At 59.6% G+C, this 112,938-nt stretch carries 109 protein-coding genes, 1 tRNA gene, 1 other RNA gene and 1 pseudogene (1 of these 112 only partly in view); 78 read left to right on the plus strand and 34 right to left on the minus strand.

Annotated elements, in window-relative coordinates:
* The 7 genes and pseudogenes from AAFM15_RS03295 to AAFM15_RS03325 all read left to right on the plus strand — a co-directional run.
* Positions 1–2,855: pseudogene (locus AAFM15_RS03295) on the plus strand (DNA-directed RNA polymerase subunit beta'); the annotation flags it as partial.
* 101 nt (positions 2,856–2,956) lie between these two features.
* Positions 2,957–3,508 (plus strand): hypothetical protein, encoded by a 552-nt coding sequence (locus AAFM15_RS03300; protein WP_341685275.1) that lies wholly within the window; start codon positions 2,957–2,959, stop codon positions 3,506–3,508.
* Positions 3,505–4,845 (plus strand): 16S rRNA (cytosine(967)-C(5))-methyltransferase RsmB, encoded by a 1,341-nt coding sequence (gene rsmB / locus AAFM15_RS03305; protein ID WP_341685276.1) that lies wholly within the window; start codon positions 3,505–3,507, stop codon positions 4,843–4,845. Before AAFM15_RS03300 ends, rsmB begins: the two co-directional genes overlap by 4 nt.
* Positions 4,802–5,449 (plus strand): DUF4390 domain-containing protein, encoded by a 648-nt coding sequence (locus AAFM15_RS03310; RefSeq protein ID WP_341685277.1) that lies wholly within the window; start codon positions 4,802–4,804, stop codon positions 5,447–5,449. Before rsmB ends, AAFM15_RS03310 begins: the two co-directional genes overlap by 44 nt.
* A 24-nt stretch (positions 5,450–5,473) precedes the next feature.
* Positions 5,474–7,720, plus strand: a complete 2,247-nt coding sequence (locus AAFM15_RS03315; RefSeq protein ID WP_341685392.1) for an ATP-binding protein — start codon at positions 5,474–5,476, stop codon at positions 7,718–7,720.
* Positions 7,721–7,724: 4 nt separating this feature from the next.
* Positions 7,725–8,408: a response regulator gene (locus AAFM15_RS03320; RefSeq protein WP_341685278.1), complete on the plus strand. Its 684-nt coding sequence runs from the start codon at positions 7,725–7,727 to the stop codon at positions 8,406–8,408.
* Positions 8,409–8,445: 37 nt separating this feature from the next.
* A tRNA-Phe gene (locus tag AAFM15_RS03325) sits at positions 8,446–8,521 on the plus strand.
* A gap of 376 nt (positions 8,522–8,897) precedes the next feature.
* On the opposite strand, the gene AAFM15_RS03330 is transcribed toward AAFM15_RS03325, so the two are convergent.
* The 3 genes from AAFM15_RS03330 to AAFM15_RS03340 form a co-directional block, all read right to left on the minus strand.
* Complete coding sequence (locus AAFM15_RS03330) at positions 8,898–9,443, minus strand: ImmA/IrrE family metallo-endopeptidase (RefSeq protein ID WP_341685279.1); 546 nt, start codon at positions 9,441–9,443, stop codon at positions 8,898–8,900.
* Positions 9,444–9,448: 5 nt separating this feature from the next.
* Positions 9,449–9,928, minus strand: coding sequence for a helix-turn-helix transcriptional regulator (locus AAFM15_RS03335; protein ID WP_341685280.1), 480 nt, complete (start codon positions 9,926–9,928; stop codon positions 9,449–9,451).
* Positions 9,929–10,013: 85 nt separating this feature from the next.
* Positions 10,014–10,301 (minus strand): helix-turn-helix transcriptional regulator, encoded by a 288-nt coding sequence (locus AAFM15_RS03340; RefSeq protein WP_341685281.1) that lies wholly within the window; start codon positions 10,299–10,301, stop codon positions 10,014–10,016.
* A 116-nt stretch (positions 10,302–10,417) separates the two neighbouring features.
* Between AAFM15_RS03340 and AAFM15_RS03345 the strand changes: the two genes are divergently transcribed.
* From AAFM15_RS03345 to AAFM15_RS03410, 14 genes are all read left to right on the plus strand, one after another.
* Positions 10,418–10,927 carry a hypothetical protein gene (locus tag AAFM15_RS03345; RefSeq protein WP_341685282.1) on the plus strand — a complete coding sequence of 170 codons (510 nt, stop codon included), beginning with the start codon at positions 10,418–10,420 and terminating at the stop codon, positions 10,925–10,927.
* A 68-nt stretch (positions 10,928–10,995) separates the two neighbouring features.
* Positions 10,996–11,475 carry a hypothetical protein gene (locus tag AAFM15_RS03350; protein WP_341685283.1) on the plus strand — a complete coding sequence of 160 codons (480 nt, stop codon included), beginning with the start codon at positions 10,996–10,998 and terminating at the stop codon, positions 11,473–11,475.
* Positions 11,459–11,647, plus strand: coding sequence for a hypothetical protein (locus tag AAFM15_RS03355; RefSeq protein ID WP_341685284.1), 189 nt, complete (start codon positions 11,459–11,461; stop codon positions 11,645–11,647). Before AAFM15_RS03350 ends, AAFM15_RS03355 begins: the two co-directional genes overlap by 17 nt.
* A gap of 48 nt (positions 11,648–11,695) precedes the next feature.
* On the plus strand, positions 11,696–12,196 hold the full coding sequence (locus tag AAFM15_RS03360) for a hypothetical protein (RefSeq protein ID WP_341685285.1): 501 nt from the start codon (positions 11,696–11,698) through the stop codon (positions 12,194–12,196).
* A 189-nt stretch (positions 12,197–12,385) separates the two neighbouring features.
* Positions 12,386–12,538: a hypothetical protein gene (locus AAFM15_RS03365; protein ID WP_341685286.1), complete on the plus strand. Its 153-nt coding sequence runs from the start codon at positions 12,386–12,388 to the stop codon at positions 12,536–12,538.
* Positions 12,539–12,774: 236 nt separating this feature from the next.
* Positions 12,775–13,188, plus strand: coding sequence for an antirestriction protein (locus AAFM15_RS03370; protein WP_341685287.1), 414 nt, complete (start codon positions 12,775–12,777; stop codon positions 13,186–13,188).
* Positions 13,189–13,690: 502 nt separating this feature from the next.
* Positions 13,691–16,495, plus strand: a complete 2,805-nt coding sequence (locus AAFM15_RS03375) for a phage/plasmid primase, P4 family (protein WP_341685288.1) — start codon at positions 13,691–13,693, stop codon at positions 16,493–16,495.
* A gap of 308 nt (positions 16,496–16,803) precedes the next feature.
* On the plus strand, positions 16,804–18,036 hold the full coding sequence (locus AAFM15_RS03380; protein WP_341685289.1) for a tyrosine-type recombinase/integrase: 1,233 nt from the start codon (positions 16,804–16,806) through the stop codon (positions 18,034–18,036).
* A gap of 142 nt (positions 18,037–18,178) precedes the next feature.
* Positions 18,179–18,526 carry a hypothetical protein gene (locus AAFM15_RS03385; RefSeq protein ID WP_341685290.1) on the plus strand — a complete coding sequence of 116 codons (348 nt, stop codon included), beginning with the start codon at positions 18,179–18,181 and terminating at the stop codon, positions 18,524–18,526.
* Positions 18,527–19,107: 581 nt separating this feature from the next.
* Positions 19,108–19,485 (plus strand): hypothetical protein, encoded by a 378-nt coding sequence (locus AAFM15_RS03390; protein WP_341685291.1) that lies wholly within the window; start codon positions 19,108–19,110, stop codon positions 19,483–19,485.
* Positions 19,486–19,756: 271 nt separating this feature from the next.
* Positions 19,757–20,872 carry an aromatic ring-hydroxylating dioxygenase subunit alpha gene (locus AAFM15_RS03395; protein WP_341685292.1) on the plus strand — a complete coding sequence of 372 codons (1,116 nt, stop codon included), beginning with the start codon at positions 19,757–19,759 and terminating at the stop codon, positions 20,870–20,872.
* Between the two features lie 44 nt (positions 20,873–20,916).
* Complete coding sequence (locus tag AAFM15_RS03400; RefSeq protein ID WP_341685293.1) at positions 20,917–21,264, plus strand: rhodanese-like domain-containing protein; 348 nt, start codon at positions 20,917–20,919, stop codon at positions 21,262–21,264.
* Between the two features lie 60 nt (positions 21,265–21,324).
* Positions 21,325–21,663 carry a YkgJ family cysteine cluster protein gene (locus tag AAFM15_RS03405; RefSeq protein WP_371833076.1) on the plus strand — a complete coding sequence of 113 codons (339 nt, stop codon included), beginning with the start codon at positions 21,325–21,327 and terminating at the stop codon, positions 21,661–21,663.
* Positions 21,664–21,710: 47 nt separating this feature from the next.
* Entirely contained in the window at positions 21,711–23,063 is a 1,353-nt protein-coding gene (locus AAFM15_RS03410; RefSeq protein WP_341685295.1) for a chloride channel protein, read from the plus strand.
* Here the strand turns inward: AAFM15_RS03410 and AAFM15_RS03415 are convergent.
* The 3 genes from AAFM15_RS03415 to AAFM15_RS03425 are packed head-to-tail and all read right to left on the minus strand — an operon-like array spanning position 23,060 to position 25,249.
* Positions 23,060–24,169, minus strand: a complete 1,110-nt coding sequence (locus tag AAFM15_RS03415) for an SPOR domain-containing protein (RefSeq protein ID WP_341685296.1) — start codon at positions 24,167–24,169, stop codon at positions 23,060–23,062. The genes AAFM15_RS03410 and AAFM15_RS03415 overlap by 4 nt on opposite strands.
* A gap of 58 nt (positions 24,170–24,227) precedes the next feature.
* Entirely contained in the window at positions 24,228–24,677 is a 450-nt protein-coding gene (locus AAFM15_RS03420) for a MarR family transcriptional regulator (RefSeq protein ID WP_341685297.1), read from the minus strand.
* Positions 24,678–24,679: 2 nt separating this feature from the next.
* On the minus strand, positions 24,680–25,249 hold the full coding sequence (locus AAFM15_RS03425; protein WP_341685298.1) for a flavin reductase family protein: 570 nt from the start codon (positions 25,247–25,249) through the stop codon (positions 24,680–24,682).
* Positions 25,250–25,312: 63 nt separating this feature from the next.
* Here AAFM15_RS03425 and AAFM15_RS03430 point away from each other — a divergent pair, with 63 nt between their 5' ends.
* The 4 genes from AAFM15_RS03430 (at position 25,313) to AAFM15_RS03445 (ending at position 30,028) form a co-directional block, all read left to right on the plus strand.
* Positions 25,313–26,386, plus strand: a complete 1,074-nt coding sequence (locus AAFM15_RS03430) for a peptidase M29 (protein ID WP_341685299.1) — start codon at positions 25,313–25,315, stop codon at positions 26,384–26,386.
* A gap of 68 nt (positions 26,387–26,454) precedes the next feature.
* Positions 26,455–27,210, plus strand: a complete 756-nt coding sequence (locus tag AAFM15_RS03435; RefSeq protein WP_341685300.1) for an alpha/beta hydrolase — start codon at positions 26,455–26,457, stop codon at positions 27,208–27,210.
* Positions 27,207–28,463, plus strand: coding sequence for an acyl-CoA dehydrogenase family protein (locus tag AAFM15_RS03440; RefSeq protein ID WP_341685301.1), 1,257 nt, complete (start codon positions 27,207–27,209; stop codon positions 28,461–28,463). Before AAFM15_RS03435 ends, AAFM15_RS03440 begins: the two co-directional genes overlap by 4 nt.
* Positions 28,463–30,028 (plus strand): class I adenylate-forming enzyme family protein, encoded by a 1,566-nt coding sequence (locus AAFM15_RS03445; protein WP_371833078.1) that lies wholly within the window; start codon positions 28,463–28,465, stop codon positions 30,026–30,028. Before AAFM15_RS03440 ends, AAFM15_RS03445 begins: the two co-directional genes overlap by 1 nt.
* Before the next feature lie 53 nt (positions 30,029–30,081).
* Here AAFM15_RS03445 and AAFM15_RS03450 read toward each other — a convergent pair whose 3' ends face one another.
* From AAFM15_RS03450 to argS, 9 genes are all read right to left on the minus strand, one after another.
* Positions 30,082–30,837: a UPF0149 family protein gene (locus AAFM15_RS03450; protein ID WP_341685303.1), complete on the minus strand. Its 756-nt coding sequence runs from the start codon at positions 30,835–30,837 to the stop codon at positions 30,082–30,084.
* Positions 30,834–31,253: a putative toxin-antitoxin system toxin component, PIN family gene (locus AAFM15_RS03455; protein ID WP_341685304.1), complete on the minus strand. Its 420-nt coding sequence runs from the start codon at positions 31,251–31,253 to the stop codon at positions 30,834–30,836. The genes AAFM15_RS03450 and AAFM15_RS03455 overlap by 4 nt, the downstream gene beginning before the upstream one ends.
* A complete protein-coding gene (locus AAFM15_RS03460) occupies positions 31,250–32,503 on the minus strand; it encodes a THUMP domain-containing protein (protein ID WP_341685305.1) in 1,254 nt (417 codons plus the stop codon). Before AAFM15_RS03460 ends, AAFM15_RS03455 begins: the two co-directional genes overlap by 4 nt.
* A gap of 10 nt (positions 32,504–32,513) precedes the next feature.
* Entirely contained in the window at positions 32,514–34,037 is a 1,524-nt protein-coding gene (locus AAFM15_RS03465) for an RNA polymerase factor sigma-54 (protein WP_341685306.1), read from the minus strand.
* A 14-nt stretch (positions 34,038–34,051) separates the two neighbouring features.
* Positions 34,052–34,807, minus strand: a complete 756-nt coding sequence (gene lptB / locus AAFM15_RS03470) for an LPS export ABC transporter ATP-binding protein (RefSeq protein ID WP_341685307.1) — start codon at positions 34,805–34,807, stop codon at positions 34,052–34,054.
* Positions 34,804–35,412: a lipopolysaccharide transport periplasmic protein LptA gene (lptA, locus tag AAFM15_RS03475; RefSeq protein WP_341685308.1), complete on the minus strand. Its 609-nt coding sequence runs from the start codon at positions 35,410–35,412 to the stop codon at positions 34,804–34,806. Before lptA ends, lptB begins: the two co-directional genes overlap by 4 nt.
* An 83-nt stretch (positions 35,413–35,495) precedes the next feature.
* Entirely contained in the window at positions 35,496–36,137 is a 642-nt protein-coding gene (locus AAFM15_RS03480; RefSeq protein WP_341685309.1) for a thiol:disulfide interchange protein DsbA/DsbL, read from the minus strand.
* Between the two features lie 20 nt (positions 36,138–36,157).
* Positions 36,158–36,808, minus strand: a complete 651-nt coding sequence (locus AAFM15_RS03485) for an SPOR domain-containing protein (protein ID WP_341685310.1) — start codon at positions 36,806–36,808, stop codon at positions 36,158–36,160.
* Positions 36,809–36,813: 5 nt separating this feature from the next.
* The gene (gene argS, locus AAFM15_RS03490) at positions 36,814–38,487 is read right to left on the minus strand and encodes an arginine--tRNA ligase (RefSeq protein ID WP_341685311.1); all 1,674 of its coding nucleotides are present in this window, start codon (positions 38,485–38,487) and stop codon (positions 36,814–36,816) included.
* Between the two features lie 154 nt (positions 38,488–38,641).
* On the opposite strand from argS, the gene AAFM15_RS03495 reads away from it, so the two are divergent.
* The gene (locus tag AAFM15_RS03495; RefSeq protein WP_341685312.1) at positions 38,642–38,911 is read left to right on the plus strand and encodes a PsiF family protein; all 270 of its coding nucleotides are present in this window, start codon (positions 38,642–38,644) and stop codon (positions 38,909–38,911) included.
* 55 nt (positions 38,912–38,966) lie between these two features.
* Here AAFM15_RS03495 and AAFM15_RS03500 read toward each other — a convergent pair whose 3' ends face one another.
* Positions 38,967–39,896: a LysR family transcriptional regulator gene (locus AAFM15_RS03500; RefSeq protein WP_341685313.1), complete on the minus strand. Its 930-nt coding sequence runs from the start codon at positions 39,894–39,896 to the stop codon at positions 38,967–38,969.
* A 153-nt stretch (positions 39,897–40,049) separates the two neighbouring features.
* Between AAFM15_RS03500 and AAFM15_RS03505 the strand changes: the two genes are divergently transcribed.
* Positions 40,050–42,281, plus strand: coding sequence for a malate synthase G (locus AAFM15_RS03505; protein ID WP_341685314.1), 2,232 nt, complete (start codon positions 40,050–40,052; stop codon positions 42,279–42,281).
* Positions 42,282–42,349: 68 nt separating this feature from the next.
* On the plus strand, positions 42,350–43,111 hold the full coding sequence (locus AAFM15_RS03510) for a class II glutamine amidotransferase (protein ID WP_341685315.1): 762 nt from the start codon (positions 42,350–42,352) through the stop codon (positions 43,109–43,111).
* Positions 43,112–43,114: 3 nt separating this feature from the next.
* On the opposite strand, the gene gshB is transcribed toward AAFM15_RS03510, so the two are convergent.
* Genes gshB through icmF form a run of 3 tightly spaced genes read right to left on the minus strand, consistent with a single transcriptional unit; the run spans position 43,115 to position 48,890 of the window.
* Complete coding sequence (gshB, locus tag AAFM15_RS03515; protein ID WP_341685316.1) at positions 43,115–44,059, minus strand: glutathione synthase; 945 nt, start codon at positions 44,057–44,059, stop codon at positions 43,115–43,117.
* 9 nt (positions 44,060–44,068) lie between these two features.
* The gene (locus tag AAFM15_RS03520; RefSeq protein WP_341685317.1) at positions 44,069–45,562 is read right to left on the minus strand and encodes an AMP nucleosidase; all 1,494 of its coding nucleotides are present in this window, start codon (positions 45,560–45,562) and stop codon (positions 44,069–44,071) included.
* 37 nt (positions 45,563–45,599) lie between these two features.
* The gene (gene icmF, locus AAFM15_RS03525; RefSeq protein ID WP_341685318.1) at positions 45,600–48,890 is read right to left on the minus strand and encodes a fused isobutyryl-CoA mutase/GTPase IcmF; all 3,291 of its coding nucleotides are present in this window, start codon (positions 48,888–48,890) and stop codon (positions 45,600–45,602) included.
* 203 nt (positions 48,891–49,093) lie between these two features.
* Between icmF and AAFM15_RS03530 the strand changes: the two genes are divergently transcribed.
* The 3 genes from AAFM15_RS03530 to AAFM15_RS03545 are packed head-to-tail and all read left to right on the plus strand — an operon-like array spanning position 49,094 to position 51,268.
* Complete coding sequence (locus tag AAFM15_RS03530) at positions 49,094–49,339, plus strand: metal-sensing transcriptional repressor (RefSeq protein ID WP_341685319.1); 246 nt, start codon at positions 49,094–49,096, stop codon at positions 49,337–49,339.
* A 9-nt stretch (positions 49,340–49,348) separates the two neighbouring features.
* Positions 49,349–50,473 (plus strand): MBL fold metallo-hydrolase, encoded by a 1,125-nt coding sequence (locus AAFM15_RS11705; RefSeq protein WP_371833077.1) that lies wholly within the window; start codon positions 49,349–49,351, stop codon positions 50,471–50,473.
* 18 nt (positions 50,474–50,491) lie between these two features.
* Positions 50,492–51,268 (plus strand): type III pantothenate kinase, encoded by a 777-nt coding sequence (locus tag AAFM15_RS03545; RefSeq protein WP_341685320.1) that lies wholly within the window; start codon positions 50,492–50,494, stop codon positions 51,266–51,268.
* A 9-nt stretch (positions 51,269–51,277) separates the two neighbouring features.
* Here AAFM15_RS03545 and AAFM15_RS03550 read toward each other — a convergent pair whose 3' ends face one another.
* Together AAFM15_RS03550 and AAFM15_RS03555 are read right to left on the minus strand one after the other, a co-directional pair.
* Positions 51,278–51,940 (minus strand): TetR/AcrR family transcriptional regulator, encoded by a 663-nt coding sequence (locus AAFM15_RS03550; RefSeq protein ID WP_341685321.1) that lies wholly within the window; start codon positions 51,938–51,940, stop codon positions 51,278–51,280.
* A 12-nt stretch (positions 51,941–51,952) separates the two neighbouring features.
* Complete coding sequence (locus tag AAFM15_RS03555; protein ID WP_341685322.1) at positions 51,953–52,444, minus strand: phasin family protein; 492 nt, start codon at positions 52,442–52,444, stop codon at positions 51,953–51,955.
* A 102-nt stretch (positions 52,445–52,546) separates the two neighbouring features.
* Between AAFM15_RS03555 and rfbB the strand changes: the two genes are divergently transcribed.
* The 10 genes from rfbB (at position 52,547) to AAFM15_RS03605 (ending at position 61,321) form a co-directional block, all read left to right on the plus strand.
* Positions 52,547–53,617, plus strand: a complete 1,071-nt coding sequence (gene rfbB / locus AAFM15_RS03560) for a dTDP-glucose 4,6-dehydratase (RefSeq protein WP_341685323.1) — start codon at positions 52,547–52,549, stop codon at positions 53,615–53,617.
* Positions 53,614–54,501 carry a dTDP-4-dehydrorhamnose reductase gene (gene rfbD, locus AAFM15_RS03565; protein WP_341685324.1) on the plus strand — a complete coding sequence of 296 codons (888 nt, stop codon included), beginning with the start codon at positions 53,614–53,616 and terminating at the stop codon, positions 54,499–54,501. The genes rfbB and rfbD overlap by 4 nt, the downstream gene beginning before the upstream one ends.
* A gap of 55 nt (positions 54,502–54,556) precedes the next feature.
* On the plus strand, positions 54,557–55,453 hold the full coding sequence (gene argB, locus AAFM15_RS03570) for an acetylglutamate kinase (RefSeq protein WP_341685325.1): 897 nt from the start codon (positions 54,557–54,559) through the stop codon (positions 55,451–55,453).
* Between the two features lie 37 nt (positions 55,454–55,490).
* Positions 55,491–56,111, plus strand: a complete 621-nt coding sequence (gene slmA / locus AAFM15_RS03575; RefSeq protein WP_341685326.1) for a nucleoid occlusion factor SlmA — start codon at positions 55,491–55,493, stop codon at positions 56,109–56,111.
* Between the two features lie 30 nt (positions 56,112–56,141).
* Entirely contained in the window at positions 56,142–57,005 is an 864-nt protein-coding gene (locus tag AAFM15_RS03580) for a fumarylacetoacetate hydrolase family protein (protein WP_341685327.1), read from the plus strand.
* An 87-nt stretch (positions 57,006–57,092) separates the two neighbouring features.
* The gene (locus AAFM15_RS03585) at positions 57,093–57,743 is read left to right on the plus strand and encodes a TetR/AcrR family transcriptional regulator (protein ID WP_341685328.1); all 651 of its coding nucleotides are present in this window, start codon (positions 57,093–57,095) and stop codon (positions 57,741–57,743) included.
* Positions 57,744–57,775: 32 nt separating this feature from the next.
* Positions 57,776–59,587: an acyl-CoA dehydrogenase C-terminal domain-containing protein gene (locus AAFM15_RS03590; RefSeq protein WP_341685329.1), complete on the plus strand. Its 1,812-nt coding sequence runs from the start codon at positions 57,776–57,778 to the stop codon at positions 59,585–59,587.
* A 15-nt stretch (positions 59,588–59,602) separates the two neighbouring features.
* Positions 59,603–60,046 (plus strand): DUF2147 domain-containing protein, encoded by a 444-nt coding sequence (locus tag AAFM15_RS03595; protein WP_341685330.1) that lies wholly within the window; start codon positions 59,603–59,605, stop codon positions 60,044–60,046.
* A 20-nt stretch (positions 60,047–60,066) separates the two neighbouring features.
* The gene (locus AAFM15_RS03600) at positions 60,067–60,831 is read left to right on the plus strand and encodes an enoyl-CoA hydratase (protein ID WP_341685331.1); all 765 of its coding nucleotides are present in this window, start codon (positions 60,067–60,069) and stop codon (positions 60,829–60,831) included.
* 4 nt (positions 60,832–60,835) lie between these two features.
* A complete protein-coding gene (locus tag AAFM15_RS03605; RefSeq protein WP_341685332.1) occupies positions 60,836–61,321 on the plus strand; it encodes a thioesterase family protein in 486 nt (161 codons plus the stop codon).
* On the opposite strand, the gene AAFM15_RS03610 is transcribed toward AAFM15_RS03605, so the two are convergent.
* Positions 61,322–61,732 (minus strand): acyl-CoA thioesterase, encoded by a 411-nt coding sequence (locus tag AAFM15_RS03610; RefSeq protein ID WP_341685333.1) that lies wholly within the window; start codon positions 61,730–61,732, stop codon positions 61,322–61,324. It lies immediately after the preceding gene.
* Positions 61,733–61,771: 39 nt separating this feature from the next.
* On the opposite strand from AAFM15_RS03610, the gene AAFM15_RS03615 reads away from it, so the two are divergent.
* The 9 genes from AAFM15_RS03615 to htpX all read left to right on the plus strand — a co-directional run bounded on the left by AAFM15_RS03615 (position 61,772) and on the right by htpX (position 70,717).
* Positions 61,772–63,577, plus strand: a complete 1,806-nt coding sequence (locus tag AAFM15_RS03615; protein WP_341685334.1) for an ABC transporter ATP-binding protein/permease — start codon at positions 61,772–61,774, stop codon at positions 63,575–63,577.
* A gap of 7 nt (positions 63,578–63,584) precedes the next feature.
* Positions 63,585–64,526 (plus strand): LysR family transcriptional regulator, encoded by a 942-nt coding sequence (locus AAFM15_RS03620; protein ID WP_341685335.1) that lies wholly within the window; start codon positions 63,585–63,587, stop codon positions 64,524–64,526.
* A 182-nt stretch (positions 64,527–64,708) separates the two neighbouring features.
* Positions 64,709–65,599, plus strand: coding sequence for a transporter substrate-binding domain-containing protein (locus AAFM15_RS03625; RefSeq protein ID WP_341685336.1), 891 nt, complete (start codon positions 64,709–64,711; stop codon positions 65,597–65,599).
* A 109-nt stretch (positions 65,600–65,708) separates the two neighbouring features.
* A complete protein-coding gene (locus tag AAFM15_RS03630) occupies positions 65,709–66,428 on the plus strand; it encodes an amino acid ABC transporter permease (protein ID WP_341685337.1) in 720 nt (239 codons plus the stop codon).
* A 1-nt stretch (position 66,429) separates the two neighbouring features.
* Positions 66,430–67,098: an amino acid ABC transporter permease gene (locus tag AAFM15_RS03635; protein ID WP_341685338.1), complete on the plus strand. Its 669-nt coding sequence runs from the start codon at positions 66,430–66,432 to the stop codon at positions 67,096–67,098.
* Positions 67,099–67,110: 12 nt separating this feature from the next.
* On the plus strand, positions 67,111–67,848 hold the full coding sequence (locus AAFM15_RS03640) for an amino acid ABC transporter ATP-binding protein (protein ID WP_341685339.1): 738 nt from the start codon (positions 67,111–67,113) through the stop codon (positions 67,846–67,848).
* Between the two features lie 28 nt (positions 67,849–67,876).
* Complete coding sequence (gene pyrC, locus AAFM15_RS03645) at positions 67,877–68,914, plus strand: dihydroorotase (protein WP_341685340.1); 1,038 nt, start codon at positions 67,877–67,879, stop codon at positions 68,912–68,914.
* The gene (locus AAFM15_RS03650) at positions 68,911–69,732 is read left to right on the plus strand and encodes a DUF3025 domain-containing protein (RefSeq protein ID WP_341685341.1); all 822 of its coding nucleotides are present in this window, start codon (positions 68,911–68,913) and stop codon (positions 69,730–69,732) included. The genes pyrC and AAFM15_RS03650 overlap by 4 nt, the downstream gene beginning before the upstream one ends.
* Positions 69,733–69,847: 115 nt before the next feature.
* Positions 69,848–70,717 carry a protease HtpX gene (htpX, locus tag AAFM15_RS03655; RefSeq protein WP_341685342.1) on the plus strand — a complete coding sequence of 290 codons (870 nt, stop codon included), beginning with the start codon at positions 69,848–69,850 and terminating at the stop codon, positions 70,715–70,717.
* Positions 70,718–70,738: 21 nt separating this feature from the next.
* Here the strand turns inward: htpX and cysK are convergent, their stop codons facing one another.
* Positions 70,739–71,656, minus strand: a complete 918-nt coding sequence (cysK, locus tag AAFM15_RS03660) for a cysteine synthase A (protein WP_341685343.1) — start codon at positions 71,654–71,656, stop codon at positions 70,739–70,741.
* A gap of 98 nt (positions 71,657–71,754) precedes the next feature.
* On the opposite strand from cysK, the gene rnpB reads away from it, so the two are divergent.
* An RNA gene (gene rnpB / locus AAFM15_RS03665) (RNase P RNA component class A) lies at positions 71,755–72,088 on the plus strand.
* Positions 72,089–72,169: 81 nt separating this feature from the next.
* Here rnpB and AAFM15_RS03670 read toward each other — a convergent pair.
* The 3 genes from AAFM15_RS03670 to AAFM15_RS03680 form a co-directional block, all read right to left on the minus strand.
* Positions 72,170–72,700, minus strand: coding sequence for an Rrf2 family transcriptional regulator (locus AAFM15_RS03670; RefSeq protein ID WP_341685344.1), 531 nt, complete (start codon positions 72,698–72,700; stop codon positions 72,170–72,172).
* Positions 72,701–72,863: 163 nt separating this feature from the next.
* Positions 72,864–73,550, minus strand: coding sequence for a S4 domain-containing protein (locus AAFM15_RS03675; RefSeq protein WP_341685345.1), 687 nt, complete (start codon positions 73,548–73,550; stop codon positions 72,864–72,866).
* Positions 73,547–75,181 (minus strand): MBL fold metallo-hydrolase, encoded by a 1,635-nt coding sequence (locus AAFM15_RS03680; RefSeq protein ID WP_341685346.1) that lies wholly within the window; start codon positions 75,179–75,181, stop codon positions 73,547–73,549. Before AAFM15_RS03680 ends, AAFM15_RS03675 begins: the two co-directional genes overlap by 4 nt.
* Before the next feature lie 36 nt (positions 75,182–75,217).
* Between AAFM15_RS03680 and dapF the strand changes: the two genes are divergently transcribed.
* Genes dapF through AAFM15_RS03695 form a run of 3 tightly spaced genes read left to right on the plus strand, consistent with a single transcriptional unit; the run spans position 75,218 to position 77,779 of the window.
* Positions 75,218–76,084 carry a diaminopimelate epimerase gene (gene dapF / locus AAFM15_RS03685; protein ID WP_341685347.1) on the plus strand — a complete coding sequence of 289 codons (867 nt, stop codon included), beginning with the start codon at positions 75,218–75,220 and terminating at the stop codon, positions 76,082–76,084.
* 10 nt (positions 76,085–76,094) lie between these two features.
* On the plus strand, positions 76,095–76,775 hold the full coding sequence (locus AAFM15_RS03690; protein WP_341685348.1) for a DUF484 family protein: 681 nt from the start codon (positions 76,095–76,097) through the stop codon (positions 76,773–76,775).
* 2 nt (positions 76,776–76,777) lie between these two features.
* Entirely contained in the window at positions 76,778–77,779 is a 1,002-nt protein-coding gene (locus AAFM15_RS03695) for a tyrosine recombinase XerC (RefSeq protein WP_341685349.1), read from the plus strand.
* Between the two features lie 4 nt (positions 77,780–77,783).
* On the opposite strand, the gene AAFM15_RS03700 is transcribed toward AAFM15_RS03695, so the two are convergent.
* Positions 77,784–79,061 carry an FAD/NAD(P)-binding oxidoreductase gene (locus AAFM15_RS03700; RefSeq protein WP_341685350.1) on the minus strand — a complete coding sequence of 426 codons (1,278 nt, stop codon included), beginning with the start codon at positions 79,059–79,061 and terminating at the stop codon, positions 77,784–77,786.
* A 119-nt stretch (positions 79,062–79,180) separates the two neighbouring features.
* On the opposite strand from AAFM15_RS03700, the gene AAFM15_RS03705 reads away from it, so the two are divergent.
* Complete coding sequence (locus AAFM15_RS03705; protein ID WP_341685351.1) at positions 79,181–80,278, plus strand: GTP-binding protein; 1,098 nt, start codon at positions 79,181–79,183, stop codon at positions 80,276–80,278.
* Positions 80,279–80,352: 74 nt separating this feature from the next.
* Here AAFM15_RS03705 and AAFM15_RS03710 read toward each other — a convergent pair whose 3' ends face one another.
* Positions 80,353–80,820 carry a hypothetical protein gene (locus tag AAFM15_RS03710; RefSeq protein ID WP_341685352.1) on the minus strand — a complete coding sequence of 156 codons (468 nt, stop codon included), beginning with the start codon at positions 80,818–80,820 and terminating at the stop codon, positions 80,353–80,355.
* Between the two features lie 28 nt (positions 80,821–80,848).
* On the opposite strand from AAFM15_RS03710, the gene dksA reads away from it, so the two are divergent.
* The 17 genes from dksA to lpxC all read left to right on the plus strand — a co-directional run bounded on the left by dksA (position 80,849) and on the right by lpxC (position 100,281).
* Positions 80,849–81,532, plus strand: coding sequence for an RNA polymerase-binding protein DksA (dksA, locus tag AAFM15_RS03715; RefSeq protein ID WP_341685353.1), 684 nt, complete (start codon positions 80,849–80,851; stop codon positions 81,530–81,532).
* A gap of 320 nt (positions 81,533–81,852) precedes the next feature.
* Positions 81,853–82,281: a division/cell wall cluster transcriptional repressor MraZ gene (gene mraZ, locus AAFM15_RS03720; RefSeq protein WP_341685394.1), complete on the plus strand. Its 429-nt coding sequence runs from the start codon at positions 81,853–81,855 to the stop codon at positions 82,279–82,281.
* 5 nt (positions 82,282–82,286) lie between these two features.
* On the plus strand, positions 82,287–83,216 hold the full coding sequence (rsmH, locus tag AAFM15_RS03725) for a 16S rRNA (cytosine(1402)-N(4))-methyltransferase RsmH (protein ID WP_341685354.1): 930 nt from the start codon (positions 82,287–82,289) through the stop codon (positions 83,214–83,216).
* Positions 83,213–83,515, plus strand: coding sequence for a cell division protein FtsL (ftsL, locus tag AAFM15_RS03730; RefSeq protein WP_341685355.1), 303 nt, complete (start codon positions 83,213–83,215; stop codon positions 83,513–83,515). The genes rsmH and ftsL overlap by 4 nt, the downstream gene beginning before the upstream one ends.
* Positions 83,512–85,251 carry a penicillin-binding protein 2 gene (locus AAFM15_RS03735; RefSeq protein WP_341685356.1) on the plus strand — a complete coding sequence of 580 codons (1,740 nt, stop codon included), beginning with the start codon at positions 83,512–83,514 and terminating at the stop codon, positions 85,249–85,251. Before ftsL ends, AAFM15_RS03735 begins: the two co-directional genes overlap by 4 nt.
* Positions 85,251–86,738 carry a UDP-N-acetylmuramoyl-L-alanyl-D-glutamate--2,6-diaminopimelate ligase gene (locus AAFM15_RS03740; protein WP_341685357.1) on the plus strand — a complete coding sequence of 496 codons (1,488 nt, stop codon included), beginning with the start codon at positions 85,251–85,253 and terminating at the stop codon, positions 86,736–86,738. The genes AAFM15_RS03735 and AAFM15_RS03740 overlap by 1 nt, the downstream gene beginning before the upstream one ends.
* On the plus strand, positions 86,735–88,132 hold the full coding sequence (gene murF / locus AAFM15_RS03745; protein ID WP_341685358.1) for a UDP-N-acetylmuramoyl-tripeptide--D-alanyl-D-alanine ligase: 1,398 nt from the start codon (positions 86,735–86,737) through the stop codon (positions 88,130–88,132). Before AAFM15_RS03740 ends, murF begins: the two co-directional genes overlap by 4 nt.
* Positions 88,122–89,300: a phospho-N-acetylmuramoyl-pentapeptide-transferase gene (gene mraY, locus AAFM15_RS03750; RefSeq protein ID WP_341685359.1), complete on the plus strand. Its 1,179-nt coding sequence runs from the start codon at positions 88,122–88,124 to the stop codon at positions 89,298–89,300. Before murF ends, mraY begins: the two co-directional genes overlap by 11 nt.
* A 3-nt stretch (positions 89,301–89,303) precedes the next feature.
* Positions 89,304–91,052 carry a UDP-N-acetylmuramoyl-L-alanine--D-glutamate ligase gene (gene murD / locus AAFM15_RS03755; protein WP_341685360.1) on the plus strand — a complete coding sequence of 583 codons (1,749 nt, stop codon included), beginning with the start codon at positions 89,304–89,306 and terminating at the stop codon, positions 91,050–91,052.
* Between the two features lie 8 nt (positions 91,053–91,060).
* Positions 91,061–92,350: a putative lipid II flippase FtsW gene (ftsW, locus tag AAFM15_RS03760; RefSeq protein WP_341685395.1), complete on the plus strand. Its 1,290-nt coding sequence runs from the start codon at positions 91,061–91,063 to the stop codon at positions 92,348–92,350.
* A complete protein-coding gene (gene murG, locus AAFM15_RS03765; RefSeq protein ID WP_341685361.1) occupies positions 92,347–93,411 on the plus strand; it encodes an undecaprenyldiphospho-muramoylpentapeptide beta-N-acetylglucosaminyltransferase in 1,065 nt (354 codons plus the stop codon). The genes ftsW and murG overlap by 4 nt, the downstream gene beginning before the upstream one ends.
* Positions 93,408–94,817: a UDP-N-acetylmuramate--L-alanine ligase gene (murC, locus tag AAFM15_RS03770; RefSeq protein WP_341685362.1), complete on the plus strand. Its 1,410-nt coding sequence runs from the start codon at positions 93,408–93,410 to the stop codon at positions 94,815–94,817. Before murG ends, murC begins: the two co-directional genes overlap by 4 nt.
* Positions 94,814–95,776: a D-alanine--D-alanine ligase gene (locus tag AAFM15_RS03775; RefSeq protein ID WP_341685363.1), complete on the plus strand. Its 963-nt coding sequence runs from the start codon at positions 94,814–94,816 to the stop codon at positions 95,774–95,776. The genes murC and AAFM15_RS03775 overlap by 4 nt, the downstream gene beginning before the upstream one ends.
* Positions 95,773–96,570 carry a cell division protein FtsQ/DivIB gene (locus AAFM15_RS03780; protein ID WP_341685364.1) on the plus strand — a complete coding sequence of 266 codons (798 nt, stop codon included), beginning with the start codon at positions 95,773–95,775 and terminating at the stop codon, positions 96,568–96,570. Before AAFM15_RS03775 ends, AAFM15_RS03780 begins: the two co-directional genes overlap by 4 nt.
* A 48-nt stretch (positions 96,571–96,618) precedes the next feature.
* Entirely contained in the window at positions 96,619–97,848 is a 1,230-nt protein-coding gene (gene ftsA / locus AAFM15_RS03785) for a cell division protein FtsA (protein ID WP_341685365.1), read from the plus strand.
* 141 nt (positions 97,849–97,989) lie between these two features.
* Complete coding sequence (gene ftsZ / locus AAFM15_RS03790) at positions 97,990–99,198, plus strand: cell division protein FtsZ (protein WP_341685366.1); 1,209 nt, start codon at positions 97,990–97,992, stop codon at positions 99,196–99,198.
* Positions 99,199–99,357: 159 nt separating this feature from the next.
* On the plus strand, positions 99,358–100,281 hold the full coding sequence (lpxC, locus tag AAFM15_RS03795) for a UDP-3-O-acyl-N-acetylglucosamine deacetylase (protein ID WP_341685367.1): 924 nt from the start codon (positions 99,358–99,360) through the stop codon (positions 100,279–100,281).
* Positions 100,282–100,299: 18 nt separating this feature from the next.
* On the opposite strand, the gene ruvC is transcribed toward lpxC, so the two are convergent.
* The 5 genes from ruvC to AAFM15_RS03820 are packed head-to-tail and all read right to left on the minus strand — an operon-like array spanning position 100,300 to position 105,182.
* Complete coding sequence (gene ruvC / locus AAFM15_RS03800; RefSeq protein ID WP_341685396.1) at positions 100,300–100,848, minus strand: crossover junction endodeoxyribonuclease RuvC; 549 nt, start codon at positions 100,846–100,848, stop codon at positions 100,300–100,302.
* 17 nt (positions 100,849–100,865) lie between these two features.
* A complete protein-coding gene (gene mtgA, locus AAFM15_RS03805; protein ID WP_341685368.1) occupies positions 100,866–101,600 on the minus strand; it encodes a monofunctional biosynthetic peptidoglycan transglycosylase in 735 nt (244 codons plus the stop codon).
* A gap of 10 nt (positions 101,601–101,610) precedes the next feature.
* Positions 101,611–102,483 carry an energy transducer TonB gene (locus AAFM15_RS03810; RefSeq protein WP_341685369.1) on the minus strand — a complete coding sequence of 291 codons (873 nt, stop codon included), beginning with the start codon at positions 102,481–102,483 and terminating at the stop codon, positions 101,611–101,613.
* Positions 102,480–104,543, minus strand: coding sequence for an RNB domain-containing ribonuclease (locus tag AAFM15_RS03815; protein WP_341685370.1), 2,064 nt, complete (start codon positions 104,541–104,543; stop codon positions 102,480–102,482). Before AAFM15_RS03815 ends, AAFM15_RS03810 begins: the two co-directional genes overlap by 4 nt.
* A gap of 30 nt (positions 104,544–104,573) precedes the next feature.
* Positions 104,574–105,182, minus strand: coding sequence for a YqiA/YcfP family alpha/beta fold hydrolase (locus AAFM15_RS03820; protein ID WP_341685371.1), 609 nt, complete (start codon positions 105,180–105,182; stop codon positions 104,574–104,576).
* Positions 105,183–105,232: 50 nt separating this feature from the next.
* Here AAFM15_RS03820 and rodA point away from each other — a divergent pair, with 50 nt between their 5' ends.
* The 5 genes from rodA to AAFM15_RS03845 all read left to right on the plus strand — a co-directional run bounded on the left by rodA (position 105,233) and on the right by AAFM15_RS03845 (position 111,074).
* Entirely contained in the window at positions 105,233–106,387 is a 1,155-nt protein-coding gene (gene rodA, locus AAFM15_RS03825; RefSeq protein WP_341685372.1) for a rod shape-determining protein RodA, read from the plus strand.
* Positions 106,384–107,265, plus strand: a complete 882-nt coding sequence (locus AAFM15_RS03830) for an NAD(P)-dependent oxidoreductase (RefSeq protein WP_341685373.1) — start codon at positions 106,384–106,386, stop codon at positions 107,263–107,265. The genes rodA and AAFM15_RS03830 overlap by 4 nt, the downstream gene beginning before the upstream one ends.
* 52 nt (positions 107,266–107,317) lie before the next feature.
* Positions 107,318–108,778: a metalloprotease TldD gene (gene tldD, locus AAFM15_RS03835; protein WP_341685374.1), complete on the plus strand. Its 1,461-nt coding sequence runs from the start codon at positions 107,318–107,320 to the stop codon at positions 108,776–108,778.
* 203 nt (positions 108,779–108,981) lie between these two features.
* Positions 108,982–110,097, plus strand: coding sequence for a 3-deoxy-7-phosphoheptulonate synthase AroG (aroG, locus tag AAFM15_RS03840; RefSeq protein ID WP_341685375.1), 1,116 nt, complete (start codon positions 108,982–108,984; stop codon positions 110,095–110,097).
* The gene (locus AAFM15_RS03845; RefSeq protein WP_341685376.1) at positions 110,094–111,074 is read left to right on the plus strand and encodes a D-glycerate dehydrogenase; all 981 of its coding nucleotides are present in this window, start codon (positions 110,094–110,096) and stop codon (positions 111,072–111,074) included. The genes aroG and AAFM15_RS03845 overlap by 4 nt, the downstream gene beginning before the upstream one ends.
* Here the strand turns inward: AAFM15_RS03845 and mpl are convergent.
* Positions 111,064–112,437, minus strand: coding sequence for a UDP-N-acetylmuramate:L-alanyl-gamma-D-glutamyl-meso-diaminopimelate ligase (gene mpl / locus AAFM15_RS03850; RefSeq protein WP_341685377.1), 1,374 nt, complete (start codon positions 112,435–112,437; stop codon positions 111,064–111,066). The two genes, AAFM15_RS03845 and mpl, sit on opposite strands and share 11 nt — an antisense overlap.
* A 50-nt stretch (positions 112,438–112,487) precedes the next feature.
* On the opposite strand from mpl, the gene AAFM15_RS03855 reads away from it, so the two are divergent.
* A protein-coding gene (locus tag AAFM15_RS03855; RefSeq protein ID WP_341685378.1) for a hypothetical protein crosses the window boundary here: on the plus strand, positions 112,488–112,938 show its 5' portion. It continues 149 nt past the right edge of the window; only the first 451 of its 600 coding nucleotides appear in the window; the start codon lies at positions 112,488–112,490; the stop codon falls past the right edge of the window.

The raw sequence follows: 112,938 nt of genomic DNA on the forward strand, positions 1-112,938 counted from the left end.
CGGCGTTCAACGCCGACTTCGACGGTGACCAGATGGCCGTTCACGTGCCGCTGTCGGTGGAAGCCCAGATGGAAGCCCGCACCCTGATGCTGGCCTCCAACAACGTGCTGTTCCCCGCTTCGGGCGAACCCTCCATCGTGCCCTCGCAAGACGTGGTGCTGGGTCTGTACTACACGACCCGTGACCGCATCAATGGCAAGGGCGAGGGCTTGATGTTCGCCGACATCGGTGAAGTCCAGCGCGCACTGGATGCTGGCGTGGTCGAACTGACCGCCAAGATCAGCGTGCGCCTGACCGAATGGACCAAAGACAAAACCACCGGCGAATTCACGGCTTCCACCAAAATGGTGGACACCACCGTGGGCCGCGCCCTGCTGTCCGAGATCCTGCCCAAAGGTCTGCCTTTTGAGCTGCTCAACAAAGCACTCAAGAAGAAAGAAATCTCCAAGCTCATCAACGTCGCCTTCCGCAAGTGCGGCCTGAAAGAGACGGTGGTCTTTGCCGACAAGCTGCTGCAAAACGGTTTCCGTCTGGCCACGCGCGCTGGTATTTCCATCGCTATCGACGACATGCTGGTGCCGCCAGAAAAGCACGGCATCATCACCGAAGCCGAGAAGGAAGTGAAAGACATCGAGCAGCAATACGTCTCGGGTCTGGTCACCGCCGGCGAACGCTACAACAAGGTGGTGGACATCTGGGGCAAGGCCGGCGACGCCGTGTCCAAGGTGATGATGGATCAACTCCGCAAGGAAAAAACCATCGACCGCAACGGCAAGGAAGTCGAGCAGGAATCGTTCAACTCCATCTACATGATGGCCGACTCCGGTGCTCGCGGCTCTGCAGCCCAGATCCGTCAGCTCGCCGGCATGCGTGGCCTGATGGCCAAGCCTGACGGCTCCATCATCGAGACCCCCATCACGGCCAACTTCCGTGAAGGTCTGAACGTGTTGCAGTACTTCATCTCCACGCACGGTGCCCGTAAGGGTCTGGCCGACACGGCGTTGAAGACGGCCAACTCCGGTTACCTGACCCGTCGTCTGGTGGACGTGACGCAAGACCTGGTGGTGACCGAAGACGATTGCGGTACTTCCGAAGGTTCGCTGATGCGCGCCATCGTTGAAGGCGGTGAAGTGATCGAATCGCTGCGCGACCGAATCCTCGGCCGTACTGCTGCCGAAGACGTGCTGCACCCCGAAACCCGCGCCGTGTTGGCCACCGCTGGCACCATGCTGGAAGAAGACCTGATCGACGAACTCGAAGCCGCTGGCGTTGACGAAGTCAAGGTCCGCACTGCACTGACCTGTGCAACCCGCTTCGGTCTGTGCGCCAAGTGCTACGGCCGCGACCTGGGTCGTGGCGGCTTGGTCAACAACGGCGAGGCTGTCGGTGTGATCGCCGCCCAGTCGATTGGCGAGCCCGGCACACAGCTGACCATGCGTACCTTCCACATCGGTGGTGCCGCTTCGCGTGCGGCTGTGGCCTCCAGCGTGGAAGCCAAGTCCAACGGCATCATCGGCTTCAATGCCACGATGCGCTATGTGACCAACTCCAAAGGCGAGCTGGTGGTGATTGCCCGTTCCGGCGAAATCGTCATCCATGACGAACACGGCCGCGAGCGCGAGCGCCACAAGGTGCCTTACGGTGCGACCCTGACAGTCAAGGCTGACCAGACCATCAAGGCCGGTACCAATCTGGCCAACTGGGATCCGCTGACCCGACCCATCATCACCGAATTCGCCGGTCAGGTGAAATTCGAGAACGTGGAAGAAGGTCTGACGGTGGCCAAGCAGGTCGACGAAGTGACCGGTTTGTCCACACTGGTGGTGATCGATCCGAAACGCCGTGGCTCTGCCAAGGTGGTGCGTCCGCAGGTCAAGCTGATCGATGCCAACGGCAAGGAAGTCAAGATCCCCGGCACCGACCACTCGGTGACGATCGGCTTCCAGGTTGGCGCCCTGATCCAGGTGCGCGATGGCCAGGACGTGGGCCCCGGCGAAGTGCTGGCCCGTATCCCTGTTGAAGGTCAGAAGACCCGCGACATTACCGGCGGTCTGCCCCGTGTGGCCGAACTGTTCGAAGCCCGTTCGCCCAAAGACAAAGGCGTGCTGGCCGAGATCACCGGTACCGTGTCCTTCGGTAAAGAGACCAAAGGCAAGGTGCGTCTGCAGATCACCGATCCGGATGGCAAGGTCTGGGAAGAACTCGTGCCCAAGGAAAAGAACATCCTGGTGCACGAAGGCCAGGTGGTCAACAAGGGCGAAAGCATTGTGGACGGTCCGGCCGATCCGCAAGACATCTTGCGCCTGTTGGGCATCGAAGAGCTGGCCCGCTACATCGTGGACGAAGTGCAGGACGTCTACCGCCTGCAGGGTGTGAAGATCAACGACAAGCACATCGAGGTGATCGTTCGCCAGATGCTGCGCCGCGTGGTCATCGAGAACCCGGGCGAATCGACCTACATCGCCGGCGAGCAGGTCGAGCGCTCCGAGCTGCTCAACACCAACGAAGCGCTCCAGAAAGACGGCAAAGTGCCCGCGACCTACAGCAACGTGTTGTTGGGTATCACCTAGGCTTATCTGTCGTCCGACTCGTTCTTCTCCGGGGCTTCCTGCCAGGAAACCACCCGCGTGCTGACCGAAGCGGCCTTCATGGGCAAGCGCGACGAGCTGCGTGGCCTCAAGGAAAACGTCATCGTGGGTCGCCTGATCCCGGCGGGTTCCGGTCTGGCTTACCACCAGGCGCGCAAGGCCAAAGACGCCATGGACGACGCCGAGCGCCGCGCCATTGCCGACGCCGAAGCCGCCGAGTTGGCTGGCAATGCGGCTGACGCCGTGAGCGATAGCCAGGACGCCTGAGCGCCCAGCTAGCCTCTGATGCATCACGTCGTGATGCATCTTCCGCAGCCCCTGTTCACCCCGTGTGCAGGGGCTGTTTCATTTGGTGTTAAAAAGCATCCATGGACATGACTTGGCTGATTTTCTGTGCCGTGCTGGCGCTTGCAATGTTCTGGGCGGTGGGTGCGCACCACCGTCTGGTGCGCATGCGCGCCGAGATCCTGCGCCAATGGCACCTGGTCGACACGGTCTGGTTGCAAGTGCTGGTGCGTCTGGAGTCGGCGCTGGGGGCGCATGCCCTGCAGCAAACCCCGGAGGGTCAGGACACCGATTTGCAGCAGCGCTGCGACGAATTGCTCGGCGCCTTGTCACAAGCCCGGGTACAACCCATGAATGCCGACATCATGGCGACTGTCTCGCAAGCTCATGCGCAACTCATGCTGGCCCTCAGCCAGCAGATGAAGCAAGGCCAAGCCTCCGACTGGCACTCGCTGGCCGCTGTGTTGGTGCGCATGAAGCAAATGCTGCCTGCCACACTGGCGACCTACCACGTGGCTGTGCAAACCTATAACCAGGCCATCGAAGTTTGGCCTGTACGCCCCCTGGCGAGACAGCTGGGGTTTAGCCCCGCCATGCGTCTGGAACTCAAAGCCGGCCCGATGGAGTTGGCATGAATGTGCTTGTGAATGCGGGGCAGGCCCAGCCCATCCCGTTGTGGCGTCAGTTGCAGCAGGTGGCCCGAATGACCCATGCCGTCATGGGTGGGCAGTCGCTCACCGCTTTGCTCGAGACGGTGCCCGCCAACCTCCGCCCAGGCGTGCAGGCCCTGAGTTTTCATGCCTTGCGCCACTGGGGGGCAGCGCGTGCAGTGCGTGTGCTGCTGGCCGCCAAAGCCCCATCGGCTGCGGTCGATGCCTTGCTGTGCAGTGCGCTGTCCTTGCTGCTTGACACCGAGCGCCCGCTGTACCCGGAGCACACCGTTGTCAGCCAGACGGTCGAGGCAGCGCGTCGCGAACACAAGTGGCAACGTCAGGCCGGTTTCATCAATGCCTGTCTGCGCCGTTTTGTGCGCGAACGCGACGACCTGATGGCCGAAATCGCAGTGAACCCCGTGGCGAGCTGGAACCACCCACAGTGGTGGATCGATCAAATCCAGGCCGACCATCCCGAGCATATGGCCACTTTGCTGAACATGGCTCAGCACGCGCCACCCATGACCTTGCGCGTTAATCTGAACACAAGCGATGTGTCCACCACCCTTGCACGCTTGCAGGCACAGGGGCTGAACGGTAGAGCCGTAGGTGTCTGCGGCATCGAGCTTGATCGGCCCGTGCCGGTCAGCCAGCTTCCGGGCTTTGCCCAAGGCGAGGTGTCGGTGCAGGACGCCGCAGCACAAATAGCTGCCCCCTTGCTTTTAGGCGAGCGCACAAGTGAACCCCTGCGCGTACTGGACGCTTGTGCTGCCCCTGGCGGCAAGACAGGACACTTGCTGGAGTGGGCGCCACAGGCGCAGGTGCTGGCGCTGGATGTGGATGCACAACGTGCCCAAAAAATTGAGCAAAACCTGCAGCGCTTGAAAGTGCATGCGCAAGTGCGTGCTGCAGATGCCGCCGAGCCTGACAGCTGGTGGGATGGCCAGTTGTTCGATGCCATCATGCTCGACGCACCGTGCTCGGCCTCTGGCATCGTGCGCCGTCACCCGGACGTTCGCTGGCTGCGCCGCGCCTCCGATATTGCCAAACTGGCTGCCTTGCAAGCCAAATTGCTGGACGTCTTGTGGCCCCTGCTCAAACCTGGCGGGCGCATGGTGTATTGCACGTGTTCGGTGTTCAAGGCCGAAGGGCAGGACAACGTCCAGGCGTTTCTAAAGCGCAACACGCAAGCGGTTTTGTTGCCCTCTCCGGGGCATTTGATCCCCGGACAAGTGCCGCAAGGCTTGCCGGTCGGGGACAATCAGCTCGGTGAACATGATGGCTTTTACTACGCACTGTTGCAAAAGCCTGCGCCGTAGTCCCGGCGTGTGGCTGCTGGCCCTGCTCCTGTGGAGCTGGGCCTTGCTGTCGCATGCGCAAACACCTTCTTCGACCCCGTCATCAGTTGAGCTGACCGAGCTGCGCCTGGAGCGAGCAGACAAATCACTCGTGCTCAACAGCGCGTTGCGCCTGGAGCTGGGCAGTAGCCTGGAGGATGCCTTGCTCAAAGGCGTGGCCATTCACTTCGTGGTGCAGGCCGACGTGTACCGCGACCGCTGGTATTGGTCTGACCAGCAGGTCGCCAGCGCTGCGCGCTATTACCGCTTGCTTTACCAGCCCCTCACACGACGCTGGCGTTTGAGCCTGTCGCGCGAGCCGCTGTCTGCCAACGCCTTGGGCAACAGCCTATCGCAAAACTTTGACAGCCTGACCGAAGCGCTTGCCTTGGTGCGCCGTGTTTACGGCTGGCCCGTGGTGGATGTGGCAGACCTCTCGCGCTCGGCGCGCTATTACGTACGTTACCAATTCAGGCTGGACGTTAACCAGTTGCCACGGCCTTTCCAGATCTCTACGGGTGCTCAGTCCGACTGGAACCTTGGGGTGAGCCGCGAACTGGGTGTGGCCACAGACCTGCTGCAATAAGAGAAAGCCTTGAACACCAAGCCCATGCGTCGCAGCCTTTTAAGCAGCAAAACCAGTCGCTGGTTGTTGACGCTGGGCTCGGCCGCTCTCTTGCTGATTGGGGTGGGCCTGCTTGCCTTGCTCACCCGTGCCACCAGCAACCACACCAGTTACGAGCAGTATTACCAGCCTTTGCTCATCGTCAACGCCGTGGTGGCTTCGGGCTTGGGCATCACCATCTTGTGGGGCTTTGTGCGCCTGCTGGTGCGTCTGCGCAGGGGTGAATTTGGCGCGCGCCTGCTCCTGAAGCTGGCCGCCATTTTTGCGCTGGTGGGCGTGGTGCCGGGTGGGCTGATTTACGTGGTGTCCTATCAGTTCGTCTCGCGCTCGATCGAGTCCTGGTTTGACGTCAAGGTCGAAGGCGCACTCGCTGCGGGTTTGAACCTGGGCCGTGCCACCCTCGACACCCTGAGTGCAGACCTGACCAAACAAACCCGCATTGCGGCAACGCAGCTGGCCGAGGTGCCCGAGGAAAGCGCCATGCTCTCTCTGGAGCGCGTGCGAGAGCAACTGGGCGCCAGCGACGTGGTGCTGTGGGCCAACGGTGGCCGTGTGCTGGCCAGTGCCGGTCAGTCCCGCTACGAACTCAGGCCGCCCTTGCCTGCGGCCAGCCAGTTGCGCGATGCGCGAGCCAAAGGATCCGCTGTCGTGATCGAAGGGGTGGACGATGCAGCCCCTGGCGCCGACAAAGGACGCATTGTGGTGCTGGCGCAGCTGCCGCAAGTCAACTGGAACCTGGGCAACGACTACCGCATGTTGCAGGTCATTCAACCTTTGTCGCCCACCTTGGTGGCCAATGCGCTGGATGTGCAAAACGCCAACCGTGAATACCAGCAACGTGCCCTGGCGCGGGACGGCTTGCGCCGCATGTACATCGGCACCCTCACGCTGAGCCTGTTCATGGCTGTGCTGGGGGCCATTGTGCTGGCTGTGCTGCTGGGCAACCAGTTGGCGCGCCCCTTGCTGTTGCTGGCCCTGGGCATGCGTCAGGTGGCGCAGGGCGACCTCTCGCCCAAACACGCCTTGCCCGGCAAGGACGAGCTGGGCGATCTGACCCGCTCCTTTGCTGCCATGACGCAGCAGTTGGCTGACGCCCGCAAAGCGGTACACCAGAGTCTGGACCAGCTGGAGACCGCGCGCGCTCAGCTGCAGACCATTCTGGACAACCTGACTGCCGGCGTCTTGCTGATGGATGCGCAAGGCCACATTCAATCGGCCAACCCCGGTGCTACACGCATCCTGCGTGCCCCAGTGGCCGCACACGAGGGCAAGCCCCTGTCCAGCCTTCACGGCATGGAGGTGCTCGCTCAAGGTGTGGAAGAGCAATTCGCCCAGTTGCATGCCGACACCGATGTGCACGCGCTCGACCATTGGCAAAAATCTTTCGAAGTGCACGCCAGCGGCAACGGCATCCACGCCAGCGCTGTGACCTTGCTGGCGCGTGGCGCGTTCCTGCCCGACGGCATGCGCCTTTTGGTGTTTGACGATATTTCCGAAGTGGTGTCCGCGCAGCGTGCCCAGGCCTGGGGCGAAGTGGCGCGCCGGCTGGCGCACGAAATCAAGAACCCGCTCACCCCCATTCAACTTTCGGCAGAGCGCCTGCAGTTCAAGTTAGCCGACAAATTGCAAGAGGCCGATGCACGCTTGCTCGACAAGTCGGTCCAAACCATCGTGGACCAGGTCGATGCCATGAAGCGCCTGGTCAATGAGTTTCGCGACTATGCGCGCCTGCCTTCGGCCGAGCTCAAGCCTTTGGATCTGAACGCGTTGATCCAGGACGTCATGGGCCTGTACGCCCAGGACACCGCCGAGCGCAGCAAGATGCCCCTCATTGAACTACAGCTGGACCCGCAATGCCCGCTGATCCAGGGCGATGCCCAGCAGCTGCGCCAAGTGGTGCACAACCTGCTTCAAAACGCCCAGGACGCCTGTGAAGCCGCAGGGCACAGCGATGCCAAAGTCCTGGTGGTGACTCGCTACAACGCCGAGCGCGAGCGCGTACGATTGCAGGTGCGTGATGCGGGTAAAGGCTTTCCTGCAGCCATCCTGCAAAGGGCCTTCGAGCCTTATGTCACCACCAAAGCCAAGGGCACAGGATTGGGCTTGGCCGTGGTCAAGAAAATTGCCGACGAACACGGTGCCAAAATCGAACTGTCGAACCTGCAGGAGCAAGGCGAAACGATCGGGGCGCAGGTGTCGTTATCATTCAAGGTCAACAGAGACAACGCATAAGGCTATGGCAAACATTTTGGTGGTCGATGACGAGCTGGGTATTCGGGACCTGCTCTCGGAAATCCTCTTTGACGAGGGGCACCAGGTCGAACTGGCCGAAAACGCCGCCCAAGCCCGCGAGGCCCGTACACGCGCGCAGCCCGACCTGGTCTTGCTCGACATCTGGATGCCCGACACCGACGGCGTCAGTCTCCTCAAGGAATGGGCTTCCAGCGACTTGCTGAACATGCCCGTCATCATGATGAGTGGCCACGCCACCATTGACACCGCTGTTGACGCCGTGAAATTGGGTGCGCATTCGTTTCTGGAAAAACCCATCACCCTGCAAAAATTGCTCAAGGCGGTGGAACAAGGCCTGAGCAAAGAAGCGCGAGCGCCCGCACGTCAGGCCAGCGCCGCGCCCGCCATTGTCAGTGCCATGGCGCCCATGCCCCAGAGCTTTGCGGTGGACATGAACGAGCCCGAAGTTGAGGTGGCCGAGGTGGCGCAAGCCTTTGACCTGGATCGCCCGTTGCGCGAAGCGCGCGATGACTTCGAGCGTGCCTACTTCGAATTCCACCTGAACAAGGAGCGCGGCTCCATGACCCGCGTGGCCGAAAAAACCGGTCTGGAACGTACCCACCTGTACCGCAAGCTCAAACAACTGGGCGTGGACTTGGGCAAGGGCAAGAAAAACGGTCAGATCTGAAACGGGCCAAAAACGTCTGCTATAATTCCACCTCTCTGGCCCGGTAGCTCAGTTGGTAGAGCAGCGGATTGAAAATCCGCGTGTCGGTGGTTCGATTCCGCCCCAGGCCACCAAAATTGAAACCCCATTGGTTCACTCCAGTGGGGTTTTCTTCATAAGTGTTATGAAGCTAAACCCACCAAGGGGGTACCTTGGTGGGGCGGGTTAGTTAATCTTCCACCCAAAAGCGAAAGAATTGACCGCGTTTCGGGTAAATGATGCGTCCATTCTTGCGAATGTAGCGACAGAAGACCCAGCGACCCCCGGCAGTTTTTTCTGGAGCAGCCATTTGGCAACCCTCCTAAAAAAATGGTTGTAAGGGGTTACCTGTAAGCTACCTTTAATCAATCCGAGTAAACTCGAAAAGCTTTAACCAAGCTAGCTGGATGCTTCACCCGTATTCAGCACCCGGGCGGTTTAGGAGGTGAGATTCCTGACCGCCCTTTTTTTTTAGATCTCGCCGTCAGCCCTCAGCTTTCTGAGACGTACTTCGGCGGCTTGCAGCGATACCCCAAAATAACTGGCAATCTGTGTTGCAGTGCACAGAGATGTGCTTCTGATGCTGGTAAGCGGCATAGCAAATTCAGCGGCGAACGTGTTGGCTTGCCATTCTGAGTTTTCCCAAATTGCCATGGGCGACGACTCTTGGGCGCGATTGATAGTCCGCCGATGTGCAAGTAGGATGTGCCCCAGTTCATGCGCAATGGTGAATGTGGCTCTGGCACCGCCTCGTACCGCATCCGCATAAACGGCATCTTGAATGTAAAGAGTGTTGCTTTCTGGAATCCAGCATGCTTCGATGCCTTGTCCTACCGGGGCGCTCGAAGCCTCAAAGATGTCAACCACGATGCCGTAGGAGTGCAGCTTTTCTAAAAAGGCAGCCCAATTAACTCGACCTGCCGGAAGTCCCAATGCCGAGCGCGCATTAGCGGCAATTTGCCTGATGGCTTTTTTTGTTTGCGGCGCAACACGAAATCCGGTTTGCAGGTCGGTCATGGTGTTCAACCTTTCATAGCTTTTTTCAATAGTTGTTCAAAGTTCTTGAGTTGGTCGGCATCAAGGGTTGTGCGGGCAAAACCAGCAACCATCATCTGCTGTGCAGGTGAGAGTCCTTCAATCGACACCTGTCCGTTAGCCATGCTTGCCAGATCATCCAAATTTTCGGCTTGCACCCCTCGGGCTCTGAAAAATGCATCAATTTTGGGAACCCAACCGAGAGGTACTTTTTTTCTGCCTGTTTCAATGCCGCTCAGAAATGCGGCTGTAGTACCGATCTCATCAGCCATTTGCTGAAGTGTCGTTTCGGTGCGAACCCTTGCTGTTCGTACCGCCTTTCCGAATTCAGTAAGTGCCATCTCGATCTCCTGTTTGGTGAAAACGGCTTTTGCCGAGCCGATGGTCAATTTTATACCATATTGGTTGAATTGTGCAACCGCATTGGATGATTGGGGTGTTTGGCTTGAGACCAGCTCGGATTGCAAGGGGTCAATGCTCAGCGAGTAAAAATCTGAACACCTTTAAAACGTGCTCAGGTTTTCGCTGATGCTGCAGTGGGGTTGAGCGAACTCAAGCGTCCGTCAGTTGGGCAGTCATTGCCCCTATCGTCTGCTTTCGCGCCTTGCTCGGTATTTTGTGCAGAGCCAGCAATAGCTCGGCAATGTCCTGTTCCTCGCAATACATGTAGGGCGGCGGCACTTCCAGAACATTGGCCAGCAGCTTCACCGTGGCGAACGGTGGTTCGTGGACACCAAGTTCATACCGGCTGATCCGTGCCCTGGCGCTGGATTCGTCCAAGCCGATGGCCACCCCTACTTTTTCCTGAGCAAGACCCAATGCTTCACGGCGTTCGCGCATGCGGCGTCCGACGATGGAGGTGGGGGGGTTTTTTCATCTTGCACGTCACGAGTTTCGTGACAGTAGTCATAATTGTCGTCACGAAAGTCGTGACATTCTTTTTGAGGGGAAGTTAAATGAAAAAGATGGTGGTTCTAATTGCCGCATTAAACTGCAGTGCCGCACTGGCGTTCGATGGATACGAAGGAATTAAATTCTCTTACACCCAAAAGGATGTGGAGTCGCAGGGGTATGTATGCAAGCCGCCAACAAAGAGCACCGAAGAGTTCTTGGCAAAGTGTCGACACTTAAGTAAGCGCGGAGAGGTTTTTGGCTACCCTGCTGAAAACTTTGAAGTCACAGTTGGTAAAGAGGGGAGGGTCGAGTCAATAAGGATGGAGCTTGTTGGCAGATTCGATATCGGAGAATATCTAAAGTTAGGTCAAAAAATTGAATATATTTTCGAAAAGAAAAACGAGGCAGGGTCAGTAAGGTCAAGTGGAAACGTTCTCCGCGATGAATGGGTTGCGAGTAATGGGTCGAGGGCCGTGTTGATGCTTTTTTATGGTGTCCCTGGAGTCATGAAAACCACAACATCTATTTCATTTTGGAGCCCACGCGTAATCAATGGAAAACAGAAAAAATAAAAACAATTAAATGCCCGCCCTAGAGAAATCCTCGGCGGGTTTTTCTTTGTCCAAACGAAAGGAGTTCTATGCACGTACTGCGCCATCCCGGTGAGGTGTTGGCATTTGTTGAAACCTATCCAGACCCATGCATCACTGCCCTGATCCAGCATCGCATGGAAGAACTGATTGACGAAGACACCAGCATGGAGGAATTGGTGGTGTTCGTGATCCTTGAGGCCGGTGACGGTATCGAGCAACTGCAGGCCCAAATGGACGTGCGTGTCATGTCTGACCTGGGCAGTCCCTTGTGGGAAGTGATTGAGGAACACGCCACTTGTTATGAGCTGGTGTTTGTGTTGTCCTCATCGGGCTACGGTACCTTGATCTTTGCACCCAAGACCGAAGCCGCCCCGGATATCTTGGACTTGTGCCAGGAGCATGCCTACCGAAGTCCGCCTTACCCACCACCCGACGCAATCGACGCACCCGTCGCCACAGACACCGCCCACCGAGGCGGTTTTTTTACGCCTGTTCAACCCAAGGAGACCAATGAAACCAGTCGATGAACTTGTGGCCGCAATGGTGGCATGCCTGACGGATGACCTGTACGAACTGTTTCAGGAGCGTGCAGCCGTTCGCCAGTACGACGGTGGCCAGAGCCGTGAATTGGCAGAGGCCATGGCCGTTTTGGATGTCATTCATCTGCGCCCCAAGCAGGCCTGCAATTGCTGGCAATGAAAGGCACTGCGGGAAACGAGGCATCTTATTTGAAAGCAACCCCGCGTCATGTGCGCACAACCCATTGAAAGGAAATCCATGGAAATCGAAACTGAAGTCACTGAGGCAGAACTGTCTCCAATCCAAGCAATCCACACAGGTGAATGTCCTTCCCTGTCAGGTCAATCCACTTTGACCTACGCCATCGGTCGGCATCCCGATGACCAATCCCTGCATTTGCGGATCGTCGCCAACACTGGTGGTGGCATGTTCTCCGATGAATGGGCGAGTGGCGAAGCAATTGACGCCTTGGTGCAGTCCAGCACTGTTTTGATCTCCCGCTCGATGTGCGAATTGCATGCTGGGCGAAGCATCAACACGGGCGGATTTGTGTTGTCCGTGCTCAAGCATCTGGGCTTGGTGCGCGTCAATACAGAGAACAGCCGCCATCACGAACTGGTGCCCGGTACCACCTTCGAACAGGTGGCATTGGAGGCACTTGGGGCCATGGGGCAAGGAGTACCCGGTGGTAAGCGCAAGACCTTGAAGCTCAAGTCAGGGGAGGTCTGATCTGGCATCCATCACTGCCGCTTTGATCGCCGCTGCCTTGCTCGGCATGTGGTTCAGCGCAACACGTTGGATTGCCATTGCCGCAGCAGCTGCCTTGTGCCTTTTGTTCCCTTGGCTTGTGGTCGTCGTCATTGTTGGCGTGGCCTGGGCCTTCCACTTTTTCAAGATTCGTAACCAAAGGAGATAGACATGACATACCTTGACTGCATCAGTACCGCCGTCCAACGTGCCTTAGATTGGGACGACATCCCCGAAGACCTTTTGCCGCTGGTCATAGTGTCGGAGGCCTCTCACCTGAGCGCCACTGACGCGGACGCCATGGGGCGCACGACCTGGCACTGAGTAGGGCGGCCACAGCCTGCCCCCAACCGGCCCACATGCGGCCAACCTGCCCACCTCTCGGGCACCCCCCCGGCCCCCAGCGGCCATCGCCACCGGTAGCAACCGGCCTCGGCTTCACCCCCTTTCCCCAGTCCGACACCAGTAAGCACACAACGTAGCTGCGCAAGCAGAGGCATCCGTGCGTCTGGATGGATTGGGGGGAGGGGTCTTTCCATCCATTTTTTTCGGATCAATTTATGACCACACCAACCATCATCAACACCATCGTCCCTGAATCCGAGCGCATGAACATCGTGGACGGCCTCTTTGGCATGTCGTACATGCTCAAGCTGGAGCCAGTAGTGTTCAGCATTGCAGAGGCATTGGCTGAAAGCTACAAGGGGGCCTATTGGGAATTCCATGACCTGAGCAACGGAGGCTGGTATATGGCCCCACGACATGACACCGAGTTCACCGTGAGCTGCGAGAACGGATTTGACGGCAAGCTGTCACCGGATGCTTTCGGCATCACGGCTTGTTTGTACGCTTTCAGTGAGCTGTCCTTTGCGGGTGATCGCATGGCGCGAACCTGTGCAACGCAATACCACCTGTTGCGGGAATATGTTGCTGGACATCCAGAGGCCAGGTCAATCTATCGGGCTATCGACTGACGGACGACACTACCGAGTCGAGGGCTTGGTACTACACATCCATGTCCACCCGCCACCCCGAAATTTTCCGACTTTTCCGACCAATCTGTACCGAGTGGGGAAAGTGGATTTTCTTGGGGTGGCTGGGAGGTCCGGTGATGACTATGACGCAGCGAAGTGCAGAGTCGTGAATGTATCTTTGCAAGCTGCAATTTCATTGAGCTTGTGAAAGGCATTTAACTGCGTTGCATTTTTTCCAATGGAGTAATGCATCGTTGGATGGGAAATTGCTGCTCTGGGATGTCGATTTCTTGTTGGCAAAAAATTTTCCTGACTGATCACTTGAAACTCCATTAAGTGAATGCCATGATTGCGGCAGGCGCTAAGTTGTTTACGGCTACGGCAACCGATGTGACCTCAGTATCTACAGCTTTGACTTTTCTAGTTTCTAACCGCAAGTGCGGATAGTCCGGTGACGCAAGTCACGGGGCATCAGTAGCTCCCGCATTCAGGAAACTGGAACATGACAAGCAAGCAACAATTAGGGGCAGTGGATGCCGTCGCCCCAACACTCACGGCATCACCATCCGCAATCATCACTGTTGTCCGTGACCCGAGCAACTACCTCGGCAAACAGTTCAGCATCAACCCAGCTGGGACGATTGACAAGAAATCTTCCGTCAGTCTGTCCTTGGGCATCGCCATCCAACATCATGTGCCTACGCACGAAGATCTGGTAAACCTGCTGGATCAAGTGGGTGATGACCCACATGCAGCAATCATCAATGCGCGCTTCAAAGACATCGCTGTCGGCGAAGAATTCATCATCCTCTCCGGACGCGAAATCGAAGAGCGTTTGAGCATTCCATGTGCAGACCGTGAGCGTCAGAATGGTGTGCACCACCTCGAATATCGTGGCAATCCATACAAGGCAGTCGGACGCTTCAAAGAGAATGTTGAGCCATCGAACTGGCAATTGCTGGATCGTGACGTGGACAGCCACACGCCACAACAATTTTCTGATCTTTCGATCGAAGACTGGCTGGGAAAGTTGGCGACCATCATCCCAGGGGTTGACCAGGTCAACTATGTATTCGTCCCTTCCGCCTCATCTCGCGTAGCCCGTGGAGGGCAGACGGTTGGCGGTGGCAATGGCCACGTCTGGGTGTATGTCCAGAATCCGTCCGATATGGAACGTGTGCGCAGTGCAGTATTGCCTTTGGCGTGGCATCAGGACATGGCCTGGAACAAGCCACGTCACAGCAAGAAGGATGCAAGTGAAATCGTTGGGCAGGGGCAGGCAACACTGGTAGATCAAAGTGTATGGACGCCTGGACGTCTGGTGTTTGACGGCCAGCCCGTGGTCGGTGACGGTTTGTCAGTCGTTCAGCTTTCGGCACAGATCACACTCCGAGCCAATGTGGCCTTGGACACTTCGGCTGTAGTGCTGCTTGACCACAAAGAGTTGCTGTCCTCATCGCGTAAAGCAGGTGTTTCATTTGAGAGAAGGAGCGATGGGTCCATTCGCATCACTGCGAATGACCTGCAGCTGAGCACGGAAATTGAGACGCAGAGACAGGGATTGACGACGGTGCGCGAACTGCTTGTGGCAGGCATGGCAGACAAGTTGCGTTGCCAAGCTCCTTTTCGTGACTCGGAAAGCTGGGCCGCGTTCATTGGTGTCAACCAGGATGGCATTCCCTTTGTCTTTGATCACGGTACTGGCACGACCCACTGGTTAACTGAATTTGAGCAGGATGACGCCAAGTTGATCAAGGCTGGGGCAGTGATTGATGCCGCTCTTCCTGATGTCGTTGCTGACAGTGCCACCGTTTTAGACGACGGTGTGGTGTCGTCCTTGGCCTCCATCAAGCAAGTCAAACCTGCCGAATATCAGCGCAAGCGTGCTGCCCTAAAGCAGGCAAATCCGAGAGTGTCACTTGCAGCATTGGACAGCGCAGTGAAATCCTGGGAGTCAACGAAAGTCGAGGCACAGACACATCATGGTTACGCCAAAGCGCTTTTGTCGGAGTTGACAGAGGCGGCCTGGAAACCCGTGGGGTATCACGGTACTTTGTTCGTGCTTGATGCCGACACGCGCCTATGGACAAGTTTGCCGACTGACAAGTTGGTCAGGAACGTGGCTGAGATGCACGATGGGAAGGATCATTGCAGCCGTGGCTCCGATTACAAAGTAATTGCAGATCATGCTATTTCTTTGGCTACTGACGAAAAATATTTTAAGGATGCGCCAATCGGTGTCGCTTGTCCGGGCGGTTTTTATCAAATCGTTGACGGCAGTGTTTCACTGGTCCACCTGGTGCCTGAGCATCGCCAACGCGTCATGCTGTCCATTACGCCCGCGCAACAGGCAACGCCCATGTTTGATGCGTTCTTGCATGAAACCTTTGCCTCTGAGAATGTCGGTGAAGAGGCTCAGCAGATAGCGCTCGTGCAGCAGGTCGCTGGTGCCATCATGCTCGGACTGATGCCGCAATTCCAGAAGGCGGTGCTTTTTTACGAGCCGTTTGGTCGTGCTGGCAAGGGGACCTTGGAGCGTTTCCTGAGAAATTTGGTCCCCCCGGAATACGTAACGGCGATTTCTCCGTTCAAGTGGGCACAAGACTATCACGTGGCTACTTTGGCCGGGGCTCGTTTCAATGTGGTCGGAGAGCTGCCTGATGGCGAGGCTATCCCGGGGTCAAGTTTTAAGACGGTGATCGGCGGTGACCTAATCACTGGCCGTCATCCAACGCATCGCCCCATCACCTTCACGAATGAGGCGGCGCATCTGTTCATGTCGAACCATCTGATCACTACCAAGGACCAGGGCGAAGCCTTCTATTCGCGTTGGTTAATTGTGGGCTTCCCCAACAGTCGTTTGCGCTCAGGCTTGCCCCTGGACCCTGGTTTGGCAGATCGCATCATTGCCAACGAAATGCCCGGTATTGCCTACTGGGCGCTCGAAGGTGCTAGGCGTCTTCTTGCGGATGGTGCCTTTTCTAAATCTACGACGCATGACCGCCTCATGGCCCAGTGGCGTCGCAGCACCTCATCCTTGGATGAATTTATCTATGAACGTTGTGCGTTAGGTGCAGACCTCACCAGTCGCCGCTCGGATCTCTATGTCGCATACACCAAGTGGTGCAGTGAGTCAGGTCGTAAACCCTTTGCTAAAGGGCGCGTGAAAGACCTGCTGGAGCACAACGTTGGCATGGGGGTGCGTCTGGTTGAACTCAACGGTCACGAGACTTTCCGTGGCTTGAGTGTTAAGCCAGAGACCGAGTCCAAGAACGACAGATTGGACGAATTACTGAAGACCTTTTGAGTCGCTGACTTCGGGCGGAAAAAGTGGGTTTTGTAGGGTGGCCTACCCCCACCGTCGCCGTGGCATGGACCGTCCGAATTTCCCCCGGGTGGGGTGGCCTCCAGAAAATTTCCCGATTTCCCCACTCGAATACATGGTTATTTGTCATAACTAAATGGCGCTAAACGAATTTTTGAATCTATGTCCCATTTTTATTCCCGTGGCGCGAGCCACTTCACGACTGCATGGAAACGTGTGGCCATCCATCGCCAGCTACCACTTTTCTTGAGTGGTGGTCTTCATCACCCCTCTGTCCAAGGAGACGTATCTTGATAGTCAATTTCACACCGGCCTTCATGGCCACGGGTTTGATCGTCCCGCCCGGAAAGCAAAAGATCGAGTACAGCGTTTCAGATGAGCCTGGCCTCTTTGTAGAGTGCCGTGCCAGTGCCAAAGCCATCCCCACTTGGTACTTGCGCCTGAAGAATGCCAAGGGCACCAATGAGTATGTTCGTTTGGGCGCAGTGAAGGAGGTCAGTCTCACCCAAGCAAAGCGCCGTGCAAGGGAGTTAAAGGCCGAGCGTGCAAAGGTGCTGCAGTCGATGCCCAAGGGCCAACAGGTGTATGCCGAAATGACTTTGGAAACGTTCGTGCAGGAACACTACCTGCCTTACGCAAAGGTTCATAAGCGCAGTTGGAAGCGTGATGAGCAAGCCTACCGCATGCGTGTCCGTGAGCGTTTCGGCAATGTCCGTCTGTGTGACATCACGCGCTACCAAGTGCAAAGGTTTCAGACAGACTTGGCCGCTATGGAGATAGCGCCCGCGACACAGGACCATGACATTAAGCTGTTGCGTCGCGCCTTGAACCTTGCCGTCGAATGGGAGTTCTTGGAGCGCAATGTCCTTAATGGCGTCAAGCTCTTGAACGTGGACAACCAACTGCACGATGTCGCCGATCAGGAGCAGCTTGCCCGTTTGGTGGAGATACTGCGTACTGACTCGAACCGTCCTGTGTGCAACATCATCATGTTCTTGCTCAGTACTGGTGCTCGCAAGATGGAGGTGTTGACCGCGACATGGGATCAGCTCGATATGGATCGTGGTTTGTGGACAATCCCGGCAGCCACTGCAAAGTCGAAAAAGTCCAGGACGGTGCCGCTTAACGACAGTGCTTTGTGGGTGTTGGGGGAGGCAGCAAAATCAAAGTGCTCTGATGCGATTTTTGCCAATCCCGCTACTGGAAAGCCTTTCACTGAGATCACCCGTGTATGGTATCGCTTGCGCAAGGCAGCGGGTATCAAGCAGATGCGTCTTCACTCGATGCGCCACCAGTTTGCGGAGATGGTGGTGTCGTCTGGTCGCAGCTTGTATGACGTGCAAGTCTTGCTCGGACACAGTGACCCACGTGTTTCTCAGCGCTATGCAAAGTTAAGCATGTCCACACTCAGGGAGGCGGCAGGTACAGCGTCGTTGTTTGTCACTTCGGCAGACTCGACGCCATCGACGCCGGTTCCGTCAGGAGCGTCGGGTGTTGTGGTTCCGTTCCAGAGAGCGGCCTAAACCAACTGGGCCGGGTGGAGAAATCTGCCCGGTTCGGTTGATGGAGACAAGTACAGCCATCCCTGATGAGTAGTGTCCGCATTCTTTCTTTCAGCGGCTCCAAGTCTCTTGTATATTCTGGAACAGACTTTAATCAGATCTCATGACCCAAGCCTATCTTCGCATCGTATTGGCAGCATCTGCGGCGCTGCAGTTGTGGCATGTATTTGCAATGTCACAAGTATTGCGGTTGGTGCAGGAGGGTTATCTCAATGTCTACACTTTCGTGATTCCCCTTTTCGCACCGTCAATTCTTTTGGCTGCGGTCCTGTCGGCAAAGCGATATCCAAATACAGCACGGATCCTTTTTGTGTTGTCTGGTGGAATGGGTTTAGGTGCTGTCTCAATGCTTGTCGTTTTCTGGGAGCGATATGTTCCTATTCCAATACTCGCACTTGCAGGATTGGTGCTCACCGAAATGCATCACTTGCAAGCTCGTGACACTGAGTAGGCTTGGGGGAGCTTCCGTCGGACGGAACACCTCACTGATTCAGCACTTGGGTTCGGTCAAAAGTTCGGTGTCGGCATACGTAACCTATTGCCGCAGTTCGATAAATTTGGTGTGCCAGCCGCCATAGTTCGGCCCAGTTCGGCATGCAGTTCGGTGACTCGAAAAACAGGAGACCAGAAGCCAGAAACTTGTTTATTTTCTTTGACTTACCTAAAAAGTAAGCGGTCACTCGCTTGTCTTGAAAATCCGCGTGTCGATGGTTCGATTCCGTCCCAGGCCACCAATATGAAGGCCCAACTGTTCTCAGTTGGGCCTTTTCATTTGGGCTTCCCACAGTACACGTGGGGAACAGGCACCTACAGTACCCAGTTTGACCCTTTTCTACCCGCTGTTCTCTGGGAAAAAAACACCAACTCTTACGCCGTAGCACTCGCACATCGCCTTGGGTAACAAGGACTTATACCTGTGTCGATTTTTCGAGTTCGCCGCCCCACCTGGAGGAGCATTGCATAAGGTAGGCGTGCTGGGATATCAGTTGTGGAGTTGGCTTACATCGGGCAAATCGAGTGCAAAATGCCACTATGGCTAATAGTTACCAATGGACTCCGCTCATCATCGCTCACACTGTGACGGCGACTTCAGCCTTGCTCGTTGGTGCCGTTCTACTGTTTAGGCGCAAGGGGGATTTCAGCCATCGTTTGATGGGCTGGATCTGGGTTGGGTTGATGGTGCTGGTCGCACTGGCGTCCTTTGGAATTCAAAGAAATGGGTACAGCTGGATCCATGCGCTTTCCATTTTTGCCTTGGTGATGTTGGTTGTTGGGGTTCTGCTTGCAAGACGGCACAGTGTCTCTCACCATGGAAAAACCATGAAAGGCATTTACTTGGGTGCCTTAGTTGTCACGGGGCTTTTTACATTGTTGCCATCAAGGCTGATTGGCAGAGCAATTTTTGGGTGAGTTGACCGCGAAATCCGGCAGAGCTGGTTCGCTGACCGGGTTCAGGCTTGCGCCATGTGGGCCATCAGTGCGCCCACTTTTTGTTTGCGCATCTTGCTAGGGATTTTGTGCAGAGCCAGCAATAGCTCGGCAATGTCCTGTTCCTTGGAGTACATGTAGGGCGGCGGTTTTTCTTTGCATACTCAATCGGGCACGACACTGCGATAAGGTGAGCGCGCAGGGGATTAGGCCTGTCTAAAATGTCCCGACGATTTCCGAAGGATTGATTGCCATGGCCCGTCCCGCAGCTTCCGTCATGCTTGCCGCACAAAATGCATCGTCCAGGATGGCCGACAGGCACACCCCGTTTGTTTTCGATGACTGGTATGTGGCCGCGTTTGCCGATGAGCTTGGGCCGCAATTGCTGGCGAGGACTTTGCTCGGGCGTGGTGTTGTGATGTACCGGGACCCGGAGGGCCGTGTGGTGGCGATGGAGGACCGTTGTCCTCACCGTTCCATGCCTTTGTCAGCGGGTCAGCTGCAGGACGGACAGATCGTGTGCGCCTACCATGGCATGCGGTTCAATGCTGAGGGGGACTGTGTGCATGTGCCTTCGCAAGCCACTTGTCCCCGCTCGATGGGGGTGCGCACTTATGTCACGCTGGAGCGTGGCCCTGTGGTGTGGATCTGGATGGGCGAAAACGAAACCGCCGATCCGCAACGCCTGCCGGATCAGGATTGGTTGACCAGTGGCGACTGGGAAACCTCCAAGGGCTATCTGCCCCTCAAAGCCAGTTATGTGCGCCTGCAAGAAAACCTGCTCGATTTGACGCATCTGAGTTTTCTGCATGCCAGGAGTTTTGGCACGCCGGATTACGCCAGTGCAGCCTACGAAACAGACATTGGCGAGGGTCACTTTGTGGTCAGGCGCAATGTGGTGCCGACCACTTTGCCGCCTGTATGGGCCGAGCCCACGGGCATCAAGGGACAGGGGCAGGCGGCCCGCATCGTGCGTTCGGAGTTCCGTTCGCCCGGTATGCACGAGGTGTCCGTCTCTTTCCACGACTGCACCTTGCCCGAAACAGATCGACCTACGTTCCGGATTCGGACCGCACATTTACCCACCCCCGAAACGGCCACCAGCACCCATTACTTTGTGGTGCACGGACGCGATTTTGCGCAACACGACAAGGCCATGACCCGCTTCATGCACGAGCAGTTGTTTGTCGCATTCCAGGAGGATGTGGATGGACTGGCTTTGCAGGAAACAGTGCTGGCCCGGACGCCGCCGCAAGAGTTGTATGAGTTTTCGGTGGGCGCGGACGGCCCCTCGGTGGCGATGCGTCGCTACTTGCTGGCCCGCGCCAATGCTCAAGGCAGCACTGACGCCTCTCGGCGAGTGTTATAACTCGCCGTCATTGAAATTTGAGTGTTGAGTAAGAGGAGTTGGTCTTGGATGTACTGAAGGACTATGGCCCCCTGGCGTTGCTGCTGGCGTGGTTTGGCTACAAATGGTGGCGCTCGCAGCGTGTGGTGGGCATGATGCCTGCGCTCAGGCAGCAGGGTGCGGTGTTGATCGATGTGCGTTCGGCTGCCGAGTTTGCGCAGGCCAGCGCGCCTGGGACCATCAACATTCCATTGCAGGAGTTGGGTGGGCGCCTGGTCGAAGTGCCCAAGGGCGTGCCCGTGGTGGTGGGTTGCGCCAGCGGCACGCGCAGCGGCATGGCGGGTGTGATGTTGCGCAAGCAGGGCTATGCGCCGGTGTACAACATTGGCGGCTGGCGTAACTTTCTCAAATAAGGTGTTGCCGTGTTTGTGGATGTGGATCGGCTAGAGACTTGGAGCCGCTACAAAGCCGGCATGTGCGACAAGTGCCAGGCCCATTGCTGCACCATGCCTGTGGAGGTGCGTTTGCCCGATCTGGTTGGCCTGGGATGGGTGGATCCATTCGAGGCGGAGCACGAGAGTGCAAAGAATATTGCCAAGCGTCTGACCAAGGCGGGGCTGGTGGGGCATTTCAATTTCAAGAATGAGATCTTCACCCTGGCGCGGCGAGCCAATGGCGACTGTTGCAACCTGGACGCTCACACGCGCCGTTGCAAGGTGTACGAACTGCGACCATCCACCTGTCGGCTGCACCCGCAGGTGGGGCCCAAGCCGGGCTACTGTCCCTATGGTGTCCGGCAGGTACAGCGATGACATTTGCGCAAATATAGAATGAGGGCTCGTGCAGCAGGCGCCCTCCCATGCTCAAGAACCCGGAAATCATTGAATCCATCAAAGCCGAATTTGCCGATTGGCGGCTTTGGTCTGATCGTTTTGTGGTGCTGCTGTTTGCCGTACTTTCCGGTTTGACGGTGGTAGCCTTTACCTGGATGTCCGAGCATGCGCTGGAGACGTTCTTTCGTTACCAGAGCCAATATTTCTGGTTCCCTTTGATCTGGACCCCCTTGCTCACCGTGGCGGTTGTGTATGTCACTCGTCGCTTTTTCCCGGGTACGGCAGGCTCTGGCATTCCTCAGGTGATGGCGGCGCTTTCGCCGCAAACGCCCCGGGCGCACCGCAATTTGTTTGTGTCCCTGCGTTTGAGTGTGGCCAAAATGTTTTTGACCACGGCGGGGGTGTTTGCCGGTTTGTCTTTGGGGCGCGAGGGACCTTCGGTTCAGATTGCGGCGGGGGTCATGCACAACGCGCGCCGCTGGCTTTCCAAAGACTCTCAAATTCGTGACTCGGGCCTGATGCTGGCAGGGGGAGCTGCTGGCATTGCGGCGGCGTTCAACACGCCGTTGGGCGGGGTGATGTTTGCGATTGAAGAACTGTCACGCCATCCGGAAGACCGACGCAGTGGCTTGCTGCTGTCGGCCATTATTTTGTCGGGCTTGATGGCGGTGTCGGTTTACGGCAATGTCACTTACTTCGGACGCATCCAGGTGGACTTGATTGGCTGGCATCTGCTGTTGCCGGCTTTGCTGGTGGCGGTCTGCAGTGGTCTGCTGGGCGGGCTGTTCTCGCGCTTGCTGATTCACTCATTGCATGGCAAGTCCAGGTTTTGGTTGCATCGTTTTCGCCACGTGTCCCCACTGAAGTTTGCAGCTCTTTGTGGCTTGGCGGTTGCGGTCATTGGGGTGTTGACTCAAGGAGCCACTTTTGGTGGAGGGTATGCGCACACGCGAGCCATGCTCGACAACCAGAACGATGTGTCGCAGTTGTATGTGATCTGGAAAATGCTGGCGACCTGGCTGAGCACCTGGGCCGGTGTGCCTGCAGGCATCTTTGCGCCCTCGCTGGCCATTGGCGCAGCTTTGGGCAATGACTTGGCTGTTTTGTTGAACTACCCCAATGCGCCAACGCTGATTGCATTGGGCATGGCAGGTTTCTTGGCGGCTGTGACGCAAGCGCCGCTGACGGCTTTCATCATCGTGATGGAGATGGTCACGGGGCACCAGCTGGTGTTGAGCTTGATGGCCAGTGCGCTGATTGCCAGCGGGGTGTCGCGCTTGGTCAGTACCCCGCTGTATTCGGCCTTGACGCTGATGCAGCTGCAACGTCTTCCCGCCAGTGTCAGGCGGGATGAGCATGCCAGCCAGGCTGGAGCTTAGTTGTCCAGGGCGGCGCTCATGTCGTCAATCATTTGCTGACGGGACACCACCCGCGATGACTTTTTCCAGTCCAGTCGTGACACGAAACCTCTCGTTCGGTCTTCGCTGCGGAAGGGGCCGCTGATCAGGGCATAGCGCGTTTGACCGGATGCTTTGATGGGCACAATGCGTGCGGTTTTCAAAATGGCATGCTTGCCCCGGAAGGCTTGCGCGGCGCCTGCATCGGTAAAGCTGTCGTGCATCACCACAAAGCTGTTGACTGGCAATTTACGCAGCCACTGCATGTCGGCGGCGTATGGGCTTTGGGGGGTAGTTGCTGCGGCTGTTGCAGCGGCAGCGGCAGGTGCGCTGGCGCTGTTGCCTGTGCTCTGAATCACGGCAGATGCCGGTTCAGTGGGCGCGGGCATGAGCGATGCATCCTGGCGTACAACGGCGGTGCTTGGCGCTGCAGGCGCGCTGAAGCGTCCGGTTGCAAAACCAAGCGCAAAAATGGCCAGTCCAGCGGCGCCCAGCCACAGCTTGTTGACGGGCAAAGCCAGAGCGCGCTCGCGCGACGGCGGTTGCGGCTCTGACGCGGGCTTCTCCTCGTCGGCATCGGCTGCAAAGTCGAGCATGTCTATCGTAGGCTCGGGCGACGGGGGCGGTGGCAGCAGTTCGTGCGTATCGGCCAAGCCTTCTGTGGCATCGGCCCAGTTGGCAAGCGGAGTGCTGCCTTCATGCAGCAACACAAAGCGGAGGTTGACACCAGGCAGGTGTACCAGCATCTGACCGAGCAAGTGCACCTGGTCTGCCGAGAGGGCTTGGGCGTTCTGTACAAGCCACAGGTGGGCAGGTCGTTCCGGGTCGGGAGGCAGCGCCGCAATGGAGGCTGAGTGAGCTGCGACTTGTTCGTTGAAGCGGCGGATGATGTCCTGACAGTGCCTGCCATCAAAGACTTCAATCTGGCCGGCCTGGGCTTGTTGCCACAAGGCTTGCAGATTTTTCGATGTGTCTTGCAGCAGTTGTGCGCTGGAGCTGTGCAAGACCAGGCAGAGCAGGCCCTCGTGCAGGTCTTCGAGCCAGGCGGCTTGGTCTTCGTTGAACAGGTCGTGTGTATGGATAGCCATGCCCCCATTGTGCATGAAACTCAGTGGACTTTTGGATGCAAAAGTCTTGCACTTGTGATCACAAGGAATGTTCAATCCAGCGGCGCAGCATGTCTTTGAGCGCTGCCGTATCGGTGCCGGGTAGCCGTGCCAGTACCTGTGCCTCGTGCGCGCGGGCTTTGTGCAGCAAGGGGGTGGCTTTGTGCCTGCCCAGGGCGGTGAGTGTGACCAGCACCGAGCGTTTGTCCTGCGGGTGGGGCAGACGCTTGATGAGGCCGTCCTGGACCATGCGGGTGACCAGTTTGGTGGCGGTGGGTTGCTGGGCCAACACGATGTCGGCCAGTGCGCCAATGCTCAGGGGCGGGCTGTCCGACAGGCTGGCCAGCACGCGCCACTGCATCACGCTCAGGCCACTGGCCAGTACTTGCTCGTGGAATTCGGCAGAAATGTCGTGGCTCGCCCGCGCCAGCAGGTAAGCCAGGTAGTCCTGAACAAAGCCTTGCTGGGTCTTGCTTGTTCGATGGGTCACGTTCAGCCCCGCTCGGACAGGGGCGCAAACTGGCCGAACTGGCCAGTATGAAAAATCAGACCGGAGGCCTCTGGGGTGAAGCCGCAACGTTCAACCTCGCCCACAAACAGCACATGGTCGCCTTCTTCGTAGCGGCTGCGGTTGTGGCATTCAAACCAGGCCAGTGCGCCGTTCAGAATGGGCAGGCCAGCCTGGCCAAGCTGGTAGGGGGTTTGCGCAAAGCGATCCCCTTGGCCGTAGGCAAAGCGCTGGCACAGCTCGAGCTGGTCGGCTGCGAGCACGTTGATCACGTAGTGTGTGCCGGCATGAAACAGCGGCAGGCTGCGCGCCTGGGTACCCAGGCTCCACAGCACCAGCGGTGGCTGCAAGGACAAGGTATTGAATGAACTGGCGGTGATGCCTGCAAAACTGCTGCTATGGGTGTCGCCCTTGCTGGCGCCAGGGGCGAAAGTCGTGACCACGGTCACACCGGTAGCAAAGCGCGACAGGGCCTGCCGGAAATGGGCCGATTCAAAGTCGGGCGGCCGGGCCAGTTGGCCGGGCTCGCTGGAGGCACGAACGGGAGAGCGCATGGGCTGGATTATGGCTGGTTATCCATGAAATTTCATATAAACTGATTCGCACAGGAGACAGGCATGTTGGTAGAACGCATTGAACACAAATGGCTCGCAGCCTTTGCCCGCACCTTTACGCTGTGCCAAGTGCAGCCGGGTGAAGTGGTGGCGATTGTGGCCGAAACCCAATCCCGCCGAGTGAATGTGGACTTGGCGCGCTTGGCGCTGGAGGGATTGGGGGCGCGCGTGTTTGAAGTCACACTGACCACGCCGACCCTGAGCGCGCCAGCGCCTGTGCGCTCGACCGGTGCAAGTGATGCCATTGCCCAGCTGGCGCCGGTGGTGGCTTCGTTGGCACGCGCAGACTTTGTGGTGGACTGCACCGTCGAAGGCCTTCTGCATGCGCCCGAGTTGCCCACCATCATGCAAGGCGCAGATGGTAAGCGGCCACGTTTGTTGATGGTTTCCAATGAGCACCCCGAAATTCTGGAGCGCACCGTGCCCGACCCAGCTCTCGAAGGCGTGGTGCGCAGTGCCATGAAAAAACTCAAGGGCACGCAGCAGATGCATGTCACTTCCAGCGCGGGCAGCGATTTGCGCGTGAGCCTGGACAAGGCGGTGGTTGGTGGCGTGTGGGGATTTTGTCCCAAGCCGGGCATGGTTTCGCACTGGCCTGCGGGGCTGGCGCTGGCTTTTCCGGCCGCAGGCAGCGTGAATGGCACCTTGGTCATGGCGCCGGGTGATGTGAACCTGACCTTCAAGCGCTATTTGCGAGACACCATCACCTTGCAGATTGAGGACGACAGCGTGGTTGCCATCGAGGGTCATGGTGTCGACGCGGACATGATGCGCGGTTATTACAAAGCCTGGGAAGATGCCGAGGGCCATCGTGCCTGCTATGCCGTTTCGCATGTGGGTTTTGGCTTGAACCCGGCGGCACGCTGGGACGCGATGACCTTCTATGACAAGCGTGACTGCAACGGTACCGAACTGCGCGCCTTTGCGGGCAACTTTCTGTATTCGACCGGTGCCAACGAAGTGGCGGGCCGCCACACCTTGGGGCACTTTGACCTGCCCATGCGCGGTTGTACCGTGCAATTGGACGGGGCTGTGATCGTCAACGCGGGTGAACTGGTGCCAGAGGCGTTGGCATGAGCACGGACAGATCGCCGCGCGTCGCGCGCGCTGACGTGCCGGACGCCGTCGCGGTTTGAACTACAGTGATGGCGAGCGAAGCGCGGCCATCCATTGTCTTCCTGCACGGTATCGGCGGTCGCGCCAGCGGCTGGGCGCCCATCCAGCAAGCCTGTGTCGATGCCGGGTACCCCAGCTTGGCCTGGGACATGCCCGGCTATGGTGATAGCCCGAGCATCGACCCCTACACCTTCGACGGCTTGGCCGATGCACTGGCGGCGTTGATGGACGCACACAGTGTGCAACAAGCCGTGTTGGTTGGACACAGTCTGGGTGGCATGGTGGCTCTTCAGATGTGGGCTCGTCACCCCGAGCGCGTGGCAGGCTTGGTGCTGGCCGCCAGCAGCCCGGCGTTTGGGCATGGCAGCGGCGATTTCCAGCAAAGCTTTATCGCGCAGCGTCTGGCGCCGATTGAGGCGGGCCAAAGCATGGCCGATGTGGCCGAGGGCTTGGTGCCCACCATGGTGGCTCCCGGTTTTGATGGCCCGGGGCTGATGCATGCCAAGGCCTGCATGAGTTCGGTCACACCTGCGGCCTACAAGGCTGCCCTGAGCGCCCTGGTGCAGTTCGAGCAACGCGCGGCGTTGCCGACCATCACTGTGCCCACCTTGTGCATTGCAGGTGAGCACGACCGCACCGCTGCGCCCGCGGTGGTGCAGCGCATGGCCGAAAAAATTCCGAATGCCCAATACCTGTGTCTGAGCGGGGTGGGGCATCTGCTGACTTTTGAACAACCTGACAGCTTTACCGCTGCACTCCTGCCATTTTTGCGGAGCATTTCATGACCGACGTGCAAGACAAGACCATGCCGATTTGTGGCGACGACTACCCTCTGACCGAGAAGCAGCAAAAGCTGATGGCATTGGCCCGCCAACTGGGCCGCGACAAGTTCGCTGGCCGTGCTGCGCAGCTGGACCGAGACGCGCAGTTTCCGTTTGCCAACTACGATGACATGCGCGAGGCCGGTCTGTTGGCCTTGTGCGTGCCCGAAGCCCACGGCGGCCATGGCGCCGACTACGCCACTTATGCCATGGTTTCGGCCGAGATTGGCCGCTACTGCGGCGCGACGGCGCTGACCTTCAATATGCACGTGTGCACCATGCTCTGGAGCGGCCTGCTGTCTGAAGACCTGGAGATGACGCCCGAGCAGCGCGCCGCGCATCGTCAGCATCAGGCGGTGCACTTTGCCCGCGTGGTGAAAGACGGTGCCATTTACGCCCAACCGTTTTCCGAAGGCGGCGCTGCTGCTGCGGGCGCTCAGCCCTTTGGCACCACCGCCGTCAAGGTCGAAGGCGGCTGGAAGGTCAACGGCAAAAAGATTTTTGCCTCGCTGTCGGATGCCGCTGACTTCTTTGGCGTGCTATGCACCGAGAAAAAACCCGGCGCCGACCTCTCGCGCCGTGACACCCTGTACCTGGCCGTCCCGCGCACCGCCCCGGGCCTGACGGTCGAAGGTGACTGGGATCCACTGGGCATGCGCGCCACCGTCTCGCGCAACCTGGTGTTCAAGGACGTCTTCGTGCCCGATGATGCGGCGCTCATGCCGCAGGGCCTGTACTTCCAGGCCGCCAGCCGCTGGCCACACATGTTCATGACGTTGGCGCCGACCTACATGGGCATCGCGCAGGCTGCATACGACTTCACCGTGGCCTATCTGCGCGGCGAAATTCCGGGCACTGGTCCCGTCAAGCGCCGCCAGTTCGCCACGAAACAGATCGCGGTGGCCGAGATGTTCATCAAGCTCGAACAAACCCGCAATCTCTTTTTGCGCGCGATTGAAGACGCCAAGGTGGACCCGAGCAAGTCTGCCCGTCTGCGCGCCTATGCGGCGCAGTACACCATCATGGAGAACGCACAGGACATGGCGCGCCTGGCGATCCGCACCTGCGGCGGCCAGTCCATGCTCAAGAGTCTGCCCTTGGAGCGGCTGTACCGCGATGCACGTTGCGGCGCCCTCATGCTGCCCTGGACCGCAGAGCTGTGCATGGACCGCATCGGCCGCGATGCGCTTTACGAACCCGGTGAAAAAGACGAATGATGTGGGATGCTGAACCCAGCCTGATTGCAGCGCGCTTTGCACAGCTGGCATACGAGCGCGGCGCGCAACCTGCCATGACCTTTCGGGGTGACGAGCGCACAGCATTGACGCACAACAACGACAGGTTCACCTACGACTTTGCCAAGTTCTGGCGGCGCGTCGAGCGTGTGACCGCACACCTGCAAGCCACCTGGGGCGTGCAAGCGGGTGACCGTGTCGCCTGGCTGGGTTTCAACCACGAGCTGCAACTGGTCACGCTGGTGGCCTGTGCGCGTTTGGGGGCTGTGTTTTTGCCACTCAACTTTCGCTTGGCAGTGCCTGAGCTGCAACAAGTGCTGGATGATGCAAAACCTACCCTGTTGGTGCACGACAGTGCGCATGCAGAGACGGCGCAGTTGTTGTTGGCAAAAGGATTGCCACAGGCCTGCGGCAATCTTTTTCGCTTGACCCACCAAGACACTTTGATCGCCACTGCCGCGCCACGTGGCCTGCCACTGCCGCAGGTGAGCAGCGACGATGCCGTACTGCTGGTCTACACCTCTGGCACCACGGGCGTACCCAAGGGGGCGGTACACACACAAGCGGCGCTGCTGGCCAATGCGCGTGCGGCGCAGTGGGCTCATGGTTTTGAGTCGGGCGACAAAGTGTTGTCCACATTGCCAATGTTCCATGTGGGTGGCCTGTGCATCCAGACCCTGCCAGCCCTGCTGGCAGGCGTGGAAGTGGTGTTGCACCCGCGCTTTGATCCGGGTGCCTGGCTCGATGAAATGACCACCAGCCGTCCCACCCTGTCACTGCTGGTGCCAGCCACGATGCGAGCGCTGTTTGAACACCCGCGTTGGGCAGATGCCGACTTGTCGTGTCTGCGCGGCATCATGACCGGCTCGTCCACCGTGCCCCTGGCTTACCTTGAGACGCTGCACGCACGCGGTGTGCCGGTCGGGCAGGTGTATGGCACCACCGAAACCGGACCCGTGTCGATTGTGTTGCGCTTGACCCAAGCCATGGCCCATGTCGGGGCATCAGGCTGGCCTCAACCCGAAGCGCAAGTCAAACTGGTCGATGCCCAAGGTCAGGAAGTTGCGCCTGGAGAAACGGGCGAAGTCTGCATTCGCGCCGCCAACCTGATGCGTGGCTACTGGCGTGCTGACGGTGCGGCTGGCGCAGGCTTGCAGGACGGCTGGTTCCACTCTGGCGATCTGGGTCAGCGCGCCACAGACGGGTGCATCACCATCGTGGGTCGCAGCAAGGACATGATCATCTCGGGCGGTGAAAACATCTACCCGGCCGAAATCGAAAACCTGCTGGTGACCTTGCCCGGCGTTTTGGAATGCGCGGTGGTGGGCGTGTCTGATGCACGATGGGGCGAGGTGCCGGTGGCGGTGCTGGTGCGTGCACCCGATGCCGCAGGACGGGCCCTGAACGACGAGGCCGTGCTCTTCCACCTGCGCGAGCGCATCGCCCGCTTCAAGCTGCCGCGCCGAGTGGTGTTTGTAGACGCCCTGCCTAAAAGTGCACTGGGCAAAGTGCTCAAGCCGGCGCTGCAGGCGCAATTGTTTTTGTAAACAGCGGCAGGTCGTCGGCGTGGGCCATGTGCGTCAAGCGCGTTCAGGCGTGCTCAGGCACCGCAGCACTTTTTGTATTTCTTGCCGCTGCCGCAACTGCAGGGGTCGTTGCGGCCGGGAGTCTCGTCTTTGATGACTTGTTGCACGCGCGGGCCAATGCTGCGCCAGATTTCGCGCAGGTCGTACACTGCCCACAGTGCTTCGGCGTAGGCGTTCAGGCGGGTCTCGCTGACGCTGGGTGGGCCGTCTTCGCCAAAGGCGGACAGAGTGGCTTCGTCGGTGTCGTCCTCGGTCAGGGCGACGATGGCTTCAAGCGAGCTGTCGTGCCACTTGGCGGCTTCCTTGTCTTTGGGGGCTTCCCACTCTTCGGGCCAGCTTTCGATGGCGAACATGAAGCCCAGGGCCCACACTTGTGCAAAAGAGGGAATGTCTTCGCCTTCGACTTCGGTGCGCTCTTCTGGGGGCAACGACGCGATCGCGCCACGCACGTCCATCACCTCTGGTGCATAGGCCGAGTCTTCGTCCAGCGCTTTGATCTCGGTGTCCAGGGCCGCGAGTACTTCAATGCTGCGGCGCGTCCATAAGTCGAGAAATTGCTGGCGCTGGGCATCGTCGGCAAAGCTGCCACCATCATCCAGACCGAGCAGCACATCCAGCCATTCCTGCTCGGGAATGCGGCGGCGGCAGCAGGCCAGCGCGGCTAAAAAACCTTCGCAAAATTCCCACTGCGGCGTTTCTTCGTTACGGGTGCGCAAATCGTCGAGGATGTCGTCGAGCGCATCAAAATCTTTGGCTTCAAGACCGGTCATGGGGTGGTTTCCAGAAGAGGTGGGTTTAAGAGGACGCCACAGCGGGCGAGGCGGTTTTTCATGCACAGCACTTGTGCGTCCTTGCTGTGCAGCGCTGCGCTGTGTTGAACGGCGAGGTCGATGAATTTTTGGTCATCGGCATCCTTGCAGGTGTAGGGCGCTTTAGGGGCGTCTGCTTGCAGCGTGACGTGTTGGTCAAAACGTTCAAGAATGGTTTGTGCGGGCAACTCGCGTGCGCTCAAGCGCTTGGCAATTTGCGGGTAGTCCAGCACGCGAGCGAGTTCTTCGCGCATCGCAGCCGTGGCAAGCCAACAGGTGGAGCCGTCTTGCACGCTTTGGCGCAGAGTCGCAGAGGCCGGGTCGTCGAACACCCACAAATCCAGCACGATATTGGTGTCCAGAACCCGAAGGGTCATGTCGACTCACCTGTATCGCGACGGGTGCTGCCCGCGACCATGTCAAAGCGGAACAGGCGGCATTCGATCGGACCGTTCCACATGGGCACGCGGCGCGATTCTTTCAAGCGCATGCGACCGGGCAGTTTGAGGTCGGGCGTGAGCATCCAGGCGCTCCAGCCGGCAAAGTTCTTTTTCCAGTGGGCCGAGAGGCGCAAAAAGAAGTCGCTGCCGTCGTCGGTTTGTGCAGCTTCGCGGCCAGCGCGTGCGGCCGCCAGCTGGCCAGGTTGAAAGCTTTCGCGTCCTCGTCCGGCCACACCAGCGGCGGCAATGCGCTCGCCGTAGGGCGGGTTGAGCAGCATGACGCCCGGCACCTCGCTGGGGGGCATGCGCTGCAGCGCGTCGCCACCGCGCAGCTGCAGGGCGCGGGCCACACCCGCGCGCTCGGCGTTGCGCTGGGCAAAGTCGACCATGCGGTGCGCCACATCGCTGCCAAAGACAGGTGCAGTGGGGGCGTGTTCCATGGCGCGTGCTTCGTCTTTCAGGCCTTGCCACACATGCGCCTGGAAGGGCATCAGTTTTTCAAAACCAAAACGGCGCTGGCTGCCCGCGGCAATGCCGCAGGCGATTTGGGCGGCCTCAATGGGGATGGTGCCGCTGCCGCAGCAGGGGTCGTACAGCGGGGTGGTGGCGTCCCAACCGCTGGCAGCAATCATGGCTGCAGCCAAAGTTTCCTTGAGCGGCGCATCGCCTTTGTCGGTACGCCAGCCACGCTTGAACAGCGGCTCGCCGGAGGTGTCGATGTACAGCGTGACGTGCTCGCGTGTCAGGTGAGCGTAGATGCGCACATCGGGCCAGGTGGTTTCCACGCTGGGGCGCTCGCCGCGCTTGGCTCGGAAGCGGTCGGCCACAGCATCCTTGATTTTGAGCGCGGCAAAGTTCAGGCTCTTGAGTGGACTGTGTTGCGCGGTGATCTCGATCTTGAAGGTTTGCTTGGGCGTGAACCAGATTTCCCAGGCCACGTTGCTGGCGGCTTCGTACAGATCGGCTTCGCTGCGGTAGGGGGTGTGCGAGAGCTGCACCAGCACGCGCTGCGCCAGTCGGCTGTGCAGGTTCAGGCGCATGGCTTCGCGCCAGCTGGCGTTGACCACCACGCCGCCGCGGCCAGTCATCAGGTCGTGCCCGGTCAGGCCAGTGAGGTGGTGTACCTCATCGGCCAGAAATTCTTCAACCCCTGCGGCGCAGGGCATGAACAGTTGCAGTGAATTCACAGATTTCTTTTTAAAGCGTTTTGCGCAAGTTGGCGGGGGCGATTTTGAGCGCCTCGCGGTATTTGGCCACAGTGCGGCGGGCACAGTCGATGCCTTGCTCCTTGAGCATGTCGGAGAGTTTGCTGTCGGACAGGGGTTTGGCGGGGTTCTCTGCGGCCACCAGTTGTTTGAGCAGGGCGCGCACGGCGGTGCTGGAGGCCGCATTGCCGCTTTCGGTGCCCAGGCCGGAGCCAAAGAAATACTTGAGCTCGAAAGTGCCTTGTGGGGTGGCCATGTATTTGGCGGTGGTGACGCGGCTGATGGTGGATTCGTGCATGCCCAGCTCGTCGGCAATCTCGCGCAACACCAGCGGACGCATGGCCAGCTCGCCTTGCACAAAGAAATTGCGTTGGCGCTCGACGATGGCGCTGGAGACCCGCAAGATGGTGTCAAAGCGCTGCTGAATGTTTTTGATGAACCAGCGCGCTTCCTGCAGACGCTGTTGCAGGGCTTGGTGCGCATCGCTTTTGCCGCCGCGCAGTGCACGGGCGTAAATATCGTGCACGCGCAGCTTGGGCATGACCTCTGGATTGAGTTGTACTCGAAAGCGTGGCGGCTGTGAGCGGGCAATGGTGGTGACGATGACGTCGGGCACCACAATGTTCTGCTGGACCTGCACAAAGGCGCGACCGGGTTTGGGTTCGAGTTTGCCAATCAGCTGCAGGGCCTGGCGAGTGGTGTCTGCATCGACGCCGCACAAGCTGGCAAGTTTTTTCAAATCGCGCTTGGCCAGCAGTTCCAGGGGTTGTTGGCAGATTGCTGCTGCGGCTTGCAGTATGGGGTTGTCGGGCGTCTCGGCCAGTTGCGCCTGCAGTTGTAGCTGCAAGCACTCGGCAAGATCGCGTGCACCCACGCCTACGGGTTCGAGCGACTGCAACAAGCCCAAGGCCACACGAAAGCGATGCTGCAATTCGTCCAGGGTTTCCAGGTCATCGCTGCCTGCAAGGGACTGGGCCAGACTTTCCAGGCTGTCTTCAAGATAACCGTCTTCATTGAGAGATTCAATCAGGTAACGCAGGGCGGCACGGTCTTCGGGCGACAAGCGCAGGCTCAGGCTCTGACGGTGTAAGTGCGTGTGCAGGTCTTCCTGGCTGCGGGCCAGTTCGGTGGCGCTGGCCTGGTCGTCATCATGCTGGCGGGCAGGGGCGTCGCCACCCCATTCGCTGTCGTCGGCAGACCATTCGACGGTGCCGTCACCACCCCAATCGGGCTCATCGCTTTGCACGCTGGTGTCGGGTTCGTGATCGCTGCCTTTGTCGGCACTGACTTCGCTGAGATGATCGCCCGTGCTGGTGCGGGCGTCGGCCTGGTCCAGACCATAAGCTTCGCGCTCACTGGCTTCGTGATCGATTTCCAGAAAGGGGTTGTCGTCGAGCATCTGCTCGACCTCCTGACTCAGCTCCAGCGTGGACAGCTGCAGCAAGCGAATGGATTGCTGCAGCTGCGGCGTGAGCGCCAGGTGCTGCGACATGCGCAGCGACAGGCCTGGTTTCATGGACATCTCAGGCCTTACATACGGAAGTGTTCGCCCAGGTACACCCGGCGCACATCGGCGTTGGCCACGATGTCGTCGGGTGAGCCTTCAGCGAGCACACGCCCTTCGCTGATGATGTAGGCCTGATCGCAAATGCCCAGCGTTTCGCGCACGTTGTGGTCGGTGATGAGTACGCCGATGCCGCGTTGCTTGAGAAAGGCGATGATGCGCTGGATCTCGATCACGGCAATGGGGTCAATGCCGGCGAAGGGTTCGTCGAGCAAGATAAAGCGAGGCTGCGTGGCCAGGGCGCGGGCAATTTCCACCCGGCGGCGTTCTCCGCCCGACAGCGCCACGGCTGGAGAGTCGCGCAAATGATCCACGCGCAGATCCGCCAGCAGGGCTTGAAGTCGGTGGTCGATTTCCCGCTCACTCAGGGGCTTGCCTGCCTCATCGGTTTGCAACTCCAGCACAGCACGCACGTTCTCGGCCACATTGAGCTTGCGAAAAATGGAAGCTTCCTGCGGCAGGTAGGACAGGCCCATGCGCGAGCGTTTGTGGATCGGCATGCGGGTGACGTCCTGGCCGTCAATTTCGATGCGTCCGCCGTCCGCAGGCACCAGGCCCACGATCATGTAAAACGAAGTGGTCTTGCCTGCACCGTTGGGGCCGAGCAGGCCGACCACTTCGCCTTTGTTCACGCTGACGGAAACGTCATGTACCACCTGACGGCTGCCATAGGCTTTGCGTAGGTGGCTGGCGCTCAGGCTGGAAGGGGCGTCGGTACTCATTGTGCGGGGAGCGGGCTGGTGCGCAGTTTGGGCGCAGGGCTGGTGGTGCCGGTGTTGGCTGCAGGGCTTTGCTCGCGCGGCTTCAAGGTGGCCTTGACGCGTTGGCCTGGTGTGCTGGTGCCGCTGCGTGGCTGGCCATCCACGGTGTAGGTTTCGGTCGTGTTGTTGAAGACGATGATGTTGCCTTGCACGCGGTCGGCCATTTGGGTGCCGCGCAAGGTGCGAAGCTCTGCACGCTGCTTGAGCGTCAAGACATCGGCCTGACTGTCATATTGGGCCCATTCGGCTTCGCCTTCAACAAACTCATCGAGGCCTTCACGCTTTTGGCGAAAGAAGACGCGTTCGCCCGGCGTTGGTGTGAGTTCCGCGAGCTGACGCCCATCGGGAAACTGCCGCACGGTGACATGCGCAGCACGCAGCACCAAGGTGCCCTTGGTGGCCACCACTTTGCCGTGGAACTGCGTGACCTGGTCGGTTTCCTGGTGACGCATGCTGTCAGCCTCGATGTTCATCGGGGCTTGGCGATCGGCCTTCTCGGCTTGTGCGAACCAGGGGGTCAGCATGCAAGTCGCAAGGCTCAGGGTAAGGGCGAGTGATTTGCTCATGTCGGCGCGATTCTTGCTTTATTGTAGGCCGACACTGTGGCCACACGGCTGTGTGGCCACGATTTTTTCTGTTGCGGTGTCGTTCAGCGGCCGCTGAGTGCGCGGGCAGCCAGGCTTTCGACCACCTGCAGGGCGCGTGACATGCCCCCTGCCATGGAGCCGTCGGTATAAAAGCGACCGGCGATCCCAAAGGAGGGCACGCCCTCAATGTGGTATTCGTTTTGCAGTTGTGTCGCGCGTCGCACTTTTGTCGCCACACCAAAGGATTGGTAGGTTTGCTGGAACTTGGCTGCATCAACACCTGCTTGCTGGCTGATCCAGCTCAGGATCTCGGCGTCGGTCTTGAGCGGTTTTTTCTGCACGTGGATGGTGTTGAAGACCGCACCATGCAGTTTCTCGACCAGGCCTAGGGCTTCGAGTGTGTAATACAGGCGCTGTTGGGGCGCGAAGTCCTCGCGAAAGGCGATAGGCACGCGCTTGACCACCACACCCTTCGGGGGCGCTTTGTGCCACTGTGCGAACTGTGGTTCAAACTGGAAGCAGTGAGAGCAGCTGTACCAGAAAAACTCGATGACCTCCACCTGTCCTGCAGGGGCCTCGGTCGCCACGCGCTGGCGCAGCTCGAGGTAGTCGGTGCCTTGCGCAAAGCTGCGCTGTTGGGCCCAGCCTGTTGTGCTGAACAGACTTCCACTCACAAGGGCCAGAGTCAGGTGACGACGGTTCATGTGGCAACTCCTTTAACGGTTCAGCGCTGTGCGCGCACCAGGGTGTTTTCAATACCTTGCTTGTCCAGGCGTGATCGCATGGTTTCGGCGCCATCTTTGCTGTCAAACGGTCCCAAACGGACGCGGTAGACGGTACGCCCCGCTTGCTCGCGTTCGGAAACCTTGGCGTCAAAACCCTGCAGTGCCAGCTTGGCGCGCATGGTGTCGGCATCGCTGGTGGTGCGGAAGGCGCCCACCTGGATGAAATAGCTGTAAGGGTCGGCTGCAGGCTTGGCGTCGGCAGGCGCGGTGCTCATGCCGGCTTGTGTTTTTGCCAGTTCACCCAAGGGGTCGGCGTTGACCGCTGGGGCTGCAGCTGATTTGCTGGCCGGTTGGGTCGCTGGGGTGGCTGAGCCTGCGGGAGCTGCTGGCGTGTTTACGGCCGGGGCGGTGGATGCATCGCCAGAGGCCTGGGGTGTTTCGGCTGGGGCTTTCGGTTGGAGCACGCTGTTCGGGTTCCAGTCCTTTTTGCTTTCGCCAGAGCTGTCTGCGCTGGATGAGCCGACCTTGTTGGAGAACGGGGTGGGCACTTTCATGACGTAAATGGCCACGCCCAGCGCGACGCCCAGGCCGACCACCAAGCCCAGGATGAATCCTAAAAATGTCCCACCGCGTTGTGCATGCATGCTCATCTCCCTCACATTTTGGTGGGTGCTGATACCCCCAGCACCTTCAGGCCATTGTGCAGCACTTGAGCGGTGGCGGCCACGAGCGCCAAACGTGCAAGTTTGACGGTCTCATTGTCCACCAGGATACGCTCGGCGTCGTAATACGAGTGGTAGAGCGAGGCCAGGTCACGCAGGTAGAAGCTCACGTCGTGCGGGGCAAAATCGTTAGCGGCCGAGGTGAGCATGGCAGGGTACTGCGCCAGCTTGAGCATCAGGGCCTGGGCCTGCGGGCCGGTCAGCGCTGACAGATCGGCGTGCCGCAAGGTGGTAACGTCGCCCCCCCAGGAGGCCAGCACCGAGCAGATGCGCGCATGGGCGTACTGCACGTAATAGACCGGGTTGTCGTTGTTCTGCGCCAGCGCCAGGTCAATGTCGAACACGTATTCGGTATCGGGCTTGCGGCTGAGCAGGAAAAAGCGCACAGCGTCCTTGCTGGTCCATTCGATCAGGTCGCGCAGCGTCACGTAACTGCCCGCACGCTTGGAGATCTTGACCTCCTCGCCACCGCGCATGACGCGCACCATGGTGTGCAGCACGTAGTCGGGGTAACCCTCGGGAATGCCCACACCAGCGGCCTGCAAGCCCGCGCGCACGCGGGCAATGGTGCCGTGGTGGTCGGTGCCCTGAATGTTCACCACACGCGAAAAGCCGCGCTCCCACTTGGTGATGTGATAGGCCACATCGGGCACAAAGTAGGTGTAGGTGCCGTCACCCTTGCGCATGACGCGGTCCTTGTCATCCCCGTATTCGGTGGACTTGAGCCACAGCGCGCCGTCGTGTTCGTAGGTCTTGCCGGCCTCGCGCAGTTTTTGTACGGCGGCGTCGACCTTGCCGCTGGTGTACAGGCTCGACTCCAGGTAGTAGTTGTCGAACTTCACATCGAAGGCCTGGAGGTCCAGATCCTGTTCGTGGCGCAGGTAGGCCACGGCAAACAGGCGCATGCCGTCCAGGTCATTCACATCACCGCTGCCCGTGAACTCGCGGTCGTCGGATTTGACGGTCTTCTTGGCCAGGAAGTCATTGGCGATGTCCTGGATGTAGTCGCCGTTGTAAGCGGCTTCGGGCCATTCGGCATCGCCCGGCTTGAAGCCTTTGGCGCGCAGCTGGGTCGAGTTGGCCAGGGTACTGATCTGTACGCCCGCGTCGTTGTAATAGAACTCGCGGTACACGTTTTGGCCTTGCGTGGCCAGCAGGTTGCAGATGGCATCGCCGAGTGCGGCCTGGCGGCCATGGCCCACATGCAGTGGGCCGGTTGGGTTGGCCGACACAAACTCCACCAGCACACGTTGGCCGGTGGCGGCTTGTTGACCAAAAGACTCGCCAGCCGCCAGCACCTCGGCCACCACGGCCTGCTTGGCCGCGTCTTTCAGGCGGATGTTGATGAAGCCAGGACCCGCCAGTTCAATGGCATCCACCCAGCGCTGACAGGCGGGCGTGGCCAGCAGCGCTTCGCGCAGGGCTTCGCCGAGTTGACGAGGGTTTTGCTTGAGACCCTTGGCCAGTTGCATGGCGGCGGTGCAGGCAAAGTCGCCGTGCGCAGCCACTTTGGGCGATTCAAAAGCGGCGCGCTCACCGGCGCCGGGCTGGAGTTTTTCAAGCTCGGCGGCCAGGGTCGCGAGCAGTTCTTGTTTGGCATTGAGCATCGGGCGATTTTAAGGGAGTGCTCTGTATGCGCTGTGAAGCAGTAAACAGGTTTGGTTACAAAAAAGGATTTACTTTTTTGAAAACCAGTGTCTTAATGAGTCCGTCGCTCCTCGCTGGGGTGGCAATACTTATCAAAGCATCAGGGAGATTTTTATGAACATCAAATCCGCACTCATGGCCGTTGCCTTTGTGGCAGGTTCTTTGCAAGCAAGCGTAGCCTTTGCCGCCGATCCTGTGGCTGCGACCAAAGACGCCGCCAAAGAGGCCGTGACGGCAACGCAAGCCCCGGCCGAGGGCAAACAGATGAAGAAAAAGCGCGAAGGCAATCCTCGCATGAAAGAGTGCGCGGCTGAACTGAAGGGTAAAAAGGGTGCTGAGCGCAAGCAGCTCATGTCCGAGTGCCTGAAAAAGCCCAAGACTTGAGTCAGCCTTTTTCTACAAAAAAACGCCGGCTTTGCCGGCGTTTTTGTTTACGGATTCAGCCTTGGTGATCTTGCCAGTAGCTGCTTTGGCCGTAGTGCGCCTTCAGATGTTCGATCCACAGTCTCACGCGCAACGGCAGGTGTTTGCGCTGCGGAAACACCACATAAATGCCGTTGGGTGGTGCGGCAAATTCGTCAAGCACTGTTTGCAAGCGGCCAGCCTTGATTTCGGCGGCCACCTCCCAGGTGCTGCGCCAGGCAATGCCGTGTCCTGCCAGGCACCAGTCGTGCAGGACTTGTCCGTCCGAGCAGTCCAGCGGGCCACTGGGACGCAGGTGCACCACCTCCTCCTGCCCGGTTTCGCTGCGTTGCAAAAAGGCCCAGCCCCGTGTTTGTGAGGCATCGCTCGACAGCGTCAGGCAATCGTGTTGCAGCAACTCTGTCGGTTGCCTGGGGGTGCCCTTGCGACGCAGATAGTCGGGTGTGGCCACGCACAGGCGGCGGTTGTCGGCCATGCGCACGCTGACCAGGGAAGAGTCGGGCAAATCGCCCACGCGTACCGCGCAATCAAAGCCTTCTGCGGCCAGATCCACGACGCGGTCGCTCAGATTCAATGAAATGGTCACGTCCGGGTGCAGGGTCTGAAAGCGGGGCACCAGCGGCGCCACATGGCGGCGGCCAAAACCGGCCGGTGCGGTGATACGCAAGTGTCCACTGGCTTTGATGCCGCCCGCCGACACGCTGGCCTCGGCATTGGCCACATCGCTGAGCAGGCGTTGGCAGTCTTCCAGAAAGGCGCTGCCTTCATGGGTGAGGGTGATGCGCCGCGTGGTGCGCACCAGCAGTTTGACGCCCAGGTGTTCTTCCAGCGCGTCCAGCCTTCGCCCCATGATGGCGGGGGCTACGCCCTCGGCGCGGGCGGCCGCCGTCAGGCTGCCTTTGGTGGCAACGGAAACAAACGATTCAAAAGCCTTGAGCTTGTCCATGGTTTGAGGGTAAGCGACTTTTGCAAAAAAGTCATGGGTTTATGTGATTTTGGCGTATTTATTGCGGTACATATTTAGAATAAAGTCCATCACAAGGCTCGAAAAGCACTCTTGTGCGGGCCAACCGTTTTTTGTTTTTGTTCCGAGGTATCCATGACTGAGCGCACATCTACCCATAACCTGAAAGTGGCGACATCGCTGTACAACTTCATCGAGCAGCAGGTGCTGCCGGCGGTGGGCGTCAAGAGCGATAAATTCTGGAAGGGTTTTTCCGATATCGTGACCGACCTGGCCCCCAAGAACATCGCCTTGCTGGCCGAGCGCGACCGCATCCAGGCCGAAATGGACAAGTGGCACACCGCCAACCCAGGCCCCGTGGCTGAAGGCAAAGCCATGAAGGCATACCGCAAGTTCCTGAGCCAGATCGGCTACCTGGTGCCTGAGCCTAAGAACGCCAAGGCCACCACCGCCAATGTGGACGCAGAACTGGCCAAACTTGCAGGCCCGCAGCTGGTGGTGCCGATCCTGAATGCCCGCTATGCCCTGAACGCCGCAAACGCCCGTTGGGGCTCTTTGTACGACGCGCTGTACGGCACCGACGCCATCAGCGAAGCTGATGGCTGCGAAAAAGGCAAGGGCTACAACCCCAAGCGCGGTGCCAAGGTCATCGACTACTGCCGCCACGTGCTGGACCGCTGCGCCCCGCTGAAAACCGGCTCGCATGTGGGCAGCAAAGGCTACGCCGTCAAAGCCGGCAAGCTGGTGGTGACGCTGGCCAACGGCAAGAGCAGCACGCTGGCGGATGCCAAACAGTTCGTGGGCTACACGGGTTCTGCATCCGCCCCGGCCTCTGTGCTGTTCGTGCACAACGGCCTGCACCTGGACCTGATCATTGACAAGACCACCCCCATCGGCAAAACCGATGCTGCTGGTGTGAGCGACCTGATCGCCGAAGCTGCGCTGTCCACCATTCTGGACCTGGAAGACTCGGTGGCCGCGGTGGACGCGGACGACAAAGTGCTGGCCTACAGCAACTGGCTGGGTATTCTGGACGGCTCGCTCAAGGAAGAGCTGACCAAGGGCGGCAAGACGTTTACCCGCACCATGAACGGCGACCGCGTCTACACCAAGCCCGCTGGCAAAGGTGTTGTGACACTGCATGGCCGCTCGCTGCTGTTCGTGCGCAATGTGGGCCACCTGATGACCAACCCGGCCATCACCTGGACTGACAAGAGCGGCAAGACTCGTGAGATTCCTGAAGGCATCATGGACGCCATGGTCACCACGACGATTGCCATGGTTGACCTGCAAAAGAAATCCAGCCACCCGCTGCGCAACAGCCGCACCGGAAGCGTCTACATCGTCAAGCCCAAGATGCACGGCCCGGCCGAAGTGGCTTTTGCCGACGAGCTGTTTGGCCGTGTCGAAAAGGTGCTGGGCCTCAAAGCCTCCACCGTCAAGCTGGGCATCATGGACGAAGAGCGCCGCACCAGTGCCAACCTGAAGGCCTGTATCGCTGCCGCCAAGAGCCGTGTGGCCTTCATCAACACCGGCTTCCTGGATCGCACCGGCGACGAAATGCACACCTGCATGTTGGGTGGCCCGGTCATGCGCAAGGGCGACATCAAAAACAGCGTTTGGCTGGGCGCTTACGAAAAGAACAATGTCAACGTGGGCCTGCAATGCGGTCTGCGTGGTCGTGCCCAGATCGGCAAGGGCATGTGGGCCATGCCCGACCTGATGGCCGACATGCTCAAGGCCAAGATCGCCCACCCCCTGGCCGGTGCCAACACCGCCTGGGTACCCAGCCCGACCGGTGCCACACTGCACGCCATGCACTATCACCAGGTCAATGTGGCGGCCCTGCAAAAGCAGATGGAAAAAGCTGTGGCCAAGCAAGACGCCAAGCAGCTGCGCGACGAGACGCTGGACAAGCTGTTGCAGTTCCCTGTGGTGGCCAAGGATCAGGCCAACTGGACGCCAGAGCAAAAGCAACAAGAACTGGACAACAACGCGCAGGGCATCCTTGGCTATGTGGTGCGCTGGGTTGACCAGGGCGTGGGTTGCTCCAAGGTGCCCGACATCCACAACGTGGGCCTGATGGAAGACCGCGCCACGCTGCGCATTTCCAGCCAGCACATGGCCAACTGGCTGCACCATGGCGTTGTGAGCAAGAAGCAAGTGCAGGAAACCTTCGAGCGTATGGCCAAGGTGGTGGACGGCCAGAACGCCGGCGACCCCTTCTACCAGCCCATGGCTGGCAACTTTGCCAAGAGTGCCGCTTACCAGGCGGCCTGCGACCTGGTCTTCAAGGGCAAGGAGCAACCTTCTGGTTACACTGAGCCTTTGCTGCACGCCTGGCGCCTGAAGGTCAAGGCCGCTTAAAAGACAAACGGAGCGAGGAGACAAAGCGGCACCTTCGGGTGCCGTTTTTTTTAACAAGGAGCCAAGCCATGTGCCAGTTGCTGGGCATGAACTGCAACACACCCACCGACATCACCTTCAGTTTCAGTGGTTTCGCCCAACGCGGCGGTGTGACTGACCACCACAGTGATGGTTGGGGCATCGCGTTTTTTGAAGGCCGGGGCGTGCGCCACATGGTCGACCATGAAAGTGCGGCCACTTCACCTGTGGCTGAATTGGTGCGGCGCTATCCAATCAAAAGCGAAAACGTCATCGCTCACATCCGCAAGGCCACTCAAGGTGTGGTGGCGCTGGAAAATTGCCACCCTTTTGTGCGTGAGCTGTGGGGGCGCTACTGGGTGTTCGCCCACAACGGCAACCTGGTTGACTTTGCGCCGCGCCTGCATGGCAGCTTCAGGCCGGTGGGTCAGACCGACAGCGAATACGCGTTTTGCTGGTTGATGCAGGAACTGGCCAAGTCACACGCCACTCTGCCCAGTGTGGATGAGCTGAGCTTGACGCTGCGCGAGCTGGTGCACCAAATTGCGCGGCACGGCACGTTTAATTTCTTGTTGTCCAACGGGGATGCCTTATGGGCGCATGCGACCACCCACCTGCATTACGTCTTGCGCCGCTGTCCCTTTACGCAAGCGACCTTGAGCGATGAGGACATGAGCGTGAACTTTGCCGATCACACGCGCGAGACCGACCGGGTAGCGATTGTGGTGACCCAGCCCTTGACCACCGATGAGTTGTGGGTGGCGTTCGAGCCGGGCAGGCTCTACGCTTTTGCCCAAGGCGATCTGTTGTAGCGCTCAGCGCAACGCGGCTTCAAGGGCATCGACAAACAGCGCCGCCACATCGCAGCCCTGCTGGTCGGTGATTTCCTGAAAGCAGGTGGGGCTGGTGACGTTGATCTCGGTCAGGTGCCCGCCGATCACGTCCAGGCCCACCAGCAGCAGGCCACGTTGGACCAGGATGGGGCCCAGCGTCTCGGCGATCTCGCGTTCGCGCTCGGTCAACGACATGGCCACGCCCTTGCCGCCCGCAGCCAGGTTGCCGCGCACTTCGCCGCCTTGCGGAATGCGCGCCAGCGCAAAGGGCACGGGTTCGCCGCCAATGACCAGGACCCGCTTGTCGCCTTCGCTGATTTGCGGCAGGTATTTCTGCACCATCACGGTCTGTTCGCCGCCTTGGTTGAGCGTTTCGATGATGGCGCCCAGGTTCAGGCCATCGTGCCCGACCTTGAAGATGCCCATGCCTCCCATGCCGTCCAGCGGCTTGAGGATGATCTCACCATGCTCGGCGTGGAAATTGCGGATGTCGGCTTCGCTGCGGGTGACCAGGGTGGGTGCGGTGAACTGCGGGAATTCGAGGATCGCCAGTTTTTCCGGGTGGTCGCGCAAGGCCGCCGGACTGTTGAAGACGCGCGCACCTTCGCGCTCGGCCTGGCCGAGCAGGTGTGTGGCGTAGAAGTATTCGCTGTCAAACGGTGGGTCCTTGCGCATCAGTACCGCGTCAAAGCCCTTGAGGGCGGCGCGGCGCTCGGAGGTGACTTCAAACCAGTCGTCGGTCTGCCCGGTCAGGCGGATGTCCTGCACCTGGGTCGTGACGCCGTCGCCTTGCAGCCAGCGGATGTCCTGGGGCTGGCAGGCGCTGAGGCTGTGGCCGCGCCGCTGCGCCTCGCGCATCATGGCAAAGGTGGTGTCCTTGTAGGTTTTGAAGGACGCGAGGGGATCGGCAACAAACAGAATGTTCATGGTGCAATCTTATTGGAAGGCCACTTCGGCAAAGCTGCGCAGCTTGCGGCTGTGCAGTTGGGCCGGCCCTGCATTGCGCAGCAATTCAAGCGCCCGGATACCGATTTGCAGATGCTGGTTGACCCGCTCGCGGTAGAAGTGGTTGGCCATGCCGGGCAGCTTGATTTCGCCGTGCAGTGGCTTGTCACTCACGCACAGCAGGGTGCCGTAGGGGACGCGGAAACGAAAACCATTGGCGGCAATCGTGGCGCTTTCCATGTCCAGTGCCACGGCGCGGCTTTGGCTGAAGCGCCGCTGTGGCGTGTTGTCAGGCAGCAGTTCCCAGTTGCGGTTGTCGGTGCTGGCGACGGTGCCGGTGCGCATGAGGCGCTTGAGTTCGGCGCCTTGGCAGCCGGTGATTTCGCTCACGGCCTTTTCAAGCGCCACCTGGATTTCGGCCAGTGCCGGAATGGGCACCCACAGTGGTAGCTCTTCGTCGAGCACATGGTCTTCGCGCACATAGGCGTGGGCCAGCACATAGTCGCCGAGCTGCTGGGTGGTACGCAGACCTGCACAATGGCCCACCATGAGCCAGGCGTGCGGGCGAAGCACGGCAATGTGGTCGGTGATGTTTTTGGCATTGGCCGGGCCCACGCCAATGTTGACCATGGAGATGCCGCTGTGGCCGCCCCGCACCAGGTGGTAGGCAGGCATTTGCGGCAGGCGTGGTGGCACTGCACCCAGCGTATCGTCCGGCTCGGCGGGCAAGCCGACACGCCGTGTCACCACATTGCCCGGTTCCACAAACGCGGTGTAGGGGCTGTCAGGCTTGGCCATTTCGGCGTGCCCCAGCGCAATGAATTCGTCGATGTAGAACTGGTAGTTGGTGAACAACACATAGTTCTGGAAGTGCGTCGGGCTGGTGCCGCTGTAGTGGCGCAGGCGGTGCAGCGAATAGTCGGCCCGTGCCCCGGGGAACAGAGACAAGGGCTGAGGCTGGCCATACGCACTTTTCCAGGTGCCGTTGGCGATGCTGTCGTCCATGGCCGAGAGGTCGGGCAGGTCAAACACATCACGCATATGGCTGCGGCGCTCGGCGCTCATCTCGCCTTCCATGTGCTCGTTTTCTGCGAATGAAAAATGCACTGGCATGGGCTCCTTGCTGGTGCCTATTTCAAGCTTCGTCCCATGGTTTCGGATGAGCAGGTCGAATTGTTCGCGCAGGTAATCGGCAAACAAATCCGGCCGGGTGAGAGTAGTTTCGTATTTGCCGGGTGCTGCCACAAAGCCGTAGCTCAGGGGCTCGGCGTCCGTGGGGCTGCTGGTGGCTGCGTGCGTGGTTTCGATGCGTACATACGGGTAGCAGGCGCGCACCCGGCCGGGCAATTCTTCGCCTGCAACGTAGCGCTGCATCGCCTGACGCAAATGCGTCACGCTTTGCTGATAGAGGGTTTGCACACGCGCAAGCGCGGCGTCGGCGTTGTCGAAATGTTCGGGGGCGATGAAAGGGGTGGGCATATGCATGCCCCCCATTGTGCTACGGCTATGTGACGCTTGCTGCTTACATGCTGCGGCGGTACTGGCCACCCACCTCGAACAGGGCGTTGGTGATCTGCCCCAGCGAGCACACGCGTACCGCGTCCATCAGCACCTCAAACACGTTGGTGTTGTCGATGACAGCCTGCTGCAGGCGGACCAGCATGGCCGGTGCGTCGGCCTTGTGGCGTTCGTGGAAGTCCTGCAGGCGCTTGAGTTGCGACTGTTTTTCTTCCTCGGTCGAACGGGCCAGCTCCAGGCTCTCCAGCACCGCGTCGCCTTTGGGGTTGCGGAAGGTGTTGACGCCGATGATCGGGTACTCGCCGGTGTGCTTGAGCATCTCGTAGTGCATGCTCTCGTCCTGGATCTTGCCGCGCTGGTAGCCGGTTTCCATCGCGCCCAGCACACCGCCGCGCTCGGCAATCCTCTCGAACTCGGCGAGCACCGCTTCTTCGACCAGCTCGGTGAGTTCGTCGATGATGAAAGCGCCCTGGTTCGGGTTCTCGTTCTTGGCCAGGCCCCACTCGCGGTTGATGATGAGCTGGATCGCCATGGCGCGGCGCACCGAGTCTTCGGTGGGCGTGGTGATGGCTTCGTCAAACGCGTTGGTGTGCAGGCTGTTGCAGTTGTCGTAGATGGCGATCAGCGCCTGCAGCGTGGTGCGGATGTCGTTGAACTGGATCTCCTGCGCGTGCAGCGAACGGCCTGAGGTCTGGATGTGGTACTTGAGCTTCTGGCTGCGCTCGTTGGCACCGTATTTCTCTTTCATGGCCACGGCCCAGATGCGTCGTGCCACGCGGCCGAGCACGGTGTATTCCGGGTCCATGCCGTTGGAGAAGAAGAAGCTCAGGTTGGGCGCGAAGTCGTCGATGTGCATGCCACGTGCCAGGTACGCTTCCACAAAGGTGAAGCCGTTGGACAGCGTGAAGGCCAGCTGGCTGATCGGGTTGGCCCCGGCTTCGGCGATGTGGTAGCCGCTGATCGACACGCTGTAGAAGTTGCGCACGTCGTGGTGCACAAAGTACTGGGCGATGTCGCCCATGACTTTCAGCGAAAACTCGGTGGAGAAGATGCAGGTGTTCTGGCCCTGGTCTTCTTTCAGGATGTCGGCCTGCACCGTGCCGCGCACGTTGGTGAGCACCCATTCCTTGATCTTGGCAGTTTCGGTTTCGGTGGGCTCGCGGCCGTTCTCGGCCTTGAACTTGTCGATGTTCTGGTCGATGGCCGTGTTCATGAACATGGCCAGGATGGACGGCGCCGGGCCGTTGATGGTCATCGACACCGAGGTGGTCGGGTTGCACAGGTCAAAGCCCGAGTACAGCACCTTCATGTCGTCGAGCGTGGCTACGTTCACGCCCGAGTTGCCGATCTTGCCGTAGATGTCCGGGCGCAGGTCGGGGTCGTTTCCGTACAGCGTGACCGAGTCGAACGCGGTGGACAGGCGCTTGGCGGGCATGCCCTCGGACACCAGCTTGAAGCGGCGGTTGGTGCGGAAGGGGTCGCCTTCACCGGCGAACATGCGGGTCGGGTCTTCGCCCTCGCGCTTGAAGGCAAAGGTGCCTGCGGTGTAGGGGTAGCTGCCGGGCACGTTGTCCAGCATCAGCCATTTGAGGATCTCGCCATGGTCTTCGTATTGGGGCAGAGCGACCTTGCGGATTTTGTTGCCCGAGAGCGTGGTGGTGGTGAGCTGGGTGCGGATTTCCTTGTCGCGGATCTTGACCACGTATTCGTCACCGGCGTAGGCCTTTTGCATGTCGGGCCATTGGGCCAGCAGTTTGCGTGCGGCCGGTTCAAGGTTTTGTTCGCGGGCAGCGGCCAGGTCGAGTGCGGCTTCGGCGGCTTTGGCGCGGCCGGGTTTGTCGACTTCGAGCATGCGGGCAGCGGCTTTGAGCTGCTGGATTTCGCGGGCCAGGCGCGATTGGGCGATGGCGCGTTTTTTGTAGCCGCGCACGGTGTCGCTGATTTCGGCCAGGTAGCGGGTGCGGGCCGGGGGCACGATGGGGGTCTGGTGGGTGGAGTGGCGCACATCGACCAGGGGCAGGCGGCCATCGCTCACCTTCAGGCCGAGTTGGGCCAGGCGGGCTTTGAGGGCTTGGTACAGGGCCGTGACGCCATCGTCGTTGAATCGGGCGGCCATGGTGCCAAACACCGGCATCTGCTCGGTCGGCACCGTCCAGGCTTCCTTGTTGCGCTGCACCTGCTTGGCCACGTCGCGCAGCGCGTCGCTGGCGCCCTTGCGGTCGAATTTGTTGATGGCGACGAACTCGGCAAAGTCCAGCATGTCGATTTTTTCGAGCTGGCTGGCCGCGCCGAACTCGGGCGTCATCACGTACATGGGCACATCCACATGCGGCACGATGGCAGCGTCGCCCTGGCCAATGCCCGAGGTCTCGACGATCACCAGGTCAAAACCCGCCACCTTGCAGGCCGCGATCACGTCGGGCAGTGCTGCGCTGATCTCGCTGCCGAAATCGCGTGTGGCCAGCGAACGCATGAAGACGCGCGAACCCTTGCTCCAGGGGCCAATAGCGTTCATGCGGATGCGGTCGCCCAGCAGCGCGCCTCCGCTCTTGCGACGGGAGGGGTCGATGGACACCACGGCCACACGCAGGTTGTCGTCCTGGTCTAGGCGCAGGCGGCGCACCAGTTCGTCGGTCAGGCTGGACTTGCCGGCACCGCCCGTGCCGGTGATGCCGAGCACGGGCACCTGGGTCTGGGCAGCGGCGGCCCGCAGGGCCTCCACTACTTTGGCATCGGCCTTGCCGTTCTCCAAAGCGGTCATCAGCTGCGCCAGGGCGCGCCAGCTCATCTCGGTGTGGCCTTGAATCGCCTCGATCTTCTTCGGTGCCAGCGCGCTGAAGTCCTTGTCGGCGCGCATGACCATCTCGCCGATCATCCCGGCCAGGCCCATCTTTTGGCCGTCTTCAGGGCTGTAGATGCGCACGCCATGCTCGGCCAGCATGCGGATTTCGGCCGGCACGATCACGCCGCCGCCGCCGCCGAACACCTGGATGTTATCGCCGCCGCGTTGTTTGAGCAGCTCGACCATGTAGGTGAAGTATTCGTTGTGGCCGCCCTGGTAGCTGGACACCGCGATGCCTTGCACGTCTTCCTGCAGGGCAGCGGTCACCACTTCATCGACCGAGCGGTTATGGCCCAGATGAATGACTTCGGCGCCCATGCTCTGCAGGATGCGGCGCATGATGCCAATGGCAGCGTCATGTCCGTCAAACAGGCTGGCGGCGGTGACAAAACGCACCTTGTGGGTGGGGCGGTATTCGGCCAGGGCTTTGAATTCGGCGGACAGGTCGGTCATGTGAGGCTCCGGGAATTTGTCTTTACGTTTACGTAAACGTCAATTGCGGCATCTTACCGTGATCAGCTTGATCTGTCACTGTGAACGCAAGACTGGCGAGGTCTTTCATATTAGGGATAACCGGGATGATGACCGTTTTCGAGCGGATTCGGGGTTCGCGGGGCTATGATTGACCAGATACAGCTAACTAAAGTGAGCAAGCCATGAGTCAACTGGTTGATCCTGAAAAGAAAAAAGCCTTGTGTGCCCGTCTGGCCCGCATTGAGGGGCAGCTTCGCGGCCTGCAGCGCCTGATTGAAAGCGACGCCGATTGCGACAAGATCGCCCAGCAAATGGCGGCGGCGCGCAAAGCACTCGACAAGTCCTTCTTTTCGATGGTCGGCTGCATGATCGAGCAAGGTGATCAATCGGCCGACCAGGTTGCCGAGATGCTGACCAAGTTTGCTTGAGAGTGATGCATGAATCCGATTCAGCTGTTTGAGCCCGTTTCCTGTACCTACACCTACATCCTGTTTGACGAAGACAGCCGTGAGGCAGTGCTGATCGACCCGGTGGACGAAATGCTGCAGCGGGACCTGCAGATGTTGCGCGAGCAGGGGCTCAAGCTGGTATGGACGGTTGAAACGCACGCCCATGCCGATCACATCACCAGCGCAGCCCAACTGGCCGAGCTCACTGGCGCGCAAATGGCCGCACCCCAAGGTTGCAATATTGGCACTGCAGGCGTACAGCTCCAGGACGGCCAGGTGTTGTCCTTCGGTCGCCACCAGCTCAAAGCCCTGCACACACCAGGTCACACTGCAGGCAGCATGAGTTTCTATTGGGACCAGGGCGCCAAGCGCCATGCGTTCACAGGCGACACGCTGCTTATCAATGGCTGCGGCCGCACCGACTTCCAATCCGGCAGCGCATCGGCCATGTTCCACAGCCTGACGCAAGTGCTGTTTGCCTTGCCTGCCGACACGGTGGTCTGGCCGGGGCACGACTATCAGGGGCGTACCCATTCGTCGATCGGTGCCGAAGCGGCGACCAACGCGCGGGTGGCTGGCAAAACGCAGGCGCAGTTTGAAGAGATCATGAACAACCTGAACCTGCCCAAGCCCAAACGCATTGACGAGGCGGTACCTGCCAATCTGACCTCTGGCCTGCGCCACGACGCAGGAGGCGAGGCGCTGATGAGTGTGGGCCCTGTGGTTGGGTACGCTGGCGATATCAGTGCGCAACTGGCCTGGGCCTGGGTGCAGTCTGGCGAGGCGGTGATGGTCGATGTCCGGACCGATGCCGAGCGTGCCTGGGTCGGCTTTGTGCCAGGTGCCGAGCCTTTGGCCTGGAAACAATGGCCGGGTATGGCCATGAACCCTGAGTTTGACGATGGACTGCGCAAGCTCGCCGCAGGGGGCAAAAAGCTGGTGCTGTTATGTCGCAGTGGTGTACGTTCGGTGGCAGCAGCGCAGCGTGCCACCGAACTGGGTCTGGAGGCCTACAACATTCTTGAAGGCTTCGAGGGAGACCCTGACACCAACGCCCAGCGCGGCAAGCTGGGGGGCTGGCGTTTCCACGGCTTGCCCTGGCGACAAAACTGATCGACTGGTACGACGTTCATGAGCTTGCTGGCCATCGATGTGGGCAACACCCGCTTGAAGTGGGCGCTGTACGACCGTGCGCACCCGCAAGCCTTCTTGCTTGCGCACGGCGCAGAGTTTCTGGAAAACATTGACCGCCTGGCTGAAGGTGCCTGGGCCAGCTTGCCAGCACCGAAACACATGCTCGGCTGTGTGGTGGCGGGTGATGCGATCAAGCGTCGTGTGCATGAGCAAATGGACTTGTGGGATGTTCAGCCTCAATGGGTGGTGCCCAGCACCATGGAAGCGGGGTTGACCAATGGATATGACCATCCCAGCCGTCTGGGTGCCGATCGTTGGGTGGCCATGATTGGCGCGCGCGCGCGCATGTTGGCGCAGTGCGGCCGGTCGCGTCCGTTGGTGGTGGTCATGGTGGGCACCGCAGTGACGGTGGAAGCCATCGATGCACAAGGCCACTTTCTCGGGGGGCTGATTCTGCCCGGGCACGGCATCATGCTGCGTGCGCTGGAGTCTGGTACGGCCGGTTTGCATGTGCCTACTGGCGATGTTCGTCCCTTCCCGACCAACACCAGCGATGCCTTGACCAGTGGCGGCACCTACGCCATAGCAGGCGCCTGCGAGCGCATGGTGCAGCACTTGCGCACACACACCGGGCAAGAACCGGTGTGCATCATGACGGGGGGGGCGGGCTGGAAGATGGCGCCCAGCATGTCAGTGTCGTTCGAGTTGGTCGAGAACCTGATTTTTGACGGACTGCTCACCTTGGCGCAAAGCCGCTTTGGCGACGCGTCCTGAGGGCTTGATTTAAGCGTTGTTGCCGTAACTGCGGGTGATGGCCTGCAGATGTTCGCGCAGCTGTGGACTGCTCAAGTGCGGCGTGAGCAGGGCCAGCACATGCTGCGCACCTTGCTGCATGGCGCGGCTGGCGCTCTCGGGCTCCAGTGCGCGGCGCGGGTCTTTGACGTATTCGTAGCTGAGCCAGTAGGTCAGCATCAAGGTCATGCTGGTCGACAGGGTGTCGGCTGTGTCGGCGTCCAGTTGCAGCATGCCAGAGGCGGTCATCGACGCCAACATCCATTTGAGCGACTCGGTTTTGCGCTCGAGCACGGCGCGAAAGTGCGTTTCCAGGTGCCGGTTGCCCGCCAGCAGATGGTTGAGGTCGCGGTACAAAAACCGAAAGTTCCACACTTGCTCGAACAGCGAGTGCATGAAGAACCAGGCGTCTTCAATGTCCTGCACATCGGAGCCTGCCTCCAGCAGGCGTAGCATGTCCACCTCAAACTGGTCGTAGAGGTGGTTGATCAGCTTGTCCTTGGACGAAAAGTGGTAGTACAGGTTGCCCGGGCTGATGCCCAGCTCGGCCGAAATCAGCGTCGTCGAAACATTGGGTTCGCCAAAACGGTTGAACAGGACCAGGGTGACCTGGGCAATCCGCTCGGCGGTTTTGCGGGGCGCTTTCTTGGCCATGCGTCAGGCGGCTCAGGCCTTTTTCCGAGCAGCTGTTGCTGTCTTGCGTGCAGGGGCCTTTTTTGCGGCAGCCTTCGCCGCCGTTTTGGCGGAGGGTTTGGCGACCGCAGCGGGTTTGGGGGCGGTTTGGAGCTGCGCTTCCAGCGCGCTGATGCGCTCATGCATGGCGGCAATGTCGGCCATGCTGGGCATGCCCAGGCGCTGCAGCGCTTTGGCCACACGGTCTTCAAACAGATGTTCGAGCTTGTCGATACGGCCAGAGGCCTGTTGTCCGATGTTGTGCGCCATGCTCGAGAGTTGCTCGGTGGCTTCGTGCAGGCGTTGCTGTGCCTGTTCCTGGCTTTTGCGCTGGAAGGACAGCCCATCGCTGACCAGTGCTTCAAACGCTTTGGTGCCTCGCGCCTGGGCCTGGGCCATGGCGCCCAAGCCCGCCAACCAGACTTGCTGGGGCGACATGGCAGAGGAAGCTTGGGTGTCGGACTTGTCGTTGGGCTTGTTGGCCATGGTGTTTCTCCGTGCGTGTTGCGGGCGGTAGATTGTCAATCGCTGGCTCCAATGTAACCTGCCAGGGCCGGGCTTGGCCAGCCTTCTAAAATCCATACCCATATGACCATTCTCATCACAGGCGGCGCCGGCTTCATTGGCGCAAACTTTGTGCTCGACTGGATCGCTGGCTCTGATGAGCCCGTGGTCAACCTCGACAAGCTCACCTACGCGGGCAACCTGCAAACCTTGGCCAGTCTGCAAGGCAACTCGCGCCACATTTTTGTGCAGGGTGACATTGGCGACCGCGCCTTGGTGGAAAAACTGCTGGCCGAGCACCAGCCCCGCGCCGTGGTCAACTTTGCGGCCGAGAGCCATGTGGACCGTTCTATCCATGGCCCCGGTGACTTTGTGCAGACCAACATTGTCGGTACCTTCAACCTGCTTGAATCTGTGCGCGGGTACTGGAGTGCCTTGCCCGAGGGCCAGAAGGCCTCCTTCCGCTTTTTGCACGTCTCTACCGACGAGGTGTATGGATCGCTGAGCAAAGACGATCCAGCCTTTGCCGAGACGAATCGCTACGAGCCCAACAGTCCGTATTCGGCCAGCAAGGCCGCGTCTGACCACTTGGTGCGCGCCTGGCACCACACCTACGGCCTGCCGGTGCTCACCACCAATTGCAGCAACAACTACGGGCCTTACCACTTTCCGGAAAAGCTCATTCCGCTGATGATCGTCAACGCCCTGGCCGGCAAGAGCCTGCCGGTGTATGGCGACGGCATGCAGATCCGCGACTGGCTGTACGTCAAGGACCACTGCAGCGCGATCCGCCGTGTGCTGCAAGCTGGACGCCTGGGCGAGACCTACAACGTGGGCGGCTGGAACGAAAAGCCCAACATCGAGATCGTCAACACCGTTTGCAAGCTGCTGGACGAGCTGCGCCCCAAGCAGGATGGCACCAGCTACGCCACGCAGATCACCTACGTCACCGACCGCCCGGGCCACGACCGGCGCTACGCGATTGACGCGCGCAAGCTCGAAGCCGAGCTGGGCTGGAAACCGGCCGAGACGTTTGAGACCGGCATCCGCAAAACCGTGGAGTGGTATCTGGCTAACCCCGAATGGGTAGCCAACGTGCAAAGTGGGGCGTACAAGGACTGGGTCAACAAACAGTACGCGGAGCAGCAGGCATGAAGATCCTTTTGCTGGGAAAAAACGGGCAAGTAGGCTGGGAACTGCAGCGTAGCCTGAGTGTGTTGGGGGAGGTCGTTGCGCTGGACCGCCACAGCACGCCGTGTGGTGACCTGAGCCAGCCCGAACGCTTGGCGCAAACCGTGCGCGAACTGCGCCCCGATGTGATCGTCAACGCAGCTGCGCACACGGCGGTAGACAAGGCTGAAAGCGAGGTGGATTTGGCTCGTACCCTCAACGCCGCTGCTCCTGCCGCACTGTCACAGGCGGCTGCCGAAACGGGCGCCTGGCTGGTGCACTATTCCACCGACTATGTGTTCAACGGCAGCGGCAACACTCCGTGGCAAGAAGGCGATGCCACCGGCCCCTTGGGTGTGTATGGCCAGACCAAGCTTGAAGGTGAACAAGCGATTTCCGCCAGCGGTTGCAAGCATTTGATTTTTCGCACCAGCTGGGTGTACGCGGCACGCGGCGGCAACTTTGCCAAAACCATGTTACGTCTCGCGCAGGAGCGCGAGCGTCTCACGGTCATCAACGACCAGCATGGCGCGCCCACCGGCGCCGATCTGATTGCCGACGTCACGGCGCATGCGATTCGCAGCGCGCAGCACAAGCCGGAGCTGGCTGGCCTGTACCACCTGGTGGCAGGTGGTGAAACCACTTGGCACGGGTATGCCAGCCACGCCATTGCCCATGCCCGCGAACTGCGCCCGGACCTGGGCTGGAAAGTGAACGACATCGCGCCGGTCGAGACCAGCGCTTTCCCCACGCCCGCCAAACGTCCGCAAAATTCCCGCTTGAACACCCAAAAACTGCAACAGGCATTCGGTTTGAACCTGCCGCATTGGCAGCTGGGGGTGGACCGCTTGCTGGCCGAAATTCTGTAACCTGCTTGCTGCACAATCAGCATCAAGCCTCACCATTGTTGTCGACGAGAAGACCATGACCGATACCACCACCCCTGCCGTGAAACCCGAGCAACAGGCCCAGATCCTGGCCCAGGCCATGCCCTACATCCGCAAGTTCCACGGCAAGACCCTGGTCATCAAGTACGGTGGCAACGCCATGACCGACCCGGCCCTGCAGCAAGCTTTTGCCGAAGACGTGGTGCTGCTCAAGCTGGTGGGCATGAACCCGGTGGTGGTGCACGGCGGTGGCCCCCAGATCGAAAACGCCTTGAGCCGTCTGGGTAAAAAAGGCGAGTTTGTGCAAGGCATGCGTGTGACTGACGCCGAGACCATGGAAGTGGTCGAGTGGGTGCTGGGTGGCGAAGTGCAGCAGGACATTGTGGGCATGATCAACCGCGCAGGTGGCAAGGCTGTGGGTCTGACAGGCCGTGACGGTGCCATGATCCGTGCTCAAAAATTGCGCCTGATCGACGCACAGGACCCGAACAAGGAGCTGGATGTGGGCCAGGTGGGCGACATCGTCAGCATCGACCCGTCTATCCTCAAAGCACTGCAGGACGACGCCTTCATCCCGGTGGTCAGCCCCATCGGCTTCGGCGAGAACAACGAGAGCTACAACATCAATGCCGATGTGGTGGCTGCGAAGCTGGCCACCGTGCTGCAGGCCGAAAAACTGCTCATGCTGACCAACATCCGAGGCGTGCTCGACAAGGAGGGGCAGTTGCTGACAGAGCTGACGGCCAAACGTATCGATGAACTCTGTCAGGACGGCACCATCAGCGGGGGCATGATCCCCAAGATTGCAGGGGCACTCGACGCGGCCAAGAGTGGTGTCAATGCGGTCCACATCATCGACGGACGGGTGCCGCACGCCATGCTGCTTGAGGTTCTGTCCGAGCAGGCGTTTGGCACCATGATCCGTAGTCGCTGAAGCAGCACTATCACAATAAAACAAGGAGGAGCGCCAAATGTCAGAGCAGGAAATGAACGAAGGGCCGGGCGATGAGGCGCAAACACCCACGCGCAAGCGCCCACGTCCGGGCGAGCGTCGCTTGCAAATTCTGCAAACCCTGGCGGGCATGCTGGAGCAGCCTGGCGCCGAACGCGTGACCACGGCTGCGCTGGCTGCCCGCATTGGCGTGAGCGAAGCGGCCTTGTACCGCCACTTTGCGAGCAAGGCGCAAATGTTTGAGGCCTTGATCGACTTTGTCGAGCAATCCATCATGGGCTTGATCCGGCAGGTCACCGATCGCGAAAGCGAAGGGCCAACGCAAGCCAGCCGCATCGTGGCATTGCTGCTGCAGTTTGGCGAAAAAAACCCGGGCATGACCCGTGTCATGACGGGCGATGCCCTGGTGCATGAACACTCGCGTTTGCAAGAGCGCGTCAACCTGCTGTTCGACAAGATCGAATCGCAGCTGCGCCAAAGCCTGCGCAGCAGCGAAGGTGCCACGCCCACGGTGGACGCGCAGGTGACAGCTTCCTTGTTGGTGGCCTTCCTGATGGGGCGCTTGCAGCGGTATGCTCGCTCCGGTTTCAAGCGCTCGCCTTCCGAGCACCTGACGGCCTGTTTGGCGCGTCTGGTCTGAGCGCTGCGTTTTGCATCAAGGACAACTGTCATGAAATTGGTTCGCTATGGCCGCCCCGGCAAGGAAAAGCCCGGTCTCATCGACGCGCAGGGCAAGTTGCGCGACCTCAGTGGGGTGGTTGCCGACATTGGTCCCGAGCAACTGTCGGACAAAGCACTGGCGAAACTGGCCAAACTCAAGACGGATACTTTGCCGCTGGTGCGTGGTCGCCCGCGCATGGGCTGCCCCGTTGCACACATCGGCAAATTTTTGGCCATTGGCCTGAACTACGCCGACCATGCAGCCGAAGCCGGCATGCCTTTGCCCAAGGAACCCATCCTGTTCACCAAAGCCATCAGCTGTATTCAAGGCCCGGACGATGAGGTGATGCTCCCCAAGGGCTCCCAAAAAACCGATTGGGAAGTGGAGCTCGGTGTGGTCATTGGCCAACGGGCACGCTACGTGACGCAAAAAGACGCTCTGTCCCATGTGGCCGGTTATTGCGTGGTCAACGACCTGAGTGAGCGCGAATACCAGATCGAACGTGGCGGTACCTGGGACAAGGGCAAGGGCTGCGATACCTTTGGTCCTATCGGCCCTTGGTTGGTGACCCGCGACGAAGTGCCTAACCCACAAAACCTGAACCTCTGGCTGGACCTCAATGGTCAGCGCATGCAGACGGGTAACACCAAGACCATGGTTTTCAATGTGGCCAAGCTCATCAGCTATGTCAGCCAGTTTATGACCCTTGAACCTGGTGATGTTCTGACAACAGGTACACCTCCCGGGGTCGGCATGGGGGTCAAGAAAAACGGCCAGCCTGCGCCGGTCTACCTCAAGCGGGGCGATGTCATGACACTGGGCATTGAAGGCCTGGGTTCGCAGTCCCAGAAGGTGGTTGCGTTCAAGGCCTGATCAGGATTTACCCTTGTTTTGGCCCTCAAGGGCTAGGCTGTCCTCGGATTTTGTGCAAAATAGAACGGTCGTTCTATTTTGCGCCCCATGAATATTCACAAGCTCAAGCCCGTTTCCACGTCGACGCCTGAACCCGCGCGACGCGCCTTGCTCAAAGGACAGCAGACCAAAGCAGCCATCGTGGAGGCGGCCTTGGGGTTGGCCTCTCAGATCGGTCTGGAGGGCTTGTCCATAGGTGCGCTGGCCGAAATCACAGGCATGAGCAAGTCGGGGGTTTTTGCTCATTTTGGCTCGCGAGAAGAGCTGCAAATATCGGTGGTGCGCGAATACCACATGCGCTTTGAGCGGGAGATTTTTTACCCGGCTCTTGAAATGCCACGTGGTCTGCCACGCCTGCAGACCTTGTTTGACCGCTGGATGGTGCGCACCAGTGCAGAAATCGATTCGGGGTGTATTTACATCAGTGGCGCGGTTGAGTTCGATGACCGCAGCGGCCCGGTCCGGGATGCGCTGGTGGCATCGGTCAGCAGCTGGCAAGACGCTTTGCGCCGTGCGGTGAAGCTGGCGCAACAAGAGCACCAGCTGCAGTCCGAGGCTGACCCTGAGCAAATTGCTTTTGAAATTCACGGCTTGATTCTGGCGCTGCACTACGAAGCCCGGTTTCTTCGTCGCGCTGGCGCGCTTGGGCGTGCACGGCAGGGATTTGCCCGCCTCATCGAGCGCTACCGCCCCCTTTGATTGTCTGACCCTGTTGTTTCGGAGGAAAAACCATGGCCGTCTATACCCCGCCGCTGCGCGACATGCAGTTTGTGTTGCACGAGTTGCTGGATGTGTCCAAAGAACTGGGCGCGATGGCGCCCCATGCCGAGATGGATATCGACACCATCAACGCCGTGCTCGAAGAGGCAGGTAAATTCGCCTCTGAGGTGATCTTTCCGCTCAATATTTCGGGAGACACGCAGGGCTGCAAGCTCGATGCCCATACCCATGCCGTCCAAACGCCCGATGGCTTCAAGGCGGCGTACGAGCAATATGTCGCAGGCGGTTGGCCCTCGCTCAGCTGTGATCCGGCTTATGGTGGCCAGGGGTTGCCTTTTGTGGTCAACCAGTGTCTGTACGAGATGCTCAACTCGGCCAACCAGTCCTGGACCATGTACCCCGGTCTGAGCCACGGTGCTTACGAGTGTTTGCACGCGCACGGTACGCCCGAGCAACAAGCGACCTATCTGCCCAAGCTGACCAGTGGCGAGTGGACGGGCACCATGTGCCTGACCGAGCCTCACTGCGGCACCGATCTTGGGCTGCTGCGCTCCAAGGCTGAACCGCAGGCGGATGGCACTTACCGCATCAGCGGGCAGAAAATCTTCATCAGTGCGGGTGAGCATGATCTGGCCGCCAACATTGTGCATTTGGTTCTGGCCCGATTGCCCGATGCGCCCCCGGGCTCCAAAGGCATCAGCTTGTTTTTGGTGCCCAAATTCCATGTCAATGCCGACGGCTCAATTGGCCAGCGCAACGGTATTTACTGCGGCGGCCTGGAGCACAAGATGGGTATCCATGCCAACGCCACCTGCCAGATGATTCTGGATAACGCCGTAGGCACGCTGGTGGGGCAGCCCCACAAAGGTCTGGCCGCCATGTTTGTGATGATGAATGCGGCACGCTTGGGGGTGGGCAACCAATCGCTGGGCTTGACTGAAGTGGCGTACCAGAACGCGTTGGCTTATGCCAAAGACCGTGTGCAAATGCGTTCACTCACCGGCGTCAAGGCGCCTGCGCAGCCGGCGGATCCAATCATTGTTCACCCCGATGTACGGCGCATGCTTCTGACGGCCAAAGCCTACGCCGAAGGTGGCCGTGCACTGGCCTGCTACGCCAGCCTGTTGCTGGACAAGGAACAGCACCACCCGGATCCTGATGTGCGCGAAGAAAGTGCACAACTGCTGGCTTTGCTCACGCCCATCGTCAAGGCGTTCATCACTGATAACGGGTTTGATGCGGCGGTGCAATGTCAACAGGTGTATGGCGGCCATGGTTTCATCAAAGAGTGGGGCATGGAGCAGTTTGTACGTGATGCCCGTATCAACATGATTTACGAAGGCACCAACACCATCCAGTCGCTCGACTTGTTGGGCCGCAAGGTGCTGGGCAATAACGGCGCCACGCTCAAGTTGTTCGGCGCGCAAGTAGAAAGTTTTGTGCGCGCCAACATGGCCGATCCGCGCATGGCTGAATTTGTGCGCCCATTGGCCGAGTTGGGCCAAAAACTGACTCAGCTGACCGCCGAGGTCGGCTACAAAGGTTTGCGCAATGCCGACGAGGTGGGGGCTGCTGCAGTCGACTACTTGCGCGTGGCCGGGCACATGGTGCTGGGCTACTTTTGGGCACGCATGGCCCGTGTCGCTTTGGACAAAATGGCTCAAGCGCAAGCCGCAGCGCAAAAGCCTGACCCGCTGTACCTGGGCAAGGTACAAACTGCGCGGTTTTACTTTGCACGCCTGATGCCTGAAACTGCCAGCTTGATCCGCCGCATTCGTGCAGGCAGCGAGGTGCTCATGGACACCGATGCTGCTTTGTCATGATTTTTGGAGAACGATATGAAGTTGAAAATTGCAAGCATTCTGTTGCTGGCCCTGGTGTCCTCTGCGCAAGCCCAGATGAGTCCCTTGGGACTATGGCAAAGCATTGATGACGGCAACGGTCAGCCCAAGGCCGAGATCCTCATTGTGCAGGATGCCAATGGAGGGCTGACGGGCAAGGTGGAGCGCTCCTTGCTGACCACGCCTAACCCTGAGCCCAATTGCACTTTGTGTACCGATGACCGTAAGGGGCAGCCCAAAATTGGCATGGAGATCATCCGTGGCGGCAAGCAGACCGATGGCAAAGAGGTGTGGGAGGGAGGCAAGATTCTCGATCCCGAAAATGGCAAGGAGTACAGTCTGCGACTGACACCCATCGAGGGTGGACGCAAACTGGAGGTGCGTGGCTTCATCGGTGTGCCCTTGCTGGGGCGCACGCAGGTGTGGAACCGCATCCGTTGACTCATATTTTTGTAGAGCCCATGTCTGACATTCTTGAACACCGCGATGGCGGGGTCATGACCCTGACCTTGAACCGCCTGGATCGTAAAAACTCTATCACTGCCGCCATGTACGCTGCGCTGGCCGACGCTTTGGAGGTCGCTGCCCAGGACGCCCATGTGCGCACGGTGCTTATCCAGGGCCACGAGACGGTGTTTTGCGCAGGCAACGACATTGCAGACTTTCTGGAGCAACCGCCCGCTCATCAGGACGCGCCTGTGTTCCGTTTTTTGCGTGCCCTGGCGACATTGGAAAAGCCTTTGCTGGCTGCTGTGGCGGGTCCTGCAGTGGGCATTGGCACGACGCTGTTGCTGCATTGCGACCTGGTCTATGCGGGTGATAACGCCGCGTTTTCGATGCCTTTTGTGAATCTGGGTTTGTGTCCCGAGGCTGCCTCCAGCCTGTTGCTGCCGGCCATGTTTGGTCACCACCGTGCGGCCGAGGCCTTGCTTTTGGGTGAACCTTTCTTTGCTGAAGCGGCGATGGAGGTTGGCTTGGTCAACCGCGTGTTGCCACCCACAGAAGTCAATGCCTATGCGCAGGCGCAGGCCCGCAAGCTCTCGGCAAAGCCACTGTCGTCGTTGATGGTCACCAAGCGTTTGATGAAGCGTCACCAGCAAGCCCAGGTGCTGAGTGCCATGGCCGAAGAAGGTGAAGTGTTCGCTCGCATGTTGCGCGAGCCTGCTGCCAAAGAGGCTTTTGGCGCGTTCATGGAAAAGCGCAAGCCGGACTTTTCGGGCCTGTGACACGATGACATCCAAGAAAGCTTTGCCCCAGGCGTTTGAGCCTGAGTACCTGGATCTGTTTCGCGATATTTACGAAAACAAGATTGTGTTCAACAAACTGCTGGGGCTGAAACTGCACGATATCGATCCGCAGGGGCGGGTTCGTGCCAGCATCGACATGCGCCCCGAGCTGGTAGGACACTTTGCCTATAACCGCGTGCATGGTGGCGTGATCAGTGCAGCGTTGGATGCGATCGGCAGCGCTGCAGTCATGGCTGCGCTGGCGGCGCGGCACATGGATGAGCCTCCTGCAAAGCGCATCGAGCGCTTTGCCAAACTGGGCACTATCGATTTGCGGGTGGACTATTTGCGTCCCGGCATTGGTGAACACTTCACCATCCATGCCGAGTGCTTGCGTGTGGGTTCGCGCGTGGGCTCGGCACGCATGGAGTTTTGCGGGCCAGACGGCACGCTGATGTCCAGCGGGGCCGCTGCCTACATCGTCTCCTGATCAGCCCTTGGGGATGGGGCGGGGTTTGCCACTGTCATCAATGGCCACATAAGTCAGGGTGGCCTGGGTCACCTTGAGCGAGGCGTTGTCCTCGCGCAGACGCTCGGCAAACACCTGTACATCCACCGTGATCGAGGTGTTGCCCACACGGGTGATGTCTGCATAAAAACTCAGAATATCGCCCACGCGCACGGGTTGCTTGAAGATGAACTCGTTGACCGCGACGGTGGCGATGCGGCCGCGGACGCGCCTTGCCGGCAGCACGGCGCCAGCCAAGTCCACCTGGGCCATTACCCAACCGCCAAAAATGTCACCGTTGGCGTTGCAGTCGGCGGGCATGGGAATGACCTTGAGGACCAGTTCGTGGTCGGCAGGAATAGCACTGTCTTGCGAGCGAATGGATTCAGACATGGGCACAATCTCGGGTTGTTGTCAGAAGGATTGTCCACCATGCGTCACCACGGCGATCGCGCCCCCGCTCCACCCGGCCCCGCCACGGGCGATTGGCAAACCCTGGGACGTTTGCTGCCCTATTTTTGGGACTACAGGTGGCGCGTCTTGTTGGCGCTGGCCTGTATGGTTGGCGCCAAGCTGGCCAACGTGGGGGTGCCTTTGTTGCTCAAGCAGCTGGTAGATGCCATGAATCTCAAGCCCGGCGAGCCACAGACTTTGCTGGTGGTGCCTGTGGCGTTGCTGCTGGGCTATGGTGCGTTGCGGTTGATGACCTCGGTCATGACCGAGCTGCGCGATTTGGTGTTTGCCAAAGCCACGCAGGGTGCGGCCAAGCGCATCGCTTTGCAGACCTTTGAGCATTTGCATGGCATGTCGCTGCGCTTCCACCTGGCGCGGCAGACCGGCGGCATGACGCGCGATATTGAGCGTGGCGTGCGCGGTATTGAATCGTTGATTTCGTTTTCGCTTTACAGCATCGTGCCTACGCTCATCGAGGTGGTGCTGGTGTTGTCGATCCTGGCGGTGAAGTTTGATGTGTGGTTTGCACTGATCACACTGCTGGCGCTGGCCGTCTACATTGTGTTCACAGTCCGCATCACCGAGTGGCGCACACAGTTTCGGCGCCAAGCCAACGAGTTTGATTCGGCCGCCCACACCAAGGCAGTCGATTCCTTGCTGAACTTCGAGACGGTCAAGTATTTCGGCAACGAAGCCTATGAAGCTGGCCGCTACGCGCAAAGCCTGGACAGTCTGCGCGAAGCGCGACTGAAAGCGCAAACCACGCTGGCCTTGCTCAACGGCGGGCAGCAGTTGATCATTGCTGTGGCCCTGGTGGCCATGCTGTGGCGGGCCACGCAAGGTGTGGTCGACGGGCGCATGACCCTTGGCGATCTGGTCATGGTCAATGCTTTCATGATTCAGCTCTACATTCCGCTGAATTTTCTGGGCGTGATTTACCGCGAAATCAAGCAAAGCCTGACCGATCTGGATCGCATGTTTGTGCTCATGGACCGTGAGCGCGAAATCGCAGATGCGCCGGGTGCACCTGACCTCGTGCTGTCGCCACAGGTGAGCGTCGAATTTGACCATGTCAGCTTTGCTTATGAAGCCGACCGTCCGATCTTGCATGACATCAGCTTCACGATCCCGGCAGGAAAGACCGTGGCCGTGGTCGGGCCATCGGGCTCGGGCAAGTCCACTCTGGCGCGCCTGCTGTACCGCTTTTATGACGTGCAGCAGGGCGCGGTCAAACTGGCCGGGCAAGACATTCGCGCCGTGACACAAGCGAGCGTGCGCAGAGCCATTGGCATCGTGCCGCAAGACACGGTGCTGTTCAATGACACGGTGGCGTACAACATTGGCTATGGGCGCGCGGGTGCTTCGCGGCAAGAGGTCGAGGCGGCGGCGCGTGCAGCGCATATTCATGATTTCATTGCGAGCACGCCCAAGGGTTATGACACCATGGTGGGCGAGCGCGGACTCAAACTGTCGGGTGGCGAAAAGCAGCGTGTCGCGATTGCCCGCACCTTGCTCAAAGATCCACCGGTGTTGGTGTTTGATGAGGCGACCTCTGCGCTGGACTCGGCCAATGAGCGCGCCATACAGGCTGAGCTGGCACGTGCGGCGCGCAACAAGACGGCTTTGGTGATTGCGCACCGCCTGTCCACTGTCGCCGATGCGCACGAAATTCTGGTCATGGAAGCCGGTCGCATTGTCGAGCGTGGCACACACGCGCAGCTGTTGGCTTCTCAAGGGCGCTATGCGCGCATGTGGGCGCTGCAACAAAACGCAGAGGCGACATAATCGCACCATGGAAACCAAGTGGCTGGAAGACTTTGTCAGCCTGGCTGAGACGCGCAGCTTCAGCCGGTCGGCGCAGCTGCGCCATGTGACGCAGCCCGCATTTTCGCGTCGTATTCAAGCACTGGAAGCCTGGGCGGGCGCGGATCTCGTGGATCGCAGCTCCTACCCCACTCAGCTGACCCCGGCAGGGCAGACGCTCTACACCCAGGCGCTGGAGTTGTTGCAGTCGCTGCAAAACACGCGCGCCATGTTGCGCGGTCATGTGAGCGCAGGGCAGGATTTCATTGAGTTCGCAGTACCGCACACACTGGCCTTCACGTTTTTTCCGGCCTGGGTGGCGAGTTTGCGCGAACGCTTTGGCCCCATCAAAAGTCGCCTCATGGCCATGAATGTGCACGATGCAGCCATGCGACTGGTCGAGGGGGGCTGCGATGTGTTGGTGGCCTACCACCACCCCTCTCAACCGCTGCAGCTCGATCCACAGCGCTACGACATGGTGGTGCTGGGCCAGGAGCACATTGCGCCTTATGCGAAACCTTCCAGTGATGGCCCTTCTGTGTTTGCCTTTCCGGGTACGCCTGAGCGACCTGTGCCGTATCTGGGGTATGCCCCCGGCGCCTACTTGGGGGCAGTCACGGATGAGATCCTCAAAAAGTCGACGCTGCCGATTCACTTGAGTCGGGTGCACGAAACCGATATGGCCGAGGGCCTGAAGGTCATGGCGGTGGAGGGGCACGGCGTGGCCTTCTTGCCGCGCAGCGCGGTACGCAAGGAGTTGCAGGCGCGGGCACTGGTGCCAGTGGCCTTTCCGGGAGGCAGCTCGTTGGAGCTGACCATGGAGGTGCGTGCCTACCGTGCACGCCATGCGGCACATCTGCAAGGACCCAGCCACGCCCAGGATCTCTGGCAGTTCCTGATGGCTCAACCCGCTGAGGCCACCAGGCGCTGAGCCCTAGGGTACATCCCTAGAAAATGTCTGACTTGAAACTGACGTTTGCAGAGTAAGATCCCGGGCACGGTTTGTGCAAACCCCCTTGCGCAGCAAGAAGGTTGTGCCATAGTGGTGCACATCTGGTTGTCCAACCCGATTCAACTACCCGCCAAAGTGCGGATTTTTCAGGAGAAGTGGAAATGAAAAAACACGTGATTGCTGCTGCCTTGATGGCTATGACTGCAGTTGCCGCTCAGGCCGACACACTGGCCAAAGTCAAGAGCGCTGGTGCCATCACCATGGGCGTGCGTGATTCTTCTGGTGCCTTGTCTTACACCCTGGGCGATGGCAAGTACGCGGGCTTCCATGTTGAAATTTGCCAGCGCATCATTGCGAATGTGGAAAAAGCCGTCGGTCAGAAGCTGGAAGTGAAATACCAGTCCGTGACATCGCAGAACCGCATCCCGCTGGTGCAAAACGGCACTGTGGACATTGAATGCGGCTCGACCACCAACAATGCGGCTCGTCAGAAAGATGTTTCCTTTGTGAACACCACTTATGTGGAAGAGGTGCGTATTGCTGCACGCGCCAACAGCGGCATCACGTCCATCGCCAACCTGGCGGGCAAGAACGTCGCCACCACAACGGGCACCACCTCGGTGCAGTTGCTGCGCAAGCATGAGCGCGCCAATGGCGTTGACTTCAAGGAAATCTTCGGTAAAGACCACGCAGACAGCTTCCTGCTGCTCGAATCGGGTCGTGCCGATGCCTTTGTGATGGACGGCTCCATCCTGGCCGGCAATATTGCCAACAGCAAGAACCCTGCCGACTTCCGTATCGTTGGCGAAGTGCTCGCTGTCGAGCCTATTGCCATCATGGTGCGCAAGGATGACGCCGCATTCAAGAAGGTGGCTGACGACACGATTGCCGCCTTGGTCAAGAGCGGTGAAATGAACAAGCTTTGGGACAAGTGGTTCCTGCAGCCCATTCCTCCCAAGAACGTGAAGATCGGTCTGGCCCTGAGCGAAAGCACCAAGGCTGCCTGGGCCAACCTGAACGACAAGCCGGCTGAGGACTACGCCAAGAAGTAATGGACTTTGAGGGCGGCATTTCGTCGCTGCCCTTGATGGATCAAAACATCAAACCCCGCTGGTCAACGCTGGCGGGGCTTTTTTGTGTGGATGACAGGAGCAAGAGTCCATGACCTTGGATTGGCAGGTCTTCATGACCGATGACGGCAGTGGCCGTACCTATGGCGAGTGGATGCTCGAAGCCTGGCGTTGGACGCTGGCGGTCGCGGGCACATCCTGGGTGGTTGCCATGGTGCTGGGTGCGGTGATCGGCACCTTGCGTACTTTGCAGTCGAGCCCCTGGCTGGTGCGACTGGGGGATGCCTGGGTGGAGTTGTTTCGCAACATTCCGCTGCTGGTCCAGATTTTTCTTTGGTACTTCGTGGTGCCCAAAATCATCCCTGCCTTCCAGCAGGTGCCCGGCTTCACGCTGGTCGTGTTTGGCCTGGGGTTTTTCACCTCGGCGCGGATTGCCGAGCAGTTCAAGGCCGGCATTCAGGCGCTGCCGCGTGGCCAGCGTTATGCAGCCATGGCCATGGGCTTTACGACCTGGCAAAGCTATCGCTACGTGCTGCTGCCGATGGCCTTTCGCATTGTGTTGCCGCCGCTGACCAGTGAGTCGATGAACTTGCTCAAGAACTCTTCGGTAGCGTTTGCGGTGTCGATTTCGGAGCTCACCATGTTCGCCATGCAAGCGCAGGAGGAGACTTCGCGAGGTATTGAAATTTACCTAGCTGTGACGGCTTTGTACGTGGTGTCAGCGGTCGTGGTCAATCGGATCTTTGCTCTCATCGAGCGCAAGTTGCGGGTGCCAGGCCTGATTGTCGCTGGTGCCACAGGAGGCCATTGAAATGCTGGGCCTTGATTTTTCCTTTATCAGTCTGGATGTTCTGCAGAAGTTTGTCTGGGGCGGTCTGGTGTTCAGTGTGCAACTGACCATCGTCGCGACCTTGGGCGGTATCTTTTTCGGCACCTTGCTGGCCTTGATGCGACTGTCGGGCAAGCCTGTCTTGATGGGACCGGCAAGCTTCTATGTGAATGGCATGCGATCCATTCCCTTGGTCATGGTGATTCTGTGGTTTTATCTGCTGATGCCATTCGTGATCGGGCGACCCATTGGAGCAGAGCTGTCAGCCATCATCACCTTTGTGGCGTTTGAGGCGGCGTACTTCAGCGAGATCATGCGCGCAGGCATTCAGTCGATTCCACGTGGTCAGGTCTTTGCCGGTCAGGCTCTGGGCATGACTTATGCGCAGAACATGCGCCTGGTTGTGTTGCCGCAGGCCTTTCGCAACATGTTGCCGGTGCTGCTGACGCAAACCATCATCCTGTTTCAGGATACATCGCTGGTTTACGCCATTGGTGCTTATGACTTGCTCAAGGGTTTTACCAATGCGGGCAAGATTTATGGTCGCACTGAAGAAGCTTATTTGCTGGCAGCGGTGGTGTATTTTGTGATCTGTTTTGCCCTGTCCTGGGGCGTGAAGCGACTGCAGGCGAAGATCTCCATCGTCCGCTAAGAGGTGTTCAGAATGATTGAAATCAAAAACGTATCCAAATGGTACGGCCAGGTACAGGTGCTCAACGATTGCTCTGTTGCCGTCAACAAGGGCGATGTGGTGGTGGTGTGCGGCCCCTCGGGTTCGGGTAAATCCACCCTCATCAAAACGGTTAATGCGCTCGAGCCCTTTCAGAAGGGGGAGATCATCGTGGATGGTGTGCCGCTGCACGATCCAGCCACGGACTTGCCCAAGCTGCGTTCGCGCGTGGGCATGGTGTTTCAGAGCTTTGAGCTTTTCCCTCACCTGTCAGTGACCGAGAACCTGACCATTGCACAGGTCAAAGTGCTAGGGCGTAACCTTGATGACGCCAAGGCCCGGGGCCTCAAGATGTTGGACCGCGTAGGCCTGATGGCGCACAAGGATAAATTTCCGGGCCAGCTCTCGGGGGGGCAGCAGCAGCGCGTGGCGATTGCTCGTGCCCTGTCGATGGACCCGATGGTGATGCTGTTTGATGAGCCTACCTCGGCACTCGACCCTGAAATGGTGGGTGAAGTGCTCGACGTGATGGTGCAACTGGCCAACGAAGGCATGACCATGATGGTGGTGACCCATGAAATGGGTTTTGCACGCAAGGTGGCCAACCGCGTGATCTTTATCGACGTGGGTGGCCGTATTCTGGAAGACTGCTCTAAAGACGAGTTCTTCAACCACCCCGAAAACCGTCAGCCACGGACCAAGGACTTCCTGAGCAAAATCCTCGCGCATTGAGCCCGGTGAGGTTTGCGACAATACGGGCATGACGCAAGAAATCACCTTTACCCGCCCCGACGACTGGCACTTGCATGTGCGTGATGGGGCCGCCCTCAGCACCGTGGTGCCGCATACCGCCGCCCAGTTTGGGCGCGCCATCATCATGCCTAACCTCAAGCCGCCGGTCACCACCGCCGAGCAGGCTTTGGCGTACAAGGCGCGCATCCAGGCCGCTGTCCCCGCTGGCATGTCGTTTGAGCCTTTGATGACGCTTTACCTGACCGACAATCTGGCGCCAGCAGAAATCGCACGCGCCAAAGCAGCGGGCGTAGTCGCCTGCAAGCTCTACCCGGCGGGTGCCACCACCAACAGCGATGCAGGCGTGACCGACATCCGCAAGATTTACCCCGTGCTCGAAGCCATGCAGCGCGAAGGTGTGCTACTTTTGGTGCACGGTGAAGTCACCTCCAGTGATATCGACCTGTTCGACCGCGAGGCGGTATTCATCGAGCAACAGCTGATCCCGCTGCGTCGCGACTTTCCGGGCCTGAAAATCGTGATGGAGCACATCACCACGAAGGAGGCTGCACAGTACGTGGCCGAAGAAGACCTGAATCTGGGCGCAACCATTACCGCTCACCACTTGCTCTACAACCGCAATGCCATCTTCACCGGCGGCATCCGCCCACACTACTACTGCCTGCCCGTCTTGAAGCGCGAGACGCACCGCCAGGCGCTGGTGCAAGCGGCCATCAGCGGCAACGCGAAATTCTTTTTGGGCACCGACAGTGCACCGCACCCGGCGCACCTGAAAGAGCACGCCACCGGCTGTGCTGGTTGCTACACGGCGCACGCAGCCGTCGAGATGTATGCCGAAGCCTTTGACAACGCCGGTGCACTGGAAAAACTCGAAGCCTTTGCCAGCTTCCATGGCGCCGATTTTTATGGCTTGCCGCGCAACACCGGCACCATCACCCTTCGTCGTGAAAGCTGGACACCTGCCGAGTCCTTTGCTTTTGGCGAAGCCGAGCTCAAGCCTTTGCGCGCTGGCGAAGCGCTGCCTTGGCGCTTGGTGCAAGATTGAGCGCCAATACCGTCAAGCCTTTGTGTCGCGCAAGTGGTGCGCGCTGCATCGGTCTGGACCCCGCTGTGCTGGGCGTGGCGGACATTGACTGGACAGCGCCTTGGCTGGCTGACTGGCGTGCAATTGGGCGGCCTTTGGCGATGCGTATTGCGGCTGGGCAGCTACAGTTCCAGACCTTGAGCGACGCCAGCCTTGCGCCTGTGCGTTTTGTGGCGCAAACCGAGTTGCCTGCGGGCGTGGCCTATGAGGCTTTCATTCGTGACACCGCACAAGTGCCTACCAGAGATGGGCTGCACGACTTCTTTAACGCGCTGTGCTGGATGCATTTCCCCCAAACCAAGCTCCAACTCAATCGCTTGCAGGCCGCAGAAATTGCCCGTGATGGGGTGCAAGGCCGGCGTGGCCCGGTGCGCGATGCCATCACGGTGTTCGATGAAAACGCAGTGCTGATTCAGGCACCAGATGTGGTGTGGGAGGCTTTGAGCAAGCACCACTGGCATGAGGCCTTCGTGCAGCTGCGTTCGCTGTGGCAAGAGGTGCGCCTTTGGGTGTTTGGCCATGCTGCACTCGAAAAGCTGGTTCGCCCTTACAAGTCCATCACCGCGCACCTGTGGCGCGTGCCTTTGTCGGTCACCGCCAATGAGCTCGACGCCTGGCTGGTGCAGGACCTGAGCCGCGAAAAACTGGCTACCAAACCTTTCAGTCCCTTGCCCTTGCTGGGCGTGCCAGGTTGGTGGGCGGCCAATGAAGAGGCCGGTTTTTACGCAGATGCAGAGGTGTTTCGCCCTCGGCGCAAACCCATTGCGACGCCCCTTTGAGCGCGCATTAACCCCGAAACTTTCGGGAAATCTTGAGGGTGCGTTGAATTTGCGGGCGCTGTAGCGCATATTTCACATACCGCGCTTGTGGCGCGATGCTTAACAAGGGTAAAACATGAAAAGAATTTTGTTGTTTGTGATGACCAACCTGGCCGTGGTGTTGGTGCTCGGTGTGGTGGCCAGCTTGCTGGGTGTGAACCGCTACCTGACGGCCAATGGCCTGAACCTGGGCGCCTTGCTGGGCTTTGCCTTGGTGATGGGCTTTGGTGGCGCCATCATTTCGCTGCTGATCAGCAAGCCGATGGCCAAGTGGTCAGCTGGTGTGCAGATCATCGAGCAGCCGCGCAACCAGGATGAAGCCTGGATTGTGGACACGGTGCGCAAGTTTGCAGACAAGGCCGGCATCGGCATGCCTGAAGTCGGCATCTTTGAAGGCGATCCCAATGCTTTTGCGACAGGCGCTTTCCGCGATTCGGCCCTGGTGGCTGTGTCCACAGGGTTGCTGCGCAACATGACCCGTGAAGAGGTCGAGGCGGTGATTGGCCACGAGGTGGCCCACATCGCCAACGGTGACATGGTGACCATGACACTGATTCAGGGCGTGATGAACACTTTTGTGGTGTTCCTGTCGCGTGTGATCGGCTATGCAGTCGACAGCTTTCTACGCAAGAACGACGAAGAAAGCAGTGGTCCGGGCATCGGCTACTTTGTCACCACTATCGTTCTGGATATTTTGTTGGGCTTTGTGGCCGCCATCATCGTCGCCTGGTTCAGCCGTCAGCGTGAATTCCGTGCGGATGCAGGCGCTGCGGAGCTGATGGGCCGCAAGCAGCCCATGATCAACGCTTTGGCGCGTTTGGGTGGTTTGCACAGCGCCGAGCTGCCCAAAACCGTGGCCGCCATGGGCATTGCGGGCGGCATCGGTCAACTGTTCTCAACTCACCCGCCCATTGAAGAGCGTATCAACGCTTTGCAGGCGCTTTGATGTTCATCGTTTTCTGCCGGCTCAGCCCGGCAGAAAACCTTCAATCGACAGGTAGCGCTCGCCGGTATCGTAGTTAAAGCCAAGCACGGTGGCACCGACAGGCAAGTCCGGCAGTTTTTGGGCCATGGCGGCCAGCGTGGCACCGGACGAAATGCCCACCAGCAAACCTTCTTCTCGGGCCGAGCGACGAGCGTACTCTCGCGCTGCTTCGGCGTCCACCTGGATCACGCCATCGAGCAAGGATGTATCCAGATTGCGCGGCACAAAGCCTGCGCCAATGCCTTGAATCGGGTGAGGTGCAGGCGCGCCGCCCGAGATCACGGGAGATGCCGCGGGCTCCACCGCAAACACCTTGAGCTGCGGAAATTTCGCCTTCAATACTTTGGCAGTGCCCGACAGGTGACCGCCTGTACCTACGCCGGTGATGAGCACGTCAATGCCTTCGGGGAAGTCTGCCAGGATCTCTTGCGCAGTGGTGCGCACATGTACGTCCACATTGGCCGGATTTTCAAACTGTTGGGGCATCCAGCTGCCCGGCGTGGAGGCCAGCAACTCTTCGGCACGGGCAATGGCCCCCTTCATGCCTTTTTCGCGCGGGGTCAGGTCGAAGCTGGCACCATAGGCCAACATCAAGCGGCGGCGCTCCACGCTCATGCTGTCAGGCATGACCAAAATGAGTTTGTAGCCCTTGACGGCGGCGACCATGGCCAACCCAATGCCTGTGTTGCCCGATGTGGGCTCGATGATCGTGCCGCCAGGCTGCAGCAGACCTTTGCGCTCGGCGTCTTCGACCATGGCCAGTGCAATGCGGTCCTTGACCGAGCCGCCGGGGTTGCTGCGCTCGGATTTGATCCAGACATTCGCATCCGCGCCAAACAGTCGGTTGATGCGGATATGCGGCGTATGGCCGATGGTCTCAAGAATGGTCTGTGCTTTCATGGTGAGCTCCTGCAGGATCAATCAATGCAGGGCATTGTGCGCCATCCTTTAGATGTGCTGGGGCATGAAGGTATGGCCTGCGGTGATAATGGCGGGGTGGAGCTTTCCAGACCGCCGCTGGTGCATGTGCCGAAAGGCCGCACTGGAGGAACGTCCGGACTGCACAGGACAGCGTAGGAGGTAACACCTCTCCACCGAAAGCCGCAAGGTATAAGGTGCGGATCAGAGCAACAGAGACGAGCCGCTTGAGTGCGGGTGAAACGGGCAATCTCTACGCGCAGCAATACCAAGTAGGCCAACGTTGATGTGGTTCCGCAGAGTTGGCGGGTAGGTAGCACCGAGCCGGGCGGGTAACCCCCGGCCCAGATTAATGGCGGTCACACAGCGGGCAACCGCTGTGCACAGAATCCGGCTTATCGGAAAGCTCCACACTTTTCCTGACTGCCCCTCCAAAAAATCGCAGACGTAAAAAAGCCCACGCACAGGTGGGCTTGGAGCGTGTTCGCGCAGGGATCAGCTGCGTGAAGTCAGCAGAGAGCCAGCCAGCGCAAACACCGAATTGGGCGCGTTGACCTTGACGGCTTGTAGCGTCTTGGGACGGGCGAAAACGCCGCGGCGCGTGCTACTGGTCTGGGCAGGAACTTCGACTTTGACGCCCTTGTTGCGCTGCTCGGCCACCAGCTGGCGCAGGCTGATCGATTGCAGGTGAGCGAGCATTTTTTCGTTCAGACCCGCCCACAGCTCATGGCGCATCCAGGTGCTGGACTCGATGCCTTCTTCCTGTTCCGGTGCATCCACGGCAGCGACGATGTCGGCCATGGTGATTTTTTCGGCATTGCGCGCCAGCGAGTAGCCACCGCCAGGACCACGGGTGCTTTCGACCAGCTCGGCTTGGCGCAGTTTGCTGAAGAGCTGCTCCAGATAAGACAGCGAAATCTGATGACGGGCGCTGATGGCGGCCAAGGCCACAGGGCCATGGTCTTCGCGCAACGCCACATCAATCATGGCGGTCACGGCAAATCGGCTTTTGGTGCTCAAACGCATGGTGGTCTCCTTTGCTGCGTTCAGTCTCCGCGCTACAAGCCGCGGGGGACCGTCAGGTGCACCACCCGAGCGGGCAGTACGACTGGTTGATGTTTCATTGTCTCAGACAGAACCACAAATAAGGTTAATCGGGTGTAAATCAAGATGAAATTGCGATGAAGTCCTAAAACTTTTCGCCAAACTTCATCAACCGCCAGCTCCCTGTTGTGAGTGGGTGCAAACTTTTCTGCCCAATCCGCTGGCGGCGCAACTGCCAAGTACCGTTGGGCAGGCTTGCGGCGATGGCGGTGAGCCAGCCGGGGGCTTCGGGCGAGGGGGTGATGATGCGCAGGCTGCCGCGCTCTGTTTGGCGCTGGCTGATGCTGCAGCGCACCTGCCAGTTTTGCAGCTTGGTGAGCGTGCTGTCCAGTGCGGTGATGGGCACAGACAGCATCCATTCAGCTTCCAGAGGGCGTTGGCGGTCGGTAAAGCGTTGAAGCACGATGGGGTCGTTGCTCCAGACCTCCAGGCCAGAGACGGGACCCTCAGGCAGGGGGAACAAGGGCGCGTACTTCCGCAAAGTCGGGGGCAAAACGGGGGCATCGCTGTCGTTTTGGACGGTGGGCCAGGAGTGAGGGGCGGGCACGTTGGCCAGCACAGTCCAGCGTGCCAGGACGGGCGATGGCCGCTGCCGGGCCTGTATGCATACGCTGTCTGCTTGCACGCGGCGAGCCGGGTCCGTGACCACCTCGCCATCGACCTGTACCGAGCCGGAGGTGATCCACGCTTCGGCTTGGCTACGCGAGCAGTGTTGCAGTGCCGCCACCACTTTGGACAGACGAATGCCTGCTTCGGATGATGCGGTGTTCATGCCTGCAAGGTCTCGCGGATATGGTCCACATGGGCTTGCAATGAGCGCGCGGCCACCGGCCACAGCCTTGGCGGGACATCGGCATAGGCATGCTCAACCCATTGCTGGAGTGTGCCGTGGGGCATGGCTTGCATGGCAGCGGCAATCTTGGCCTCGCGCTTGAGGCGGTGCGCCTTGAGCTGGGTGATGGCTTGTCGGGCATGGCCCAGCACATGGCCGTGGGCGGGCAGGATGAACTCGATGCCATCGTGCTCGCACGCCGCGGCGAGCATATCCAGCGAGTTGAGGTAGTCGCCCATATGGCCGTCTGGCGGATCGATCACGGTGGTGCTGCCGTTGAGAACATGGTCTCCCGAGAACAATAAACCGTCTTCTTCCAGCACCAGACACAGATGATTGGCCGCGTGGCCAGGGGTGTGCATGACCCGCAGGGTGTGCGTCACGCCTGCACGCTCCAGCACCAGGCGCTCGCCGTCCTGCAGTTCACGCTCAGGTGTGAATTGGCTATGGGCACGTGCCGAGGGGCGCGAAGCCAGACCGAGAATGGGGGGGGGACTGTCGCACATCAGCTGTAATGGCTTGGCCCCGGGTGAGTGGTCCGGGTGTGAATGGGTGCACACAATGAAGCGAATGTTTCCGCCCGCAGCACGCCACAGACGCTCCAGGTGTTCAGCATCAGCTGGGCCAGGGTCGATGGCAATGAAGCCGGTATGTGGATCGCCCACCAGATAGCTGTTGGTGCCAGGGCCGGTCATCACGCCGGGGTTGGGTGCAGTCAGGCGCTGTACGTTTTTGAGCAGGGACACCGGCTGCTGGTTTTGCCAGTCCAAGTGGTGCAACAGCTGGCCGTCCGGGCAAACCAGGGCCAGCTCACCAAAAGGAGGCTCATGTTCCATGTAGCGCACTTCCTGCCCGGCCAGCCAGCCCGCGCGAGGGCAGCTGGTCCACAGGGGCTCTTCGGTGGCGGCGCAGGCAGCCAGCACTTCATCCACCGTTTGCCACGTGACCAGGCGCTCCAGCGTGCGGATGGTTGGGAAGATGATGAAAAACTGCCCTGCCTCGTGCCGGGCCAACGCGTCTGAGGGTCGCACCCAGACGGGCTCGAACTGCTCGAATTCATCGGCCACCGGTGTTTGGCCTTCGGGCATGCGTGCCACCAAAAAGGGCACATTGAAGCGACGCGGCAAGTCGCGGTCGGTGATCCAGTGGGCCAGCACAAACACCTGGTCTGCAGCCAGTTGCAGCCCTCTGGCCTCGCATTGCGCGGCAAAGGGCGCCTTGCGGTTCAGCGCGGCAATGTCGCTGGTGTCGGCCCAGCGGCCATCGGCATGGCGGGCCAGCAAAATACCCAGCTCTTCAAAACTCTCGCGAATCGCGGCAATGGCTTCGGTCAGGTGGGCATCACTTTGGCTGCTGCGTCGCGATGCCAGGGCATGTGACTGCGCATCTGCTGCATCAACGCCGCCTCCCGGAAAGACAAAAGCACCCGGAGCAAAGCTGGCCGTCGTGGATCTGCGAGTCATCAGGACTTCCAGCCCATGCGAGCCGTCGCGCAGCAGCAAAACAGTCGCTGCCTCGCGCAATGGGGCAGGTGTGTGTGCAGGGTGCAAGAGTTGAGAGCTTCTAACCATGCGCCATTATGGTCTGCACAAGAGATAATGCCTGCTATGCGCATTCGCTTTACCAAAATGCAGGGTGCGGGCAACGACTTTGTTGTGCTCGATGAAACCCAGGGCCGTCTGAACTTGTCCACGGCCCAATACCGTTTTTTGGCTGACCGGCACTTTGGTGTCGGGGCTGACCAGATCCTGAGCGTTCGGCCCTCGCCTGCGCCGGGGCTGGACTTTGAATATGTGATTCACAACGCTGATGGTGGCGAAGTCGAGCATTGCGGTAATGGTGCACGCTGCTTTGTGCGTTTTGTGCGCGACCAGGGCCTGACCGACAAACGCACCGTGCGTGTGAAGGTGCAAAAGGGCGAAATTGAACTGACCATGAACGCCGATGGCCGTGTGACCGTGGACATGGGGGCGCCCGTTTTCGAGCTGCCGCAGGTGCCTTTTAACCCTGCGGGTTTGAACTGCGTTGAAGTCAATGGCTGGCCGGTGTTTGACTTGCCTCTGGGTACGCAAGGCACGGCTCGCGTGGGTGTGGTGTCCATGGGCAACCCGCATGCGGTGCAGCGTGTCGACAACGTGGATATGGCTCCCGTGCTCACGCAAGGTCCGCTGATCGAGAACCACCCGGCATTCCCCAAGCGGGTGAATGCGGGCTTCATGCAAATTGTTTCGCGCAGCCAGATTCGCTTGCGCGTGTACGAACGTGGTTCGGGCGAGACCCTGGCCTGCGGCACGGGCGCTTGCGCTGCGGTGGTGGCGGGTATTCGTCAGGGCTGGCTGGACGCCAAGGTCGATGTACAGACCCACGGCGGCATGCTCACCATCGAGTGGGCGGGCCAGCCGGACAGCGCAGTGTTGATGACCGGCCCGGCCACCCCTGTGTTCCAGGGCGAAATTGATATTCCAGAACTTTGAAGGCTGACCCATGAGCGACGCGCCAATGTCCCCCATCACCGAAAACGATATTGCCGATTACCTGGCGAACACGCCAGACTTTTTTGAGCGCCACGCAGACTTGCTCGCCAGTGTGCAACTGACGCATCCGCAAAGCCAGCGGGCCGTCAGTCTGCAAGAGCGTCAAGCGATCATGCTGCGCGAAAAAATCAAGGGGCTGGAGCATCGCATCATGGACATGATTCGGCATGGGCACGAAAACATGGTGTTGACGGACAAGCTGCACCGCTGGGCTTGCGAGTTGATGGTCACGCCCAAGGAGCAATTGGTGGCGTCGGCTCTGGACAACATTGAGCAGCTCTTCCAGGTGCCACAAGCGGCTTTGCGCGTCTGGGATGTGGCGCCGTCCTGGGCGAGTGAAAACTATGCCCAGGGTGTGACCGATTCGGTCAAGGAGCAGGCCCAGTCGCTGGATACGCCCTATGTGGGGCCTAACACGGGTTTTGAGGCTGTACAGTGGCTGCCTCACCCGGAGCAGGCCGCTTCGGTGGCGCTGATGGCCGTGCGTCGCGCACCAGGCCAAGCTGCTTTCGGTGTGCTGGTTCTGGCTTCGCCGGATGCGCAGCGCTTCAATGCGCAAATGGGCACGGATTTGCTGGAGCGGCTGGCGCAGCTGGCTGGTGCGGGCTTGTCGGTGTTGCAGGCCGACTGACCATGAGCGCTGCACCGTTGCAGCACAACCTGACGCCCCTGGCTGGCGATCCTTGGGTGGCTCGCTATCTGGACCATGTTCGCTTCGAGAAACGCTTGGCCCAGCGTACCTGCGCGCTTTACACCCAGGATTTGGAGCGTTTGCAAGCTTGGGCTGGAGAGGCCGAGGTGGATGTGACGCAGGTGCTATCGCACCATGTGCGCGGCTGGGTTGTGCGCATGCACAGCCAGGGCCGCAGCCCACGCGGTATTGCGCTGATTTTGTCGGGCTGGCGCGGCTTTTATGACTGGCTCGCCCGTGAGGGCGCGGTGCCCGCCAATCCGGTGCAAGGCGTGCGCGCCCCAAAGGCGGCCAAACCCTTGCCCAAAGCGCTGGGGGTGGATGATGCGGTGGCATTGGCCGAGCACGACAGCGGGGCCGATGACCCTTGGTTGCAGGTGCGAGATGTTGCGATGGTGGAGTTGCTCTATGGCTGTGGCTTGCGGGTGGGTGAGCTTACGGGGCTGGATGTAGTGGCCAGCACGCAGGCCCTGCAGGCCGGGCGCGGCTGGATTGATCTGCAGACCGCCGAGGTACAGGTGCAGGGTAAGGGGGGTAAACGTCGAACAGTGCCTTTGGGCGCGCAGGCTCTTCAGGCGCTGCAGCAATGGCTGCCCATCCGTATGCAGTTGACGGGCATGCTCGACCAGCCTGTTCCCATGGCGAGTAGTGCGTCGCTGGCGCTGTTTGTGGGGCAGCGTGGGACGCGGTTGACGGCGCAATCGGTCTGGCAGCGGCTACGCCGGCGCAGCCTGATGGCAGGCTTGGCCACGCCAGTGCATCCGCACATGCTGCGGCACTCGTTTGCCAGCCATCTGCTGCAGTCCAGCGGCGATTTGCGCGCGGTGCAGGAGTTGCTGGGCCACGCCAACATCAGCACCACGCAGGTGTACACACGTCTGGACTTTCAGCACTTGGCCAAAGCCTACGACGCGGCCCACCCCAGGGCAAAACGCAAACCCTGACCGGTCACTTCTTGCTGCGCAGCTTGACGATGCCCAGCATGTCCATGACCATTTTTTCGTAATAGGGTTCGGACGTACCTTTTTGCATTTTGCGCAGGAAGTACTTCTCGAATGCAACCTTGGCCAGGTGGACCCACTTGCCCTCGCCAAACCAGCTGACGTTACGGGGCGGGATTTGGGGCAGGGCCACGAAGGCGGCGCCGGTGTCGCCAAAGTCAGCCAGACACACGGTGTTCCAGGTGGCTTTGTGGCTGGGTTCTTTGCCGTCGAGCATTTCGCGGATGTTGTGGGCAGTAGCGGTCACCATGGACTCGATCATGTAGCCGGTCTTGGGGGTGCCGCAAGGAATCGGTGTGGGCTCCACAGGCGGAATGGCCACGCACACACCCACGCTGAAGATGTTGTGGAACTTGGGGTTGCGCTGGTGCTCATCAATGGTGATGAAGCCCCGTGGGTTGGTCAGGCCTTCGATGCCGAACACGGCATCCACCCCCTTGAAAGCGGGCAGCATCATGGAGTGCTTGAAGGGTAGCTCATGCTCACGTTTGGGGTTACCCATGTCGTCGTGCTCGGTGACGTACATCTTGCCGTTTTCAATTTTGGTGGTCTTGGCGTTGCAGATCCACTTGATGTGGCGATCACGCATGGCCGCTTCAAGCAGGCCTTTGGAGTCACCCACACCACCCAGGCCGAGGTGACCAATGTAGGGCTCGGAGGTCACGAAGGTCATGGGCACTTTGTCGCGGATCTTGCGCTTGCGCAGGTCGGTGTCCATGATGAAAGCGTATTCGTAGGCAGGACCGAAGCACGAAGCGCCCTGCACCGCGCCGACCACGATAGGGCCGGGATCGGCGACAAATCTGTCCCAGTTGAGCTGGGCCGTTTCGGCGTGGCTGACGTGGCAGATGGATTGGGTATGGCCGTCAGGACCCAAGCCAGGGATTTCGTCGAAAGCGAGTTTGGGGCCGGTGGCAATGACCAGATAGTCGTAATTGACCACAGTGCCATCCAGCAACTCGATTTTGTTCTGATCAGGATGCACGCGTTTGGCGGCCTGGGTAATGGCTTTGATGCCTTTGCGACCGAGTGCGGGCTCGATGTCCATTTCAATGTCTTTGCGCTTGCGCCAGTTCACGGCCACCCAGGGGTTGGAGGGCACAAAGTGGAAGCGGGGAGAGTCGCTGATCACGGTCACCGTGTCGCCCGGGCGAGCTGCTGCTTTCATCTCATAGGCCATGGGCATGCCGCCAATGCCGGCGCCCAGAATCACGATATGTGCCATGCTTTCTCCTCGTTGGAAATGTCTTGAACGAAAACATCGTACCGCATACCCCGGGGGTATGTAATCGCGGATACTCCTTGGTTCTGAAAGATTTTTTTGCGACCTGAATCGGAGCTTACATGGCACTCATCCCCGCCACCATCCTGACCGGCTTTCTGGGCTCGGGCAAGACCACGCTGCTCAAGCGTGTGCTTTCCGAAGCTCACGGCATGAAGATTGCCGTCATTGAAAACGAGTTCGGTGAGGAGAACATTGATACCGACATTCTGGTCTCCGAGACCAACGAGCAGATCATCCAGATGAGCAATGGTTGCGTGTGTTGCACCATCCGCGAAGACCTGCGTGCCACGCTGCAGTTGCTGGCAGCCAAACGCCGCAAGGGTCTGCTGTCGTTTGACCGTGTGGTGATCGAGACCACAGGTCTGGCCGACCCGGGCCCGGTGGCGCAAACCTTTTTCATGGATGATGAAATTGCCGAGACGTTCATGCTGGATTCTGTGCTGACACTGGTAGATGCCGTGCACGCTCAGCAGCAGCTGACCGACCGTGTCGAGGCTCAGCGTCAGGTGGGTTTCGCGGACCAGATGTTCATCAGCAAGGCGGATTTGGTGTCCTCCGAGGCGCTGGAAGTTTTGCAGCACCGTCTCAAGCACATGAATCCTCGCGCGCCGCAAAAGGTGGTGCATTTTGGAGAGGTGCCGCTCAAGGAGGTGTTTGACCTGCGCGGCTTTAACCTGAACGCCAAGCTCGACATCGATCCGGACTTCTTGAACGCAGGCGATCATGATCATGTGCATGACGAGCATTGCGGCCATGACCACGATCATGAGCATGTGCACGATGAGCATTGTGGTCACGAACACCACCATGACCACGAACACGGCGAGCACTGCAACCACCCGCACCATCATCACCATGATGACGACGTCAAGAGTTTTGTGTTCAAGACCGAACGTCCGTTCGATCCGGCCAAGCTGGAAGACTTTTTGGGGGCTATCGTCAATATCTATGGCCCGCGCATGCTGCGCTACAAGGGGGTGCTTTACATGAAGGGCACCGAGCGCAAAGTCATCTTCCAGGGCGTGCACCAGCTCATGGGCAGTGACCTGGGGCCGTTGTGGACCGATAACGAAACCAAAATAAGCAAAATGGTGTTCATTGGAATCGATTTGCCTAAAGATATTCTGATTCAGGGGCTGGAGCAAAGCCTGGTCTGATGATCAAGCACGGCGCGCTATGGCGTAAAAAACAATGAATTCACGTCAAATGCGGAATTTGACCGTTCTAATCGCTACAATCGCCGGCCTGTAAGAGGCACCTTTGTGCACACGCCAAGGAGACATGACGTGAATGCGGTAAAAAAGACGGCTGCCAAAAAGGCGGCTGTGACCAAGAAATCGGTAGCCCCCAAAGCTGCAGCACCTAAAGCCAAAGCCGTGAAAGCACCCGTGGCTAAAGCAAGTGCATCCAAAGCCAAACCAGTGGCCAAGAAGCCTGCACCCAAAGCTGCCTCCAAAAAGATGGTGCCCGTGAAAGCGGCAGTTAAAAATGCCGCTAAAGCAGTCAAAGCAAACACGCCTGTGAAGGCCGCTGCCAAGCCCAAGGTTGGGGCTAAACCCGCCGCCAAAGCCAAGCCTGTTGCAAAACCTGTCAAGGAGAAGACGGCTGTTAAAGCGGCTGTCAAAGCGGGGGTGAAAGCGACTTCAAAAACATCTGCAAAAGCCCCAGCCAAGTCCCCGACGAAAGTTGTTGCGCCCAAGGCGCTCGCCAAGCCTGCGGCCAAGGTCGTGAGCAAAGCCGCTCCCGTGGTGGCTGCTCCAGCGACCAAGCCAGCGCCTGTGGTGTCTGCAGCGCCTGTCCAGACTGCGGCTGTGCCGCGCGCCAGCAAGGCGTCGGCTCGTCTCGCGCAAATCACAGTGCCGTCCATGGCCCAAAGCGTGGCCTCGACGGCGGCCAAATCAAGTTATTTACCTACAATGCCATCCCCTGTTATTTCTGCTCCTCTGACCTCTGTGAAGAAAAATCCCAAACTGGCCAACAACTGGAAAAACAAATCCGTTGAAGCCTTGACCGATGAGGAAATCCTGGCCATGCCAGAGGCCGAGTACATGAACGATGTACAACTGGCTTTTTTCAGACGCAAGCTGGTCGAACTCAAGCAGGGCATTCTTGACAATGCTGGCGAGACCACAGAACACCTGCGCGAAGACACGGTGGTCGTGCCCGATCCTGCAGACCGTGCCACGATTGAAGAAGAGCATGCCTTGGAGTTGCGTACCCGAGACCGTGAGCGCAAGCTGCTCAAGAAAATCGAGCAGTCCATCAATCTGATCGATGCCGGTGATTACGGTTATTGCGATGAAACGGGTGAACCGATCGGTGTTGGGCGTTTGCTCGCGCGTCCTACGGCCACGCTGTCGCTGGAGGCCCAGCAGCGCCGCGAACTCAAGCAAAAGATGTTTGGCGATTGATCAAGTGCCTTTTGCCGATCCCGCGAAGCCCCTTTTCAGGGGCTTTTGTGTTTCTGGGGGTTAATTACGGCTGTGGTGAAAAAATATTTTTATGTCCTCGATGCCTTCACATCTTACTTTTATAGTGGTTTCTAAGTGCCTAATTTGTAATGAAAAAATCCATTTAAAACTTCTTCAAAACACCTGTAAGCCATTGATTTCATTGGGATTTTTTGGAAAAACACGCTTGCTTGGCTCGGAAATCCTGATACAGTGCAAGAAAGTGCAATTAAGTGGGAAAAAGTGCCCGCTGTGCGCTATCAATGCCAAAGGTCAAGATCGTGTTTCAAGGTGCATCGTCGCTGAGTCTGGATGGAAAGGGGCGTTTGTCGGTACCGACAAGGCACCGTGACGTCCTGTCGGCCACGGCGGGTGGTCAGCTCACGATCACCAAGCACCCGCACGGCTGTCTGATGGTGTTTCCCCGTCCCGAGTGGGAAAAGTTCCGTGAGCGTATTGCTCAGTTGCCGATGTCGGCGCAGTGGTGGAAGCGCATCTTCCTGGGCAATGCCATGGATGTGGAGATGGACGGCACGGGGCGGGTGTTGATTTCGCCCGAGTTGCGCCAAGCCGCCGGCATCTCGAAAGACACCATGCTGCTGGGCATGGGCAACCATTTCGAGCTGTGGGATAAGGCCACTTATGACGCGCAAGAGGCGCAGGCCATGCAGGGCGAAATGCCCGATGTGTTCAAGGACTTCTCGTTCTGAGTGCCATGACCGCGCCCGTGCTTGCCCACATTACCGTCATGCTTGATGTTGCTGTTGAAGCTTTGTTGGCTTCGGCTGCGGGCGCTGCGGGGCATTATGTGGATGGCACCTTTGGTCGTGGCGGGCATTCGCGACTGATCTTGTCGCGCCTGGATCCGCAAGGGCGCCTGACGGTGTTTGACAAGGATCCGGAGGCTATTGCTCAAGCGCGTCAGATTCAGGATGTGCGCCTGAGTATTCGCCACGAGGGGTTCCGGCATCTCCAGGAATTGCCCGATGGCAGTGTCGACGGGGTGCTTTTGGACTTGGGGGTGAGCTCCCCCCAGATTGATGACCCCGCAAGGGGTTTTTCTTTTCGTTTTGAAGGTCCCCTGGACATGCGCATGGATCCCACGCGCGGCGAAAGTGTGGCCGAGTGGTTGGCCTCCGCCGAAATGGGGCAGATTGCAGAGGTGATTCGTGACTATGGCGAAGAACGGTTTGCTGTTCAGATTGCAAAGGCGATTGTGGCTCGCCGACAGGAGCGGGGCCCAATTTCATCCACCACTGAATTGGCCCAGCTCGTGGCTGACACGGTCAAAACCCGCGAGCCGGGTCAGAACCCTGCAACGCGGACATTTCAGGCTCTTCGGATTTTCATCAACGCCGAGCTTGAAGAGCTCCAGCAGGCGCTAGAAGCGGCTGTTCGGGTGCTGCGTCCGGGCGGGCGGCTGGTGGTGATCAGTTTTCATTCGCTGGAAGACCGTATCGTCAAGCAGTTCATCGCCAAGCACAGCAAAGAGGTGGTAGATCGCCGTGTACCGTTTGCGCAGCCTAAACCGATGCATCTGAAAGCGCTGGAGCGTGTCAAGCCGAGCGAGGCTGAGGTGGCTGCGAATGCGCGTTCGCGCAGCGCCATCATGCGTGTGGCTGAGCGCACGGAGGTGCCGGCATGATACGCCTCAATGTGTTGTTGCTGGTGGCGGTGGTGCTCAGTGCCCTGGCCTTGGTGCGTTCGCAATACGAGACGCGTCGTTTGGTGATGGCCATTGAAAAAGTCAACAAGGAATCGGCCTTGCTTGAAGTGGAGCATCAGCGTCTGCTGGTTGAGCGTCGTGCGCAGGCAACGCCCCAGCGCGTGCAGTCGCTGGCCCAGCAGAAACTGCAAATGCGTGTGGCCACGCCTGCTATCACTCAATATGTGTCGATGACGCCGGGCAACGCTGGTGGGGCGTCTGCGGGAGTGGCGAAATGAGCGGCAGCCGCAGCGTTCAGTTCTCCACCAGTCCCTTGCTGGCCAGCAAGACGCCAGTCTGGCGCAGTAAATTCATTGTGGCTGCCATGGCTTTGGGTTTCCTGGGGCTGGTGGGCCGTGCGGCTTACGTGCAGGTCTTCAACAACGACTTCTTCCAGCGCCAGGGTGAGGTGCGTTATGCCCGGACGCTGGTGATGCCTCCGAGCCGCGGCAAAATTATCGATCGAAATGGCATGCTGCTCGCCTCCAGCGTCCCTGCGCCCAGCATCTGGGCCAATCCAGAGGAAATGGAGCGCGACCCCGCCAAATTGAAGGAGCTGGCCAAGCTTCTGGGCATGAGCGCATCGGCGCTGGATAAAAAGCTCGAAGATGACGACAAGACGTTTGTCTGGCTGCGCCGGCAGATGGACGAGCCTGATGCAAAAGCCGTTCTTGCGCTGGGTATCAAGGGGATTTACAGCCATAAGGAATACAAGCGTCTGTACCCCGAAGGTGAAGCTGCAGCCCACATTGTGGGCTTTACCAATGTGGAAGACCAGGGGCAAGAGGGTGTCGAATTGGTGTTCCAGAAGGCGCTGGCAGGTAAGCCGGGCTCTCGCCGTGTGATCAAGGATCGTTTGGGGCGTGTGGTCGAAACGGTGGGCGATGTCTTGCCGCCCGAGGATGGTCGCGATATTCAACTCTCGATTGACAGCAAGGTTCAGTTCTTTGCCTACCAGAAGCTGCGTGAGGCCGTGCTGGAGCACAAAGCCAAGGCCGGTAGTGTGGTGGTGCTCGACGCACACAGTGGCGAGCTGCTGGCCCTGGCTAACTACCCGAGCTACAAGCCTGACAAGCGTGTCAATTTAAGTGGTGAGCAGTTACGCAACCGCGCGTTGACAGACACTTTTGAGCCGGGCTCGACCATGAAGCCCTTCGCCATTGCGTTGGCTTTGGAAAAAAACCTGATCCGGCCGGAAACGGTGATCCAGACTGCGCCGGGCCGAATCAATATCACCGGATCGACCATCACGGATGCCCATCCACATGGCCCGCTGACGGTCAATGAGGTGATTCAGAAGTCCAGCAACGTTGGCACGGTCAAGATTGCCATGCAAATGACGCCGCGTGACATGTGGGAAATGTTCACCGAGGTGGGCTTGGGTCAGAAACCCAATGTGCCTTTCCCGGGTGTGGCTGCGGGTCGTCTGCGACCCTACAAGACCTGGCGCCCCATCGAGCAGGCCACCATGAGTTACGGCTATGGTCAGTCGGTCAGTCTGCTGCAACTGGCGCGTGCCTACACACTGTTTGCGCGCGATGGTGAAGTAGTCAATCCCGGTTTGCTCAAGTCCGATGCGCCGGTGCAGGGCGTGCGCGTCATCAGTGTGGCCAATGCACGTGCTGTTCGAAAAATGCTCAATATGGCCGCAGGCCCGGGCGGGACTGCACAAAAGGCCCAGACCATGGGCTATTCGGTCGGAGGCAAGACCGGCACGGCACACAAGCAAGAGGGTAAGGGTTATGCGGGCAACAAATACCGCGGCGTGTTTGTGGGGATGGCGCCGATAGAGGCGCCACGCATTGTGGTGGCGGTCATGATCGATGAGCCCAGCAATGGTAAATATTACGGTGGTGATGTGGCGGCTCCGGTGTTCAGCGAGGCGGTTCAACAAACCTTGCGTGTCCTGGGGGTGCAGCCAGACATGGCGGTCAAGCCTCAGGTGGTGACCCAAACGGTGGAGGAGTCGTTCTGATGATCGAACTTCACACGCCGCAACAAGCCGCTCAGTGGCTGCGTGAAAGCGTCACGGGCGTTTTGCATGCAGACAGCCGCAAGGTTGGAGCAGGCGACGGTTTTATTGCCTGGCCTGGGGCAGCCGTGGATGGTCGTCGTTTTGTGCCGGCAGCGCTGGCTCAGGGGGCGGCAGCCTGTTTGATCGAAGCCCAAGGCAGTGAGACTTGGTGCAATGTGGAGCCTGCGCAGCGCGTGGCCACTTTGCCCGATCTCAAGCGCAACACGGGCGTGGTGGCAGATGCTTTTCATGCCCATCCCAGCGAGCGTTTGCATGTCATCGCGGTTACCGGCACGAACGGTAAAACGTCAACTGCATGCTGGTTGGCGCAGGCGTTGTCGATGGTGGGCGGTGTCCAGCGTTGCGGGGTAGTGGGTACTTTGGGGATGGGGATCTGGCCTGATCTGAACTACACGGGCATGACGACCCCTGACCCGGTTCGCTTGCAGCAAGCATTTGTGGACGCCTTGGATGCCGGTGCAACGTATTGCGCCATCGAGGCTTCTTCCATTGGCTTGGCTGAGCATCGATTGGATGGCACGCGCATTCGTACGGCCATCTTTACCAATTTCACGCAAGACCACCTGGACTACCACGGCAATATGCAAGCCTATTGGCAGGCCAAACGGGCCCTGTTCAACTGGGCCGGCTTGAAAGTCGCTGTGGTGCATGTGGACGATCCTCGCGGTCTTCAACTGGCGGATGAGCTCAAAAATTCAGGTCTTGATCTGTGGACCTGTGGACGCAAGCACTCTGCACGCTTGCGTGCCCATCCCGTGGCGTATTCGCAAGGCTTGGCATTTGATGTGTTCGAGGGTGACCTCTGCTGCCGTGTGCAAACCACGCTTGCAGGCGACTACAACATCGATAACCTGTTGTGCGTCATCGCAGCCTTGAGAGCGCAAGGGGTGTCTTTACAGGATGCCTCTGACATTTGTGGCCGTCTGACGGCTGTACCAGGTCGTATGCAGGCCGTGGTCTTGCCTCAAGGGGTGAAGGGGCCTCTGACGTTGGTGGACTACGCTCATACACCTGATGCCTTGGAGCATGCTTTGCAGGCTTTGCGCCCGCTGGCTGAGGAACGTGGTGGACAGTTGTGGTGTGTGTTTGGCTGCGGTGGCGATCGTGATGCCAGCAAGCGTCCCCTGATGGGGGCGGTCGCTGAGCGCTGCGCGGATGCAGTCGTACTGACCAGCGATAACCCTCGATCCGAATCGCCTGAGGCCATCCTGGCGCAGGTGTGTGCGGGTCTGTCGAGCCAGGCGACATGTACCGTGATTGAAGATCGTGCGATGGCCATCCGACATGCCGTCACGACTGCGAGCGCCAAGGATGTGGTGCTGGTGGCGGGCAAAGGTCATGAAACCACTCAGGAAGTGGCTGGGGTCTTTTATCCGTTTTCCGATGCGCTGCATCTGGCTGAGGCGTTCAAAGAGGTGGTGGCATGAACCTGTCATTGACCCAGGCAAGCACGTGGCTGAGCAGCGTTCAGGCTGAACGCGTTGACGGCGTACGCGTGGCGCGGGTGCACACCGATACACGTACGCTGCAAGCCGGTGATTTGTTTGTGGCCTTGCGCGGCGAGCGCTTTGATGCCAACAACTTTGTGGCCCAGGCTGCAACGCAAGGGGCCTCAGCCGTGCTGTGTGAACCCTCGGGCGCAGAGGCCGCGCGACAGGCTGGCCTTCCTGCACTTGTGGTGCCTGACAGCCGTATGGCCTTGGGTGAGCTGGCTGCAGGGTGGCGTGCGCAATTTAATCTGCCCTTGATTGCTGTGACTGGCAGCAATGGCAAGACCACAGTCACGCAAATGATTGCCAGCATTTTGCGCGCACATGCTGGTGATGCAGCCTATGCCACGCGCGGCAATTTGAACAACGACATTGGCGTGCCATTGACCTTGCTGGGTTTGCGCGCACATCACCGCATTGCGGTGGTGGAGTTGGGGATGAATCACCCCGGTGAAATTGCTTACCTGGCCAACATGACTCGACCCACGGTGGCAGTGGTCAATAACGCCCAGCGTGAGCACCAGGAGTTCATGCACACTGTACAGGCGGTGGCTGAAGAAAACGGTTCAGTGTTCGCAGCTTTGCCTGATGGTGGCGTAGCTGTTTTCCCTGCCCAGGATGAGTGGACGCCTGTGTGGCAGCGTTTGGCCGGTGCGTGCACGCAGCTGCAATTTGGTGCTCCACACGCGTCGGTGTGCGCAGCTGTGGTGGTCTGGCACGCTGGAGCCTGGCAGTTCACGCTCAAGACAGAGCAAGGTACCGCACCGGTGACGCTGCACATTGCCGGGCGACACAACGTGAAGAATGCATTGGCTGCAGCCACATGCGCGCTGGCCGCGGGGGTGCCTTTGACCGCTGTCGTCCAAGGCCTGCAGGCATTTGAGCCGGTCAAGGGTCGTTCGCGTGTATTGGCGCTTGATGAAGGGCGTATCACCCTGGTGGACGACACCTATAACGCGAACCCGGATTCAGTACGTGCGGCCATCGATGTGCTTTCTGAGCTGCCCGGTCCCCGTTTGCTGGTGCTGGGTGACATGGGTGAAGTGGGCGATCAGGGGCCGCAGTTCCATGCCGAGGTCGGTGCTTATGCCCTCGAAAAAGGCATTGATGCGTTGTTGACCTTGGGCGATTTGAGTCTGCATGCAAACCGGGCTTTTGGCGCTCAGCGTGGTCAACATTTCGCCGACATGGCGTCGTTACAAGCCGCCATGGTTGCAGTCTGGCGCAGTGTGAACAGCATCGTGGTCAAAGGATCACGCTTCATGAAGATGGAGCGTGTGGTCGAGGCCTTGCAAGAACAAGATCTAAAGGGAGAAACCCATGCTGCTTAGTCTGGCGCAATGGCTACAGGGCCTGCATCCGGAGTGGAGTTTTCTGCGGGTGTTCAGCTACATCACTTTCCGCGCTGTGATGTCCGCCATGACCGCATTGTTGATCGGATTGATTGCCGGTCCGTTTGTGATTCGGCGCCTGACTGCGCTCAAGATCGGTCAGCCGGTTCGCGAATACGCCATGCAGACGCACCTGGTCAAGAGCGGCACACCCACCATGGGCGGAGTGCTGATTTTGTTGTCCATCGCGCTGTCGACGTTGTTGTGGTTTGACCTGTCCAACCGCTTTGTCTGGATCGTGCTGATCGTCACGCTCGGTTTTGGCGCTATCGGCTGGGTAGACGACTGGCGCAAAGTGGTGCGCAAGGACCCGGAGGGCATGCGCTCGCGGGAAAAGTATTTCTGGCAATCCGTGATCGGCCTGGTGGCTGCCCTCTACCTGGTGTTCAGCATCTCTGAGAGCAACAACCTCAAGGTGGTGGAGCTGTTTGGCAATTGGGTCATGTCGGGTTTCGATGTCAACCTGCCGCCCAAGGCAGGCTTGCAACTGCCCTTCATCAAGGAGGTCAGTTACCCGTTGGGGGTATTTGGTTTTGTCATCATGACTTACCTGGTCATTGTGGGTTCGAGCAATGCGGTCAATCTGACGGATGGTCTGGATGGCCTGGCCATCATGCCGGTGGTCATGGTGGGTTCGGCGCTGGGTGTGTTTGCCTATGTGACGGGTAGCTCGGTTTATTCCAAATACTTGTTCTTTCCCTACATCCCGGGTTCGGGTGAGTTGATGATCTTCTGCGCTGCGATGGCGGGTGCAGGCCTGGCTTTCCTGTGGTTCAACACCCATCCGGCACAGGTCTTCATGGGCGATGTGGGTGCGCTGGCCCTGGGTGGTGCGCTGGGCACGATCGCCGTCATCGTGCGCCAGGAAATCGTGCTGGCCATCATGGGCGGTATCTTTGTGGTCGAGGCCCTGTCGGTCATGCTGCAGGTGACGTATTTCAAATACACCAAGAAGAAATACGGCGAGGGTCGCCGGATCCTGAAGATGGCGCCCCTGCACCACCATTTTGAAAAGAGCGGCTGGAAAGAAACGCAAGTTGTGGTGCGTTTCTGGATCATCACCATGCTGCTGTGTCTGGTGGGCTTGTCCACCCTCAAGCTGAGGTAAGCGATGCAACAGTTGCGCGACCTCCACGTTCTCATTCTTGGCCTAGGCGCTTCGGGCCTGGCCATGGCGCGTTGGTGCGCCCGCCATGGGGCGGTGGTGACCGTGGCCGACACGCGCGAGGCACCCCCGCAGCTGGCAGCTTTGCATGCAGAGTGGCCTGCGGTGAAGTTTGTGAGCGGCTCCTTCAGCGCGGCTTTGGTTGAGGGTACGCCCGTGCGCGCTGTGTTCCGCAGCCCGGGGTTGGCACCAGCAGAGGTGGCGCCGGTGGTCGATGCTGCACGCGCAGCAGGCCTGTGGCAAGGCGGTGAACTGAGTTTGTTTGCCGCGGCTCTGAAAGATCTGAACGAACGCTTTGCCTATGCACCCAAGGTGCTTGGCATCACCGGCACCAACGGTAAAACCACCGTCACTTCATTGACGGGTCAGCTGGTGGCGCGAGCAGGCAAGACGGTGAAAGTCGCTGGCAACATTGGCCCGACGTTGCTGGATACGTTGGCGCAGGCGATGGTCCAGGCCGAGGTGGATGCTCCTTTGCTGGAGCAGCAGGAATTGGAAGCGCAGCAAGCCGAGGCTGAGCGCCTGGCTGCCCAAGCAACCATGCCAGCCGCCCAGCAACCCAAAGAGGCTGAGCCTGAGGACAACCCGGATTCGGCCGACGAAGTGCAGGATTTGCCTGCGGCGGATGAGGAAGAAAACCTGGAGCCCCTGACGGTTCAGGCGCCTGCAGCCTTGTCAGCCATGGCCCGTGTGTTGCCACAAGTGTGGGTGCTGGAGTTGTCCAGCTTCCAGCTCGACAGCAGCGAAGGCTTTGAACCGACAGCCGCCACGGTGCTCAATGTGACGCAGGACCACCTGGACTGGCACGGCTCGATGCAAGCCTATGCGGATGCCAAGGCTCGTATTTTTGGCCAGCAAGGCTTGATGGTGCTCAACCGCGAAGATGCGACCGTGATGGCCATGCTGCCCGAACCTGTACGCGTGAAGCTGCAAAAACCGGTGGTGCGTGCGCACACCACCTTTGGCTTGAGCATGCCGCAGCGCCCTGGCGACTGGGGCCTGGAAGTGGTCAATGGCATGGCTTGGTTGGTGCGCGCGCAGGAAGCGGATGAAACCCGCAAGCGTCGCAAGGGTGAGGAAGAAGAGCTCTTCATTCAACGCCTGATGCCAGCGGATGCCCTGCGCATTCGCGGCCGGCACAACGCCAGCAACGCTCTGGCTGCGTTGGCTTTGGCCAGCGCCGCAGGTTGCGCTTTGGCGCCGATGCTCTACGGCTTGCGCGAATACGAAGGCGAGCCGCATCGTGTGCAGTCAGTGGCGGTGGTCAACGACATCGAATTCGTAGACGACAGCAAAGGTACCAATGTGGGTGCCACGGTTGCAGCGCTCGATGGGCTGGGAGCTGACCGCCGTTTGGTCGTGATTTTGGGTGGCGACGGCAAGGGGCAGGACTTTTCTCCCCTGCTCGAACCCGTGCAGCGTTGTGCTCGTGCCGTGGTCTTGATCGGCAAAGATGCCCCCTTGATTGAGCAAGCTTTGCATGACGTGAGCGTGCCCAAAGTCCTCGTGTCCACCTTGCAGGAGGCTGTGCAACAAGCGCATGTGCTGGCTCAAGCGGGCGATGCGGTGCTGCTTTCGCCAGCTTGCGCAAGCCTGGACATGTTTGACAATTACGCTCATCGTGCAAAAGTCTTCTGCGATGAGGTGCAGGAGTTGGCGCTGGCCAGCGGCAACAGCATGGAGGGCGCACTGTGAGCGAGCAGATGCCCCTGATCGAACGGATTCGTCAATCGCTGTCGAGCCTGCTCAGCTCACTGTCGGGCGGACGTTTACAAGCGCAGTCCGCAAGTGCGGTTCACTTGCCGGTTAATCTGGGCGGGTATGAATTTGTCCAGAACGGACAGGTGTCTTCTGCGCAAATGCAAGGTGTAGATCGTCAGTTGGTGGCAGTGGTTGTTGCTTTGCTGATGTGGGGCATGGTCATGGTGTACTCGGCTTCAATCGCCATGCCGGACAACCCGCGATTTGCCAGCTACACCTCCACACAGTTTCTGATCAAGCACGTGCTCTCGATTGGGGTGGCGTTCGTGGCGTCATTGATCGCTTTCCAAATCCCGATGCAGACCTGGGAGCGCCTGGCGCGACCTTTGTTCCTGGTGGCGTTGGTGTTGCTGGTGCTGGTGCTGGTGCCGCACATCGGCAAAGGTGTCAACGGAGCGCGTCGCTGGATTGCTCTGGGTTTCATGAATTTCCAGCCTTCCGAGCTGGCCAAATTTGCCACCATCATTTATGCCGCGGACTACATGGTGCGCAAGATGGATGTGAAGGAGCGCTTTTTCAAAGCCGTGTTGCCCATGGGGACGGCCGTCGCGATGACGGGTGTGCTTTTGCTGGCTGAGCCGGACATGGGCGCATTCATGGTGATTGCGATTGCAGCCATGGGGATCTTGTTCCTCGGCGGCGTCAATGCACGCATGTTCTTCATGATTTTGGGCGTGCTGGTGGCCGCCTTTGTGATGATGATCATGTTCTCGCCTTGGAGGCGGGATCGTATTTTTGCCTATCTGGATCCTTTCAGCGCCGAGCATGCGTTGGGACGTGGCTACCAACTTTCGCATTCCCTGATCGCGATTGGACGCGGCGAGATTTTTGGTGTTGGATTGGGTGGCAGTGTTGAAAAACTGCATTGGCTTCCCGAGGCGCACACCGACTTCTTGTTGGCTGTCATTGGCGAAGAGTTCGGCTTGGTCGGTGTGACGGTGGTGATCATGCTGTTCTTGTGGCTGACCCGTCGCATCATGGTCATTGGACGTCAAGCCATTGCCATGGATAAAGTTTTTGCGGGGCTGGTGGCTCAGGGGGTAGGCATTTGGGTGGGTTTTCAGTCCTTCATCAACATGGGCGTCAACTTGGGGGCGTTGCCTACCAAGGGCTTGACTTTGCCTTTGATGAGTTATGGTGGGTCGGCCATCTTGATGAATCTGGTGGCGATCGCCGTGGTTTTGCGCATCGATGCAGAAAACAAGCAACTCATGCGGGGAGGTCGCGCATGAAGATTCGCAAGGCTCTGGTGATGGCGGGGGGCACAGGTGGTCATATCTTCCCCGGACTGGCTGTGGCGGAGGCACTGCGTGAGCAAGGCTGGCAAGTGCACTGGCTGGGGGCTCCTGCCAGCATGGAGGCGCAACTGGTGCCCCCGCGAGGTTTTGCTTTCGAGGCGGTCCAGTTTGGCGGCGTGCGCGGCAAAGGACTCAAGACCCTGGCGCTGTTGCCACTGCGCTTGTTGCGTGCCTTCTGGCAAAGCCTTCAGGTGGTGCGACGCGTCAAACCGGATGTGGTGATCGGTCTGGGTGGTTACATCACCTTTCCGGGGGGCATGATGGCCAGCCTTTGGGGCAAGCCCTTGGTGTTGCACGAGCAAAACTCGGTGGCTGGGTTGGCCAATAAGGTACTGGCCCGACTTGCTGACCGTGTGTTCACGGCTTTCCCCGGCGTGTTGCCGGGCGCACAGTGGGTGGGCAATCCGCTGCGTCAGGCATTTTTGATGCAGGACGATCCGGCCAAGCGCTTTGCAGGACGCTCTGGCGCGTTGAAGGTGCTGGTGGTCGGCGGCAGTCTCGGCGCCAAGGCGCTCAATGAAGTGGTTCCCCAAGCCTTGGCATTGTTGCCAGAGAACGAGCGGCCTCAGGTCACGCATCAAAGCGGTGCTAAACAAATAGATGCACTGCGGGAGGCCTACGCGCAAGCGGGTGTGCAGGCTGAGCTCACACCTTTTATCGAAGACACGGCCACTGCGTTTGCCAATGCGGACTTGATCATTGCCCGCGCCGGTGCCAGCACGGTCACTGAAATTGCTGCGGTTGGTGCAGCCGCACTTTTTGTGCCTTTCCCTTTTGCCGTGGATGACCATCAGACCACCAATGCCCGTTTCCTGTCAGAGCAAGAGGGGGCTTGGCTGGTACAGCAGTCGGATTTGTCTGCGCAAGATCTGGCCGAGCGTCTACGTACTTTGGGGCGCGCACAGCTGCAGGTCTGTGCGCAAAACGCATTCAAACAACGCAAAACAAACGCGACACGGGAGGTGGTGATGGCTTGTGAGGAGTTGCTGGCATGAAGCACGCCATCCGAAAGATTCATTTCATTGGCGTGGGTGGCTCTGGCATGAGCGGCATCGCCGAAGTTTTGTTGAACCTGGGCTACCAGATCTCGGGATCTGATCTGAGCGATAGCGCAACCTTGCGCCGCTTGGCCAGTTTGGGCATTGAAACCCATATAGGACACGCTGCCAGCAACGTCAAGCAAGCTGATGCGGTGGTGACTTCTACCGCTGTCAAGGCGGACAACCCCGAGGTGGTGGCTGCGCGTGAGCGCCACATTCCCATCGTGCCACGAGCCGTCATGCTGGCTGAGCTCATGCGTCTCAAACAGGGTGTAGCCATTGCGGGTACGCATGGCAAAACCACCACGACCAGTTTGGTGGCAAGTGTGCTGGCAGCTGCGGGTCTGGACCCCACGTTTGTGATTGGCGGGCGCCTGAACAGTGCTGGTGCCAATGCCAAGTTGGGCACAGGTGACTACATTGTGGTCGAGGCCGACGAGTCCGATGCATCGTTTTTGAACCTGTTGCCGGTGATGGCGGTCGTGACCAATATTGATGCCGACCACATGGAAACCTATGGTCATGACTTCGGTCGGCTCAAACAGGCATTCGTGGAATTTCTGCACAAAATGCCTTTTTACGGTACGGCGATCGTATGCAGTGATGATGCGGGTGTGCGCGCTATCCTCAACGACGTTGCGCGCCCTGTCACCACGTATGGTTTGAACGAAGGCGCTCAGGTTCGAGCTGTGGATGTGCTTGCCCAGAATGGTCAAATGCGCTTTACCGTCCAGCGTCGTAATGGCGTGACGTTGCCTGACTTGCAGGTGGTTTTGAATCTGGCCGGCGAGCATAACGTGCGCAACGCACTTGCTGCCATTGCTGTTGCGGTGGAGTTGGGCGTGCCTGATGAGGCCGTTCTGAGTGCGTTGGCCGACTTCAAGGGTGTGGGGCGTCGTTTCCAGCGTTATGGAGATGTGCGTACTGCCGACGGACAAGGGTCCTTTACGGTGATCGATGACTATGGTCACCATCCGGTCGAAATGGCAGCCACCCTGGCTGCAGCCCGAGGAGCGTTCCCGGGACGCCGTCTGGTACTGGCTTTCCAGCCGCACCGTTACAGCCGTACACGCGACTGTTTTGAGGACTTTGTCAAAGTCATCAGTCAGGGGTGCGATGCTGTGCTGTTGTCCGAGGTGTATGCCGCAGGGGAGGCTCCCATCGTAGCGGCCGACGGGCGCTCGTTGGCCCGCGCGCTGCGTGTGGCTGGCCAGGTCGAACCTGTTTTTTTGGAGCACATTGCAGACATGCCGCAAGGCATTTTGAACAATGCACGCGATGGTGATGTGCTCATCTGCATGGGTGCCGGCTCGATTGGCGGTGTGCCTGCGCAGCTGGTGGAGTTGGGAGGCGTCGCATGAACTTGGGTAAAGTCGCCGTGCTGTTGGGCGGGCTGTCTGCCGAGCGTGAAGTCTCCCTCATGTCCGGGCAGGGCGTGTTGCAGGCGCTGCAAACATCGGGTGTGGACGCGCAGCCGTTTGATCCGGCCAAGCAGGACTTGAACGAACTCAAGTCTTTGGGCGTGGACCGGTGTTTTATTGCGCTGCACGGCCGCTACGGTGAAGATGGTGCGGTGCAAGGCGCACTGGAGTTGCTGGGCATTCCATACACGGGTTCGGGCGTGATGGCTTCGAGCATCGCCATGGATAAAGCCATGACCAAACGCGTCTGGGTGGCAGAAGGTTTATCGACGCCAGAGCATGTGCTGGTTCACCGATCAGCGCTGGCGCAGGTGGATGTGCAAGCCCTGATTGCACAGTTGGGTTTACCCATGATCGTCAAGCCTGCGCGCGAGGGGTCTTCGATTGGCGTGACCCGCGTTGACCGTGCCGAGCAGCTGGCACCAGCCTTGCAGGAGGCTGCGCGCTGCGATGCCGACATTCTGTGCGAGCAGTGCATTGTGGGCGATGAGGTTACCTGTCCTGTTTTGGGTCGGGGTGACGGAGCGCAAGCTTTGCCGGTCATTCGCATTGTGGCCCCTGATGGAAATTACGACTACCAGAACAAGTACTTCACCGACGATACGCAGTACCTGGTACCGTGTGGTTTGCCTGCAGGCGAGGAACAAGCCATTCAGGCCCTGGTGATCAAGGCTTATCAAGTACTGGGTTGCCGGGGCTGGGGGCGAATTGACGTGATGATCGATGGTCAGACACGTAAGCCTTATCTCCTGGAAATCAACACTTCTCCTGGCATGACAGGGCATTCGCTGGTGCCCATGTCGGCCCGTGCTGCTGGAATCAGTTACGAACAACTGTGTTTGCAGTTGTTGCAGGACGCGCAGCTGGACAACGAGCTGCCAAAGGGGGACCTTGCATGAGCAAGCCCCAGATCCTGCCGATGGATGTGCGGTTGATGAACCTCACTGCCAGTGTGCTGGCCGTTGTGGCTGTCGGTGTCGTCGTCTATGGCAGTTTGGTCTGGCTGATGCGATTGCCGCTGTTCAACCTGAACCGGATCACGGTGCAAGGCGAGCTCATGCACAACAACGAAGTGACCTTGCGTGCGAATGTGTTGCCGCAGATGACTGGCAACTTCTTCACCATGAACTTGCAACGCATTCGCCATTCTTTTGAAGCTGTTCCATGGGTCCGAGTCGCCGTGGTGCAACGTGAATTTCCGAACCGTTTGCGCGTTTCCCTGCTGGAGCATCACCCGGTAGCTGTTTGGGGTGATGAGGTTGGCGGCAGTGTCATGGTCAACCGCTTTGGACACTTGTTTGAGGCGCAGGCAGACGATGCAGAGGTGGAGCACCTTCCTCATTTTGAAGGGCCCCAAGATCAGGCGGGGCGCGTTCTGGAGATGTACCAGCAGTTGCAGCCGGTGTTTCAAGGCATGGATATGACGATTGATCGCTTGCAGCTTTCGGGTCGTGGCACCTGGAGTTTGAGCACAAGCCATGGCGCCCAGCTCGAACTCGGTAAAGGCAATGCCCGTGAGGTGATGGGCAGGCTGGAAGTGTTCTGGAAAACCTTGTCGCAAGTCACTGCGCGTTACGGCCGTCATCCGAGCGCTTTGCAAAGTGCCGACTTGCGACATGAAAACGGGTATGCACTGCGTCTCAAGGGTGTGACCACGGTGGAGCCTGGGCAAGTGTCGGGACGCAAACCTTGAGTGTGGTGATGTGTTTTATTGAAATTGAACTGAATGGTGGAATGACAAATGGCTAAAGAATACAAAGATCTGGTCGTTGGTCTGGACATTGGCACCTCCAAAGTCATGGTGGTGGTGGCCGAAGTGATGGGCTCAGGCGACCTCAAGTTGGCGGGACTGGGCATTGCGCCCGGCAATGGACTCAAGCGAGGTGCGGTGGTCAACATCGACGCCACGGTGCAAAGCATTCAGCAAGCGCTGAAAGAAGCCGAGCTGATGGCCGACTGCAAGATCACGCGGGTGAACACCGGCATTACCGGCAGCCATATTCGGGGTCTGAACTCCAGCGGCATGGTGGCCATCAAGGACAAGGAAGTCAGTCCTGCGGATGTCGCTCGTGTCATGGAAACTGCCCGTGCGCTCAATATTTCGACAGACCAGCGATTGCTGCTGGTGGCGCCGCAAGAGTTTGTGATCGACGGGCAAGAAGTCAAAGAGCCTATTGGCATGAGCGGCATGCGTCTGGAAGCGAAAGTGCACATCGTGACCGGCGCCCAAAGCGCAGCCGAGAACATCATCAAATGCGTGCGCCGTTGTGGTCTCGAGGTGGATCAGCTGCTGCTCAATCCACAGTCATCGAGTTTGGCGGTGCTGACTGAAGACGAGCGCGAGCTCGGCGTGGCCTGCGTTGACATTGGCGCAGGTACTACCGATGTGGCTATTTTTGCGGGAGGCTCTATTCGCCACACTGCGGTGATTCCGATTGCGGGTGACCTGATCACCAGCGATATTGCGATGGCACTGCGCACGCCCACAAAAGACGCTGAAGACATCAAGGTGGAAAACGGATACGCCAAGCAGTTGTTGGCCAACGCTGAGGCACAGGTGGAGGTGCCGGGTCTGGGCGATCGTGGTCCTCGCATGCTTAGCCAACAAGCTTTGGCCGGTGTGATTGAGCCGCGTGTAGAAGAAATTTTTTCCTTGGTGCAGCAAGTGGTACGCGAATCGGGTTACGAGGAGGTATTGTCCTCGGGCATTGTGCTTACCGGAGGCAGCGCGGTCATGCCCGGCATGATCGAGTTGGGTGAAGACATCTTCCTCAAGCCCGTGCGTCGCGGCATTCCCAAATACAGCGGCGCGTTGTCCGACATGGTAGGTCAGCCGCGTGCGGCCACAGTCATGGGTCTCCTCGAAGAGGCTCGCCTGGCGCGCCTGCGCGGCTTCAAGGTCACCCAGAAAAAGAGTTCGGTGAACAACGCGTTCACCCGATTCAAGGACTTCATTGTGGGGAACTTCTGATGGTTTTTCACAGACATTTTTTTCAGCAAGGCAGTCCGCCAAGAGCAGGCCCTCAAGCGCGATGTCGACGACGAAAACGTCCAACGCATACAAACACATTTTTTCAACTTCAACTGGCAAATCAAACAATAGGAGCACACCATGAGCATTGAGATGATCGAAACCGAAGAATTCAACCAAGGCACGCAGATCAAAGTGATCGGCGTCGGCGGCGGTGGTGGCAATGCGGTCGAGCACATGATCGAGCGCAACGTCCAGGGCGTGGAGTTTGTCTGCGCCAATACCGATGCGCAAGCCTTGGCACGCAGCTCTGCGCACAGCTTTATCCAGCTCGGCGGCAGCGGCCTGGGCGCAGGCAGCAAGCCCGAAAAAGGCCGTGAGGCTGCAGAGGCTGCAGAAGCGGCCATCCGTGAATCGATTGCAGGCTCGCACATGCTGTTCATCACCGCAGGCATGGGCGGCGGTACCGGTACGGGTGCTGCCCCCGTGATCGCGCGCATCGCCAAGGACATGGGTATCCTGACCGTGGGCGTGGTGACCAAGCCTTTCGAATTTGAAGGCGGGCGTCGCATGAAAAATGCGGACGAAGGCATGTCCGAGCTCGAAGCCAATGTGGATTCGCTGATCGTGGTACTCAACGAAAAACTGCTTGAGCTGCCCGGCGGCGAGGACATGACCCAGGACGAGGCTTTTGCGCATGCCAATGACGTGCTCAAGAATGCCGTAGGCGGTATTGCCGAAATCATCAATGTGCCTGGCCACGTGAACGTCGACTTCGAAGACGTGCGCACTGTGATGGGCGAGCCTGGCAAAGCCATGATGGGCACGGCCATGGCCAGCGGTCCGGACCGCGCCCGACTCGCTGCTGAGCAAGCCGTGGCTTGCCCGCTGCTCGACGGTGTGGACCTGTCGGGTGCCAAAGGCGTGCTGGTGCTCATCAGTGCTGCCAAAGGATCCCTCAAGCTGTCCGAGTCCAAGCAAGCCATGAACACCATTCGTGCTTACGCTTCGGAAGAAGCGCACGTGATCTACGGTACCGCTTATGACGAATCCCTGGGTGACCAGATTCGTGTCACGGTGGTAGCGACTGGACTGTCCAAGGCGGGTGCTCGTCGCAACGCCCCGACACTGCAAGTGCTTCGTACAGGCACTGACAACACGCCTTTTGCGGTGGGCGGTGAGGCGGAGTCCATGGTGGTGGCCGCTCCCGCAGCCATGGCTTCGGGCATGAGCACGCCAGCCGTATGGCGCAGCAGCCGCACTCATGCTGCCGCGCGAGTTGACGGCATGTCGTCCGCCGGCATGGATGACATCGAGATTCCGGCTTTCCTGCGCAAGCAGGCGGATTGATCTCGGCCTGAAAGTCAGCGTCTGCCAGGCGCTGACTCGACTTTCAATGCTCTTTACCGGGCAGGCTTCACCGCCTGTCCGGTTTTTTGTATCTGTAAGCAGAAGAAACAACAAGCCTTGCCCTCTGCAAGGTTGAGGCGGAAGACCTAGAATCACTCCATGCTTGAACAACGAACACTCAAAACCCTGACCCGTGCTGTAGGCGTTGGCCTGCACAGTGGGCAGCGTGTCGAGTTGACGTTGCGACCCGCACCAGTTGACACCGGCATTGTGTTTCGCCGCGTGGATTTGCCCGAACCGGTGGACATTGCCGTCAATGCGCAGGCCATCACCGACACCCGACTGGCCTCGACGATTGGGACCGGCAACGCCAAAGTGCACACCATTGAACACCTGATGTCTGCCTGCGCCGGCTTGGGCATCGACAACCTGTATGTGGACATCACCGCCGAAGAGGTGCCGATTCTCGATGGCTCGGCCTCGTCATTTGTGTTCCTGCTGCAAAGCGCAGGGGTGGTGACCCAGAAAGCCCCCAAAAAATTCATACGCGTGCTCAAACCTGTGGAGGTGCGCGAGGGTGAGGGTGCACAGGCCAAGTGGGCACGTCTGGAGCCTTATCATGGTTTCAGCCTGAGTTTTGAAATCGACTTCCGCCACCCGGCTGTCGACTCCACCGGGCAAATGGTGAAGTTTGACTTTACCGAGGGTGTTTATTCGCGTGACATCGCCCGCGCCCGCACCTTTGGGTTTACCAAAGATGTCGAGATGCTGCGCTCCAACGGCCTGGCTTTGGGCGGTGGCTTGGACAACGCCATCGTGATGGACGACTACAAGGTCCTCAACGCTGACGGGTTGCGTTATGACGACGAATTCGTCAAACACAAAATCCTCGATGCGATTGGCGATTTGTATGTGGTCGGGCGTCCGCTCTTGGCCGCCTACACCGCATTTCGTTCCGGTCATGCGATGAACAACCAACTGCTGCGCGCCCTGCTTGTGCAGCCCGAGGCTTACGAAATCGTGAGCTTCAACAACGAAGCCCAGGCGCCTGCGGGTTATGCCCGCCTGCAGCCCGCCTGGTAATCCACCCTTGAAACAGCCTCAGTGGCTGCGGCCGCTGCGGTACATGCCGTGTGTCTTGCGCTGCAACGCGCCTTGCGCGGCCAGCTTGTTCATGGACGGGCTGGCATGCGCATGGGTAATCGCCAGGCCCAAGGCATCGGCAGCATCCTGGCGCGGAGTGCCGGGTAATTGCAACAGCCGTTTGACCATTTCCTGAATTTGCGCTTTTGCGGCACGACCGTGGCCGGTGATGGCCTGCTTCATTTGCAGCGCGGTGTATTCGGCCACCGGCAGGCCGCAAGACACCAGGGCCGTTACACAACACCCGCGCGCCTGGCCCAGCATCAGGCTGGCCTGCGGGTTGACGTTGATGAACACAATCTCGACCGAAGCCACATCGGGCTGGTAGCGGGCGTGGATTTCCCGGATGCCGTCGTAAATGATCTTCAGGCGGGCAGGCAGGTTACCCATCTCACCCTGGGTGGTTTCGATCACACCGCTGGCCACATAGCTGAGCTTTTGCCCTTGCATGTCGATGACCCCAAAACCGGTGGTCTGCAGGCCCGGGTCAATACCCAAAATGCGCACGGTTTCTGTCAAGGCGCTCATGGGATACGCACCTCTGCCATGCGAGCCGTGATCGTGAAAGCCCGTTCGTTCAGATAGCTGGACTGAGCCAGTTTTTCAAAATAGCGTGGCCGCGGCAGCATCACAGCCAAGCGGGCGGCTTCCCAGTTGTCCAATCGCGCTGCTGGTTTGCGAAAGTAATGTTGTGCGGCGGCTTCGGCCCCGAACACCCCTTCGCCCCACTCCACGTGGTTGAGGTAAATCTCCAGAATCCGGCGCTTGCTCAGCAGTGCTTCTAATGTGAGCGTGATCAGCATTTCCTGTCCCTTGCGCGTCAGAGTGCGCTCACCGCTGAGGAACAGATTTTTGGCCAGCTGTTGCGTGATGGTGGAGCCCCCCACAATCTTGACGGGCTTGGCGGCGGCGTTGGGTCGGCGCTGCGCCTGTTGGTCGGCACGCGCCTGGGCTTTGGCATTCTTTTGCCAGGCTTGTTCCAGAGAGTCCCACCAGATGCCGTGGTGTTGCACAAAAGCGCTGTCTTCCGAGGCAATGACAGCGCGCTTGAGGCTGTTGGCCAGTTGGTCCTGGCCACGCCAGTCCTGGCGCCATGGCAGGCGGTGTTGTTCGTTGGCGATGCGCCAGATTTGTGTGCGCTCGAAAGTGGTGGATTGCGGATCTACCACCGCCATCAAAGCGATGCGCAGCACAAAATACAGCTGCAGAGCCAGCAGGCTCAAGGCCAGCAACAGGATCCAGCGCATCAATGCTTTCATGGTGCTTGATTTACGGTTTCGGTTCGTGGCTGAGCACGCGGGTTTGCAAGGTATCGTCGCGAGAGAACATGAAGCGCGCCACCACCACAATTTGATCGGCTTGCTTGCGCATTTTGCTGCTGAATGCGTCAAACGGCGCAGCGTTGCGCACAATCGCTACGGCCCGCTCGTCGAGTAAGAGGTTGTGCGAGGTCACGGCGACGTCGGTGCCCACCAGCTGACCGCTGGCATCGACAGTGATGACCATGGTCAACTTACCGTAAAGCTTTTGGCCATTGGCTTGTGGAAAGTTCTCGGTGCCTTTGAGCTCGATCAGACGGCGCAGCTTGTCGTAATACAGTGCATATACGGCTTCCCGCGTGGCCGGGCTGATGTAGCGCTTGCGCGGGGCCTGCTGGGTTTTTTGTACGCTTTGCTCAATGCGCGCCAGGTTTCGGGCCAGCTGGGCCTTGCGTTCTTCGCGTGCCTGGCGTTCCTGGTCTGTACCCTGATTGCCAGCATCATCGCGAGAGAGCTCGGCCAGCTCCTGCTTGAGTTGGGTCAGCAGCTGTACCTGCTGGGCGCGCAGGGCTTCGATTTTGCGTTGCATCTCTGCGATGTCCACACCTTCGGTGGGGAGAGTGGTCGGTGGCAAGGGCGAGCTGCTCAATCCTGCTTGCAAGGTGTCTTCTCCGCCACCTGCCAATTGCACTTGGGCCAGGACTTGCGCCTTGCGCGGTGCATCTTTGCTTTGGGCGTTGACCAGCACCACCTCCAGAGGGGTGTTCTCAAACACACGGTTGAAGGTCTCGGGAGCGGCAAAGCGCAGCAGCAGCAAACTGGCGTGGGCAAGCACTGACAGGCCCAGTGCCCAGACCAGGGTGCGATTGGAGGCTGGACTCATGCGCCCGAACCCAAGGCAGGCACCTGTTCGGCTTCGTTCAGGTCCACCGCAATATGTACGGGGCCAGCGACGACTTCATCTTCGTCTTCTTCTGGTTTGGAGCAAGCCCCGGTGGTATCCGTGGCGTCCAGGTGGGCCAACACGGTGCCGTGCACATCCAGCGCCATCAAGTCCACCTCACCCAGTTTGACGCGTACGCGTGCACCGCGCTGCAGACCTTGTGCTCCCATGACGGTAAAGACCAAGGGCAGGGTATCTGCGCGCACCAGCCAGGCGCCGCCGCCCGCTTCCTTGATCAGCGCTGCGTCCAGCTCGGTGATGGCGTTTTGCTGCAGGTACTTCAGCGTCCAGTAGCGCTCCATGCCGCCTTGCACCTGGTTGTAGCCGCTGTAGGCAGCGTCAAAGGCGCTGATGATCGAAAACAGCTCGGCGTCCTTGGGCTTGAAGGGTGCGGCCAGCGCAGCGGTGGCACCGTGGCGTGCGCACGCAATGATTTGCCACTGGTTGACCAGGTCGGTGTAGCGACGCAGGGGTGAGGTGCTCCAGGCGTAGCTGGGCACGCCAATGCCAGCATGCGGCAGCGCCTTGGTGCCCATGCGTACCTTCACGCCCGGCGCCAAGCTGGCCTGACTGCGGTAAATGCCGGGCACGCCCAGCTGGGCCAGCCACTGCCCCCAAGTGCTGTTGGCCAGAATCATGGCTTCGGCCACCATCAAGTCCAGTGGTGCGCCACGTTGGCGCACGCCAATCAAGACCGTCTCATCGCCGTTTGGCGGCGTGTCGTTGCTGGGCCGATCGAGTTTGAAGCTGTAGTCGGGGCGGTTAAAGGTTTCGGGCTTGCCACGCACCACCTCACGCCGAGCCTTGAGGGTTTGCGCCAAGCGCCAGAAAAACGCCAGCGTGGCGCGGCTGACAGGCACGTCCGCGTGGTCGGTGGTGTCAGCGCCTTCCAGCCAGGCCTGGGTGATGCGGTCGTCAAGCTGGTCGTGGCGCAGGTTGACCTGGATCGGTACGCGTTCCAGCTTGGTTTCGGTGCTCTGCACCTCCAGGCTGGCTTCGTCAAACGTCACGTACAGCGATACCGCTGGGCAAGCCTGGCCCTCGGCCAGGGTGTAGTTCTGCACCACCGCGTCGGGCTGCAGGGTGAGGGTGTCGCCCGGCAGGTACACGGGGGACAGCCGGGCGCGGCCCAGCTGGTCGATCGCATCCCCTGGCTTGAAGGCCAAGCCTGGCGCTGCAATGTGGATGCCCACGGTGACCGTGCCGCTGCCCAGGCCTTGGAGGGACAAGGCATCGTCAATCTCTGTGGTGTGCGAATCGTCGATGGAGAACGCTTGCACAGGGGCAAGCGGCAGTTCATCGGTGATGGCTGGGGCCTGCAGGCTGGGAAAGCCTGTGCCCTTGGGGAACCACTCGAACAAAAAGCGTTGCCAATGAAAGTCCCAGGCCGAATTCAGTGCGCCGGCGCGTTGCAGCAGGCCCAGAGGGTCCAGCTGGCTCTCGCGCGAGGCTTGCACCACTGCCTTGTATTCGGGGGTGTTTTTGTCCGGCTTGAACAGGATCTTGTAGAGCTGCTCGCGCACGGGCTCGGGGCATTGGCCCTGCACCAGTTGAGCGGTCCAATCCTCAATCTGGGCCTGGATCTGCTTTTTCTTTTCAATCGCGGCCAGGGCTTGCTGCACGATCTCGGCCGAGGCCTTGCGAAACCGGCCTTTGCCTGCGCGGCGGAAATAGTGCGGCGCTTCGTGCAGGCGCATCAAGGCCGCAGCTTGCTCCAGCGTGCTGGGCGAGGCCGAAAAATAGTCTTTGGCCAAGTCGGCAAAGCCAAACTCTTCGTCGGGCGCGAATTCCCAGGCCAGGTCCAGCTCGATGCTGTCCGCCAGAGCGGCGGCCTGCGCTATCAGTTCGGCGGGGCTGGGCTTTTCAAAACGCAGCAGCATGTGCGCGGCCTTGACTTTGGTGCGCTTACCGGAATCGAGTTCGACCTGGGCCGATGCTTCGGCCTCGGAAAGGATCCTGCCGGCCAGGAATTTGCCAGCGTCTTCGTACAAAACAAACATGGGGGGCATTGTCCCATGGCTGGGTGGTTTTCAGTCCCAGTCCAGAAACGAGATGACCTGCCGCAAATGACTTTCAAAGTCGCTGATGCCGTGGTCGCTGCCCTCCAGCAAGACCACTTGCCCGTGCTGGCAAGCCTGCCGCATTTCGCGCCAGTCCAGCACCTCGTCGCCTTTGGCGATGATGGCCAGGCTGTCCTTGCGTGCTGGTGGCAGGCCGGCCTCCAGTTGCATCAGTTCATCGACAAACTCGCTTCGAAAATGCACTTGCTCGCTGGGGTCGTGCCAGGCAGGGTGGGTGCCGATCTGGCTGGCCAGGTCACGGGCGGGGTGTACGGCCGGGTTGAGCAGGACCGAGCGCATGCCCAGGGTGCGCGCCAGCCATTGGGCGTAAAAACCGCCCAGAGACGAGCCCACCATGGCGCTGGTGGCCTGTGGCCAGCCCTCGGTGAGTGACAACGCCATGGCGATGGCCTGTTGGGGCGAAGCTGGCAGCTGCGGGCAGACCCACGTGATCTCAGGCCGGTGTGTGCTGACCCATTGGGCCAGCATGCGCGCCTTGAAGGAGTTGGGCGAAGACCGAAACCCGTGCAGGTACAGCAGGTGCGTGACGGCCGAACGGTGGGGCGAGGACGAACTCATGGGCACATGCTAGCGCCAAAGGGCTTGCTCAGGGTCGATAATGACGGCCCATGGGAGCAGTCATTCAACGACCCACTTGGCGTCAGCGCATCGGCAGCTGGGTGCAGGGCATGGACGGTCCATTGGCTCTGGCGGTGGCATTCCTGGCCGGCGCGGGGCTGACCATCATGTATTCCTCGGGCTATGACCATGGCACGCGGTTTTTTGACCATGCGCGCAATATGCTGCTGGCCGGTTTTATTTTGTTGCTGGTGGCCCAGCTGCCACCGCAAAAACTCATGGCCATTGCGGTACCGCTGTACACGGTGGGTGTGGTCTTGTTGATTGCAGTGGCTGTATTTGGCATCACTAAAAAGGGCTCTCGTCGCTGGATCAATGTCGGGGTGGTGATCCAGCCCAGCGAGATTTTGAAAATTGCCATGCCCCTGATGTTGGCCTGGTGGTTCCAGAAGCGAGAGGGAAGGCTGTCGCGTCTGGACTTTCTGGTGGCTTTGGCTTTGCTGGCTGTGCCTGTGGGCTTGATCATGAAGCAGCCCGATCTGGGCACATCTTTGCTGGTCTTGGCCTCAGGGTTGGCTGTGATTTTTTTCGCTGGCCTGAAGTGGCGCTGGATTGCCCCTCCTGTGGTGCTGGGCCTCGGTGCTATCGTGGTGCTGGTCATCATGGAGCCCAGCTGGTGCGCCGACGGGGTGGACTGGAAAATCCTGCATGAATACCAGCGTCAGCGCGTATGCACCTTGCTGGACCCCGCCCGCGATCCCTTGGGTAAGGGTTTCCACATTATTCAAGGAATGATTGCCATCGGATCCGGGGGGCTTCTGGGCAAAGGCTTCATGCAGGGTACGCAAACGCATTTGGAGTTCATTCCCGAGCGCACGACCGACTTTATTTTTGCAGCCTACGGTGAAGAGTTTGGCCTGCTGGGCGGCATCTTCCTGTTGGCAGGTTACGGTTTGCTCATTTACCGTGGTTTGGTGATCGCACGGCAGGCGCCGTCGCTGTTCACTCGTTTGCTGGCGGCCAGCCTGACCATGATTTTCTTCACCTACGCCTTTGTCAATATGGGCATGGTCAGCGGCATCCTGCCGGTGGTGGGGGTGCCTTTGCCTTTCATCAGTTACGGTGGCACGGCGATGGTCACGCTGGGCCTGGCGTTGGGCATTTTGATGTCCATTTCGCGCTCCAAACAGCTGGTTCAGACATGAATGCTGTTGGCATCATCGGTGTGGGCAATATGGGCGGAGGTATGCTGGCGCGCCTGCGTTCGCTGCAAGTCAGTGTGGTCGCTTGTGATATGGATCCGACGCGTGAAGCTCAGGCTCGGCAGTTGGGCGCACAGGTGTGTGCGACGCCTGCGCAACTGGTGCAGGCGCTGGCGCCCGATGGGGTTTTGATCATTGCAGTGGTCGATGATGTGCAAACTCGCCAGGTTCTGTGGGGCGAGCAAGGCGCTGCGGCTGTGCTGCGGCCGGGCCAAACGGTGATGTTGTGCCCGACACTGGCGCCAGAGTTTGTTGAAGAACAGGCTGCGTTATTGAGCCAAGCTGGAGTGCTGTGCGTGGATGCGCCCATGTCCGGAGGTCCGCAGCGCGCCGCCGAAGGCACCATGAGCCTGATGGTGGCAGGATCCCAGTCAGCCTGGCTGCAGGCCCACGGTGTGATCGAGCAGCTCAGCAGCAAGGTGTTTCGGATTGGCGAGCGTGTGGGTGATGCAGCGCGCACCAAACTGGTCAATAACCTGCTGGCCGCCATCAACCTGACGGGCGCAGCCGAGGTGCTGGCGTTGGCCGAGCGTATGGGGCTGGATGCGCAGTGCACCTTGTCGGTCATCGAGTCGTCCAGCGGACAAAGCTGGATTGGTTCTGACCGCATGCATCGGGCCTTGGTGGATGACTACGCCCCGCGCGCCCACACCACCTTGCTGGCCAAGGACAGTCGGCTGGCTGTGGAGGCGGCAGCAGGGGTGGGCTTTGTGCCCTTGCTTGGACAAGTGGCAAAAGATGCGTTTGCACAGGCAGTCCAGGCGGGATTGACCGATCTGGACGATGCGGTGCTGCTTGAGTGGATGCGAAGCACCCGCTGAGCCATCAGCCCGCGGTCGGCAAGGACACCGCCAGCTGCCTACAATGGACAGCATGATTTCCCGCGAACCCACTCTTGAGCGCTTGGCCACGGCCAAGTCCCTGTTGCTCGACCCTTTCGGTCTGGATGAAAGCCATTTGACCCGGGCACTCAATGCCATCAAGGCGCACCAGGTGGACGATGCCGATCTGTATTTCCAGTACACCCGCACGGAAGGCTGGAGTCTGGAGGAAGGCATCGTCAAGACCGGCAGCTTCAGCATCGACCAGGGCGTAGGCGTGCGCGCGGTGGCCGGTGAGAAAACCGCCTTTGCCTATTCCGACGACATTTCAGAAGCCTCGCTGATGGACGCGGCCACCACGGTGCGTGCGATTGCTGCGGCCTCGCAAAACAAGCGCAGCAAGGTGCCCACCCGCAAGGTCTCGGCCAGCCGCTCGCTCTATCCCGCGCTCGACCCCATGTCCACCATGGACAGCACGGCCAAGGTCAAGCTGTTGGAGAAAGTGGAGAAGCTGGCCCGTGCCAAGGACCCCCGTGTGGTGCAGGTCATGGCCGGTCTGGCCACCGAATACGACGTGGTGCTGGTGGCGCGTGCCGACGGGACGCTGGCGGCCGATGTGCGCCCGCTGATCCGCCTGTCGGTGTCGGTGATCGCTGAACAAAAAGGCCGCCGCGAGGCGGGCAGCAGTGGCGGCGGTGGCCGATTTGGTCTGGCCTACTTCGACGACGCGATGGTCGAAACCTATGTTGACGAAGCCGTGCATGCGGCGCTGACCAATCTGGATGCGCGCCCTGCACCGGCCGGTGAGATGACGGTGGTGCTCGGTCCGGGCTGGCCCGGCGTGCTGTTGCACGAGGCGGTGGGCCATGGTCTGGAGGGCGACTTCAACCGCAAGGGTTCGAGTGCCTTCAGTGGCCGCGTCGGCCAGCGTGTGGCGGCCAAGGGCGTGACAGTGCTCGACGACGGCACGATGGCGGATCGCCGTGGCTCGCTCAATGTGGATGACGAGGGCCACGCCAGCCAGAAGAACGTGCTGATCGAGGACGGCATCCTGCGCGGCTACATTCAGGACGCGATGAATGCGCGCCTGATGGGCGTCAAGCCCACCGGCAACGGCCGCCGCGAGAGCTACGCGCATGTGCCCATGCCGCGCATGACCAACACCTACATGCTGGGTGGCGACAAGGACCCGCAGGAGATTGTGGCCAGCATCAAGAAGGGCCTGTACGCGACCAACTTCGGTGGTGGCCAGGTGGACATCACCAGCGGCAAGTTCGTGTTCTCGGCGAGTGAGGCCTATTGGGTGGAGAACGGCAAGATTCTTTATCCGGTCAAGGGCGCCACGCTGATTGGCAGCGGGCCGGAGTCGCTCAAGAAGATTTCGATGATCGGCAACGACATGCGCCTGGACTCGGGCGTGGGCACGTGTGGCAAAGAAGGCCAGAGCGTGCCGGTGGGTGTGGGGCAGCCGACTTTGCGCATTGACGGCCTGACGGTGGGCGGGACAGCCTGACACACCCTGTCAGAAACCTGTGATACATTGATCCCCATGTTTTCGCGTTTCGCCTTTTACTTTTTTTATTTTTGGTTCTCGGTCCCCGGCGGACGAGAGGCAAGCGTGTAAGCACCTGAACACCTCGAACCCAACCGCCGGAGCCCCAAAGCCCGGCGGTTTTTTTTCACCTGTTTCAAACCCAACCTACCCAGGAGCCCTTGATGAACACCAAAGCGAATGCTGACCTCTGGCAACAGCACCCTGCAGACCGAACCGGCCAGACCGACGACGAACGCATCAAGGACATCACTGTGCTGCCCCCTCCTGAACACCTCATGCGCTTTTTCCCGATTGCCGGCACGGCAGTGGAAAAACTCATTGCCCACACCCGAAAAGCGATTCACCACATCATGCATGGAAAGGACGATCGCCTGTTGGTCATCATCGGCCCCTGTTCGATCCATGATCCGGCAGCGGCCCTTGAATACGCTCGCCGCCTCAGACCCCTGCGCGAGAAATACGCCGACACGCTCGAAATCGTGATGCGCGTGTATTTCGAAAAACCGCGCACCACGGTCGGCTGGAAGGGCCTGATCAACGATCCCTACCTGGATGAAAGCTACCGCATTGACGAGGGTCTGCGCATTGCGCGCCAATTGCTCATCGAAATCAACCGCGCTGGCCTGCCGGCTGCCAGCGAATTCCTCGATGTGATTTCGCCGCAGTACATCGGTGACCTGATCAGCTGGGGGGCCATTGGTGCTCGCACCACTGAAAGCCAGGTGCACCGCGAGCTGGCCTCTGGCATTTCGGCGCCCATCGGCTTCAAGAACGGCACCGACGGTAACATCAAGATCGCGACTGACGCCATCCAGGCCGCAGCCCGTGGCCACCACTTCCTGTCGGTGCACAAGAACGGTCAGGTGGCCATTGTGCAGACCCAGGGCAATCAGGATTGCCATGTCATCCTGCGTGGCGGCAAGACACCGAACTATGACGCTGACAGCGTAGCCGCTGCGTGCAAGGAACTCGAAGCTGCCAAGTTACCAGCCACATTGATGGTGGACTTCAGCCATGCCAACAGCTCCAAGCAGCACAAGAAGCAGGTCGAAGTGGCCAAAGATATTGCGGCCCAGATTTCTGGAGGTTCGCGTCAGGTCTTTGGCGTGATGGTGGAGAGTCACATCCACGAAGGTGCGCAGAAATTCACGCCCGGCAAAGACGATGTGAACGCGTTGGAGTACGGCAAGAGCATCACCGACGCCTGCATCGGTTGGGGCGACAGCGAAGAGGTGCTCAAGGTGCTGTCAGATGCAGTCAAGGCACGACGCGCATGAAGCCGCGCATTCTGGTTTCGCGGCAGGTGTTTCCAGAGGTTCTGGCGCGCTTGCAAGCCCACTTCGATGTGGACTACAACGATGTCGATGCGCCCTTGCCGCCTGCCGAGCTGGCGGCGCGGTTGGCCGACAAAGTCGGCGCGATCACCATGTTGTCCGACCGCATTGACGCCAGTGTGCTGGCGCAGGCGCCAGGGCTCAAAGTGGTGTGCAATGTGGCGGTGGGGTACAACAATTTTGATGTGCCTGCCATCACCGCAGCGGGCGTGATGGCCACCAACACACCGGGTGTCCTGGACGACACCACGGCCGACACCGCCTGGAGCTTGATCTTGTCGAGCGGACGGCGCGTGGTGGGGGCAGACCGCTGGGTGCGCGAGGGGCAGTGGAAGGGCTGGAAGTTTCAGGACGCCTGGCTGGGCCAGGATATTCACGATGCCACGCTGGGTATTTTGGGCATGGGGCGCATTGGCCAGGCTGTGGCCCGACGCGCGCTGGGCTTTGACATGCAAGTCATTTATCACAACCGCAGCCGTCTGGATGCCGAGCAGGAAAAGGCGTGCAATGCGCAATGGGTCAGCAAGGAAGACCTGCTTCGGCAGTCTGACTTCCTGGTGGCACTCGTACCCTATTCAGCGCAGACCCACCATGCCATTGGTGCGGCCGAGCTTGCGCAAATGAAGCCAACTGCACACCTGATCAACATTGCACGCGGTGGCGTGGTGGACGATCAGGCGTTGATCGAGGCTTTGAAGGCCAAGCGCATTGCCGGCGCCGGGCTGGATGTGTTCGAAAACGAACCTGCACTCAACCCTGGTTTTCTGGGGCTGGACAACGTGACCTTGACGCCGCACATTGGCTCATCCACACGCCAGACACGTTTGGCCATGGCCATGCTGGCGGCGGACAACCTGGTGGCAGCGCTGTCGGGTCAGTGCCCGCCTTGCCTGATCAACCCGGAAGCGTTCAAGCCTTAGTGGCCAGCGCTTGCAGCAGCTTGACGTGGATACCGCCAAAGCCGCCGTTGCTCATGCACAGCAAATGATCGCCCGGGCGCACCTGGGCGATCACTTGGGCGATCACTTCGTCAATGTTGGCCCCTACCTTTGCTCGCTCGCCCATGGGGGCCAGCGCAGCCTCTGCATCCCAGCCCAGTCCGCCTGAATGACAGAACGCCAAGTCAGCCTCTTCCAGGCTCCAGGGCAACTGGGCCTTCATGGTGCCCAGCTTCATGGTGTTGCTGCGGGGCTCGAAAATCGCCAGGATGCGCGCATTGCCCACCTGGCGGCGCAGGCCGTTGACGGTGGTGCGAATGGCGGTGGGGTGGTGTGCAAAGTCGTCGTAGACGGTGATGTTGTTCACCGTGCCTCGCACTTCCATGCGGCGTTTGACGTTCTCGAAACTGGCCAAGGCCTGGGCCGCAATACAGGGTGCCACGCCTACATGCTCTGCGGCCGCAATGGTGGCCAGCGCGTTGAGCTGGTTGTGTACGCCGCCGATGGGCCACTGTACCCCGGTCACAGGCTTGCCCGCCTGCAGCACTTTGAATTGTGAGGGCTCGCCCCCGGCCACAAAGTCGCTCACCGCGCTTCCAAAGCTGCGCACCTCGCTCCAGCAGCCTTGCGCCAGCACGCGCGTCAGGCTTTCTTCCAGGCCGTTGACGACCACACGTCCTGAGCCGGGAACGGTGCGTACCAGGTGATGGAACTGGCGCTCGATGGCGGCCAGATCGTCAAAGATGTCGGCGTGGTCAAACTCGAGGTTGTTCAGGATGGCCGTGCGGGGGCGGTAGTGCACAAACTTGCTGCGCTTGTCAAAGAAGGCGGTGTCGTATTCGTCGGCCTCGATCACGAAATAGCGGCCACCGCCCAAGCGGGCCGATACACCGAAGTTCAGGGGTACGCCGCCGACCAGAAAGCCCGGTTGCAGCCCGGCCTGCTCCAGCACCCAGGTGAGCATGGAGGTGGTCGTGGTCTTGCCGTGTGTGCCGGCCACAGCCAGCACATGCTTGCCTTGCAGCACATGTTCGGCCAGCCATTGCGGCCCGCTGGTGTAGGGCGCGCCAGCTTCCAGGATCGCTTCCATCAGGGGGAATTTGGGCGAGCCGTCCGGCAGGCGGGCACGGCTGACCACATTGCCGATCACATACATGTCGGGCTTCAAATCCATCTGGTCTGCGCCAAAGCCTTCGATCAGGTCAATGCCCAAAGCGCGCAGTTGGTCGCTCATCGGGGGGTAAACGCCGGCGTCGCAACCGGTGACTCTGTGGCCTGCTTCGCGGGCCAGCGCGGCAACGCCACCCATGAAGGTGCCGCAAATACCAAGAATATGAATGTGCATTCTCGAATTTTAGAGGCAGGGTGCCGGGCTTTGCGGGCACAATGCCTCGCATGAGCGATGAGATGCAGGAAATAGCGGCCGTGGCCGCCAGGCTGGTGGTGGAAGAGGGGCTGCGCTTCGGGCCGGCCAAAACCCACGCTGTCCGGCAGTTAGGGTTGCCCATCCGCACAGCCATGCCCAGCAACGAGCAACTTGAGGATGCGGTGCTTGAGCATTTGCAACTCTTCCAGGCCGATGTTCAGCCAGGACATTTGCTGGCGCTCAGGCAATTGGCGCTGCGCTGGATGCAGCGCATGCAGGACTTTGAACCGTATTTAACCGGCTCGGTTTGGTTGGGGTACGCCTCTCAGTTGTCGGATGTGGATATCGACTTGTATGTGGATGACCCCAAAGCGGTCGAAATTGCCTTGATCAATCAAGGCGTGCCCTACGATGTGGGACAGATCGATGCGGGTCGACGCGAGCCTGTGCCGGTGGTGCATGTGACTGAACGTGTGCAGG

This window comes from Limnohabitans sp., assembly GCF_038134685.1.
Lineage (GTDB): Bacteria > Pseudomonadota > Gammaproteobacteria > Burkholderiales > Burkholderiaceae_C > Limnohabitans_A.

Coding starts and splice junctions, on each gene's coding strand:
- AAFM15_RS03300 (WP_341685275.1), top strand. CDS start 2,957: ATGGACATGACTTGGCTGATTTTCTGTGCCGTGCTGGCGCTTGCAATG.
- rsmB (WP_341685276.1), top strand. CDS start 3,505: ATGAATGTGCTTGTGAATGCGGGGCAGGCCCAGCCCATCCCGTTGTGG.
- AAFM15_RS03310 (WP_341685277.1), top strand. CDS start 4,802: ATGATGGCTTTTACTACGCACTGTTGCAAAAGCCTGCGCCGTAGTCCC.
- AAFM15_RS03315 (WP_341685392.1), top strand. CDS start 5,474: ATGCGTCGCAGCCTTTTAAGCAGCAAAACCAGTCGCTGGTTGTTGACG.
- AAFM15_RS03320 (WP_341685278.1), top strand. CDS start 7,725: ATGGCAAACATTTTGGTGGTCGATGACGAGCTGGGTATTCGGGACCTG.
- AAFM15_RS03330 (WP_341685279.1), bottom strand. CDS start 9,443: ATGACCGACCTGCAAACCGGATTTCGTGTTGCGCCGCAAACAAAAAAA.
- AAFM15_RS03340 (WP_341685281.1), bottom strand. CDS start 10,301: ATGCGCGAACGCCGTGAAGCATTGGGTCTTGCTCAGGAAAAAGTAGGG.
- AAFM15_RS03345 (WP_341685282.1), top strand. CDS start 10,418: ATGAAAAAGATGGTGGTTCTAATTGCCGCATTAAACTGCAGTGCCGCA.
- AAFM15_RS03350 (WP_341685283.1), top strand. CDS start 10,996: ATGCACGTACTGCGCCATCCCGGTGAGGTGTTGGCATTTGTTGAAACC.
- AAFM15_RS03355 (WP_341685284.1), top strand. CDS start 11,459: ATGAAACCAGTCGATGAACTTGTGGCCGCAATGGTGGCATGCCTGACG.
- AAFM15_RS03360 (WP_341685285.1), top strand. CDS start 11,696: ATGTGCGCACAACCCATTGAAAGGAAATCCATGGAAATCGAAACTGAA.
- AAFM15_RS03365 (WP_341685286.1), top strand. CDS start 12,386: ATGACATACCTTGACTGCATCAGTACCGCCGTCCAACGTGCCTTAGAT.
- AAFM15_RS03370 (WP_341685287.1), top strand. CDS start 12,775: ATGACCACACCAACCATCATCAACACCATCGTCCCTGAATCCGAGCGC.
- AAFM15_RS03375 (WP_341685288.1), top strand. CDS start 13,691: ATGACAAGCAAGCAACAATTAGGGGCAGTGGATGCCGTCGCCCCAACA.
- AAFM15_RS03385 (WP_341685290.1), top strand. CDS start 18,179: ATGACCCAAGCCTATCTTCGCATCGTATTGGCAGCATCTGCGGCGCTG.
- AAFM15_RS03390 (WP_341685291.1), top strand. CDS start 19,108: ATGGCTAATAGTTACCAATGGACTCCGCTCATCATCGCTCACACTGTG.
- AAFM15_RS03395 (WP_341685292.1), top strand. CDS start 19,757: ATGGCCCGTCCCGCAGCTTCCGTCATGCTTGCCGCACAAAATGCATCG.
- AAFM15_RS03405 (WP_371833076.1), top strand. CDS start 21,325: ATGTGCGACAAGTGCCAGGCCCATTGCTGCACCATGCCTGTGGAGGTG.
- AAFM15_RS03410 (WP_341685295.1), top strand. CDS start 21,711: ATGCTCAAGAACCCGGAAATCATTGAATCCATCAAAGCCGAATTTGCC.
- AAFM15_RS03415 (WP_341685296.1), bottom strand. CDS start 24,169: ATGGCTATCCATACACACGACCTGTTCAACGAAGACCAAGCCGCCTGG.
- AAFM15_RS03425 (WP_341685298.1), bottom strand. CDS start 25,249: ATGCGCTCTCCCGTTCGTGCCTCCAGCGAGCCCGGCCAACTGGCCCGG.
- AAFM15_RS03430 (WP_341685299.1), top strand. CDS start 25,313: ATGTTGGTAGAACGCATTGAACACAAATGGCTCGCAGCCTTTGCCCGC.
- AAFM15_RS03435 (WP_341685300.1), top strand. CDS start 26,455: ATGGCGAGCGAAGCGCGGCCATCCATTGTCTTCCTGCACGGTATCGGC.
- AAFM15_RS03440 (WP_341685301.1), top strand. CDS start 27,207: ATGACCGACGTGCAAGACAAGACCATGCCGATTTGTGGCGACGACTAC.
- AAFM15_RS03445 (WP_371833078.1), top strand. CDS start 28,463: ATGTGGGATGCTGAACCCAGCCTGATTGCAGCGCGCTTTGCACAGCTG.
- AAFM15_RS03450 (WP_341685303.1), bottom strand. CDS start 30,837: ATGACCGGTCTTGAAGCCAAAGATTTTGATGCGCTCGACGACATCCTC.
- AAFM15_RS03455 (WP_341685304.1), bottom strand. CDS start 31,253: ATGACCCTTCGGGTTCTGGACACCAATATCGTGCTGGATTTGTGGGTG.
- AAFM15_RS03465 (WP_341685306.1), bottom strand. CDS start 34,037: ATGAAACCAGGCCTGTCGCTGCGCATGTCGCAGCACCTGGCGCTCACG.
- lptB (WP_341685307.1), bottom strand. CDS start 34,807: ATGAGTACCGACGCCCCTTCCAGCCTGAGCGCCAGCCACCTACGCAAA.
- lptA (WP_341685308.1), bottom strand. CDS start 35,412: ATGAGCAAATCACTCGCCCTTACCCTGAGCCTTGCGACTTGCATGCTG.
- AAFM15_RS03480 (WP_341685309.1), bottom strand. CDS start 36,137: ATGAACCGTCGTCACCTGACTCTGGCCCTTGTGAGTGGAAGTCTGTTC.
- AAFM15_RS03485 (WP_341685310.1), bottom strand. CDS start 36,808: ATGAGCATGCATGCACAACGCGGTGGGACATTTTTAGGATTCATCCTG.
- argS (WP_341685311.1), bottom strand. CDS start 38,487: ATGCTCAATGCCAAACAAGAACTGCTCGCGACCCTGGCCGCCGAGCTT.
- AAFM15_RS03495 (WP_341685312.1), top strand. CDS start 38,642: ATGAACATCAAATCCGCACTCATGGCCGTTGCCTTTGTGGCAGGTTCT.
- AAFM15_RS03500 (WP_341685313.1), bottom strand. CDS start 39,896: ATGGACAAGCTCAAGGCTTTTGAATCGTTTGTTTCCGTTGCCACCAAA.
- AAFM15_RS03505 (WP_341685314.1), top strand. CDS start 40,050: ATGACTGAGCGCACATCTACCCATAACCTGAAAGTGGCGACATCGCTG.
- AAFM15_RS03510 (WP_341685315.1), top strand. CDS start 42,350: ATGTGCCAGTTGCTGGGCATGAACTGCAACACACCCACCGACATCACC.
- gshB (WP_341685316.1), bottom strand. CDS start 44,059: ATGAACATTCTGTTTGTTGCCGATCCCCTCGCGTCCTTCAAAACCTAC.
- AAFM15_RS03520 (WP_341685317.1), bottom strand. CDS start 45,562: ATGCATATGCCCACCCCTTTCATCGCCCCCGAACATTTCGACAACGCC.
- icmF (WP_341685318.1), bottom strand. CDS start 48,890: ATGACCGACCTGTCCGCCGAATTCAAAGCCCTGGCCGAATACCGCCCC.
- AAFM15_RS03530 (WP_341685319.1), top strand. CDS start 49,094: ATGAGTCAACTGGTTGATCCTGAAAAGAAAAAAGCCTTGTGTGCCCGT.
- AAFM15_RS11705 (WP_371833077.1), top strand. CDS start 49,349: ATGAATCCGATTCAGCTGTTTGAGCCCGTTTCCTGTACCTACACCTAC.
- AAFM15_RS03545 (WP_341685320.1), top strand. CDS start 50,492: ATGAGCTTGCTGGCCATCGATGTGGGCAACACCCGCTTGAAGTGGGCG.
- AAFM15_RS03550 (WP_341685321.1), bottom strand. CDS start 51,940: ATGGCCAAGAAAGCGCCCCGCAAAACCGCCGAGCGGATTGCCCAGGTC.
- AAFM15_RS03555 (WP_341685322.1), bottom strand. CDS start 52,444: ATGGCCAACAAGCCCAACGACAAGTCCGACACCCAAGCTTCCTCTGCC.
- rfbB (WP_341685323.1), top strand. CDS start 52,547: ATGACCATTCTCATCACAGGCGGCGCCGGCTTCATTGGCGCAAACTTT.
- rfbD (WP_341685324.1), top strand. CDS start 53,614: ATGAAGATCCTTTTGCTGGGAAAAAACGGGCAAGTAGGCTGGGAACTG.
- argB (WP_341685325.1), top strand. CDS start 54,557: ATGACCGATACCACCACCCCTGCCGTGAAACCCGAGCAACAGGCCCAG.
- slmA (WP_341685326.1), top strand. CDS start 55,491: ATGTCAGAGCAGGAAATGAACGAAGGGCCGGGCGATGAGGCGCAAACA.
- AAFM15_RS03580 (WP_341685327.1), top strand. CDS start 56,142: ATGAAATTGGTTCGCTATGGCCGCCCCGGCAAGGAAAAGCCCGGTCTC.
- AAFM15_RS03585 (WP_341685328.1), top strand. CDS start 57,093: ATGAATATTCACAAGCTCAAGCCCGTTTCCACGTCGACGCCTGAACCC.
- AAFM15_RS03590 (WP_341685329.1), top strand. CDS start 57,776: ATGGCCGTCTATACCCCGCCGCTGCGCGACATGCAGTTTGTGTTGCAC.
- AAFM15_RS03595 (WP_341685330.1), top strand. CDS start 59,603: ATGAAGTTGAAAATTGCAAGCATTCTGTTGCTGGCCCTGGTGTCCTCT.
- AAFM15_RS03600 (WP_341685331.1), top strand. CDS start 60,067: ATGTCTGACATTCTTGAACACCGCGATGGCGGGGTCATGACCCTGACC.
- AAFM15_RS03605 (WP_341685332.1), top strand. CDS start 60,836: ATGACATCCAAGAAAGCTTTGCCCCAGGCGTTTGAGCCTGAGTACCTG.
- AAFM15_RS03610 (WP_341685333.1), bottom strand. CDS start 61,732: ATGTCTGAATCCATTCGCTCGCAAGACAGTGCTATTCCTGCCGACCAC.
- AAFM15_RS03615 (WP_341685334.1), top strand. CDS start 61,772: ATGCGTCACCACGGCGATCGCGCCCCCGCTCCACCCGGCCCCGCCACG.
- AAFM15_RS03620 (WP_341685335.1), top strand. CDS start 63,585: ATGGAAACCAAGTGGCTGGAAGACTTTGTCAGCCTGGCTGAGACGCGC.
- AAFM15_RS03625 (WP_341685336.1), top strand. CDS start 64,709: ATGAAAAAACACGTGATTGCTGCTGCCTTGATGGCTATGACTGCAGTT.
- AAFM15_RS03630 (WP_341685337.1), top strand. CDS start 65,709: ATGACCTTGGATTGGCAGGTCTTCATGACCGATGACGGCAGTGGCCGT.
- AAFM15_RS03635 (WP_341685338.1), top strand. CDS start 66,430: ATGCTGGGCCTTGATTTTTCCTTTATCAGTCTGGATGTTCTGCAGAAG.
- AAFM15_RS03640 (WP_341685339.1), top strand. CDS start 67,111: ATGATTGAAATCAAAAACGTATCCAAATGGTACGGCCAGGTACAGGTG.
- pyrC (WP_341685340.1), top strand. CDS start 67,877: ATGACGCAAGAAATCACCTTTACCCGCCCCGACGACTGGCACTTGCAT.
- htpX (WP_341685342.1), top strand. CDS start 69,848: ATGAAAAGAATTTTGTTGTTTGTGATGACCAACCTGGCCGTGGTGTTG.
- cysK (WP_341685343.1), bottom strand. CDS start 71,656: ATGAAAGCACAGACCATTCTTGAGACCATCGGCCATACGCCGCATATC.
- AAFM15_RS03670 (WP_341685344.1), bottom strand. CDS start 72,700: ATGCGTTTGAGCACCAAAAGCCGATTTGCCGTGACCGCCATGATTGAT.
- AAFM15_RS03675 (WP_341685345.1), bottom strand. CDS start 73,550: ATGAACACCGCATCATCCGAAGCAGGCATTCGTCTGTCCAAAGTGGTG.
- AAFM15_RS03680 (WP_341685346.1), bottom strand. CDS start 75,181: ATGGTTAGAAGCTCTCAACTCTTGCACCCTGCACACACACCTGCCCCA.
- dapF (WP_341685347.1), top strand. CDS start 75,218: ATGCGCATTCGCTTTACCAAAATGCAGGGTGCGGGCAACGACTTTGTT.
- AAFM15_RS03690 (WP_341685348.1), top strand. CDS start 76,095: ATGAGCGACGCGCCAATGTCCCCCATCACCGAAAACGATATTGCCGAT.
- AAFM15_RS03695 (WP_341685349.1), top strand. CDS start 76,778: ATGAGCGCTGCACCGTTGCAGCACAACCTGACGCCCCTGGCTGGCGAT.
- AAFM15_RS03700 (WP_341685350.1), bottom strand. CDS start 79,061: ATGGCACATATCGTGATTCTGGGCGCCGGCATTGGCGGCATGCCCATG.
- AAFM15_RS03705 (WP_341685351.1), top strand. CDS start 79,181: ATGGCACTCATCCCCGCCACCATCCTGACCGGCTTTCTGGGCTCGGGC.
- rsmH (WP_341685354.1), top strand. CDS start 82,287: ATGACCGCGCCCGTGCTTGCCCACATTACCGTCATGCTTGATGTTGCT.
- ftsL (WP_341685355.1), top strand. CDS start 83,213: ATGATACGCCTCAATGTGTTGTTGCTGGTGGCGGTGGTGCTCAGTGCC.
- AAFM15_RS03735 (WP_341685356.1), top strand. CDS start 83,512: ATGAGCGGCAGCCGCAGCGTTCAGTTCTCCACCAGTCCCTTGCTGGCC.
- AAFM15_RS03740 (WP_341685357.1), top strand. CDS start 85,251: ATGATCGAACTTCACACGCCGCAACAAGCCGCTCAGTGGCTGCGTGAA.
- murF (WP_341685358.1), top strand. CDS start 86,735: ATGAACCTGTCATTGACCCAGGCAAGCACGTGGCTGAGCAGCGTTCAG.
- mraY (WP_341685359.1), top strand. CDS start 88,122: ATGCTGCTTAGTCTGGCGCAATGGCTACAGGGCCTGCATCCGGAGTGG.
- murD (WP_341685360.1), top strand. CDS start 89,304: ATGCAACAGTTGCGCGACCTCCACGTTCTCATTCTTGGCCTAGGCGCT.
- ftsW (WP_341685395.1), top strand. CDS start 91,061: ATGCCCCTGATCGAACGGATTCGTCAATCGCTGTCGAGCCTGCTCAGC.
- murG (WP_341685361.1), top strand. CDS start 92,347: ATGAAGATTCGCAAGGCTCTGGTGATGGCGGGGGGCACAGGTGGTCAT.
- murC (WP_341685362.1), top strand. CDS start 93,408: ATGAAGCACGCCATCCGAAAGATTCATTTCATTGGCGTGGGTGGCTCT.
- AAFM15_RS03775 (WP_341685363.1), top strand. CDS start 94,814: ATGAACTTGGGTAAAGTCGCCGTGCTGTTGGGCGGGCTGTCTGCCGAG.
- AAFM15_RS03780 (WP_341685364.1), top strand. CDS start 95,773: ATGAGCAAGCCCCAGATCCTGCCGATGGATGTGCGGTTGATGAACCTC.
- ftsA (WP_341685365.1), top strand. CDS start 96,619: ATGGCTAAAGAATACAAAGATCTGGTCGTTGGTCTGGACATTGGCACC.
- ftsZ (WP_341685366.1), top strand. CDS start 97,990: ATGAGCATTGAGATGATCGAAACCGAAGAATTCAACCAAGGCACGCAG.
- lpxC (WP_341685367.1), top strand. CDS start 99,358: ATGCTTGAACAACGAACACTCAAAACCCTGACCCGTGCTGTAGGCGTT.
- mtgA (WP_341685368.1), bottom strand. CDS start 101,600: ATGAAAGCATTGATGCGCTGGATCCTGTTGCTGGCCTTGAGCCTGCTG.
- AAFM15_RS03810 (WP_341685369.1), bottom strand. CDS start 102,483: ATGAGTCCAGCCTCCAATCGCACCCTGGTCTGGGCACTGGGCCTGTCA.
- AAFM15_RS03815 (WP_341685370.1), bottom strand. CDS start 104,543: ATGTTTGTTTTGTACGAAGACGCTGGCAAATTCCTGGCCGGCAGGATC.
- AAFM15_RS03820 (WP_341685371.1), bottom strand. CDS start 105,182: ATGAGTTCGTCCTCGCCCCACCGTTCGGCCGTCACGCACCTGCTGTAC.
- rodA (WP_341685372.1), top strand. CDS start 105,233: ATGGGAGCAGTCATTCAACGACCCACTTGGCGTCAGCGCATCGGCAGC.
- AAFM15_RS03830 (WP_341685373.1), top strand. CDS start 106,384: ATGAATGCTGTTGGCATCATCGGTGTGGGCAATATGGGCGGAGGTATG.
- tldD (WP_341685374.1), top strand. CDS start 107,318: ATGATTTCCCGCGAACCCACTCTTGAGCGCTTGGCCACGGCCAAGTCC.
- aroG (WP_341685375.1), top strand. CDS start 108,982: ATGAACACCAAAGCGAATGCTGACCTCTGGCAACAGCACCCTGCAGAC.
- AAFM15_RS03845 (WP_341685376.1), top strand. CDS start 110,094: ATGAAGCCGCGCATTCTGGTTTCGCGGCAGGTGTTTCCAGAGGTTCTG.
- mpl (WP_341685377.1), bottom strand. CDS start 112,437: ATGCACATTCATATTCTTGGTATTTGCGGCACCTTCATGGGTGGCGTT.